The sequence below is a fragment of the Streptomyces sp. NPDC048664 genome (assembly GCF_040650555.1).
Lineage (GTDB): Bacteria > Actinomycetota > Actinomycetes > Streptomycetales > Streptomycetaceae > Streptomyces.
In genome coordinates, this window is record NZ_JBEZHK010000004.1 from 57,672 (window position 1) to 171,261 (window position 113,590).

116 protein-coding genes and 3 pseudogenes (2 of these 119 only partly in view) are annotated in these 113,590 nt (G+C 70.2%); 94 read left to right on the forward strand and 25 right to left on the reverse strand.

The annotated features are described in order from the left end of the window. Positions 1-641, forward strand: the 3' portion of a protein-coding gene (locus AB0C59_RS05665) for a DUF3800 domain-containing protein (protein ID WP_261719548.1). Its footprint begins 67 nt before the window's first position; only the last 641 of its 708 coding nucleotides appear in the window; its start codon lies off the left edge, out of view; the stop codon is at positions 639-641. A 254-nt stretch (positions 642-895) separates the two neighbouring features. On the opposite strand, the gene AB0C59_RS05670 is transcribed toward AB0C59_RS05665, so the two are convergent. From AB0C59_RS05670 to AB0C59_RS05685, 4 genes are read right to left on the reverse strand one after another with little or no spacing between them, the layout of a single operon-like run. Further along, a complete protein-coding gene (locus AB0C59_RS05670) occupies positions 896-1,399 on the reverse strand; it encodes a hypothetical protein (protein WP_261719547.1) in 504 nt (167 codons plus the stop codon). After that, on the reverse strand, positions 1,396-3,528 hold the full coding sequence (locus tag AB0C59_RS05675) for a hypothetical protein (protein WP_363001302.1): 2,133 nt from the start codon (positions 3,526-3,528) through the stop codon (positions 1,396-1,398). Before AB0C59_RS05675 ends, AB0C59_RS05670 begins: the two co-directional genes overlap by 4 nt. Then, positions 3,525-5,438: a hypothetical protein gene (locus tag AB0C59_RS05680; protein ID WP_261719545.1), complete on the reverse strand. Its 1,914-nt coding sequence runs from the start codon at positions 5,436-5,438 to the stop codon at positions 3,525-3,527. Before AB0C59_RS05680 ends, AB0C59_RS05675 begins: the two co-directional genes overlap by 4 nt. Next, entirely contained in the window at positions 5,435-6,856 is a 1,422-nt protein-coding gene (locus tag AB0C59_RS05685) for a hypothetical protein (protein ID WP_363001304.1), read from the reverse strand. Before AB0C59_RS05685 ends, AB0C59_RS05680 begins: the two co-directional genes overlap by 4 nt. Before the next feature lie 346 nt (positions 6,857-7,202). Here AB0C59_RS05685 and AB0C59_RS05690 point away from each other — a divergent pair, with 346 nt between their 5' ends. The 22 genes from AB0C59_RS05690 to AB0C59_RS05795 all read left to right on the forward strand — a co-directional run bounded on the left by AB0C59_RS05690 (position 7,203) and on the right by AB0C59_RS05795 (position 25,406). Then, positions 7,203-8,162, forward strand: a complete 960-nt coding sequence (locus tag AB0C59_RS05690) for a hypothetical protein (RefSeq protein WP_363001306.1) — start codon at positions 7,203-7,205, stop codon at positions 8,160-8,162. A 22-nt stretch (positions 8,163-8,184) separates the two neighbouring features. After that, a complete protein-coding gene (locus AB0C59_RS05695; protein WP_363001308.1) occupies positions 8,185-9,495 on the forward strand; it encodes a DNA methylase in 1,311 nt (436 codons plus the stop codon). Between the two features lie 129 nt (positions 9,496-9,624). Then, positions 9,625-10,173 carry a hypothetical protein gene (locus tag AB0C59_RS05700; RefSeq protein WP_030819345.1) on the forward strand — a complete coding sequence of 183 codons (549 nt, stop codon included), beginning with the start codon at positions 9,625-9,627 and terminating at the stop codon, positions 10,171-10,173. A 173-nt stretch (positions 10,174-10,346) separates the two neighbouring features. Next, positions 10,347-11,021, forward strand: a complete 675-nt coding sequence (locus tag AB0C59_RS05705) for a GNAT family N-acetyltransferase (RefSeq protein ID WP_355272826.1) — start codon at positions 10,347-10,349, stop codon at positions 11,019-11,021. A 91-nt stretch (positions 11,022-11,112) separates the two neighbouring features. Next, complete coding sequence (locus AB0C59_RS05710; protein ID WP_355272823.1) at positions 11,113-11,358, forward strand: hypothetical protein; 246 nt, start codon at positions 11,113-11,115, stop codon at positions 11,356-11,358. Positions 11,359-11,575: 217 nt separating this feature from the next. Next, a complete protein-coding gene (locus AB0C59_RS05715) occupies positions 11,576-12,037 on the forward strand; it encodes a hypothetical protein (RefSeq protein WP_030381425.1) in 462 nt (153 codons plus the stop codon). A gap of 74 nt (positions 12,038-12,111) precedes the next feature. Then, a complete protein-coding gene (locus AB0C59_RS05720) occupies positions 12,112-12,420 on the forward strand; it encodes a hypothetical protein (RefSeq protein ID WP_030381426.1) in 309 nt (102 codons plus the stop codon). 134 nt (positions 12,421-12,554) lie between these two features. After that, the gene (locus AB0C59_RS05725) at positions 12,555-12,920 is read left to right on the forward strand and encodes a hypothetical protein (protein ID WP_030819352.1); all 366 of its coding nucleotides are present in this window, start codon (positions 12,555-12,557) and stop codon (positions 12,918-12,920) included. Between the two features lie 141 nt (positions 12,921-13,061). Then, complete coding sequence (locus AB0C59_RS05730) at positions 13,062-14,078, forward strand: N-6 DNA methylase (RefSeq protein ID WP_355272820.1); 1,017 nt, start codon at positions 13,062-13,064, stop codon at positions 14,076-14,078. Between the two features lie 49 nt (positions 14,079-14,127). Next, positions 14,128-14,481 carry a hypothetical protein gene (locus AB0C59_RS05735; protein ID WP_030819355.1) on the forward strand — a complete coding sequence of 118 codons (354 nt, stop codon included), beginning with the start codon at positions 14,128-14,130 and terminating at the stop codon, positions 14,479-14,481. 16 nt (positions 14,482-14,497) lie between these two features. Then, positions 14,498-15,565 carry a DUF4007 family protein gene (locus AB0C59_RS05740; RefSeq protein WP_355272817.1) on the forward strand — a complete coding sequence of 356 codons (1,068 nt, stop codon included), beginning with the start codon at positions 14,498-14,500 and terminating at the stop codon, positions 15,563-15,565. Positions 15,566-15,665: 100 nt separating this feature from the next. Next, on the forward strand, positions 15,666-16,274 hold the full coding sequence (locus AB0C59_RS05745; RefSeq protein WP_355272814.1) for a hypothetical protein: 609 nt from the start codon (positions 15,666-15,668) through the stop codon (positions 16,272-16,274). 118 nt (positions 16,275-16,392) lie between these two features. Beyond that, positions 16,393-17,079: a hypothetical protein gene (locus tag AB0C59_RS05750; RefSeq protein WP_355272811.1), complete on the forward strand. Its 687-nt coding sequence runs from the start codon at positions 16,393-16,395 to the stop codon at positions 17,077-17,079. Between the two features lie 312 nt (positions 17,080-17,391). Next, positions 17,392-17,841, forward strand: coding sequence for a hypothetical protein (locus AB0C59_RS05755; protein WP_030381433.1), 450 nt, complete (start codon positions 17,392-17,394; stop codon positions 17,839-17,841). Beyond that, complete coding sequence (locus AB0C59_RS05760; RefSeq protein ID WP_033226254.1) at positions 17,838-18,200, forward strand: hypothetical protein; 363 nt, start codon at positions 17,838-17,840, stop codon at positions 18,198-18,200. The genes AB0C59_RS05755 and AB0C59_RS05760 overlap by 4 nt, the downstream gene beginning before the upstream one ends. Next, positions 18,197-18,958, forward strand: coding sequence for a DUF6884 domain-containing protein (locus tag AB0C59_RS05765; RefSeq protein WP_051707861.1), 762 nt, complete (start codon positions 18,197-18,199; stop codon positions 18,956-18,958). The genes AB0C59_RS05760 and AB0C59_RS05765 overlap by 4 nt, the downstream gene beginning before the upstream one ends. Next, on the forward strand, positions 18,955-19,563 hold the full coding sequence (locus AB0C59_RS05770) for a hypothetical protein (RefSeq protein ID WP_363001312.1): 609 nt from the start codon (positions 18,955-18,957) through the stop codon (positions 19,561-19,563). The genes AB0C59_RS05765 and AB0C59_RS05770 overlap by 4 nt, the downstream gene beginning before the upstream one ends. 217 nt (positions 19,564-19,780) lie before the next feature. Continuing rightward, entirely contained in the window at positions 19,781-20,539 is a 759-nt protein-coding gene (locus AB0C59_RS05775) for a hypothetical protein (protein ID WP_363001313.1), read from the forward strand. Next, on the forward strand, positions 20,536-20,955 hold the full coding sequence (locus AB0C59_RS05780; RefSeq protein WP_363001315.1) for a PIN domain-containing protein: 420 nt from the start codon (positions 20,536-20,538) through the stop codon (positions 20,953-20,955). The genes AB0C59_RS05775 and AB0C59_RS05780 overlap by 4 nt, the downstream gene beginning before the upstream one ends. A gap of 623 nt (positions 20,956-21,578) precedes the next feature. Continuing rightward, positions 21,579-22,706 (forward strand): site-specific integrase, encoded by a 1,128-nt coding sequence (locus AB0C59_RS05785; protein ID WP_355272910.1) that lies wholly within the window; start codon positions 21,579-21,581, stop codon positions 22,704-22,706. Continuing rightward, a complete protein-coding gene (locus AB0C59_RS05790) occupies positions 22,703-23,050 on the forward strand; it encodes a helix-turn-helix transcriptional regulator (RefSeq protein ID WP_355272803.1) in 348 nt (115 codons plus the stop codon). Before AB0C59_RS05785 ends, AB0C59_RS05790 begins: the two co-directional genes overlap by 4 nt. Positions 23,051-23,252: 202 nt before the next feature. Continuing rightward, complete coding sequence (locus tag AB0C59_RS05795; RefSeq protein WP_363001317.1) at positions 23,253-25,406, forward strand: hypothetical protein; 2,154 nt, start codon at positions 23,253-23,255, stop codon at positions 25,404-25,406. 3 nt (positions 25,407-25,409) lie between these two features. On the opposite strand, the gene AB0C59_RS05800 is transcribed toward AB0C59_RS05795, so the two are convergent. The 6 genes from AB0C59_RS05800 to AB0C59_RS05825 form a co-directional block, all read right to left on the reverse strand. After that, a complete protein-coding gene (locus AB0C59_RS05800) occupies positions 25,410-26,381 on the reverse strand; it encodes a bile acid:sodium symporter (RefSeq protein WP_355272907.1) in 972 nt (323 codons plus the stop codon). 130 nt (positions 26,382-26,511) lie between these two features. Continuing rightward, a complete protein-coding gene (locus tag AB0C59_RS05805; protein WP_355272797.1) occupies positions 26,512-26,844 on the reverse strand; it encodes a hypothetical protein in 333 nt (110 codons plus the stop codon). Next, positions 26,841-27,614 carry a heavy metal-responsive transcriptional regulator gene (locus tag AB0C59_RS05810; RefSeq protein WP_355272794.1) on the reverse strand — a complete coding sequence of 258 codons (774 nt, stop codon included), beginning with the start codon at positions 27,612-27,614 and terminating at the stop codon, positions 26,841-26,843. Before AB0C59_RS05810 ends, AB0C59_RS05805 begins: the two co-directional genes overlap by 4 nt. A 160-nt stretch (positions 27,615-27,774) precedes the next feature. Further along, on the reverse strand, positions 27,775-28,758 hold the full coding sequence (gene trxB / locus AB0C59_RS05815) for a thioredoxin-disulfide reductase (RefSeq protein WP_355272905.1): 984 nt from the start codon (positions 28,756-28,758) through the stop codon (positions 27,775-27,777). Positions 28,759-28,763: 5 nt separating this feature from the next. After that, positions 28,764-29,183, reverse strand: coding sequence for an arsenate reductase ArsC (locus tag AB0C59_RS05820; RefSeq protein ID WP_355272791.1), 420 nt, complete (start codon positions 29,181-29,183; stop codon positions 28,764-28,766). 44 nt (positions 29,184-29,227) lie between these two features. Then, positions 29,228-29,863, reverse strand: coding sequence for an arsenate reductase ArsC (locus AB0C59_RS05825; protein ID WP_355272788.1), 636 nt, complete (start codon positions 29,861-29,863; stop codon positions 29,228-29,230). A gap of 75 nt (positions 29,864-29,938) precedes the next feature. On the opposite strand from AB0C59_RS05825, the gene AB0C59_RS05830 reads away from it, so the two are divergent. The 3 genes from AB0C59_RS05830 to AB0C59_RS05840 are packed head-to-tail and all read left to right on the forward strand — an operon-like array spanning position 29,939 to position 32,402. Further along, entirely contained in the window at positions 29,939-30,247 is a 309-nt protein-coding gene (locus AB0C59_RS05830) for a metalloregulator ArsR/SmtB family transcription factor (protein WP_355272786.1), read from the forward strand. Then, positions 30,244-31,341, forward strand: a complete 1,098-nt coding sequence (gene arsB / locus AB0C59_RS05835) for an ACR3 family arsenite efflux transporter (protein WP_355272783.1) — start codon at positions 30,244-30,246, stop codon at positions 31,339-31,341. Before AB0C59_RS05830 ends, arsB begins: the two co-directional genes overlap by 4 nt. After that, the gene (locus AB0C59_RS05840) at positions 31,338-32,402 is read left to right on the forward strand and encodes an ArsO family NAD(P)H-dependent flavin-containing monooxygenase (protein ID WP_355272780.1); all 1,065 of its coding nucleotides are present in this window, start codon (positions 31,338-31,340) and stop codon (positions 32,400-32,402) included. The genes arsB and AB0C59_RS05840 overlap by 4 nt, the downstream gene beginning before the upstream one ends. A 74-nt stretch (positions 32,403-32,476) precedes the next feature. Here AB0C59_RS05840 and AB0C59_RS05845 read toward each other — a convergent pair whose 3' ends face one another. Beyond that, a complete protein-coding gene (locus tag AB0C59_RS05845) occupies positions 32,477-33,967 on the reverse strand; it encodes a SulP family inorganic anion transporter (protein ID WP_355272777.1) in 1,491 nt (496 codons plus the stop codon). 419 nt (positions 33,968-34,386) lie between these two features. Between AB0C59_RS05845 and AB0C59_RS05850 the strand changes: the two genes are divergently transcribed. Together AB0C59_RS05850 and AB0C59_RS05855 are read left to right on the forward strand one after the other, a co-directional pair. Continuing rightward, a complete protein-coding gene (locus tag AB0C59_RS05850) occupies positions 34,387-34,797 on the forward strand; it encodes a MerR family transcriptional regulator (protein ID WP_355272774.1) in 411 nt (136 codons plus the stop codon). Between the two features lie 165 nt (positions 34,798-34,962). Further along, a pseudogene (locus AB0C59_RS05855) lies at positions 34,963-35,205 on the forward strand (STAS domain-containing protein); the annotation flags it as partial. An 18-nt stretch (positions 35,206-35,223) separates the two neighbouring features. Here the strand turns inward: AB0C59_RS05855 and AB0C59_RS05860 are convergent. Beyond that, positions 35,224-35,622 (reverse strand): heavy metal-responsive transcriptional regulator, encoded by a 399-nt coding sequence (locus AB0C59_RS05860; protein WP_355272771.1) that lies wholly within the window; start codon positions 35,620-35,622, stop codon positions 35,224-35,226. Positions 35,623-36,260: 638 nt separating this feature from the next. On the opposite strand from AB0C59_RS05860, the pseudogene AB0C59_RS05865 reads away from it, so the two are divergent. Continuing rightward, positions 36,261-36,662: pseudogene (locus tag AB0C59_RS05865) on the forward strand (alkylmercury lyase family protein); the annotation flags it as partial. Positions 36,663-36,799: 137 nt separating this feature from the next. Here AB0C59_RS05865 and AB0C59_RS05870 read toward each other — a convergent pair. Continuing rightward, positions 36,800-37,174: a metalloregulator ArsR/SmtB family transcription factor gene (locus AB0C59_RS05870; RefSeq protein ID WP_355272768.1), complete on the reverse strand. Its 375-nt coding sequence runs from the start codon at positions 37,172-37,174 to the stop codon at positions 36,800-36,802. Positions 37,175-37,216: 42 nt separating this feature from the next. Continuing rightward, the gene (locus AB0C59_RS05875; RefSeq protein WP_355272765.1) at positions 37,217-38,278 is read right to left on the reverse strand and encodes an NAD(P)/FAD-dependent oxidoreductase; all 1,062 of its coding nucleotides are present in this window, start codon (positions 38,276-38,278) and stop codon (positions 37,217-37,219) included. Between the two features lie 110 nt (positions 38,279-38,388). On the opposite strand from AB0C59_RS05875, the gene AB0C59_RS05880 reads away from it, so the two are divergent. The 17 genes from AB0C59_RS05880 (at position 38,389) to AB0C59_RS05960 (ending at position 56,253) form a co-directional block, all read left to right on the forward strand. Beyond that, entirely contained in the window at positions 38,389-39,792 is a 1,404-nt protein-coding gene (locus AB0C59_RS05880) for an NAD(P)-binding domain-containing protein (protein WP_355272762.1), read from the forward strand. Then, positions 39,789-41,030: an MFS transporter gene (locus AB0C59_RS05885; RefSeq protein ID WP_355272759.1), complete on the forward strand. Its 1,242-nt coding sequence runs from the start codon at positions 39,789-39,791 to the stop codon at positions 41,028-41,030. Before AB0C59_RS05880 ends, AB0C59_RS05885 begins: the two co-directional genes overlap by 4 nt. A gap of 501 nt (positions 41,031-41,531) precedes the next feature. Continuing rightward, positions 41,532-42,113 (forward strand): hypothetical protein, encoded by a 582-nt coding sequence (locus tag AB0C59_RS05890; RefSeq protein ID WP_355272756.1) that lies wholly within the window; start codon positions 41,532-41,534, stop codon positions 42,111-42,113. A gap of 369 nt (positions 42,114-42,482) precedes the next feature. Further along, the gene (locus AB0C59_RS05895; RefSeq protein WP_355272753.1) at positions 42,483-43,046 is read left to right on the forward strand and encodes a hypothetical protein; all 564 of its coding nucleotides are present in this window, start codon (positions 42,483-42,485) and stop codon (positions 43,044-43,046) included. Continuing rightward, the gene (locus AB0C59_RS05900; protein WP_355272750.1) at positions 43,043-43,948 is read left to right on the forward strand and encodes an N-6 DNA methylase; all 906 of its coding nucleotides are present in this window, start codon (positions 43,043-43,045) and stop codon (positions 43,946-43,948) included. The genes AB0C59_RS05895 and AB0C59_RS05900 overlap by 4 nt, the downstream gene beginning before the upstream one ends. Positions 43,949-44,024: 76 nt before the next feature. Next, entirely contained in the window at positions 44,025-44,684 is a 660-nt protein-coding gene (locus AB0C59_RS05905) for a hypothetical protein (protein ID WP_363001323.1), read from the forward strand. 169 nt (positions 44,685-44,853) lie between these two features. Continuing rightward, complete coding sequence (locus tag AB0C59_RS05910; protein ID WP_363001325.1) at positions 44,854-45,999, forward strand: SAV_2336 N-terminal domain-related protein; 1,146 nt, start codon at positions 44,854-44,856, stop codon at positions 45,997-45,999. A gap of 193 nt (positions 46,000-46,192) precedes the next feature. Further along, the gene (ligA, locus tag AB0C59_RS05915; RefSeq protein ID WP_363001327.1) at positions 46,193-48,253 is read left to right on the forward strand and encodes an NAD-dependent DNA ligase LigA; all 2,061 of its coding nucleotides are present in this window, start codon (positions 46,193-46,195) and stop codon (positions 48,251-48,253) included. Positions 48,254-48,492: 239 nt separating this feature from the next. Then, positions 48,493-50,241 (forward strand): hypothetical protein, encoded by a 1,749-nt coding sequence (locus tag AB0C59_RS05920; RefSeq protein ID WP_355272737.1) that lies wholly within the window; start codon positions 48,493-48,495, stop codon positions 50,239-50,241. A gap of 98 nt (positions 50,242-50,339) precedes the next feature. Then, on the forward strand, positions 50,340-50,798 hold the full coding sequence (locus AB0C59_RS05925) for a hypothetical protein (protein WP_355272734.1): 459 nt from the start codon (positions 50,340-50,342) through the stop codon (positions 50,796-50,798). A gap of 493 nt (positions 50,799-51,291) precedes the next feature. Next, a complete protein-coding gene (locus AB0C59_RS05930; protein ID WP_355272732.1) occupies positions 51,292-51,906 on the forward strand; it encodes a TetR/AcrR family transcriptional regulator in 615 nt (204 codons plus the stop codon). 48 nt (positions 51,907-51,954) lie between these two features. Continuing rightward, positions 51,955-52,344 carry a hypothetical protein gene (locus AB0C59_RS05935; RefSeq protein ID WP_355272729.1) on the forward strand — a complete coding sequence of 130 codons (390 nt, stop codon included), beginning with the start codon at positions 51,955-51,957 and terminating at the stop codon, positions 52,342-52,344. A gap of 108 nt (positions 52,345-52,452) precedes the next feature. Further along, on the forward strand, positions 52,453-52,851 hold the full coding sequence (locus AB0C59_RS05940; RefSeq protein WP_158709360.1) for a hypothetical protein: 399 nt from the start codon (positions 52,453-52,455) through the stop codon (positions 52,849-52,851). A 28-nt stretch (positions 52,852-52,879) separates the two neighbouring features. Next, a complete protein-coding gene (locus tag AB0C59_RS05945) occupies positions 52,880-53,236 on the forward strand; it encodes a hypothetical protein (protein WP_363001329.1) in 357 nt (118 codons plus the stop codon). 88 nt (positions 53,237-53,324) lie between these two features. Further along, complete coding sequence (locus tag AB0C59_RS05950) at positions 53,325-53,651, forward strand: hypothetical protein (RefSeq protein WP_355272725.1); 327 nt, start codon at positions 53,325-53,327, stop codon at positions 53,649-53,651. A gap of 216 nt (positions 53,652-53,867) precedes the next feature. Beyond that, positions 53,868-54,854: a hypothetical protein gene (locus AB0C59_RS05955; RefSeq protein ID WP_355272722.1), complete on the forward strand. Its 987-nt coding sequence runs from the start codon at positions 53,868-53,870 to the stop codon at positions 54,852-54,854. Positions 54,855-55,134: 280 nt separating this feature from the next. Then, positions 55,135-56,253: a hypothetical protein gene (locus AB0C59_RS05960; RefSeq protein ID WP_363001331.1), complete on the forward strand. Its 1,119-nt coding sequence runs from the start codon at positions 55,135-55,137 to the stop codon at positions 56,251-56,253. Between the two features lie 489 nt (positions 56,254-56,742). On the opposite strand, the gene AB0C59_RS05965 is transcribed toward AB0C59_RS05960, so the two are convergent. Beyond that, entirely contained in the window at positions 56,743-58,233 is a 1,491-nt protein-coding gene (locus AB0C59_RS05965) for a hypothetical protein (RefSeq protein ID WP_355272716.1), read from the reverse strand. 438 nt (positions 58,234-58,671) lie between these two features. Between AB0C59_RS05965 and AB0C59_RS05970 the strand changes: the two genes are divergently transcribed. The 6 genes from AB0C59_RS05970 (at position 58,672) to AB0C59_RS05995 (ending at position 62,312) form a co-directional block, all read left to right on the forward strand. Next, positions 58,672-58,884, forward strand: coding sequence for a hypothetical protein (locus tag AB0C59_RS05970; protein ID WP_030819428.1), 213 nt, complete (start codon positions 58,672-58,674; stop codon positions 58,882-58,884). A gap of 73 nt (positions 58,885-58,957) precedes the next feature. Next, on the forward strand, positions 58,958-59,404 hold the full coding sequence (locus AB0C59_RS05975) for a hypothetical protein (protein ID WP_030380997.1): 447 nt from the start codon (positions 58,958-58,960) through the stop codon (positions 59,402-59,404). 32 nt (positions 59,405-59,436) lie between these two features. Next, a complete protein-coding gene (locus tag AB0C59_RS05980) occupies positions 59,437-59,994 on the forward strand; it encodes a hypothetical protein (RefSeq protein ID WP_355272711.1) in 558 nt (185 codons plus the stop codon). 242 nt (positions 59,995-60,236) lie between these two features. After that, positions 60,237-60,950 carry an HNH endonuclease family protein gene (locus AB0C59_RS05985; RefSeq protein ID WP_030380999.1) on the forward strand — a complete coding sequence of 238 codons (714 nt, stop codon included), beginning with the start codon at positions 60,237-60,239 and terminating at the stop codon, positions 60,948-60,950. After that, entirely contained in the window at positions 60,947-61,942 is a 996-nt protein-coding gene (locus AB0C59_RS05990; protein WP_051707807.1) for a hypothetical protein, read from the forward strand. The genes AB0C59_RS05985 and AB0C59_RS05990 overlap by 4 nt, the downstream gene beginning before the upstream one ends. After that, entirely contained in the window at positions 61,935-62,312 is a 378-nt protein-coding gene (locus AB0C59_RS05995) for a hypothetical protein (protein WP_363001334.1), read from the forward strand. Before AB0C59_RS05990 ends, AB0C59_RS05995 begins: the two co-directional genes overlap by 8 nt. 107 nt (positions 62,313-62,419) lie before the next feature. Here the strand turns inward: AB0C59_RS05995 and AB0C59_RS06000 are convergent, their stop codons facing one another. The 4 genes and pseudogenes from AB0C59_RS06000 to AB0C59_RS06015 all read right to left on the reverse strand — a co-directional run. Then, complete coding sequence (locus tag AB0C59_RS06000) at positions 62,420-63,664, reverse strand: hypothetical protein (RefSeq protein ID WP_355272705.1); 1,245 nt, start codon at positions 63,662-63,664, stop codon at positions 62,420-62,422. Positions 63,665-63,949: 285 nt separating this feature from the next. Next, positions 63,950-64,654, reverse strand: coding sequence for a beta-ketoacyl-ACP reductase (locus AB0C59_RS06005; protein ID WP_030381002.1), 705 nt, complete (start codon positions 64,652-64,654; stop codon positions 63,950-63,952). 44 nt (positions 64,655-64,698) lie between these two features. After that, positions 64,699-65,028: a hypothetical protein gene (locus AB0C59_RS06010; RefSeq protein WP_355272918.1), complete on the reverse strand. Its 330-nt coding sequence runs from the start codon at positions 65,026-65,028 to the stop codon at positions 64,699-64,701. Positions 65,029-65,286: 258 nt separating this feature from the next. After that, a pseudogene (locus AB0C59_RS06015) lies at positions 65,287-65,577 on the reverse strand (helix-turn-helix domain-containing protein); the annotation flags it as partial. A 98-nt stretch (positions 65,578-65,675) separates the two neighbouring features. Between AB0C59_RS06015 and AB0C59_RS06020 the strand changes: the two are divergent. The 18 genes from AB0C59_RS06020 (at position 65,676) to AB0C59_RS06105 (ending at position 83,755) form a co-directional block, all read left to right on the forward strand. After that, positions 65,676-66,548: a helix-turn-helix domain-containing protein gene (locus tag AB0C59_RS06020; protein ID WP_363001336.1), complete on the forward strand. Its 873-nt coding sequence runs from the start codon at positions 65,676-65,678 to the stop codon at positions 66,546-66,548. Between the two features lie 69 nt (positions 66,549-66,617). Beyond that, a complete protein-coding gene (locus tag AB0C59_RS06025) occupies positions 66,618-67,589 on the forward strand; it encodes an MBL fold metallo-hydrolase (protein WP_355272699.1) in 972 nt (323 codons plus the stop codon). Positions 67,590-67,895: 306 nt separating this feature from the next. After that, positions 67,896-68,426, forward strand: coding sequence for a hypothetical protein (locus AB0C59_RS06030; protein WP_355272696.1), 531 nt, complete (start codon positions 67,896-67,898; stop codon positions 68,424-68,426). A 169-nt stretch (positions 68,427-68,595) separates the two neighbouring features. Then, positions 68,596-68,817: a hypothetical protein gene (locus AB0C59_RS06035; protein WP_030381007.1), complete on the forward strand. Its 222-nt coding sequence runs from the start codon at positions 68,596-68,598 to the stop codon at positions 68,815-68,817. Positions 68,818-68,878: 61 nt separating this feature from the next. Beyond that, complete coding sequence (locus AB0C59_RS06040) at positions 68,879-69,460, forward strand: hypothetical protein (protein ID WP_030381008.1); 582 nt, start codon at positions 68,879-68,881, stop codon at positions 69,458-69,460. Next, the gene (locus AB0C59_RS06045; RefSeq protein ID WP_030819445.1) at positions 69,454-70,422 is read left to right on the forward strand and encodes a hypothetical protein; all 969 of its coding nucleotides are present in this window, start codon (positions 69,454-69,456) and stop codon (positions 70,420-70,422) included. The genes AB0C59_RS06040 and AB0C59_RS06045 overlap by 7 nt, the downstream gene beginning before the upstream one ends. A 17-nt stretch (positions 70,423-70,439) precedes the next feature. Then, positions 70,440-71,129 carry an SAF domain-containing protein gene (locus AB0C59_RS06050; RefSeq protein ID WP_030819446.1) on the forward strand — a complete coding sequence of 230 codons (690 nt, stop codon included), beginning with the start codon at positions 70,440-70,442 and terminating at the stop codon, positions 71,127-71,129. Beyond that, positions 71,129-71,950, forward strand: a complete 822-nt coding sequence (locus tag AB0C59_RS06055; protein WP_030381011.1) for a hypothetical protein — start codon at positions 71,129-71,131, stop codon at positions 71,948-71,950. Before AB0C59_RS06050 ends, AB0C59_RS06055 begins: the two co-directional genes overlap by 1 nt. Continuing rightward, complete coding sequence (locus AB0C59_RS06060; RefSeq protein ID WP_355272688.1) at positions 71,947-73,512, forward strand: CpaF/VirB11 family protein; 1,566 nt, start codon at positions 71,947-71,949, stop codon at positions 73,510-73,512. Before AB0C59_RS06055 ends, AB0C59_RS06060 begins: the two co-directional genes overlap by 4 nt. Further along, positions 73,509-74,438, forward strand: a complete 930-nt coding sequence (locus AB0C59_RS06065) for a type II secretion system F family protein (RefSeq protein WP_030819450.1) — start codon at positions 73,509-73,511, stop codon at positions 74,436-74,438. The genes AB0C59_RS06060 and AB0C59_RS06065 overlap by 4 nt, the downstream gene beginning before the upstream one ends. After that, complete coding sequence (locus AB0C59_RS06070; protein WP_051842860.1) at positions 74,435-75,334, forward strand: type II secretion system F family protein; 900 nt, start codon at positions 74,435-74,437, stop codon at positions 75,332-75,334. The genes AB0C59_RS06065 and AB0C59_RS06070 overlap by 4 nt, the downstream gene beginning before the upstream one ends. A gap of 27 nt (positions 75,335-75,361) precedes the next feature. Next, positions 75,362-75,559, forward strand: a complete 198-nt coding sequence (locus tag AB0C59_RS06075) for a hypothetical protein (protein WP_355272684.1) — start codon at positions 75,362-75,364, stop codon at positions 75,557-75,559. After that, entirely contained in the window at positions 75,556-75,978 is a 423-nt protein-coding gene (locus AB0C59_RS06080; RefSeq protein WP_030819454.1) for a TadE/TadG family type IV pilus assembly protein, read from the forward strand. Before AB0C59_RS06075 ends, AB0C59_RS06080 begins: the two co-directional genes overlap by 4 nt. Beyond that, positions 75,975-76,412 (forward strand): TadE family protein, encoded by a 438-nt coding sequence (locus AB0C59_RS06085; protein WP_355272681.1) that lies wholly within the window; start codon positions 75,975-75,977, stop codon positions 76,410-76,412. The genes AB0C59_RS06080 and AB0C59_RS06085 overlap by 4 nt, the downstream gene beginning before the upstream one ends. 12 nt (positions 76,413-76,424) lie before the next feature. After that, positions 76,425-76,862, forward strand: coding sequence for a hypothetical protein (locus tag AB0C59_RS06090; protein ID WP_030381018.1), 438 nt, complete (start codon positions 76,425-76,427; stop codon positions 76,860-76,862). Between the two features lie 5 nt (positions 76,863-76,867). Continuing rightward, positions 76,868-80,716 (forward strand): LysM peptidoglycan-binding domain-containing protein, encoded by a 3,849-nt coding sequence (locus AB0C59_RS06095; protein WP_355272678.1) that lies wholly within the window; start codon positions 76,868-76,870, stop codon positions 80,714-80,716. Between the two features lie 196 nt (positions 80,717-80,912). After that, complete coding sequence (locus AB0C59_RS06100; protein WP_355272676.1) at positions 80,913-82,355, forward strand: DUF2637 domain-containing protein; 1,443 nt, start codon at positions 80,913-80,915, stop codon at positions 82,353-82,355. A gap of 116 nt (positions 82,356-82,471) precedes the next feature. Next, the gene (locus tag AB0C59_RS06105; protein WP_363001341.1) at positions 82,472-83,755 is read left to right on the forward strand and encodes a hypothetical protein; all 1,284 of its coding nucleotides are present in this window, start codon (positions 82,472-82,474) and stop codon (positions 83,753-83,755) included. A gap of 22 nt (positions 83,756-83,777) precedes the next feature. Here AB0C59_RS06105 and AB0C59_RS06110 read toward each other — a convergent pair whose 3' ends face one another. Together AB0C59_RS06110 and dnaE are read right to left on the reverse strand one after the other, a co-directional pair. Continuing rightward, entirely contained in the window at positions 83,778-84,797 is a 1,020-nt protein-coding gene (locus AB0C59_RS06110; RefSeq protein ID WP_355272671.1) for a helix-hairpin-helix domain-containing protein, read from the reverse strand. Then, complete coding sequence (gene dnaE, locus AB0C59_RS06115) at positions 84,794-88,240, reverse strand: DNA polymerase III subunit alpha (protein ID WP_355272669.1); 3,447 nt, start codon at positions 88,238-88,240, stop codon at positions 84,794-84,796. Before dnaE ends, AB0C59_RS06110 begins: the two co-directional genes overlap by 4 nt. A gap of 348 nt (positions 88,241-88,588) precedes the next feature. On the opposite strand from dnaE, the gene AB0C59_RS06120 reads away from it, so the two are divergent. From AB0C59_RS06120 to AB0C59_RS06160, 9 genes are all read left to right on the forward strand, one after another. Further along, a complete protein-coding gene (locus AB0C59_RS06120) occupies positions 88,589-88,780 on the forward strand; it encodes a hypothetical protein (protein ID WP_355272666.1) in 192 nt (63 codons plus the stop codon). Between the two features lie 170 nt (positions 88,781-88,950). Then, positions 88,951-89,919, forward strand: a complete 969-nt coding sequence (locus AB0C59_RS06125; RefSeq protein WP_355272664.1) for an ATP-dependent DNA ligase — start codon at positions 88,951-88,953, stop codon at positions 89,917-89,919. 155 nt (positions 89,920-90,074) lie between these two features. Continuing rightward, a complete protein-coding gene (locus AB0C59_RS06130; RefSeq protein WP_355272661.1) occupies positions 90,075-90,761 on the forward strand; it encodes a hypothetical protein in 687 nt (228 codons plus the stop codon). A 155-nt stretch (positions 90,762-90,916) separates the two neighbouring features. Beyond that, positions 90,917-91,399, forward strand: coding sequence for a hypothetical protein (locus AB0C59_RS06135; protein WP_355272658.1), 483 nt, complete (start codon positions 90,917-90,919; stop codon positions 91,397-91,399). Positions 91,400-91,532: 133 nt separating this feature from the next. After that, a complete protein-coding gene (locus tag AB0C59_RS06140; RefSeq protein WP_355272656.1) occupies positions 91,533-92,249 on the forward strand; it encodes an A24 family peptidase in 717 nt (238 codons plus the stop codon). A 278-nt stretch (positions 92,250-92,527) separates the two neighbouring features. Next, positions 92,528-92,887, forward strand: coding sequence for an SH3 domain-containing protein (locus AB0C59_RS06145; RefSeq protein ID WP_355272654.1), 360 nt, complete (start codon positions 92,528-92,530; stop codon positions 92,885-92,887). A gap of 286 nt (positions 92,888-93,173) precedes the next feature. Further along, on the forward strand, positions 93,174-93,962 hold the full coding sequence (gene trpA / locus AB0C59_RS06150; RefSeq protein WP_363001345.1) for a tryptophan synthase subunit alpha: 789 nt from the start codon (positions 93,174-93,176) through the stop codon (positions 93,960-93,962). A 161-nt stretch (positions 93,963-94,123) separates the two neighbouring features. Continuing rightward, entirely contained in the window at positions 94,124-94,780 is a 657-nt protein-coding gene (locus tag AB0C59_RS06155; protein ID WP_355273274.1) for a GNAT family N-acetyltransferase, read from the forward strand. Between the two features lie 314 nt (positions 94,781-95,094). Further along, positions 95,095-95,472, forward strand: coding sequence for an Imm51 family immunity protein (locus AB0C59_RS06160; RefSeq protein WP_355273276.1), 378 nt, complete (start codon positions 95,095-95,097; stop codon positions 95,470-95,472). Between the two features lie 109 nt (positions 95,473-95,581). On the opposite strand, the gene AB0C59_RS06165 is transcribed toward AB0C59_RS06160, so the two are convergent. Together AB0C59_RS06165 and AB0C59_RS06170 are read right to left on the reverse strand one after the other, a co-directional pair. Then, on the reverse strand, positions 95,582-95,815 hold the full coding sequence (locus AB0C59_RS06165) for a DUF397 domain-containing protein (protein ID WP_355273282.1): 234 nt from the start codon (positions 95,813-95,815) through the stop codon (positions 95,582-95,584). Beyond that, positions 95,812-96,717, reverse strand: a complete 906-nt coding sequence (locus tag AB0C59_RS06170) for a DUF5753 domain-containing protein (RefSeq protein ID WP_355273285.1) — start codon at positions 96,715-96,717, stop codon at positions 95,812-95,814. The genes AB0C59_RS06165 and AB0C59_RS06170 overlap by 4 nt, the downstream gene beginning before the upstream one ends. Positions 96,718-96,899: 182 nt before the next feature. Between AB0C59_RS06170 and AB0C59_RS06175 the strand changes: the two genes are divergently transcribed. From AB0C59_RS06175 to AB0C59_RS06195, 5 genes are read left to right on the forward strand one after another with little or no spacing between them, the layout of a single operon-like run. After that, positions 96,900-98,384, forward strand: coding sequence for a hypothetical protein (locus AB0C59_RS06175; RefSeq protein WP_355273288.1), 1,485 nt, complete (start codon positions 96,900-96,902; stop codon positions 98,382-98,384). Positions 98,385-98,391: 7 nt separating this feature from the next. Further along, positions 98,392-99,435, forward strand: a complete 1,044-nt coding sequence (locus AB0C59_RS06180; protein WP_363001348.1) for an asparaginase — start codon at positions 98,392-98,394, stop codon at positions 99,433-99,435. Between the two features lie 31 nt (positions 99,436-99,466). Further along, positions 99,467-99,946, forward strand: a complete 480-nt coding sequence (locus AB0C59_RS06185; protein ID WP_355273294.1) for a PPC domain-containing DNA-binding protein — start codon at positions 99,467-99,469, stop codon at positions 99,944-99,946. A 58-nt stretch (positions 99,947-100,004) separates the two neighbouring features. Beyond that, on the forward strand, positions 100,005-101,201 hold the full coding sequence (locus tag AB0C59_RS06190) for a hypothetical protein (RefSeq protein ID WP_363001350.1): 1,197 nt from the start codon (positions 100,005-100,007) through the stop codon (positions 101,199-101,201). A gap of 11 nt (positions 101,202-101,212) precedes the next feature. Further along, complete coding sequence (locus AB0C59_RS06195) at positions 101,213-101,710, forward strand: NUDIX hydrolase (RefSeq protein ID WP_355273300.1); 498 nt, start codon at positions 101,213-101,215, stop codon at positions 101,708-101,710. A 22-nt stretch (positions 101,711-101,732) separates the two neighbouring features. On the opposite strand, the gene AB0C59_RS06200 is transcribed toward AB0C59_RS06195, so the two are convergent. Together AB0C59_RS06200 and AB0C59_RS06205 are read right to left on the reverse strand one after the other, a co-directional pair. Further along, positions 101,733-102,773 carry an aldo/keto reductase gene (locus AB0C59_RS06200; protein ID WP_363001352.1) on the reverse strand — a complete coding sequence of 347 codons (1,041 nt, stop codon included), beginning with the start codon at positions 102,771-102,773 and terminating at the stop codon, positions 101,733-101,735. Further along, the gene (locus tag AB0C59_RS06205; RefSeq protein WP_047181586.1) at positions 102,770-103,171 is read right to left on the reverse strand and encodes an ATP-binding protein; all 402 of its coding nucleotides are present in this window, start codon (positions 103,169-103,171) and stop codon (positions 102,770-102,772) included. The genes AB0C59_RS06200 and AB0C59_RS06205 overlap by 4 nt, the downstream gene beginning before the upstream one ends. A gap of 694 nt (positions 103,172-103,865) precedes the next feature. On the opposite strand from AB0C59_RS06205, the gene AB0C59_RS06210 reads away from it, so the two are divergent. The 10 genes from AB0C59_RS06210 to AB0C59_RS06255 form a co-directional block, all read left to right on the forward strand. Next, positions 103,866-104,660, forward strand: a complete 795-nt coding sequence (locus AB0C59_RS06210) for a hypothetical protein (protein ID WP_355273305.1) — start codon at positions 103,866-103,868, stop codon at positions 104,658-104,660. A 232-nt stretch (positions 104,661-104,892) separates the two neighbouring features. Beyond that, positions 104,893-107,208 carry a nitrate- and nitrite sensing domain-containing protein gene (locus AB0C59_RS06215; RefSeq protein WP_363001355.1) on the forward strand — a complete coding sequence of 772 codons (2,316 nt, stop codon included), beginning with the start codon at positions 104,893-104,895 and terminating at the stop codon, positions 107,206-107,208. A 15-nt stretch (positions 107,209-107,223) separates the two neighbouring features. Then, the gene (locus tag AB0C59_RS06220; RefSeq protein ID WP_355273311.1) at positions 107,224-107,682 is read left to right on the forward strand and encodes a roadblock/LC7 domain-containing protein; all 459 of its coding nucleotides are present in this window, start codon (positions 107,224-107,226) and stop codon (positions 107,680-107,682) included. Further along, positions 107,679-108,068, forward strand: a complete 390-nt coding sequence (locus AB0C59_RS06225) for a DUF742 domain-containing protein (RefSeq protein WP_355273314.1) — start codon at positions 107,679-107,681, stop codon at positions 108,066-108,068. The genes AB0C59_RS06220 and AB0C59_RS06225 overlap by 4 nt, the downstream gene beginning before the upstream one ends. Beyond that, the gene (locus AB0C59_RS06230; protein ID WP_355273317.1) at positions 108,058-108,618 is read left to right on the forward strand and encodes an ATP/GTP-binding protein; all 561 of its coding nucleotides are present in this window, start codon (positions 108,058-108,060) and stop codon (positions 108,616-108,618) included. The genes AB0C59_RS06225 and AB0C59_RS06230 overlap by 11 nt, the downstream gene beginning before the upstream one ends. A gap of 14 nt (positions 108,619-108,632) precedes the next feature. Continuing rightward, on the forward strand, positions 108,633-109,889 hold the full coding sequence (locus tag AB0C59_RS06235) for a cytochrome P450 (protein ID WP_355273320.1): 1,257 nt from the start codon (positions 108,633-108,635) through the stop codon (positions 109,887-109,889). Further along, complete coding sequence (locus AB0C59_RS06240) at positions 109,886-110,299, forward strand: hypothetical protein (protein ID WP_355273324.1); 414 nt, start codon at positions 109,886-109,888, stop codon at positions 110,297-110,299. The genes AB0C59_RS06235 and AB0C59_RS06240 overlap by 4 nt, the downstream gene beginning before the upstream one ends. Positions 110,300-110,424: 125 nt before the next feature. Then, a complete protein-coding gene (locus AB0C59_RS06245) occupies positions 110,425-111,126 on the forward strand; it encodes a hypothetical protein (protein WP_355273326.1) in 702 nt (233 codons plus the stop codon). 5 nt (positions 111,127-111,131) lie between these two features. Continuing rightward, positions 111,132-111,818: an HAD family hydrolase gene (locus AB0C59_RS06250; RefSeq protein ID WP_355273329.1), complete on the forward strand. Its 687-nt coding sequence runs from the start codon at positions 111,132-111,134 to the stop codon at positions 111,816-111,818. A gap of 238 nt (positions 111,819-112,056) precedes the next feature. Beyond that, a protein-coding gene (locus AB0C59_RS06255) for a glycoside hydrolase family 15 protein (RefSeq protein WP_355273332.1) crosses the window boundary here: on the forward strand, positions 112,057-113,590 show its 5' portion. Its footprint extends 308 nt past the window's final position; 1,534 of the gene's 1,842 nt are visible here — the first part of the coding sequence; the start codon lies at positions 112,057-112,059; its stop codon lies beyond the right edge, outside the window.

A 113,590-nucleotide genomic window follows, 5' to 3' on the forward strand; every position in this document is an offset into this window, starting at 1 on the left:
CCGAGTCTGAGGCCATCCCTCTCGCCGAGGCCCTTGACAATGTTGTCGAGAAGGCGATGGATGACCACGGCGGCTTCCGTCCGGAGACGGAACTCCATGGATATGACATATTCCAGGGCAAGAAGGACTTCGCTCACCTGGCCAACAAGCCCAGGGCTCGCATCGGGATCTATGCCGGCGCCCTGCAGGCGATCGCCGATCACGACGTCAAGATCATCCTCAGGGGCGTGAACGTCACTCGCCTCGAGCGTCGATATGGACCGAACCATGACGAACCGCACTCGATCGTCCTCACTCACTTGCTGGAGCGGGTCGACATGCTCGCGGAACGCAGGGATGAACTGGCGCTGATCATCGCCGACGAATGCGACGGCCAGGACCAGTATCGAGATGACCTTCGGATGTATCGAACGGCGGGGACGTGGGGTTATAGGTCCCGGAAGATCACTCGCGTCGTTGACACGATGCACTTCGCGTCTTCCGCAGCGAGCCGGCTTCTCCAGGCTGCGGATCTGGTGACCTTTCTGCATCACCGCATCCAGACCGGTGCTGACGCCGACCCCCGAGCCAAGCGCGCCAACGAGGAACTATGGAGCCGCGTTGCGCCCAAAGTGCACCACCAGGGAACGTGGATGCCCTGACGCACGAAGGCCCCGCTCGTTGGCGGGGCCTAAGGCTGGACGGGCGACCGTTCTCACAGCCACCTGCGAGACACAAGATTAGCAGGTTTTGTAAGGTTCCGGGAACACGACATCCGGCCAATGTTGGGTTTGACCTGGGGTTTCGTCCTCGCAAGTCACCCAAGTCACTCTGGTTTCAGAACACGCGCAGGGAAGGCATATGTGCCCAGGATGTGCCCCTCGACTCGGGTCCGACCTTTGGCCAAGGCTGCACGTCAACGGCTTCTTCTTGGGGCCAGCGGACGCGGGGATCGCTGACCAGTCGGTCTCTCCCGACGCTGCTGCGGGGCTGCCGGTAGCGCGGTGACACCGAGTGCAGCGTCTCTGGCGGCGATTGCCTCGTCGCGCACCGCGATGGCCGAGGCCCGTTCTCTCGCCAGCTGTTCGATCATGACCGCGTAGGTGCCCACCAGCTCCGTCAGCTGCCGCTTCTCCTTGCGGAGGCGGGCCAGCTCCTCGCGGAGCTTGTCGAGCTCGGCCTCGGCCTTCTTGACCGGCTCGCTCTTGTGCCGAGCGGCCTTGAACTCCGCCTGGTACTTGGCCATCAGCTTGTTCGGATACTTGTGCGTCAGCAGCCACCGCTTGACCTGGGCTTCCTCGGCCAAGTCCAGGATGGTGAGCTTGCCCGAGGAGTGCAGCGGCGTCCCGGCCAGCAGCCTGTCGGCGGCCGTCCGCAGCTTGACGCACAACTCCTGCGGCGGATCCGGCTCAGGGCTCACGTCGCGCCTCCCTTGGGCCGTCCGCGTTCATGCTCGGCAATGAGGCTCTCCAGATGGGCAAGGCGCCTGCGTTCGCGTCCGTAGCGGATCTTCGGGCTGGCCTCGTCGGCGACGATGAGTCTCAGCTCGGCGGCCTCGGCCCTCAGTTCGTCGATGTTCTCCTCGGTGCGGGCGATGTTGCGGCAGGCCGGCCGGCACCCGTCGGTGTCGGGGGTGACCCGGGCGTCATCGAGTGCGGGCTCCAGCTCGCAAAGCGCCGTCGGGAAGGCGAAGACGCAGGTCATGCCCTTGCCCGGGTAGATCTGCAGCGAGGGGTTCGCCATGACGTGCCGGGCTTCCTGGCCCGTGCGAAGCACCCGCCCGTGGAACTTCGTCGCCCCGCCCGTCACCCGGGACCGGTAGGTGTCTGCCGCCGGACCGCTGACGTGCTCACCGGCCTTCAGGCGCCGGTCGGCCTCCTCCAGGTCCTCCAGCCGGGTCAGCCACCGTTCGAACGCGAGATCGTCGGGGAACCCGGACGCGTAGTTGCCCGCGTATCCCTGCGTGATCTGAACGCGCAGGTGCCCGTACTGAATCGCCGCGGCGACCATTCCGCGCGGGCGACGGCAGATGAACCATGCCAGCGTGCGGCGGAGCCGCGAGATCGTCAGCGGCTTCGGGTCAGGAGGGATCACGTCGCTGCGGCCCCGCCGGTGGCAGAAGTCGTTGACCCAGGTCACGAAGCGGTTCAAGTCCTCGTTGGTCGACCCGAAGGTGCGGGCCCCGCCCTCGCGCGGATTGGGCCCGTCCACCACCAACCAGACCGGGAAGAGGACGTCCGCATCGTGGAGGCGTTCGAGGACACCGATGGCCGTGGCCACCAACTCGGCGGCGATCCAGGGCTCGTCGCGGAACTGGCCCTCGGGGATCTTGGCCCCTTTCTCGTCCCGGGCGCCTTTCCACTTGCGGCCGTGGATCTCCCACAGTTTCGTCACCGTGTCCCGCCGCAGATTGAGCGCCTCCCCCGGACGACACCCGGTCAGGTAGGCGATCAGCAAGAAGCACGCCGTGGACAGTGTCCGCGCCAGCACCTTGACCTCGCTGTAGGGGATGCCGGTCATCCAGGGCTCGCCGTCCAGCAACCCCTTCGGCCGGACCGCCATGAAGGTGCCGTGTGCGATGCGAAGCCCGGAGGTCAGGAACATGCGCTGGTAGTGCCAATGCTTCGTCCGCAGCGACCAGGGGTCGATGTCCAGCAGCTTGGCCAGGAAGGGCCAGTCCGGCTCCCAGGTGCCGTCCTCCTTCTGCCGCCCCGGAAGATCGCGGCCGGTCTCCCGGAACGAGGCGATCAGCTTCTCGACCTCCGGGGTGGCCCCGGCCCTGCCCGGGGTGCGGACCCGGCGGTGCGGGCCGGGGCTGTAGCGGCCCGGCTTGAGACCGAACAGCGGCCGGAACTCCTCAAGGGCCGCAATGATGTCGTCGGCGAAGTCCTCGACGAACCGTGCCGCCCAGAGCACGGTCATGGTCATCGTGGCTTCCTGGATGCGTGCGGTGGAGTTCTCCCGGTCCCGCTGGGACTTCCCCAACAGGATCCGGGAGTCCTTCCCGCCCCAAGGAGGGGCCTCCGGCAGCCGGCCCTCCGGCGGCAACAGGTCACGGAAGGCCCAGAACCGGCGAACCGCCTGCAGCACATCGCTGCGGTAGCCGTGGGTGAGTTCCGCGTCCCGGACAGCGTCGAGGAAGTCCTCCAGGTCCTCGCTCGTCACCTCCGAGACCGTCGCGAAGCCGTGCAGCTCCAGCCAGTCCAGCAGGACGCGCAGGAGCCGAAGCTGGGCGACCATGGTGTAGACGGCCAGACGCCCGTCGATATTCGCCCGGCGAAGGACCGGCAGGTCCTCGTCGCAGTTGAGCTCCTGCCAGATGTAGATCTTGGCGATCTCGAAGAACCGCTCGGGCACCAGGGCGAAGTTGAGGCTCACGGCACCTAGGTGATCCTCGAAGATCCCCGGCCGCAGATTCCATCGCATGTCGGCCAGCACCGACAGCTTCGTGCGGTCGGTGCCCGGACGCAGGCTCCTTCGCTCCAGCACCAGGGTGCCGGGTCCCGGCAGCGCAGGCTGTGCCTTCTTCGGTGCGTCTTCCGCGGTCATCGCTCGTCCAGCTCCCCGTCCAAAAGCCGCCGCACCAGCTCACGTTCGGCGTCGCCCGCCTGTTCCCGGGCCTTGCTCACCGCCCGCTTGCCGGCCCGCCGCAGAAGGTCCTCCAGCTGGAAGAAAGGCAGTGCGAACCGCTCGGCCCAGCGCAGGGCCGTCATGTGCGTGCGCCGCTCGTCGATCATGTCGAGGGCGACCGTCTGCACCACGAGATGGTGCGGCATCGCGCGGGCGCACGGGCAGTCCAGACACTTCAGGAACGACGCCCGACACGGTGCCCCGGAAGGACTGTGCGGGCTGTTGGTGTTGTCGGTGCAGGCGGCCAGGACCGTGTCGGCGTCCCGGGCAACAAGCAGCCGCATCATCTCCGTGCTCACCCCGAGCCGCTTGGCCACCGGCTCCGGGTCCCGCAGGGCCTCAGCGACGTCCTCCCGGCTCAGCTGCTGGATGCGGCCCGCAGTGCGGGCCTTGACGACTTCCTTCTCCAGCACGTCGGCGACGACCTTCTGGTACTCGCGCAGGCTCGTCTTGTCGCGCCGCAAATAGGTGTCCGCGAGCGTCTGCGTCGTGTGCGCGACCGGCTTCTGTTCCCGCGCCGAGTGCGTGACGCGCATCCGCCCGGTGCCCACGATCAGCCGTTGCGGCCCGCCGTCCTCGTCCGGCTCGTCAGCAATCAGGTTCAGCTCGGCGCCCCAGGCCCCGACAGCGGAGAGCGACAGCTGATCCCGATACCCCGGGCCGTTCTTGTGACGGCGTTTGACCACGGTGCCCTGCCTGGGCCGGGGCCCTCCGGCCTTGGGAATCCAGTAGACTAGCAGGCGGTCGCTGCCCATGTTCCGCCGTGCCGGGGCGGTCAGCTCCAGCGCCAGCATGTAGAGGCCGAACGCCGTGTGCAGCTCGTCCCGTGCCGACAGCACCCCTTCCTCCTGCGGTGCCGCCGCCCACGACGGCAGGTCGCTCAACGCCGCCGTCATGTAGCGGCGCCGGCCTCGCCGCGGCTTGCTCAGATCGACCTGAACCGTGGACACCGGCCCGGCGCCCCCGTCCGTGCGGTGGAAGGCGGCCGGCGCCTTGATGATGGTCGAACCGTTCTCGCCGGTCAGCCGCACCAGCAGAATCGTGATTGCGGCCGTCTCCTGCACGTTCAGATGCAGCTGCTTCATCAGCTCCATCACGGTGCCGTGCCGGGCGACCCAGGGCGCTGTCCCGTTGTCCCACTTGTTGCGCGGCAGCTCACGGCCGCTCTCCACCATGTCGAGGATCGAGCCGTACTCGAACAGGTCCGGATCCGCCTCCTGCGTGATCTCGCCGCGACGCCATCGCTCCAGCAGTTCGCGGGCCTTGCGGATCCGGGCGGCTGCCGCCCGCACCGTCTTCCGCGCGGCGTCCAGGATCGCCTTCTCCTCAGCAGGGCTGTAGCTGCCCCGCGAAGTGATCTTCTCCCGGCGGTCCGGCACCCACTCCGAACACTTCGCGGCGAACTGCGGGGTCAGCCCCTCCACGTGCACCAGCAAGGACCGCAGCAGGCCCAGCATCATCCCGGCGGTCGGCGCGTCCCCCTTGCTCAGCAGGAACTCCTTCAGGTGCCGCGGCGCCAGCTCGGCCGGCGCCGTAGGGGGCCGCTCGTCCTTGATCAAGAGCTTGACGAAGGCGTTCAGCTGCCGGAAGGCGTTGTTCGCGCCTCCGGTGCCATTGATCTGCCCGCCCGGTCCCACGTGCGCGTCGAAGGCGCGGGCGAACGCCTCCTGCAGCGGGCGGGCCACCGCAAAGGTGGTGAAGTCGTAGTCGATCACGTCACCGTCCAGCTCGGAGAAGAACCGGACCCGGCACTCTCCGTCGTCCATAAACAGCCGCTGCGGCGGGGTGTAGCCCGCCTCCGGCATCCCCGCCGACCGGCCCGGACTCACGAGGACACCACCGGATCGCCCAGCACCCGCCGGTCGGCGCCGTAGACGGCCGCCATCAGATCAGCGATGCCGCTGCTGCCCGCGTGCAGCAGCAGGATCTCCAGTTCAAGGGCCTCGAACGGCTCCAAGTAGATCTCCTTGGTGGTGCGCTGGTCCGCGTGCCCGAGCATCAGCCGCACCAGGTCCCAGGTAGAGCCGAACTCGTAGCGCAGATCCCGCAGTTCCTCGCCGTCCAGGTGCGCGAACTTCTTGTCGAACAACAGCCGGCCCACCGAGAACCAGCGCAGAGCGCAACTGTGCCGCAGCATGTGCGGAGCACCGGCGAAGCCCTCCAGGCCCAGGCCGCGCAGCCGCTTGTTGGCCTCGGTGAACACGTGCTCCCACCCGTGCGGATCCCGCGGCAGCCCGTCCTCGTTCAGCCAGAGCGCGACCGGCTCCAGCCCCTGCGGCGTCTCCCGCAGCAGCCGGCGCCGCTCCAGGGGCGTCAGCGAGTCCAGCGGCACCTCGCTCACCAAGCCGTCCTGCGTGACCAGGCGTGCCCGCCGGTCCGGCAGCATCCGCGTCAGCAGCCGGGCCCCGGCGATCTGCTCGTAGCGGCCCGCTGCCCGAGCCCGGCGAACCGCAGTCGCGCGAGCGCCCTCGCAGTAGTCGAGCACCGGCAACAGGGCCTTCCGCGACATCCAGTACCTGCGCGCGACATCGCCCTTGGCGCACTTCTCGGCCATGTGGCAGGTGTAGAAACCGCGGCTGGGATCGTCCGGCGGAAGCTCCACCAGCAGCAACGAGCCACCCTCCTCCAGCCGTAGCGCGGTGCCGTAGAGGAGGTCGGCGAAGGCCGCGTTGCGCTGCCCGTTGCGGCCCCGCCACCCGAGATCCTCATCCCCTTCCAGCGTGAGCCCGAGCAGTCCGCAGTCCCGATACCGCTCGAAGCCGGCCGGATCGAACCACTTCACGTCCCGGTCCCGCGTGGCCTTCGGGGCGGTCACGGGCTTCTCCGCCTGCGTGCCGTCACGGCGCTTGCCGCGGGTGCGTCGCGTCCGGATCGGATTGGAGACCTGATACTCGCTGGCCGCCCACAGGTAGAATAGCCGGATCACCGTGAGGTCATCGCCGTAGGTGCCGCTCTCGACGGGCCGCGGGTTGCGCTCGTCCAGCGTCCGCCAGGTCTTGAACGCCTCCTCGGCGGTCGGCTCGACGTCGTCCCACGGTTGGCCGTAGGCCCACAGGAAGCTGAGCCACACCACCAGGCTGTACGCGTACTTCTTCCACGTCGTCGGCGCGAGCCCGCGAATGTCGTCGCTGTCGAACCACCGGTTCACCCGAAGATCCGGGGCGCCCAGGGGGTCGAGAAGGAAGGGCTGCCCCGCCCTCCGCGAACGAGCCGCCGAACGCTCCAGCACGTCCCGGTGCTGCAACACGACCGGATCCGTGTATGCGAGGGGAAGATCCACGCTTTCCCCGTGAAAGAAGACCCTCCATCTCACCTGTCGGATCTTGCAGAACCCCACGTCACGCCAGGACCGCTACGGCCAGCGTTCACCCAAACGAGCTACACCCTTCGCGCCGATCCCGAGCAACACGGATGTGCAACAACACGTAACTGGATAGAGAACGTAGGAGTTTCCCGACACGATCGCCGACGTCGAGAGCCACGTTCTCCCGCTGCTCCGGAGTAAGGGCATCCGGTACACGCAGGTCGCGCGGGCCGGGCGTCAGGACTCGGCAGGCGTCGAGGTCCTCTCCGACACCACGAACCCTGGCAAGGTGTTCGGCAAGGGCCCGTGGACGCTCATGGACGAGCTGGAGGAGAACGGCACGGTCCCCCAGTACGCCGGCGGTCACGTATGCAGCCAGAAGCACAAGGCCTTCCCGATCGACCGCCTCCAGCTCAAGCGGTCGGGCGGGCAGACCGTCGGCAAGCTCTTCGGTTACAACGCCGACGAGCACAAGCGCGCGGTCAAGGCCAACAAGTTCCAGGCCGAGCGCAACCAGACGGCGGGCTACGAGACCTTCGCCCTGGACTACCCGCTGCTCAGGCTCGGCTGGTCTCGTCAGGACGTGCAGGGCTACGTGAAGAACCGCCTCGGGATTGACATGGCCAAGTCATACTGTCCGGTATGCCCGTTTTCTGGGGTGTGCTCACCTCAGCCGGATCACCTGGAGCGGCTGCGGAAGTACCCCGGCCTCGCGGCGCGCGTGCTGCGTCTGGAGTACCTGTCGATGGCCCTGAACGACAACATGTCCCTCTACAAGGACGACACCCTGTTCAGGCGGGTCACCGACGACCAGAACACCGAGGCGATCGGTCGGTTCAACGCTCGGCTGGACGAGGAGCCGTGGGCGGTCTACCGGTTGCAGCGCGCCTACACCGCTGGCCGTCGACCCGAGTGCAAGACCGCACACGGCAACCGCTGCGCCAAGCCGGAGTGCCGCGACAGCAGCTTCAAGGGCACCGTCTACCGGTCGGTGAAAACCGTCCGCACCGGCAGCCGCGCCGAAGTCGGCACCTTCCTGCACAACGCCGCCACGGCCCTCAACCGACCGGTTGAGCACTCCACGAAGGCCCACGGCGTCGGCATCGACCGCGTCCGCACTCGCGTCCGCCCGGACCCCAAGGTCTACGGCACGGTCGAGGACTTCTACGTGACCGCCCCGGCCGGCGTGCAGGACAAGGCCCGCGACGGCTTCGCCAAAGTGTGGGCCGCGATGACCGCCGGCCAGTAGACCACCGCCCCTGCGAGGAGAGATGACCACGCGCACCCTGCCTCCCGCCGCCTACGACAAGGTCACCGCCACGGTCGGGCGCGACACTGGCGAGCAGCGCACGGCGACCCTCTGGACCCATGCTGCGGCCCTCGTCCGGCACGCTCATGACCACGGCCTGGCCCCGACCGACGACCGCCCGGCGGGCCCGGACGGCCTGCTCAAGTCCCTGGAGAGCCTCGCCGACTGCCACCCCTCCCTGGCCCCGCTCGCCGATCCGGCCGTACTGCCGCTGTGGGAGCAGCCGCTCGGCGCCACCGCCTGGGCCGCCATCGAGGAGTTCTGGGATCGGCACCCCGCCCTCGAAGACGAGCACCGCGTGGACGGCTACGCCCTCGGCGACACCTACCAGCTGCTGTCCGAGGAGGCCCGCAAGGGGCGGGCCCTGTGCCAGACGCCGCCTTGGGTCGCCCGACTCCTGCTGCGTCTGTCGCTGGAGCCTGCCATGGAGGAGTGGGGGCCGGCCAACGTCCGGATGATCGACCCCGCCTGCGGGACCGGGCACATCGCCGTCGCCGCGTTCCACATGACCCGCGTTCCGCCAGTCCGCGGCCGCCGGCCCGCCCCGGTTGGGCACGGGCCGCAGGCAGTCGAGCGTGCTCTGGCAGCGGTGACGGGCGTGGACCTCGACGCGTACGCCGTGGCGCTGACCGCCTACCGCCTTCTGGCCAGCTCGGCGTCCGTCCTCGGCGTGAGCCTGGACCGCGTCCCGGCGTCGTGGCCCGTCAACGTGACCGCCGCCGACTCCCTGCTGGACCGCACCGAGCCCCTGCTGGCCGCTGGCACGTACCACGCGTGCGTAGCCAACCCGCCTTACATCACCCCGAAGGACCCCGTCGTCCGCGACCAGGTCCGCGCCGCGTACCCGCAGGTTGCGGCCGGCAAATACTCACTGGCTCTGCCCTTTACCGCGCTGATGCTCGAGCACCTGGCCGTCCCGGACGGCTTCGTGGCGCAGCTGACCGCGAACTCGTTCATGAAGCGGGAGTTCGGCAGGCGGTACGTCACCGAGTTCCTTCCCCGCTACGACGCGCGCTGGATCATCGACACCTCCGGGGCCTACATCCCCGGTCACGGGACGCCCACCTGCATCCTCGTTCACCGAGCCCGTCCGCCGGTCGGCGACACGGTCACGGTGGTCCGGGGCAACCGCGGGGAGCCGCACATTCCAGAGGACCCCGCGCAAGGGCTGGTCTGGAGAGCGATCGAGGAAGCGGTCGACAGCCGGCTGGCCTGGGACCGGTTCCAAGCGGGTGCGGACCTCGCGCGGCGCGACGGAGGCGACACCGCCTAGATGTTGCGTATTCTCGTTTCAATGTGTACTGTCATTCTCAGGTCGGGCCAACGCCCCGCCTCGCCAAACCACTTGACGAGCGCCGCTCCAGGCGTCGCGCCGTCTCAGCGCATCCGGGGACTGATATAGATGAAGCGGAACAAGCCGCTCATAAAGCGCCGCAAGGCGGGAACGCAGTACATGCGGCGGAGGCCGTACCGGTGGCAGGTAAGGTCCACTGGCCACTGGGTGCTGGCCGTGCCTCAGGCGTTCGTCGGGACCAGCCAGACCGTCCTCGACATGACCGGAGCCGTGCCCGCGGGCGCTGACGAATCGTCCCCCGACGACCCGCGTTACGACGGCTCTATATTGCGCTGGCGGCTCGACCGCGACGGCCAGACCCAGTTCGTCTACGGGTTCTGGACATGGGGTCGGAGCCAGTCGGCCAAGGGTAAGCGCTTCTCGGCCAGGTTCCGTCTCTCTCTCCCCGCTACATCGGACGTGTACCACGTGTTCGCAGCGGAACGTCCCGCGTGCGCACGCGGGACGCGGTGCCCGCTCGCGCAGCACTGGTACACGGCTATCGAGGCCGACCTGGCGACGCACCGACCCGATCAGTGCCCGATGGGCGTGCTGAATGACGGTCCGCCCTGGCGCCTGATCGGCCGGACAGTGCCCGACGGCCGCCACATCTACTGACGCCTCAGCACAGGACACCGGGCCGCCCGACAGTTGTCTCAACTCCGGTCGGCCCGGTCCCAAGCCCGAACGCAATCCAGCCTGGCCAAGGCCGCCGCTGGAACCCCTCCACAGCTCTTCCCTTCCGCCATCCCAGAGGCGACGCACCGCGTCTCATACACCCAGGAGCCATCATGGGCACCACCCGTACCCGTCTGCCCGGCATCACGCTCCGCGACGTGGCGCCCACCGACGCGGACGCCGTTATGCGACTCCTCGCCGACGTGAACCCCGGCGATCCCGACGCCTTCGAGGACGTCCGGCCGAACCTGTCTTTGCCGCAGGAGGGACCCCTCTCGCACTTCCGGAACCTGATGGTCGTGGCACTAAGCGATGCAGGCGAGATCCTCGGCGTCCTCATCGGAGGCGTCCCGCTCTGGCTCTTCAGCCACATCGGTGTCGATCCCGTCCTGGCACACCGCCTGGCGGAACGAATCGCGACCATCACGGCAGTGGCCGTGCTGCCCCAGCAGCGCGGGCGCGGCATCGGAGCCGAACTTGTCCGGCACTCGGTGCGCCGTTTCACGCGCGCCGGCTACGGACTGCTGACCCTCAACTGCTTCCCTGAGCTGGAAAGCTACTACCAGGGCTTGGGCTTCACGATCATGGACGACCTGAACGTGTCCCTCGGTCCTCTGAACCCGGTACAGCAGCAGTGGGGCGACACGCGAGTGGCCGCCCGGGCTCTGGACCGGTACACCGCACTCGTCGATGTCCCCGGTCTTTCCTCTCCGGTCGTCTCGGGCATTCTCCCCAACACGAGCTTGCCCCGAGGTACCTACTTCGACGGTGAGCGGCTGTGGCCCTGAACTGCCGAAGGCCAGGCTGAAACGTTCATCCCGGCTAGAGCATGCGTACGAATGCAGGTACGGATCTGCATCCACAACCAAGGAGAATCCGATGCCAGTTGCTGACAGACAGGGCCCCGTGCCGCGCCCCTGGGCCCGGTGGTCGCTTCGCTGGGGCGCGCCGAGTGCGGCGGTCGCCCTGGTCAGCGTGTGGGTGATAGAGCCCGGCAGCCTCGTCGGCGGGATCGTTGCGGTCGGGGTGGCGCTGGCGGCGCTCCTGGTCTTCGCCGGGACGATGCCCCGGCGACAGCCCCAGGAGCGGCGAGCGCGCAGGGATGCTGCCGGCGCGGGCGAGTAGCGGGAGCCCGGTGCCGCGGCCGTTGCGCCGCGCACCTGAGACTCCGGATGGTGGTCCGGGTGAGTGTGTGAGCACCCCGGCCCACCATCCGGGGGCGTGGGTACTTTCGAGCATCCTGAATGTTGCTTATTCTCGTTTCAGTATGTAGATTGCTTGCATTGCTGGCGAACCTTCAAGCCCGCGCCACACCGCCCCCCTTCTCCTCAGGAGCCCTCCCATGCTTGCTGTCGTCCATGAGGTTGACGCCGCGCTTCTCGCCTACCGGCGGGGCTGGGCCGATGTCTGGCTGACCCTGGTGGACATCACCACCGACTTGATGCACCTGGCCAGTCACATGCGCACCGACGTCGAACGCTGCCTCGACGGCGACGCGAAGGCGCGACTAGACGAACGCCCCCTGGCCGCCATGCCGAACCTCGCGCCCTCCGTCGAGCCGATCCACAACACGGATGACTCGGCCGCCGAGGACCACCTCTTCGACGTATACGTGCACGCCAGCGACGCTGCTGCCGCCCTTCGAGTGCACATGGCAGACGACCCCTACCCCACCTTCTCGAAGGCGCTGCACGTCCTGCTCAACGATCTGCGCGCCTACGCCCAGAACCTCGGCTTCGACTTCGACGAGGTCATGCGCGTGGCTGCGCAGGCCCACCGGGTCGACCAGCGCAAGGCCAAGTAGCCGGACGCCGCCCGGCGCCGTCACCCACGGTGCCGCCGCCCTACGAACGATTCCGCCAGAAAGGGACCAGCATCATGACCAGGGCCGTGATCCGCACTCCGGAAGCCGAATACCCTCCCCGCGGCTCCATACGGATGTACCTCGACCGCGGTGTGCACCCGGCGACCGGGGCGCCGCTCCTCGGCGCCGATCTCGACAACCCGCCCGCCGTCTGCGGAAGTTGCGCCCACACGGTGCTGAAGCGGCTCGCTGACGGTCGCGAGCGGCTCAAGTGCGGGCGTCGGCCGTGCGGGAGCCGCGGGCTGCGCGGTCCCGATTTGCGCGACTCCATGCCCGCGTGCGCGGAGTACACCGCCGCATCCGCCGCACTGCACAGCACCTGATCTCCCTGACCGCCGCGCCCGGGTGCGTTCCGCCCAGACCTACGCGGTCCTGCACGCCGCAGGCGGCAGAACCCGGGCGTAGGCAGGTCCCCCGTAGCCCCAACCCCCAACCCGCTTCACCCGGAGATGTGATCATGCTGCCCGGCCTCGCCCAGCACATCGACTTCCAGCCGGCCCACAACGACTACACCCGCGGGTTCCTCGTGGTGAGCAAGACCGACCGCACCACCGTGTACGGGTACGTGTGGGAACACACCCTCCCGGACCGCACCACCACGTGGGTCGCCCAGCCCGACGCGACCAACCACGCTTCGCGTATCGCCGGCTTCCAGTCCCGGGAGTGGGGCGGCGAGTTCCTGTACGAGCGCGAGTGGCCCAAGTTCGTCCATCGCGAGGGCGCCAAGGCCGACGCTCTCCCGCAGGTGGGATGCACCGAGCACACGCCGTGCGGGACCTGCTCCCTGTGCGAACCCGACCTGGCCCGCCGCGGAATTCTCTGAGCGAGACGGCTGCGCCGCTCGTACGGCACTCATCACCACAACGTGCAGGCCCGGTGCCGCAGACGGCGCCTTCCCACCCGCGGCACCGGTCCCGACTCCCTGTTCCCGACCACAACACCCCACCCATGCCCTGGAACCCTCATGCCCGCTGATTCCACCGCCACCATCGTGACCAAGGCCATCGATCAGGTGATCACCCACAGGGAAGGGGACTGTACCGATCCGAGTTGCGCCCGGCACGCCGGTACGACCAACTGCCCCCCGATCACCGTCAGCCGTAGCCCCGGCTCCGTCCTCGGCGAAGCGGTCGCCGAGGCCTGGCACGCCGCCGGCGGCAGCCGGCTCGACATCCCCGCAGGGGTCGTCGCCGCCCTCGCTCTGTGGCCCCAGAAGTCCCCCGGCGCCGAGGCCGCCGACACAATCGCCGCGTACATCGCCGCACAGCCCCCGCGCGTCCTGGTCCGCGGCCTGGCCGACAGCGCCGACTACTACTACCGCCTTCGCCCCGACCTGTGGGCCACCGCCCGCCCGCTGTTCGACTGGACCAGGGAGGACCTGCACGACACCCACCTCGCGGGCGTACGCGCCGTGGCCCGTGCCGCGCTGCGCCACGGAGTCCTCCAGCACACCGGAGACACCGACCCCGCCGAGCGGTCCCGGATCGACCTCATGTCCTGGGTCATCACGAGCCTGCGCCACCACCACTCCCGGCGCAGCCTCGGCGAGTACCACACCCCGCCCGACATCAGCAATCTGATCGCCACCGTGCTGGCCGACGAGGGCAGCACAGGAAGGCGACCCCACCGACGCGGCGAATGGGCGCTCGAGCCGACCGCCGGAACAGGAGGGCTCTTCCGCTCCGCCGCGCAGGACCTGCGCCGCGCCGGCGAGGACCCGGCAGAGCGCGGCTGGGTCATGCTCGAACTCGATCCCCTGGCCGCCGCCGGAGCCGCCGTCAACGCCCTGGTCTGGGAACTGGGCCCCCGCGCGGTCGTCGGATGCGGAGATGTCCTCGCACAGCCCAACCTCGCCGAGGACACCCTCGCCCGGGCGCGCGACATGGCCCGCCACCGCGACGACGTCATGGATCTGATCCGCTTCGCGATCGCCACACGCACGACCGACCGCCTGCTCGACGCCCTCATGGCCACCAACTAGCCGCCCCACCCGGCCCGCGACCTCGTGGGCCGAGCCCGAAGGAGAGACCATGGGCCAAGCCCACGACCACCGCGAGAGCCAGGCCGTAGCCCAGGCGCTGCGCACCGTCCTGCCAGCGCCCAGCCGTACCTATGTGTACGTGCTCGCCTGCGGATGCACCGACGCCGAGGGTCTGCTGTCCTGGCACATCGACACCGAGGCCCGGTCCTACGAGCTCGAGCTCTCCCCCGCCGCAGTCGGCCCGAGGGAGGTCCGGCTGACGAGCCGGCCGCTCATCGGCGACGAGCCCGCCTGGAGCGAGGAGTTCCTCATCGGCGGCGCATCAGCCAGCTGGGCGCACTCCCTCGCACGTCTGGTCGCCCGGCTCACCCTCTCCGACCGGAGCCCTCTCCCCCTCGACTGAGCAAAGGACCCCCGTGTTGAGCCCCGCCCCCCTGTCCGACTGCCTGCCGGCCTTCGGCCGGCACCGCGGCTACCCACCGCGCTACGGGTGGCTCTGCAAGGTCTACGACGCCCTGCTCCAGGACCCCACCGCCCTGCGCCGCCCCGACGCGACCGTCGTGCTCGGCGTCGGCAAGAGCATGGTCCCGTCCATGGCCTTCTGGTCCCAGGCCTTCGGAATGGCCGTCCGCAACAGCCAGGGCCTGGTGCCCACGGACCGCGCCCACTGGCTCCTGCACGACGAGACCGGCGCTGACCCCTACCTCGAGCTCGATGCCAGCCTGTGGCTGCTGCACTGGTGGCTGGTGAGCGCCCGGCCGTGCCATGTGCCCACCTGGCGGTACCTCTTCGGGTACTCCCCGCTCAGCCGGTCCAGCCGCGCAGAGACGCAGGGGCGCCTGGCGGCCGCCGCTGAAGCGGCCGGCCTCAGGAGCCCGGCTTCGTCGGTGCTCGCCTCGGACATCGCCTGCCTGGTGAGCATGTATGCGCCCGGCGACCGCTCTGCCGCGAACATCGAGGACGAGCTCTCTAACCCGTTCCGCACCCTCCACCTGCTCGACCCAGAACCGCCCGCCGACCGCATGGCCGACCGCAGCCACCTCGTCGTGCTCCGCCGAACGGCCGGCCGACACTGTCCCGCGCCCGTTCAGGTGTACGCGAGCCTGGACTTCGCAGCCCGGACCGCCGGCCCGGAGGTCGGCTCCGTCACCCTGGCTCGGCTCGCCTCCGATCCCCTCGGGCCCGGCCGGCTCCTTCTCACGAGCACCGCCGACCTCCGCCGCGCCCTGCACCAGATCGCCGGCCAGCATGGGGGTCTGGCCGTCGTGGAGTCCGGCGACGGCCAGGAGACACTCGTCTACTCATGCCCGCCCGCACTGCTCGCCGAGGACGTCCTCGCCGACGCCTACCCCTCCCTACGGCCGACCACATGCCGTGCTGGGAGATGGGGAGTTACCCATCCAGGCCCTGACGGACTGACTCCCGACTTCCGCTCGCCGAGGCGGGATCCCGGGCTCGGCGAACCCAGCACTTATGTTGCCTATTAGGTTTTCCATGTGTACTGTGATCCTTGTTGGTGGTGCTCGCCTCCGGGCTTGAGCACCCCCGCGTCTTCCCCTACCGACGAGACAGGCCCAGGAGACACGCATGCGCATCAAGACCGGTGGACAGCACCAGGGATGGACCGTCGTACACCAGGCGCGACGCGCGTGGCGCGGCTCCTTCGAGGGCGTGTGGCTCGGCGTGGAGGAGTCCGCCGGTCACTGGATGGTCGGCCGCCAGCACGACGGGCAGTCGATGGACGACGGCTTCGACGCGGACGGCAACTGGGCCACGTCCCGGCACTTCCGCGAGGGCAACGAGTACCTCAACATGCGCCGGGCTCTGGCCGCGTACGACGAGGAGGCCCAGAACGCGAGCGACGTCTGGAACGGAATGTGGGACCAGCGCGCCCACGAGGCCGTCGCCCGGCACCTCGCGCACCGCGTTCCCTTCCCCGCGCCGGTCCGGCTCTCGGCCGGATGGATCGGGCGCGGCCTGACCGACTACCACCCCCCGCGCGGGTTGACGATCCCGCTCGACGGGCCGGAGGCCAAGTACCACCTGATCCGCTACCTCCAGGGCCAGACCCGGTTCGACGAGATCGTGACGGAGCCGGGCTCGGTCTCCGAGAAGGAGGCGTACCAGCTGGCCATCAACGCGACGGGCCCGGTCCGCTTCGTCTGCCGCGGCGTGACCTTCTACCTGAGCGAATGAGCCGGACGGCACGGGCGCGGGGTCCAACCGTGCCCGTGCCGGCGGACCACAAGTCGTCCAGCCAACCACCGACGTACAGACCGAAGGCGAGGACACCGCCCCTGGGGCGGTCGAGAAGATGGACCACAAGAACCTCATCGGCCACGACGGCGCCGTCCACGAGGGCCTGCTCAACAGCCACACCGGCTTCATGATTGACGTGGCCTGCAACGCGGGCCGGTACTCCGTCGTCCACCCCTACGAGAAGCTCGACCCGGCGCGCGTCACCGACGCTCCCCTGTCCTGTCCTGCTTGCGTCGCCGCGAACTCCCCCGCCAGCACGCAGCTGCACCGCGGAAGAGTCGCCCAGCGGTACGCCGAAGACGTCCTCGCCCTCGCCGACACCCGCGGATGCCCGCCCGCCCAAGACGACGAAGGGCTCCGAGTGGCCTTCGTGGCACTCGCGACAGAGAATCCGCCGCCCCAGACCCTGTACGCGCTGATCAGAGAGCACGTAACCGACATGCTGACTGATCGCGCCCTGGCCGTTCCGGAAGGGGTCCCGCAGGTCCTCGTGCCCTACAAGCGGTACACCGGCGGCACAGTCCAGGCCCCCGTCGGCCCTGGGGACCGCCTCATGCACTACAGCGCCGCTGGCGGGTACTTTCAGTACGTCTGGGTCGATGGGCTCGATGAGTCTCCGGACGGAATCGTCGTCACGGTCCACGAGAAGGACCGGCGTCCGGTCACGTACTCGGCGCGCGAGGTCAGCCAGCGGTACTCGAAGCTCGACCGGGCGGCGCCGCTGCCGCCGAGCGGTGGGTGAGCGAAGCTGACGGCTGCGACCTGCCCTCAACCCGCCCTGAGGCAGGCCGGACACGCACCGTCGCGGCTGCCCCCGCCCCTCACCCGCAGGTATTCACCGGGCTAGCGCTCGTCCCTCAAAGCCAGGTCCCCACCGCGATGGCCTGAGCCAGTTCAGGTTTCACCCGCAGCCCGCGCCGGGATGCCCTCGCCTCAGCACCGCGACGGATGCACCCCACCACCGCCCTGCTGCCCAACTGACCCTCTCTTTTCAGATGCTGCGCCGCGCCGTCGCCCCGCCGCCGTATCACCCGACTCCGGAAGCGCCCACACCATGACCACCGACAGTCCGCACGTCGCCTACCTGGCCCCTTCCGATCCGGCCCGCCCCCAGCCCGGCCGAGCCAACGACGAGGAGGCCGACCGCTCCGAGAACGCGGTCCTGACCGCCTACCTCTTCCACCTGACGGCCAAGGGACACCGTGTCCTGCGGCACCGCGTCGTCACGGATCCCGTCCTGGCGTCCACCGACCTCTTCGACGCGACTGCCGGAGAGGTGGTGATGGCCTGTCACCGATCGCACTACCCCGCGCTCATCGCCGCGTACGGCGTGATCAGCGACTGCGCGCGGCTCTTCTCCCCGGCCCGCCGCGCACTGCTGTTCACCGCCGAGCCGGGCCCGGTCGCCAAGGAGTTCCTGTCCCACCACAAGATCATCGCGATCTGGCCCGAGGGCGAGTCCTTCGTCCGCGCGGACCCGGCAGCCGAGACAGGCGGAGCGTGAACCGCCAGAGCTTCGGGCCGCCGTCGACGAGAGCCGAGGAACGCGCCTGGCGCGCGGCCGGTCTCCTCGTCGACGTCGCCGGGCGCGTACTGCCGGCCACAGCCCCGCCCTGCGCCTTCTGCGACGGCGAGGACATCGGCGACACCTGCCCGGCATCCCTCACCTGCCCCACATGCAAAGCCACGCCCCGACAAAGGTGCCGCCGGCCGAGCGGACACACCGCCGAGCAGTGGCACCGCAGCCGCGTCCGCGCCGCCGACCTGGAAGACCAGCGCCGCGAGGAAGACGGCGACACCACCCTGCCCGCCCGCTGGTCCGACCCCCAGCTGGCGCCGACCCCATCACGAGGAACACGATGACCACCGACCACCCCGGCAACAGCGCCACGGCCACGTCGCCCGGCGCCCCGGACCGGCCGCGTACGGCCGGAGCCTTCACTCCTCGCATCACCCCCGCCCAGCGCCGCGCCCTCCTCGCCGGGGCCAGGGACCCGATCGGGCTGCTGCCCAAGTCCGTCAACCTGCGGACCCTGGCGTCCCTTGCCGACATCGGCTACGTCGGCCTGGATCAGAGCCGCGACGTCCTTCGTGGACAGGAGGCAACGCGGGACGCGCTGGACGTCTGGGGCGGTGCTCTGACTGAGGACGGCTGGCAGCGGGCCCGCGCCGAGGGCGCGGGCAGGTTCCGGATCGTCGTCGTCGGCTGCGGAAAGGCCAAGCAGGACCGCCGCGTGACCGCTGGCGCGATGTACGTCGGCACCTTCCACGGCTCCTGCCGGGAGACGGCCAAAGCCCTGCTCCAGGACGGCGGCCGCCAGTACATCCTCTCCGCTGCCCACGGGCTCCTCGACCTGTCCACGGAGATCGACCCGTACGACATCACCGTGGGCGACCCCGGCAGCGTCAACGCGGACTTTGTGCAGGCGCAGGTACGGGAACGCGGCATCGAGTCGGCGGAGGTGACGGTGCTGGCCGGCAGCAAGTACGTCGCCCTCGCGAGGCAGTCCTGGCCGGACCTCAAGGCACCCCTCGCCGGTGCCAGCGGGATCGGGGAGATGAAGCAACGCCTTTCCCAGATCCGCCTCGCCGCGCGAGCCGAAGCCGGGCAGCAGCGGTGAGCGCGCCGCTCGGGCCCGCTTCGGCGCAGTGGGAGACCATGGCCGCCGGCCGCGCCGAGGGCTGGACGCAGCGCTGGAGCGGCGGTGTGCCGACGTGGGTGCACACGTCGCAGGGTGGCTTCGACCGGCGCCGGTACGAGGTCGTCGAGCTGGCGGAGGCGCCCGCCCGGAAGTACATCCAGGCGAACCACTATCTGTCGGGGTGGCCGCCGGCGGTCCACCGATTCGGGCTGGTGGACCTCAAGCCTGCAGAGGACGACCACGGCCAGGAGGTCGACGGCGGTCTGCTGGTTGGTGTTATCGTCCTGGGCGTCCCAATGAGCCGCCGGGCTCTGACCAGGGTTTTCCCTTCCCTGGAGCCCTATACCGAGGCCCTTGAGATGTCTCGGGTGTGCTTGTCCCCCTCGGTGGCGAGCAACGGGGAGAGCTTCGCGGTCGCGGCGGCATTGCGCCTGGCCGCGGGGCACGGCGTACGGGGAGTGGTCACCTACGCGGACCCCGTCCCACGGCTGCGGACCCTGTCGGACGGACGCACGGCCGGCTCGCCCCGAGGGCACCTCGGGATCATCTATGCAGCTTATGCGGGTCCGGACATGTTCAGCTGAAGGTGAGACGGCCGTCCACTGCGGTGGAGCAAGGGCGAAGGTTTGGTTGAGCCGAAGGAGGCCGCACCGCCGAGGGTGACTCTATGTGACAGCGAGCTGCTAGTCCTCTTGAGCGCTGAGGCCGACTACTGAGGCGCTTGGCCATACCTACCTGTGAGAGATGACTCCCGGTACCGTGGGCATCCATACTGCAGAGTTCAGCGCGAGAGGTAGACGGATGCCGAAGACGACGGTGGACGTCGATCCCCAGCTTCTGGCGGCTGCCAAAGCACGTCTTGGTACGTCCACGATCAAGGACACCATCAACGCAGCCTTGCGGGAGGTCGCAGAACGAGGCGAGCGCGAGGAAGCCATCGATGAGGTGGCTGCCATGGTGAGGGGCGGCGACCTTGATTGGAATGTCCTCGACGAAAAACAGAAGTACAGGGCGACTGCTCCCAGTGCGGCATCAGAGGATGCTTCATATTCCGTCGAGGGTGCCCAGGTGGAGGGCACGGTCGATCTTGTTTATGAGATTGCGAGCGAATCCGGGAAGCGTGACTTCGGTCTGGTGGAGTTTAAGAGCAGCTCCCCAGCCCCTAATAGGGCTGGTCCCGGCCCGGCTAAATCGAGGTGGCACACCCCGCCCTCATTGGCGACTGGCTTTGACAGGCATCTAGCGTTTGTCAGGGCGGCGCTGGAGAACTTGCCCTCGTCCGAAGTTCTCTCTGCGGCCCAGAATCTACAGATCAGCGACCCGGCTATGGGTAGTGGGGCATTTCTGCGGGCTGCCATGGATCTGGCTGCGCATCGCGTGACTGACAAGGATATTCACGCGATGCGCGAGGCGATCCAGCGCCTACAGATTCATTACTCCCCTCTGGGCGCTCATCCGGATGATGAGGCCAAGGACACCCTTAAAACAGTCGACACCGTGCTTCAAGACCTGGAGGCGCTTGCTGGTGCACTTGACGCTGGTGATGAGGCCGCCGAGTGATCAAGTATGTGATCGACACGTCTGCCGTGCACCGCTTCTTTCAGGATCCAGGTCTCTACCCGACGTGGAGATCGGTCATTGCTCGTGGCGAGGTCGGCATCATCCCGCTCATCGAGTTTGAGATTTGCTACTCCGCACAGAAGGCCGGCGATCGCGTCAAGTTGATTGGTTCGCTCGCCAAGCTGTTTGAGTACCTTACGCCTGGACCGGAGGTGTACGACACAGCTCGGAGCATGCAGGAGGCCCTGACAGCCAAGGGAGCGCACCGCTGCTGTAGCCCCGTTGACCTCGTACTCGCGGCCACGGCCCATGTGGAAGACCTGGCTGTGCTTCACGTCGATAAGGATTACGAGACCGTTGCCCGCTTTTGCCCTTCGTTCAAGCAGGTTCGGCTCGACACAGGGCAGCCGCTGTAGCGGCCCGTGTCTGCGGAGGATCTGTAATCCGTCTGCTCAACGCTAACGTGACTACGCACCTGCTCGATTGCCGCGACTATGTCCTGGCTGTGAGGAGGATTGCCATGCCGGCGATGCACGCTGCCAGCCTCAGAGGGAGCCGCCGGTGGGCGGCTGCCCGCGCGCGAGGCGCAAAACCTGGGCTCACTGTGGCTTGGTTGCACCGAGTGACAGATTGAGAGGGAAGCAGCCCACGACGGCCGTCGGCGCGGGCTGCTGTGTGTGGACTGCAGGTGGGTGGGGGTACTGCGGAAAACGGACAACGGACAGAAACGAGCGACCCCCATAACCAGGCCCTCTCCGCTACCTACACCGGCCGCAGCACGGCGCGGACGGTCATCGTGCTGCCGGACGGCCAGGTGCTCCCTAGTGGAGTACGCGCGGGTTCGTCTACTGCCGCCCGACCTGGCGAAGCTGCATTTCAGCAGGCAGATCGCACCTTTGATGGCGTTCACTCGTTGGTGTGAGATCTCCGCAGTAACTCGCAGATTCTGCGAGTGATCCCAGTAATTTTCCGGTTCGTGTCAGATTTCGAAAGTCGCGTACTGACCTTGGTGCGCCCGGGAGCGGACGCCGATGCGACGGTGGATCCGGCAGCGGTGTCCGTGGAGTCGGGGTTGGCCGACGTCGTCACCCTGCAGCGGCGCCGGCAGGCCCGTATGTCCGCAGTCGACGAGGAGAGCTTCTTCCTCGACACGCTCTCGGAGTACCAGTGGGCCCGGGACGCGGCCGGTCTGGCGCCAACGACGCTCGATGGCCTGCTCAAGCCGGTGGTGGAGGTCTGCGAGTACTACGGCACCGTGCCGTGGCAGCTCACCCCACGCGAGGTGGACCGCTACTTCGCCGGGCCGGGCAAGCGGGCGCCGTCGACGTTGCGCGGGAAGATCAACAAGATCGATGCGTACTTCGCGTTCCTCGAGCAGCGGTACGCCGGCGAGATCATGCGGCGGTTCGGCGCCGCCGTCGAGTCGCCGATCGACCCGTTCAACCGGCCCCGACACCGCGGGGACTTCGGCCTGCGGATCCCGCCGTCGCAGCCCGCGATGCGCGACTTCCTCGGCCGGTGGCGCGAGGACCTGCCCAACGCCCGGAAGTACCTGGTCGCCTGCCGCGACTACGTGATGACCAAGGTCGCCTACCTCTCCGGTGTCCGCGCCGCGGAGCTGTGCGGCGTGTGCATGGGCGACCTGCACTGGGAGCACGGCCAGTGGGGCCGGTTCGTCGTGCTGGGCAAGGGCGCGCACGGCTCGGGGCCGCGGCCGCGCGAGGCGTACATGTTCCAGGAGGGCCGGGCCCTCCTGTGGTGGTACATCGAGGAGATCCGCGGCGAGTTCGGCGACGACACCGAGCACCCGCGGGCGCCGCTGTGGCCCTCGGAGCGCAAGCCGACCGCGGTCGCCTCGCTGAACCTGCCGATCGCGCCGGCGATCGTGCCGTCCACGTTCCGCAAGGCGCTGCACACGGCGGCCGCGAGCTACCTGACCGGACCGGTCACCGACCTCTTCCCGCACCTGCTGCGGCACGCCTGCGCGACCCACAACTACGAGCGCGGGATGACGTTGTGGGAAGTGCAGAAAGTCCTCGGACACGACTGGGCAACCACGACACTTCGGTACATGGCGACCGCTCACGCCGACCCTGAGCACGCGAACCTGACCGCGAGCTCCCAGGCGGCCCAACGACTGGTGATGGACAAGGGGAACCTACGGTGAAGTGGAACCTTCGGATGGTGGCCGCCCAACGGGACCTGTGGCGGCCGACCGAGGTGCTGGCCGCCTTCCAGCAGGTGGGGTTCAACCCCTCACTGAGCAAGGTCGCGGCCCTGTGGGGCGGCACGCCGGTCACCGTACGCCTGGAGGACCTGGACAAGATGTGCGCCGCGCTGAACTGCACGGTCGCCGACCTGCTCCAGGCCGAGCCGCTCGCCGGTGCCCAGGGGGTGCCGGAGTCCGGCCAACGGGCGGTAGGCGCCGAGGAAGGGCCGACAACGGGCCCGGTCCGGCCGGTGCCGCGCAGCCGCCGTGGCACCGGGCCGCGCTCGCTCCCGCCGAACTGAGGGGGCCCCGGCGGTGGCGAAGGATCGTGGTCAGGGACTGGCGCGGAGCTGTCCGGTGTGCCTGGGTTGGCTGGTGGTGCACTGGTACCGGGTGTGCGACGGGTGCCGGCCCTGGGCGAGGAAGTACCCCGAGGTCGGGGTGTGCCCGCGGTGCCGACACGAGGCACATCTGAATACAGACGGGCTGTGCAAGCCGTGTTTGATGGCGATTCGAGCCGAGGACGACGCCGAGTGGGCCCTGGGTCTACAGGAGGCGCGACCGCGGCCGGTCCAGTTGATCGTCGGCGGAATGTACGGCGACCGGTCGGCGGACGCCCGGCCGCTGCGCCGGCCCACGAAGACCGGGCTCAAGGTGGGGCAGGGGTGGTGGATCAAGTTCAGGAGGCAGCGCGCCGCCCCGGGCGGGCCACCGGTGCTTCAGCAGCAGGTGTGCGGCCAGCTTGCGCTGTTCACGGTGCCCCGGGTGCTGACCGACGCCACGGTCAGCGCGATCGTCGGCCGGCCGGTCGCCGGGTGGGAGCAGTGCCGCCTGGTGATCGAGGTGATGGCAGCCGAGCACGGCATGTCCGTGGGCTGGCAGCGCGCAATCGCCGAGATGGTCCGCCTCGCGCTGGCCGTGCGGGAGGCCGAGGGTGCCGTACGGCTGCCCGAGTCGATGCTGCGGGACCTGCCGTCCAACGGGGATGCGGTACGCCTGGTCCTGCTGCGGGCTGGACTGCTCGACCCGGCGCCGCAGCCGATGCGGTTCTCCACCACGAACCAGCCCACCACCACTTACATCACCGCCCCGGCGCCGTTGCCGCCCCCCGCTCCGCGGTCGTGTCGCGACTGCCACTCCTGGATGGCCGGCGACAAACGAGGCTTCCGCTGCACTCCGTGCCGCCACTGGCGCGAGCTACACCCTGTGGGCCGGTGCGGCCGGTGCCGACGGGAGGAACTGCCGCTGCGCGGCGGCCGGTGCCGCACCTGCCGCCTCTACCGGCACTTGGACGACGGAGGCCCGGCCGCGGCCGGTGCCGCCCAGCTGGTCATCGACCTTCCGCACGGGGTTCCCGGCCAGGCCCAGTTGGTTCCGGTCGCCGAACCTGCGTCGTCCGAAGACGAGGACGAGGCGGTGCTATCCCTCCATGCCGCCCGCGGGCAGGAGCCGCTCTTCGAGATGCGGCGCGACTGGTCGCCGGTCATGGCCCGTCTGCGCCGCCGTAGCTACAGGGACCTGACGTTGACCGGCGCGGCCCGTGCGCTGACTGAGGAACTGGACCGGCTGCGCCGCGGCCAGCAGGACCCCGCGTACCGCAAGGACATCCGCACGCTGACGATCCTGGTGTACTGGCTCGGCGCCGAGACCGCCTTCCGGGAGCGCGATGTCCACGACCTCGCCCTGCTCGACCCCAACCTCGCGGCCAAGCGGGTCTGCCAGTTCCTTGCCGCCCGGGGCCTGCTGGCTGAGGATCGCGAACTGCACCGGGACGCCGACCAGGTATGGGTCGAGGCCACCATCGCCACGATGCCGCCGACCGTCGCCGACGAGGTGAGTCTGTGGGTCAAGGTCCTGCGCGGTCAGGGCCGACGCGAGCACGAGGCCCGCAGCTACGACGGCATCCGTCGCTACCTCGCCTCTCTCCAGCCGGTCCTGGCCGCCTGGACGCGCAGCGGCATCACGACACTTCGGCAGATCACCAGCGACCACGCCACCACCGCCGTCGACGATCTCACCGGGAGCGCCCGCCGCCAGCTCGCCATCAGCCTGCGCAGCCTGTTCAGGGCCCTGCGTCAAGAACGCGTCGTCTTCCGCGACCCCACCCGCAACCTGCCCGTCGGCGACCTCAAGGGCATCCCGAAGTCCGTGCCCTCGGACCTCCTGGCCACTCTTCTCGACCGCGCCACGACCCCGCTCGGTCGGCTCGTCGTCGCCCTGACCGCCGTCCACGCCTTGCCCGGCCACGAGATGCCTACGCTGCTGACCTGCGACCTCGACCTTGCCCACGGCACTCTCGAAGCACGCCGCGGCCTGCTGCGCCACACCCCCTACATCGAGGAGTTCACCCACGGCCTCGCCGCCGAGTGGCTCACCTACCGCCACCGCCGCTGGCCCGCCTCGACCAACCCCCACCTGCTCGTCAGCCAGCGCACCGCGCTCGACCCCGACCACCCGCCGGTCAGCATGACCATGCTGCACCGGCACCTGCCCAAGGGATTCACCCTGGACGGCCTCAGACAGGACCGGATCCTGAACGAGGCGCTCGAGACCGGTGATCCGCTGAAGCTGATGCGCCTGTTCGGCATCACGGAGAAGACCGCCATGCACTACGTCACCACCGCCCATCCCGAGCGCACGGCGAAGCTGCCCAGATGACACTCAGGGCGCGACCGGCTCATTTGCGGACTGCTGCGGGCCGGGCATCAGACGGGGGACGAGGCGGACGTAGGCCACCATGCCGAGGACTTCGACGAGTGTCTGGGTGACCACGACGACCGCGGCGACGGCCAGCGAGTCGGGCAGCGCGAGGGCCAGGGGCAGGACGACGAGGGAGTTGCGGGTCGCCCCGGCAAAGACGATCGCCCGTCCTGCGGGGGCGTCCAGTCGGAACAGGCGCGCCACGGCCTTACCTGCGAACGCCATCACGATGAGGAACGCCGCGTAGAACGGGACGACGGCGGCGACGTCGGTCAGACTGTCACCGAGCTTGGGGACCTGGGAGGCGACCACGACCAGCAGCGTGGCGGCCATCAGCGGCACCATCGTGGTGGTCGCCGCATCGGAGACCTTCTGCCCGGCCAGCCGTCGCGCGGCCCACGCCTGCAGAGCCCAGGCGAGGGCGAGCGGGATGACGATCAGGACGACGAACGCCTCGACGAACGGGCCGACCTCGACGATGTCGGCGAGCTCCGAGCCCATGAACAGGTAGAGGAATCCCGGCAGCAGCGTCATCTGCGCGACCAGGAGGACCGGGGTGGCGGCCAGCAGGCGCCGGCTGGAGCCGCCGGCGAGCCCAGAGAAGACGATGACGTAGTCCACGCACGGGCACAGCAGCACCAGCAGGACACCGAGCCGGACCGCCTGGTCCGCGGGCAGGAACGCGAACATCGCGGCGACGACCAGCGGCACCACCACGAAGTTCACCACGACCGCGGCGGACAGGAACCGTCCGTCGCGCAGGGAGCGGACCAGTTCGGCAGCCGGGACTTGGAGGAAGGTGACGAACAGCAGCGCCCCGAGCACCGGGTTGATCGCGTGCTCCAGCCCCGGCCCGAGGCCGGGGGCCGCCCAGCCGAGCAGCCCTCCGACGGCGAGTGCCACAAGATAGATCGCGACCTGGTGGTGTTCCATCCGCTCGACCAGGCCCTGCGGTCCCTGCTGCGACACCCGAACTGCTCCTTCGTGCTGTGCCGGCCGCCTCGTGGCGGTCGTGCGTTCTATCCTCACAGGCCACTGCGCGCGGTCTGATTGCGGTTCCTGGTCAGTGATGGGTCTTGCTGCTGTCCGGGTCCGGGCCCAGGGCGGGGCGCGGGCCGAGGGTCGGCATGCCTAGGTCGGCCTGCGGCGGAGCAGTACGGCAGGCTGTCGTCCGGCGCCGCCGCCGCACCCCCCAGACACCCACTCCGGCGGCGACGGCCAGCACCGCGAGCGCGGGCACCCACAGTGCTCCGATTGCGGAGGTGACGCCGATGCCGCCGAGGATGGCCAGGAGCGGGCCGGCGCAGCACACCGCGCAGGCGGCGATCGCGGCCGCGCTGGCGCCGACGGCACCCCACGGCCGGGACGGTCGGGAAACAGGGGGCGGGGTGGTCATGCGGGTACTCCGAAGAGGTCGGCCAGCATCCCGGCGGCGGACTCCGGCGCCCGCACCTCCAGCTGGAGAGCGGTCGGGGTCAGGTGCAGACGGAAGTCGAAGAACGCGCAGCAGCCCTGCTCGGCCGCGGCCAGGGCCGCGACCTCGCCAGCGAGCTCGGCGCCGGAGGGGAAGGACAGGCGTACGCCGTCGTCGATCTCCTCGCGTCGCTCGGCCTTACCGACCAGCCGACGCCACTGCTGGGTGCGCTCGCCCAACTCGGCGCCGCCCAGCGTGCAGGCCACCGGTGCCTCCCGCCACGACTCCGTGGCCTGGCCTGGGCGGGTCAGCGAGAGGGCGACCGGCACGGGCCCGGCCGCCGTGGTGCTGGGCGTGGTGCAGCCGCAGTCCGGACCGCACGCCCCAGCGGGCGCGGGACCGGACAGGTCAGCGTGGACACCGGCCAGGTGCGCGGAGAACGCACGCAGCTCGGCCATGCGGCTGTCGGTCTGGGTGATCCGGTCCGCGACCAGGGGCAGCATCCGCGCCCGTACGGACGCGCACACCCCTTCCTCCCGGACATCCAGCAGCTCGCGGATCTCCTCCAGGGCCAGGCCCAGCATCTTGGCGGAGGAGATGAAGGCCAGGCGCTCCACCGCGTCCTCGCCGTACACCCGGTACCCGGACGGTGTGCGGTCAGCGGGCAGCAGACCGGCGTCCTCGTAGAAGCGCAGCGTCGTGGCCGGTACGCCGGAGCGTTCGGCCAGCTGCGAGATGCGGTAGGTCGTCACGCCACCGACGGTAAACCTTCAACCCGACTCGAAGGTCAAGTGTCGCCCCATCGCGTCCCGGGCATGGCGTCAGGATGACGGCAGCGCTCCTTCGGGGCCGATGCCCACCCTGGCGCGGGCCCGCCAGGATGTTTCCCGGCGGGCCCGCGTCGCGGTTCGTTCAGGCAGGGACCGCGGCGGCCTCCGACACGGTCTCTGCCGCGCCGCGGGCGGCGAGGCAGCGCTCGGCGTCCAGGGCCGCGGCCGCACCGGTGCCGGCGGCGGTGATGGCCTGACGGTAGGTGTGGTCGACGACGTCGCCGGCGGCGAACACCCCTGACAGGCTTGTACGCGTCGACGGAGCGGCGACGGTGATGTAGCCCTCGCCGTCGAGGTCGAGCTGGCCGGCGAAGAGCTCGGTGCGCGGGTCGTGGCCGATGGCGATGAACAGGCCCGTGACGTCGAGGTCGCGGGTGGCGCCGGTGAAGACGTCGCGCAGGACGACACCGCTGAGCATGCCGTTCGTCTCCTTGATCTCGGCGATCTCGCTGTCGAACGCGAAGGAGATCTTGTCATCGGCGAACGCCCGGTCCTGCATCACCTTCGATGCGCGCAGGGTGGAGCGGCGGTGGACGACGGTGACCGACTTCGCGAAGCGGGTGAGGAAGGTGGCTTCCTCCATGGCGGTGTCACCACCGCCGACCACGACGATGTCGCGCTCACGGAAGAAGAACCCGTCGCAGGTCGCGCACCAGGACACCCCGCGGCCGGACAGCTCGTCTTCGTTCGGCAGGCCGAGCTTGCGGTAGCCGGAGCCGGTCGCGATGATCACCGTCTTCGCGCGGTGCACGGTGCCAGAGGAGTCGGTGAGGAGCTTGATGTCGCCGGTGAGGTCGACTGCCGTGATGTCGTCGTCGATCATCTCGGCGCCGAACTTCTCGGCCTGGGCCCGCATGTTCTCCATCAGGGCCGGGCCGTCGACGCCGTCGGGGAAGCCGGGGAAGTTCTCGACCTCGGTCGTGGTGGTCAGCGAGCCGCCGACGAAGATGGAGCTGCCGAAGAGCAGGGGATTGAGCTGGGCGCGGGCGGTGTAGAGGGCGGCGGTGTATCCGGCGGGGCCGGAGCCGATGATGATGACCTCGCGCACCTCGTCGGAGTGCGTCACGGAGCTCACGCCTCCTGCTTGGCGTCGATCTCGGCGATGAGGGCCTCGATGCGGGTCTTGATCTCGTCGCGGATCGGGCGGACGGCGTCGACACCCTTGCCGGCCGGGTCTTCCAGGGCCCAGTCGAGGTACTTCTTGCCAGGGAAGATCGGGCAGGCGTCGCCGCAGCCCATGGTGATGACGTAGTCGGACGCCTGGACGGCCTCGGTGGTGAGGATCTTCGGCTGGGCCGCGGAGATGTCGATGCCGACCTCGGCCATGGCCTCGACGGCCGCGGGGTTGACCTGGTCGCCGGGGATGGAGCCGGCGGAGCGGACCTCGATGCGGTCGCCCGCGAGGTGCTGGAGGAATCCGGCGGCCATCTGCGATCGGCCGGCGTTGTGGACGCAGACGAACAGCACGGAGGCGAGCGGGGCGGAGGACATGCGTTCTTCCTTCACAAGGTGAGTGGCAGGTGGTGCGAGGGGTTTCAGATGCTCGGCAGGCTGGCGAGCAGGTCGGTGATACGGGTGTCGATGTCATCGCGGATGGCGCGGACGACTGCGATCGGGGCGCCGTCAGGATCGGCTACGGGCCAGTCCAGGTAGCGGCGGCCGGGCACGACAGGGCAGGCGTCACCGCAACCCATGGTGATGACGATGTCCGCCGCCTGTACGACCTCGTCGGTCAGCGGCTTGGGGAACGCGTCGGCCGCATCGGCGCCGGCCTCGGTGAGGACCTGCGCGATGTGCGGCTCGATCCCGGGTCCGGGGTGGGTGCCCGCAGAGGAGACAGTCACCCGGCCGCCCGCCCGGTGCTGCAAGAGGGCGGCGGCGAGCTGGGAGCGGCCGGCGTTGTGGCTGCACACGAACAGCACCCGCGCCAACCCCGAGCCCGGCGCGCCCTGGACGTGGGCGAGGGCGTCGAGGCGTTCGGCGGTGAAGCGCTCGGCCAGCACGACCAGGTGCGTGGTGATGGAGGCGGCCTCGGCCAGGCGCCGGTAGGAGTCGGTGAGCAGGCCCGTGACGGTCTCGGCCGAGAAGCGGCCGGCGTGCCGGGTGGCGAGCCGTGCGGCGCCGGCGGCCAGGCGCTCGTCGGGCAGGGCGGGGGTGGGAGCGGCGGGCATGGAAAGACCCCTTCGACGGGCCTACGGGTCAGCCCCGGCTGGTATCAGTGCCGGGTGATGTGACAGTATCAGCCCATGATGACGTCAGTCGACACTGACCTGATTCGGGTGCTGGCCGACCCGCTCAGGCTCCAGATCGTGACCCTGCTCGCCCGCGAGACGCTGTGCACCACCCACCTGGTGGAGGAGACCGGTGCCAAGCAGACCAACCTCTCCAACCACCTGAGAGTGCTGCGCGAGGCCGGGGTCGTCGAGACCGAGCCGTGCGGACGCTTCACCTACTACAAGGTGCGCCCCGACGTCATCGCATCGCTCGCCGGGCAGTTCGCCGACCTGGCCGAACAGGCCCGTACCGCCGCTGACAACAAGAGGGCCTGCCCGTGACCCGCACCGAAGCGCCCGCGACGACCCAGGAAGCATCCGTCGTCGCCAAGCTCTCCACGCTCGACCGCTACCTCGCCGTGTGGATCCTCATCGCCATGGCCGTCGGCCTCGGCCTCGGCCGGGTGATCCCCGGACTGAACGACGCGCTGGCGAAGGTGGAGATCGGCGGGATCTCCCTGCCGATCGCGCTCGGCCTGCTGATCATGATGTACCCGGTCCTGGCCAAGGTCCGCTACGACAAGCTCGACGCCGTCACCGGCGACCGCAAGCTGATGATCTCCTCACTGGTCATCAACTGGATCGTCGGCCCTGCGGTGATGTTCGCGCTGGCGTGGATCTTCCTGCCCGACCTGCCCGAGTACCGCACCGGCCTGATCATCGTCGGCCTGGCCCGATGCATCGCCATGGTCATCATCTGGAACGACCTCGCCTGCGGCGACCGCGAGGCCGCCGCCGTCCTCGTCGCACTGAACTCCGTCTTCCAGGTCATCGCGTTCGGCCTGCTCGGCTGGTTCTACCTCGACCTGCTGCCCGGCTGGCTGGGCCTCGGTAACGGCGAGCACCTGGACATCTCCATGTGGGAGATCGCCCTGAACGTGGTCATCTTCCTCGGCGTCCCGCTTCTGGCCGGCTTCCTGACCCGCCGCATCGGCGAGCAGAAGATGGGCCGTACCGACTACGAGGCGAAGTTCCTGCCGAAGATCGGCCCGTGGGCCCTGTACGGGCTGCTGTTCACGATCGTCATCCTCTTCGCCCTCCAGGGGAAGACGATCACCTCGCAGCCGCTGGACGTTGCCCGGATCGCGCTGCCGCTGCTGGTCTACTTCGCGGTCATGTTCTTCGGCACCTTCCTCCTCGGCAAGGGCCTCGGCCTGGCCTACGACCGCACCACGACTCTCGCCTTCACCGCGGCGGGCAACAACTTCGAACTCGCCATCGCGGTCGCCATCGCCACCTTCGGCGTCACCTCCGGCCAGGCCCTGTCCGGCGTCGTCGGACCGCTCATCGAAGTCCCGGTCCTGATCGGCCTGGTCTACGTCGCACTCGCCTGGCGCAAGAAGTTTGCCGCCGGCGCGGTGACGACGGCCCCGTGACACAGCACACGGACGTGGTGGTGGTCGGCGGCGGCCAAGCAGGACTCGCCGCCGGCTACCACCTGCGCCGGCGCGGCCTCGACTTCGTGATCCTGGACACCGACCCGGCGCCGGGCGGGGCATGGCAGCACATGTGGGACTCCCTGCACCTGTTCTCCCCGGCCGATCACTCCTCGCTGCCCGGCCGCCTCATGCCCGTCCAGCGCGGTAAGACGTACCCGGGCGCCCGGCACGTGGTGGACTACCTCACCGACTACGAAAAACGCTACGACCTGCCCATCCAGCACGGCACCCGCGTGGACGCCGTACGCCGCCACGCAGACCGGCTCCTGGTCGAAGCGGACACCGGCACCTGGTGGTCGAAGGCGGTCATCAGCGCGACTGGCACCTGGACGCGGCCCTTCCTGCCCGCCGTCCCCGGCCGCGAGGTGTTCACCGGCCGCCAGCTGCACACCGTGGACTACCGCTGCCCGCCCGACTTCGCCGGACAGCGCGTCCTCGTGGTCGGCGGCGGCAACTCCGGCGCCCAGATCGCCGCCGACCTCGCCCTGGACGGCAACGTCGAGGTGACCTGGGTGACGCAGCGCCCGCCGCGGTTTCTGCCGGACGACATCGACGGCCGCGCCCTGTTCGACGTCGCCACCGCCCGCCGCCGCGCCCTCGACGCAGGCCGCAGCGACACCGGCGGGGTGGCCTCGCTCGGCGACATCGTCGCCGTGCCGCCCGTCCGTGCCGCCCGTGACGCCGGGCTCCTGCACGCGAAGCCGATGTTCGCCCGGCTCACCGCCGACGGCGCCTTGTGGGCCGACGAGAGCCACGCCGGCGCGGACGCGGTCATCTGGTGCACCGGCTTCCGCCCGGCCCTGTCCCACCTGGCACCGCTGAACCTGCGCGGCCCGCGCGGCCACATCCCCACCGACGGCACCCGCGCCCTCGGCGAGCCGCGACTTCACCTGCTCGGCTACGGCGACTGGACCGGCCCGGCGTCGGCCACCTTGATCGGTGTGGGTCGCCCGGCCCGGGACGCTGCCGGGGAGATCGCACACCTTCTGCGCAGCTAGCCGCTGCTCGAGGCGACCGTCGGGTCGGTGTCCACCCCAGGGGGGACACCGGCCCGACACGGTTCTCGGTTGCGTCAGTGGCTGGCCGCGAGTTCGCCGCTGAGCTTGCCGTGCAACTGGGCGCTGGGGTCGTTCAGGCCGGTGATCTCGACGCTCTTGCCGCGCTGGGCGTACTTCGTCTCGATCGCGTCCAGAGCGGCGACGGAGGAGGCGTCCCAGACGTGCGCTGCGGAGAGGTCGATCACGACCTTCTTCGGGTCGTCGGCGTAGTCGAACTGGCCGACGAGGTCGTTGGAGGAGGCGAAGAACAGCTCGCCGGTGACCCGGTAGACCACCGTGCTGCCGTCCGGGTCGACCACGGCCGTGACCTCGGCGAGGTGCGCGACGCGCTTGGCGAAGATCACCATCGCGGTGATGGAGCCGACGACGACGCCGACGGCGAGGTTGTGGGTGGCCACGACGCAGGCGATGGTGATCACCATGACGGCAATCTCGCCTGCGGGCATCCGCCGAAGCGTCTTGGGGGCGATGGAGTGCCAGTCGAAGGTCGCGAAGGACACCATGATCATGACCGCGACGAGGGCGGCCATGGGGATGTCGGAGACGATGGGGCCGAAGGCGATGCACAGCACCATCAGGAAGGCGCCCGCGAGGAAGGTCGAGACGCGGGTGCGGGCGCCGGAGACCTTCACGTTGATCATGGTCTGGCCGATCATGGCGCAGCCGCCCATGCCGCCGAAGAAGCCGGTGACGATGTTGGCGACGCCCTGCCCGATGGACTCGCGGGTCTTGTTGGAGTGGCTGTCGGTGATGTCGTCGACCAGCTTCGCGGTCATCAGCGACTCCATGAGTCCGACGAGCGCCATGGCGAACGCGTAGGGGGCGATCGTCGTCAGCGTGTCCATCGTGAATGGCACGTCGGGCAGGCCGGGCACCGGCAGCGAGGACGGCAGCGCGCCTTTGTCCCCGACGGTCGGCACCGCGATGGCCGCGCCGACGGTGATCACGGTGAGGATCACGATGGAGACCAGTGGTGCCGGGATCACGGTGGTGACCTTCGGGAAGAACACCATCAGCGCCAGCCCGCCGATGATCAGCGGATACACCGCCCACGGCACGTTGTGCATCTCCGGCACCTGGGCCATGAAGATCAGGATGGCGAGCGCGTTGACGAAGCCGACCATCACCGAGCGGGGGATGAACCGCATCAGCTTCGCCACCCCGAGCGTGCCCAGGACGACCTGGAAGACGCCGGCGAGGATGACGGCGGCGATCAGGTAGCCCAGGCCGTGCTCACGGTTGAGCGGGGCGATGACCAGAGCGATGGCACCGGTCGCCGCGGAGATCATCGCGCGGCGGCCGCCGACGATGGAGATGACCACGGCCATGGTGAAGGAGGCGAACAGACCGACTGCGGGGTCGACCCCGGCGATGATCGAGAAGGAGATCGCCTCGGGGATCAGCGCCAGGGCGACGACCAGGCCCGCGAGGACCTCGGTGCGCCAGACCTTCGGGTTGTTCAGCCAGTCGGGCTTCAGGCCGCGCAGGCGCGCGGCCGGGGACACAGCGGTAGCGGAAGACAAGAGTTCAGGAACCTGTCGTGCTCGGGCACACCCCCATGGCAGGCCGGGATGTGTGCGGGAGGACGCGGAGAAGCCGGGTCGGCACCCCGCGGAACGGCCCCGTCGTACTCGGAGCCGGAGGACCAGAAGGGACGGAGTGGGCGGGCGCGAGGGCGCCACCGGCTCACGTCCAGGGGCGAAGCGTCACGGCGGGCAGGCGGCGGCGCCGGGCGTCATGGGCTCGCGCACGCTTCTCTCCTGCAAGAATCGGATCTTCGCCGGGGGCGGCATCGGCCCCGGAACGGCAGTAGCGGGGGCAGCCGCGCCGCCCTCACCTTCATCGACTCTACCCTAACGTTAGAGTAGACATCGGCGGGCCGCTCAGGAGGCACCGCCGTGAGGGAAAGGCCAGGAGCAGGGACATGGACGGCACGCACATGCAGATCGGCGAGGTCGCCGCGCGCACCGAGCTGTCCCTGCGCACCATCCGGCACTACGAGGAGACCGGTCTCGTCGTCCCCTCCGCCCGTTCCCAGGGCGGGTTCCGGCTCTACACCGACAACGACGTCGCCCGTCTCATGGTCATCCGGCGGATGAAGCCGCTCGGTTTCACTCTGGATCAGATGCGCGACCTGCTGGACGCCACCGACCGCCTTGATGGCGACGACGAACTTGGTCCGGATGAGCGCGAGGCGCTCCTTCAGCGCGTGCGCGAGTACGAGCAGAGTGCGGCGGAGCAGGTGGAGAAGCTGCGCGTCCAGCTCGCCCGCGCCGAGGACTTCGCCGCCACACTGCGGGCACGGCTGCCCGAGTACGAGCCGGCCCGCCCCTGACCCTCCTGGGTCCGGCAGCACATCAGGTGCTGAGGCTGCGACTCGCGACGACCCCGTCCCCGGCACAGGGCTGGGGCGACCATGAAGGAACAAGGGAACATCCGGGCACTGAAGGAGGTCACCGTGGCAGCCGCCCCTCCGTCCACGCCGCCGACCGGGCCGGTCATGGCGGTCTCCTTCTCCGACTACCGCCCGGCCGAGCTGGTCCTGGCCGGACAGATCGGGGCCGAAACCCTACGGGAGCTGGAGGAACGCCTCGCTACCCCGCCGCTGCGGGAGGCCACCGAGTGGTTCGTGGACATGAGCGAGGTCACCCGCTTCGACCTGGCGTGCGCCTACGCGCTGCTCCGGGCGGCCACGCTGCGGCCAAAGCCCGCGGTGCTCCCAATCCACGGGGCTCGGCGTGCTGTCCGGCGCACGCGGGCGTCAGGCCTGGGTGAGGATCGTGCAGATGTCGCCGGCCGCGCAGGTGTCCGGGTCGGTCACGGCGGCCCGGCGGGCCAGCTCCCGCAACACGGTGCGGGCCTGGCGGAGCTCGGCCATGCGCCGGTCGATCTCCGCCAGGTGCTCCTCGATGAGCGTGCCGACCTGGGTGCACGGTGCCTGGCCGCTGTCGCGCAGGGCGAGGACGGAGCGGATCTCGGCGAGGGCGAGCCCGGCGGCCTGGGCGTCGCGGACGAAGGCGAGCCGGGCGACGGTGTGATGCGGGTAGTCGCGGTAGCCACCGGAGGTGCGCGGGGGCGCGGGCAGCAGGCCGGCCTGCTCGTAGAAGCGGATCGTCTTGGTGGTCAATCCCGTCTCGGCGGCGAGCTCCCCGATGCGCATGTCTTCAGTCTACGGACTTGACCTTCCAGTGCACTGGAAGGTGCAGGGTTGGCCTCATGAGGATCACCGTGCTGACCGTGCCCGACTGCCCCAACGCCCCCGTGGTTCGCGAACGGATCACCGCAGCACTGGACGGGCGGGAAGCCCAGGTGGAGCTGATCGAGGTGCGCGAGGAGGCGCAGGCCGCCCGGTGGGGCATGACCGGCTCGCCCACCGTCTTGGTGGACGGCGTCAACCCCTTCGCCATGGCCGGCGCTCCGGCGAGCGTGTCCTGCCGCCTGTACCGGGACGAGGAAGGCCGGCCCGGCGGGGCGCCGAGCATCGAGGCCCTGCGGCAGGCGTTCACCGGCACCGGGGTGTCCGCGTCAGCGCCTGCCGAAGAGTGCTGCGGAGACGACCGGGAGGTGCTGGATCCGATCGGCCGCGCGGGCCGTGGCCGACGGGCCCCGGGCGAGCGCGGTCTGCGCGCGGTCCATCAGGCGGTACTGCGGCACTTCGCCGCCACCGGCCACGCGCCCGAACCGGCCGACCTCGCCGCCGCAGCAGCACAGGCAAGCCGTACAGCCGCGGACGTGCTGGCCGAGCTGGACCGCGAAGACTTCCTCACCCTCGACGCCGACGGGCGAATCCGCGCGGCGTATCCGTTCTCCGCGGTGCCGACCCCTCACCGTCTGCGCCTGCCGGACGGGGTGGAGGCGTGGGCGATGTGCGCGATCGACGCCCTCGGCGTCGCCGCGATGCTGCACCAGGACATCGCGGTCGCCTCCTGTGACCCGGTCGACGGCCGTCCGATCACGGTCACCTTCAACGGCGGTTTCGCACGCTGGGAGCCCGCCGAAGCCATCGTCTTCGTCGGACAGCGGGACCAGGCGGGCCCAGCGGCCACCGTGTGCTGCGACGCGCTGAACTTCTTCGCCGACTCCACCACGGCCGAAGCATGGGTTCGGCAGCATCCCGAAGTTCACGGCCGGATCACCAGCCAGGCTGAAGCGCTGCGCATCGCTGAGCAGACCTTCGGCCCGCTCCTGGACCGGGGCTGACCGGCAGCCGGCGTCGCGTCCCGGCCGCCGCCGCGCACCCGAGGACACCGGGTCGCCGGCCAGCGCGGGGATCGGTTGACCCCAGAGGCGCCGTGGCAAGCGCCGAGACGGTCCCCCGGTCCCTTTCCCGCTGTGCGTTAGGCGACGGCCGGCAGCGCGAGCAGCTTGCCCATCGCCGCGAGCACGGACGGCTCGACCCGGTAGTACACCCAGGTGCCGCGCCGCTCGGAGGTGAGCAGCCCGGCCTCCTTCAGCTTCTTCAGGTGGTGGGACACCGTGGGCTGGGAGACGCCGACGTCGGAGATGTCGCAGACGCATGCCTCCCCGCCTTCGTGCGAGGCCACGGCGGAGAACAGTCGCAGCCGGACCGGGTCCCCGAGCGCCTTGAACATCCGCGCGGCCGTCTCGGCCTCCTGGGCGGTCATCGGGCGCTCGGTCAGCGGCGGGCAGCACGGCTCCACACCCTGGCCATCGGCGGGCTCGAGCAGCGGCAGCACCTTCGCATTCGGCATGCGTCTATGTTGACACACGTCGAACCAGTGCGGGGAGGTCCGTCACCGGCGCGCGAGAAGGGCGGCCAGGCACCGGGCGATGCGCTCCCCGTCCCGGCCCACCCCGCGCAGCGAGTTCGACGACAGGCTGCGCTGCCACTCCAGCCCGACGAACGCCAGCCCCGGCATGCTTGTGGCTAGGCCCTCGCGGTGCCGTGGGTTCCCGTCGGTGTCCAGGGCACCGTCCAGGCGGGTGAGGTAGGGCAGGTCGGGGCGGTAGCCGGTGGCAAGTACGATCGCGTCGACCTCCTCCCGCTGTCCGTCCGGCCAGAGGAGCTTGGCTCCGTCAGTGCCGGTGAACATCGGCCGCCGGTCGGGCCGTCCGGCGGCCAGGGCGGCCCGGTAGCGGCCGTCGTCGAGGACCGGCTGCGCCGGCGGGCGCGAAAGGAGCCGGCCGAGGGGCGCGGCGTCCAGGCCGGTGCGGGCCGTCCAGAAGTGCAGGTCGCGGCCCAGGATGCGCTGGGCCGCGAACTTCACCGGGGCGCGGGTGGCGAGCGTGACGCGGGCGGTCTCGGCGAGCTCGGCGGCGATCTGCACGGCGGAGTTCCCGGCCCCGACCACGACCACCCGGCGGCCGGTGAACGGGGCCGGACTGCGGTAGTCGGCGGCGTGCAACACCTGCCCGGTGAACCCCTCCAGACCTGGCAGCGCCGGCTGGTGCGGGCGCCCGAACGTCCCGGAGGCCGCCACGACGGCCCGCGCGGACACCAGGCCGCCGCCCTCCAGCTCCACGGCGAAGCCGTCGCCGGTGCGACGGACCGCGCTGACGCGGCAGAACGTGCGGATCTCAGCGTCCAGTCGGCCGGCGTAGGCGGCGAGGTAAGCGACGACTTCGTCGCGGTGCGGATAGCGGTCACGGTCGGCGCCAGGAAACGGCATCCCCGGCAGGGAGCTGTACCGGGCGGGCGAGAACAGCGTGAGGCTGTCGTAGTAGCGCGGCCACGACCCGGCCGCGGCGCCGGACGCCTCCAGCACCACTGGCCGCAGCCCGCACCGCAGCAGCGCGTGGGCGGTGGCGAGTCCGGACTGGCCGCCCCCGATGACGGCGACGTCGACGCGCTCCATGAGCAAACCCCCTTGGCTTCGACGAGTGTCTATGTTGACGCTCATCAATACAGGTGCCATGCTGGGCCGCGCAAGCCATCGACAGATGTCGAAACACGCAAGGAGTCGCCGTGAACGCGCCCGCCACCACCGAGCTGCCCGTCGTCGTGATCGGGGCCGGACCCGCCGGCCTGGCCGCCGCCGTCCACCTTCTCGACCAGGGCATCGAGCCCCTGGTCCTGGAAGCCGGGCCCACCGCCGGCGCCGCGGTGCGCGAGTGGTCGCACGTGCGCCTGTTCTCCACCTGGGGCGAGGTCGTCGACCCGGCCGCCGAAAAGCTCCTGGCCCCCACCGGCTGGACGCGGCCCGACCCGGCCACCTACCCCTCCGGCGGCGACTGGGCCGACCTCTACCTCCAGCCGCTCGCCGACGTCCTCGGTGAGCGGGTCCGCACCGGCGCCACCGTCACCGGCGTCTCCCGGGCAGGCCGGGACCGGATTGTGGACGCCGACCGCGAGGCCCAGCCGTTCGTCGTGCACGTCGCTTACGCCGACGGCCGTGAGGAGCGCCTCTTCGCCCGCACCGTGATCGACGCCTCCGGCACCTGGACCACGCCGTCCCCGGCCGGCGGCAGCGGACTGCCCGCGCTCGGTGAAAAGGCCGCCGCGGACCGGATCACCTACCGCGTCCCCGACCTGAAGGACCCCGCCGTGCGCGCCCGGTACGCGGGAAAGCGCACCGCCGTCATCGGCTCCGGCGCCTCCGCGTTCACCGCCCTCGCCTACCTTGCCGACCTCGCCAAGTCCGACGACGGCGCGGGGACGAAGGGCGTGTGGATCCTGCGCCGGGGCATCTCGGGCTCCACCTTCGGCGGCGGCGAGGCCGACCAGCTCCCGGCGCGCGGCGCCCTGGGCCTGGCGGCGAAGGCCGCCGTCGACGAGGGCCACGCGGACGCGGTCACCGGTTTTCGCACCGAGGCGATCGAGCGCGACAGCGACGGGCGCCTGGTCCTGGTCGGCGAGGACGGGCGCCGCCTGGACCCGGTCGACGAGGTGATCGTGCTGACCGGCTTCCGCCCCGACCTGTCCTTCCTCGACGAGCTGCGCCTCGGGCTCGACGAGCGCCTCCAGGCGCCGGTCGAGCTGGCTCCGCTGATCGACCCCAACCAGCACTCCTGCGGCACCGTCTACCCGCACGGTCACCGCGAGCTCTCCCACCCCGAACTCGGGGTGTACCTGGTCGGCATGAAGTCCTACGGCCGCGCCCCGACGTTCCTGGCGATGACCGGCTACGAGCAGGTCCGCTCCGTGGCCGCCGCGATCGCCGGTGACCTCGAGTCCGCCGACCGCGTGGAACTCACCCTGCCCGAGACCGGAGTCTGCGGCGGCGCCGGCCTCTTCGACGCCCCCGACGCCCAGGAAGCCGACAGCGGCGGCTGCTGCGCACCCACCCCGCAGCTCGTCCAACTCGGCGCCCCCGCCGCGGTCGGGACGGCTGCCGAGGAAGGTCCGGCGGGCGGCTGCTGCGGCTCGTGACTGACCTCAGTGCCCGAGGCGGCGGCATCGCGACCGGAACAGGGGACCGGTCGCGGCCCCGCGCCGCTCTTCCCGCCTTGTGCGCCACGCAGATCACCAGTTGGGGCATCGTCTACTACGCCTTCCCCGTCCTCAACCCACAGATCACCGCCGCGACCGGCTGGCCCGCCGGGGCGACCACCGCGGCGTTCTCCCTCGGCCTCGTCGTCTCCGCCCTCGCCGGGATCCGCATCGGGCGCACGCTCGACCTGCGTGGCCCCCGCGCCGTCATGACCACAGGCTCTGCGCTCGGCGTCATCAGCCTGCTGATCGTGGCCGCGGCCCCCAACCTGCCGGTCTTCTTCGCCGGTTGGGCGCTCGCCGGACTCGCGATGGCGGCCACCTTCTATCAGCCCGCGTTCGCTGCCCTCACCCGGTGGTGGGCCCCCGACCACGTACGCCCCCTGACCATCGTCACCCTCGCTGGCGGGCTCGCCTCCACCGTCTTCGCACCCCTGACCGCGACCCTCGCCGACCATCTGTCCTGGCGCCACACCTACCTCGTCCTGGCCGCGATTCTCGCCGCCGTCACCATCCCAGCCCACGCCCTGGCCCTGCGCGCACCCTGGCCCGACGCCCTAACAAGCCCTGCCCACAAGGCCGCCGACGCCGCCGATGTAGGGCGCAGCCGGACGTTCGTGCTGCTCGCCGCCGCCTTCACCCTGTCGGCGTTCGCGATGTATGCCGTCGTCGTGGCCCTCGTCCCGCTCCTCCTGGAACGCGGGTACACCACCACTCAGGCCGCGTGGGCCCTCGGCATCGGCGGCGCCGGACAGACCCTCGGCCGCACCCTGTACGCCACCCTCGCCCGCCGCACCACCGCCACGACCCGCACCACGATCCTCATCGCACTCGGCGGACTGACCACCGCCGCGTTCGCCGCCGCCCCTGGCCCGTACGGCCTTCTCATCGCCGTTGCAGTCATAGCCGGCATGGTCCGCGGCAACCTCACCCTGCTCCAGGCCACCGCCATCACTGACCGCTGGGGCACCACCCACTACGGCAGACTTTCCGGACTCCTAGCCGCACCCGCCCATACAGCAGCAGCACTCGCACCGTTCGCTGGCGCCGCCCTCGCCGTGCCCCTCGGCGGCTACGGACCGCTGTTCTTCCTCTTGGTCGCCGTCTCCGTGGCCGCCGCGCTCGTCGCGCCGTGGACAGCCACCAAGGCCGTACGCCGTCGATCCCCAGGGCTCTGACAACCGCCAAATCCCCTGCAGGCACAGACGAACCCGCCCTCGTTCCCGCCTCCAAGCGGGCAACGACGCGCGGGTTCAGCGGTTACCCCATCCAAGAATCCGCGAACCCGCGCGCTTCAGCGCGGTCGATCGCGAAGTTTGTCGCCGGTGACCGCGGTGCCGACGGGTTCGAGCGGCGCATCGTGGCCCTGGGCGCCTCGGAGCGACCTGCGGGTGCTGGCCGACGGGCCTGGCTGCACAACGCGCTGGAGCAGATCGGAGCACGGCGCTCGCGGCACCCTGGGACTCACCGCTACGCCCTGCCTGTGGGGCGTAATCGGGCAGAACGGTCGAGAGCAGTCTTCGGCATGCCCGCACTCCCGTACCCGAAGTGGGCAGACGCCCGTCTCCCTGCCTAGCTTGTTGCTTATTTGTGTTCCAATGTGCAATGTGATGGTTGTGATCGAGCGGCGCCCGCGCTGCTCTCACCGTCATCTCTGACCGTCACCCCGAGGAACAACCGTGGACACTTCCATCCCCGAACGCAAGGCTGCTCGCTACGCCGCGGCGCTGGAGGCCGGCGTCAACATGGATTCCGCGCGGGAGTGCACCCTCGCGGACCGTGCCGCATGGGCCAGTGCGGCGCTGGAGGCCTACAACAGGCAGGCCCCCAATGCTCTGTTGCCCGTCCCCAAGCTCGCCGAGCGGGTACGGCTCGGCGTCCTCGCGGCCGAGACGATGGCCCAGATCGCCTTCCACCGCCCCGACGAGCGGGTCGTGAACGACCAGGAAAGCGCCGATCGCGTGATCGGAAATCTGGTCGCTCAGGTCTTCTGCCTGACGGACGGGCGGGTCACTGCCCATGAGCTCCACCAGGCTGCTGAGGGACTGCGCAGCGAGGCATATCCCGTGAAGCTCGACGTCCTGTGCGCCGTCGCTGCCGCGGGGGCTGAACGGGAAGCTGCCATGCTCGCGGCGCTCCTGGACGCGGCCCAGTCCTTCGGGTGTGACGTTCCCGGGTTGGTCGACAGCGCCCGCGCCTACTTCGAAACCCTCAAGGCCGAGGAGGAGGGAGAAGTGGAGACCGAGGCGGCGCGCGCCTGAGTCCCGCCGGGGAGCGAGGGCGGGCCCCGGCTGCTGCGTTCGCTCCCCGGTTTGGCCGCCCACAGGACACACCTGATGAAGCTGGTCATCCCTACCTTCGAGCAGCACTGACGCGTCTCCGCACTCGAGTCACCGCGACGAGGCCACTACCGAGATCACCAGCCGCCTCACCCGGGACGCCTTCTACGTGCCCGGACGTGATTGGCAGGGCGCCGAAACTCGCAGGTGCATGGCCGAAGTCTTGGGCCTCACCTACGGCACCGGCACCGGCCTTCACCGCGCCCGGCCTCGCTGCCACGCCGCACCCACGAACTGACGCGCTCGGCACGGACCATTCGCCAGCATCCCGCCGCCCCCAGGAAGGGCCCCATGGACACCATGCACCCGGACACCCATGCTCAGCAGCACTGGTACCTCGCCACCCTCGGTCACAGGGCGCTGGTGCGGGAGCTCGCCTCGCTGGGGCTCCCCGCCTCCGCCGCTACTCACGATCCGCTCTCCCTCGCCGGACGGTGCCTGATCGCCGACCCGATCGGCTACCCCGAAGCTCACCGGGCCGCAGAACTGGTCCTGGCCCCGCTGCACACCGCCCAGACGTTCACCGCCACCGTCACCGACGAGGACAACGCCCTAGAACACACCGGCGTCGTGCCGGTCCTTGAAGAGCGCCAGGCCGGAGCCGTCACCGGCTGGTACGCCGAGCTTCTCCTCTTCGAGCACAGCACGCGGCTCAACAAGGCCGCTTACCGCCTGTCCCGGATGCCCGGAGACCCGACCTGGATCATCGACAGCGACTTCCTGCCCAGCGGCCATCCCGGGATGTTGCGGCCCTTCGGCTCGCGGCGCCCGGGAAGCGGCAAGCGGACCCTCCTGCCGCCGTTCGTCACCGAGCTCGACCGTCTCATCGCGCAGGGGCCTGGGAGCGCGGCGTGACCCTATACGGCATCCCGCCCGCCGGTATGCGCCGCGCCATGGCGCCCGAAAGCGGGCGGGACCACGCCCACGCCATCGCCGAGGCCGCGCACGCCTGGTGGACCTCCAACCGCGGAGGCTCCAGCGACCGCGCCATCGCGGTCGGCACCCTGGCCGCCCTCGCCCTCTGCGCGCCCTCACGACCGGACGGACCCGACTACGGCCCGCTCCTGCTCCCCCTCGACGACGAACAGCTCGTCGACACGTTGCGAGCCGGCTGGAACTCGTTCTGGACCTACGACCCGGACCTGACCGAGGCCGCCCGCCCGCTCCACGACTGGCTCTCCCACCCCACCGACAACGCCATCCGCGGCCTGGCCGAATACGCCCGGATCCTCCTGCGCGCAGGACTGCTGGAGTACTGCTCCGACACCGCCCGCGCCGAGGCCGACGATGTCCTCGGCCTGCTCATCACCCGCATGCGCAGCTACAGCGAACGGCAGAGCACCGGTGAGTTCTTCACCCCGGCCGTCGTCACCAACTTCATGGGCGACACGCTGTTCTCCGCCGACCGCAAGCCCGGTGACCTGCTCCTCGAACCCGCCGCGGGCACAGGGGCGATGGCCCGGTCAGCTGCCGCCACGATGCGGTTCTTCGGCACCGACCCCGCCCTCTACCACTGGTGGCTCAACGACCTCGACCCGCTCAACGCCGCCTGCTGCGCCGTGAACGCCCAGCTGTGGAGACTCGGCAGGCAGGTGACCGTCTCCTGCGGCGACGCCCTGAACCATCCTCGGCTCCTGGAGCAGGCCGTACGAGAGCGCGCCGAGCGGGCGACGTCCAAGCAGAAGGCCCGGCCGGTGCTGTACCCCACCACGACTCGCCCGCCGTTCTGGCCGTGGAACTTCGTTCCGCCCTCCTGATCCGACCCGGCGGCCGTGCCGCATCCCGCCGCCGGCCACCGCTCACCCTCACCCCTGCTCGATACGGAGCCTCCTCATGGTCATCAACACCACACCCTCGCCCGCCATCGCCACCTTGGTTCCCGACTCCGAGGGGCACGGCACGGTTCTGAGGATCGTCTACGCCCATCACCTGGACGGCGAGTCCCTGGCCTTCCAGCTCTTCCACCGGTACGTCCACCGCCTGCAGGCAGGCTCCCCGCTCCCGGACGAGATCACCCGCTCCGAGGTGATGACCCTCCTCGGCGAACAGGGCGCGGACTGCGCCGAGGGCTGGCACTCCTCTGCGAACGAGCCCACCGAGGAGGCCTCGGCCGAGGCGTGGCAGTGGGTCTGCGCGCAGGTGAACCGCCTGTTCCCCGGCCTGTCCTGGAAGGTCGAGCCCGACCGGCGCATGAACATCCCCGGGGTAGACGACGACAAGGTCGCCGACATCGTGATCCGTGCCCGCCCCCTGTCATCGGACGTGACCCGCCCCGCGACCATGTTCGATCCCGCGCTCACGTACTACGCGGACGGAACGCACGTGGTGATGCGGGCACGGGGGACGGAGCGCTCTGGGCGCACCTTCGGTGTGGCGGAAGGTGCCGCCCCGTACGCCTACCAGGCCGTGCGCTGGGACGACGTGGGAGCCGACTTGGTCGCCCCCCACGTGCTGCGTCGCGCCGAGAGCACGCCCCAGGACGGCGTGGCGTAAGCGGACGCAGGGGCCGGCGTTCGGAAGGCGGCGTCCGTGGCTTCTGGGATTCTCCGACGGCCGAGTCCGGGAGAGCGCAGGAGCCACGGTCCACCCCGGCGATCAGGCGCTCGTGACGGACTCAGGTCAGGGGAGCGACGCACAGCCTGTTGCTTATTACTGATTCAATATGTATAGTAGTTGTCGTGAGGGCGGGAAGCGCCCTCGTTCAAGCCAATCCGAAGGAGCCGCTCACGCGGCTCGCCCTGGCCGTGGCACTCCCCTCGGCGGCCGGGGCCGCGAGGCCCGGACCGACTTCCCTCCGTGGTCCGGGCCTCGCCCCCTCCACAGGCCCCAAGGAGACGACGTGACCATAGGGACGGACACAGACGCAGCCCTGAACAGCGCTTCGGGGTACCGACTGCGGCTTGTCTTCGATGCCGGTCCCACGATGCCGATGTGGCGGCCGCTGCTGCGCAAACTGCGCCAGTCCCTGGCGCAGAGCGGCCACTTTCAGAACGTGACGGTGTCCGTCCTCATGGCCGACGGCACAGTGCGCGGGCGAGAGGGTGCCGGCGACCGACTGGTTACCCTCGTGCTCAGCGACTGCTCCGGTCCGCAGTGGTACCCCGGCCCGGCTGGTGAACGCTGGTACGGGACTTTGCGCGCCTGGGCGCGTGTGCGGCCGGTGGCGGTGGTACAGCCGCTGCCGGAGCGCATGTGGCAGCGCACTGCACTGCCCGTGATGCCCGGTCTCATCCATGCCCCGGCCGCCACAGCAGCCAACTCCGAACTGAGCTTCACGGCGTACGACAACGCGCCGGACATGGGAGCGGACAGCATTCCTGTTCCTGTCCTGGAGCCCGCTTCTCCCTGGCTGGACAACTGGCTCGCGCTGATCGATGGCCGTGCCGAGGTCCCGGCGGCAGTCGCGTTCGTTCCGCCCGCACTCCCGGCCGAAGGGGCCACCTCCCCGACGACACTCACCGCCGAGGAACTGGTCCTCCGCTTCCGCGCCACTGCTTCCCCCGAGGCATTCCGTCTCGCGGGGCACTTGGCGGCAGGCGTCCCCCAGTTGCCCGCGATGCACATCGTGCACAGCTCTGTCGAGACGACTCCGTGCCCGAGCCACCTGGCCGAGGTGATTCTGAGCGGCATGCTCCGCGCAGTCCCCGGTTCCCCCGGCAGCTACGCCTTCCGAAAGGGCGTTGCCTCCGTGCTGCTGCGCACGGTGCCGCGTTCCTCGCTCGCCCGCACGGTGGCTCGGCTCAGGGAAGCTGAGTCGTCAACGCGGCGCGCTCTGGTGAGCGAGGAGGCTTCGCGACCTACCGGCTAGGCGTGCGGTCTCCCGATCCCCCACTATCTTCCGCTGCTGCCTCCCTTCCCTCTTCAACGCGCTTGGGGCGTCCCGCGTAAACGGCCGCCCCGGAGCGAAGTCAGCCGCCCATCTCCGGTGGCCCGTGTTGCCCTGCCCGCCGTCGCATCCGGGCCGGCGGCCATTGTCAGACCCCTAAGAGAGGATCACCCTCATGACGACTCTTCCCGCCGTTCAGGCGCAGTTTGCCGTGTCCAGCCGCACCCAGTACGAGGCTGCGATCGAGCGTCTGCGTGAAGCCTCTCAGGCGTATGAAAAGGGCGTCAGCGTCCTGGACGACGCCTCGTACGACCAGCTCCGGCGCTCCGTGCAGGCCTGGGAGCAGGCGAATCCCGGTGAAGTGTCCCCCGACTCCCCTATCGAGCTGGTCGCCGACGGCGCGGTACCGGGCGGCGACGTCGCACACACCACGCCTCTCCTGAGCCTGAACAACGCCTTCGACGCCGACGACCTGATGAAGTGGGGGGCGTCGCTCCAGAGCCGTCTGGGGCGCGCGCCGCAGGGCGGGTACGCCGTGGAGCCGAAGATCGACGGCGCCGCCGTGGCCGCTCGGTATCGTGACGGCCGTCTGGTACAGCTCATCACTCGCGGGAACGGCAGCCACGGCGAGGACGTCAGCCACGTCATCGGCCAGATCGACGGTCTTCCCGAGCAGCTGGCCGTGCCTGCCACCGTCGAGGTCCGCGGTGAGGTCGCCTTCACGCAGGAGCAGTTCGAGAAGGCGAACGAGGTCCGTGCCGCTCACAACGCGCAGGTCTTCGCCAACCCCCGCAACGGCACGTCGGGGACGCTGCGGGCTAAGGACCGTCCGTACCGGCTTCAGATGACGTTCTGGGCCTACGGCGCAGTCGAACTGGACGGCGTATCGTTCCTGCCCGCCGGAGCCACGCACGCCGAGACGCTGGCCGCTGTGGCCGCAGCCGGTATCCAGACGACCGCGGACTCCCCGGCCGGACTCCACGTCGTCGCCGACCTGGCCGCCGCCCAGGAGCGGGTTGACGCGATCGCCGCCATGCGTGCGGGCCTGCCCGTCGGGATCGACGGTGTGGTGATCAAGATGAACGATACGGCGGAGCAGGCCGTGGTCGGGGTCGGCACCCGTTTTCCTCACTGGGCCATCGCGTTCAAGCTTCCGGCGGTCGAACGGCACACCGTGCTGGAGGACGTCGTGTGGGAGACCGGGCGCACCGGGACCCTCGCGCCGACCGCGATTCTCGCTCCGGTGGAGATCGACGGCTCCACCGTCACCCGGGCCACGCTGCACAACCCCGCCGACATTCGCCGGCGCGACCTCCACATCGGTGACACCGTGACGGTCTACAAGGCCGGCGACATCATCCCGCGGGTGCAGGGGGCCGTGGTCCAGCTGCGTCCGGAGGGGGCCTTGGAGGTGCCGCTGCCGGAGGTTTGCCCGAACTGTGGCGGTGAGATCAACAAAGCGCAGGAGCGGTGGCGGTGCGCGAAGGGCACCGCGTGCGCGCTCCCGGCACTCATCGAGTACGCCGCGCAGCGCGAGATGCTCGACATCGACGGCCTCGGGAAGACCTACGTGGCGGCCCTGGTCGCGTCCGGCGACGTCAGCGACGTCGCCGATCTGTTCACCCTGACCGTCGAGCAGCTCACCAAGGCGGCCAAGAGCGCCAAGCGGGCCGCCAAACTCGCCGAGCAGATCGAGGCCGCCAAGGCCCTTCCGCTCAGCCGGGTCTTCTGCGCACTGGGCGTGCTCGGCACCGGGCGCAGCATGTCCCGCCGCATCGCCCGGCACTTCGGAACCATGGAGGCCATCCGGCAGGCCGACGCGACCGCTCTGCAGGGCGTCGAGGGCATCGGCCCTGAGAAGGCCCCGGTCATCGTCGAGCAGGTCGCCGCCCTGGCACCCGTCATCGACAAGCTGATCGCCGCGGGCGTCAACATGACCGAGCCCCAGGAGGCGTCGGCGGCGGAGGGTGCAGGTCCGCTGGCGGGCAAGGTCGTGGTGGTCACCGGCAAGATGAGCGGACCGCTGGAGGCTTTCGGACGGTCCGAGATGAACACCCTGATCGAGAAGGCCGGCGGCCGTCCGGGCAGCAGCGTAAGCACGAAGACATCCATCCTCGTCGCTGCCCCGTCAACTGGAGGCAAGCCGAGTTCGAAGGCAGTCAAGGCGGCCGAACTCGGCGTCACGGTCCTCACCCCCGAGGCCTTCGCCGAGCTGGTTGCCGACTTCCTGGCCTGACGCAAGGGACCGGGGCGGGCGTCGCATAGTAAGGGCGGCCCCGCCTCGCCGCCTGCGCGGCCCAGCGCACCGAACGGCCGAGCCAGGACACGTGCCCGCTGACCGGGTACCGGCCGGGCGAGGCTCCCACTCCGTGCGATGTTGCCTATTTCAGATTCAATGTGTACTGTCATTTCATCGCCTGGTGCTCGGCACCCGCGACCTTCTCCCCAACTCCCCCGCGTCCAGGTAGGGATGGCATGCACTCGAACACGCCCGAGCTGTCGGACTCCGAACTTCTGGCGATCGCGGCCCGGGCCGCCAAGCGGGCCCCGAAGAAGCCCAACGATCTCCTGATCCTCACCCAGCTCCAGTTGGAGCTCTACCGAGAACTGCACGCATCAGTAGGTCAGTTGGTACGGCCGCCCGTCCCGGCCGAGATCTCACCGTCATCCTCGGCGCGGGTGCGGAGCGCCATCGACGCCATCCTCGCCGAGGAAGAGGAGATGGCCGTCTTCCGGCAGATGTACGACCACCTGGCCCTCGCGGCAGGAGACCGCCAGGTGGCCGACCGGATGCTTGCGCTGTCCAGCGGCCAGCACGGTCCGGGCGGCTCGTTCCTCAAGCGCATGCTGCGGTTCGCGGTGGCCGACGCGTACGCGAACACGGTCCAGATGCTCGTCGTCGACTTCCTGAGAACTGCGGACAAGCAGACGATCCGCGCGGTGCTGGCCCAGCTCGCGGGCATGGAGTGGACGCTTGATCCGGACGACAGGCACCAGCGAATGACCCCGCCGGACTTCGTCGTGAACGACGCCGACGCCGAGATCCGCCGTTTTCGCGAACTCGGCCTGATTCCCGGTGACGCCCACCCGGGCCGGAGTCTGGCACGCTCGGACGAAGCGACCTGGGAGGTCCCCGACCAGCACCGCATCCGAACCTGGCGGCGCCGGTACGTGGAGGCCCACAGGCAGAGTCTCGACTGGGCCCGGGCGAAGGCGGAGGAGTACCGCTGGGAGCGCGAGCGGCTTGCTCCCTACGGGCACCCGGACGGCCTGGAGGCGGCCGTCGTGTTGCAGCTCCGACAGGAAGCCGACCGGGCCGCCTCCGCCCGTCTCTTCCAGATCGACGATTCCCTCGGCCGGATGGCCTTGCGCCGCGTGATGCGGCGGGCGGAGAAGACGACGACCCCGTTCGATCCCGCCCACCTTCCGACCTCGCGCGGCATGCTGTTCCTCGACACTCCCCTCGCACTGCCCACCGGCCGCCGCATCGTCGGCTATGTGTGGGGCCCGTGGTCGCCCAGGGCCGAAGAAGGCTGGTGCATCGTGCGGCCGGACCAGTTCCTGGAGCCGGTGGACCCTCCGCACGACGACGCCCCCTGGACATGGGTCACTGCGCTGACGTGCGACCAGTCGCTGCTGAAGCTGCCGTTCTCGCCGTACGAGACCCTTCTCGCGCGCCCCGGCGACGTTCTGGACCCCGAGACCCGGCATCGCGACCCGGCCAACCCTGAGCGCTACCTGAGCGGCTCGGGCCGCCAGGGCTGCCAGGAACTGATGCTCCGCCACGTGCGGGCCCTGTGGGAGCTGCTGACCCAGCACAAGCGGTCCACAGTGCGGGTTCTCGCCCACCAGGTCCACCAGCTCAAGCCCAGCAAGCGCGATGCCGAACGGCGACGGGGCATCTCCGACTCCGGCCAGGTCGAGAACTGGTGGGTGGACCCGGACGCGGGCGAGCGCTACCAGGAGCAGCAGCCGCGCCAGCCGCGCGAGGGCGGAACCGGCCGCACGCTGGCCGTCCGCTACTGGCGGGATGAGCATGAGCGCCAGCAGTGCCCGAACTCCCACCAGCACGCCGCCCTTGAGGCGGTGAAGCCCGGCAGCTGCCCGCACTACGAGATCACCATCCCCGAGCACCCCGTCGGACCCGCCGACGCTCCGTGGTCCGACCGGCTGCGCCACGCCCGGCATCGCCCCTCGGCGCCCCGGCGCACCTCAGACACCTGACAGCCCCTGTGGCCGGGCGGCCCCGTCCCGCCCGGCCACAGGCCACGCGGTCTGCTGCATCAGGCCGACATCCCCATCGCCCTCAGCCGAGGAGAGCCATGTCCGAAGAACTGCGTCCCCGCACCGTCCAGCACCGCCGCTGCCAGCCGCTGCACACCGTCTACGGGTTGGTGGCACTGCTGGCCGGCTGCGGCGTCCTGCTGGAGCAGCCCGTCATGTGGCTGTTCGTCGTCCCGCTCGCTGTCCTTGTCGTCGGAACCCGCCGGCTCGCCTGGAACCGGGCCTGTACCGCCCTCCGCAGGCGGGAGGAACGCAAGACCGCACCAGCACCCCGCTGGGTGTGGGGCGCTGCTGCGGCCGGTCTGGACGCCGCTCTCGTGGTAGGCGCCTTCGCCCTCTGCGCCGTGCTGCTGCTCGGCCACGGTGACGCTCTCGTCCTGCGCGGACGGGCAGCGGACTATCTGGTCCTCGGCGCAGGGGCGGTGTTCGCCGGCGCCCACGCGCTCGCTCACTGCATGTCCGCCCACGCCCGGGAGACAGAGGAGTCCGGGGCGTGACAAGTCCCTTCTGTCGCACTGTGCCGTCCGATCGCCCGGCACGCCCCTTCCCTCAAGCCCGCGGAGTGACCGCGGTGTTGCTTCACCCCGAACGGCTCGGCCGCGGCACCCCTGTTCCGCGTATGGTGCTCCCTGCGCGATGCCGGTCCCGGGCGCCGCCGGAGGCCGCGGAGCCGGCCCGCCCCCTGCGAAGGTCGAGCCGCCCGGCGCGTAAGAGATCTTCATGGTCCTCGGGCTGAGAGACGACCACGCCGGCGCGCTGGCGGACGCCGTCGCCACTCGGGTGGGCCGGCGGATCGACACCTTCCACGCTCAGTCGGAGGGACGCGGCAGGGCCGCGCGAGCGCAAGTCGAAGGCGGTGACTGCTGAGATGCCCCACGCCGCTTGTTGCCTATTCACGTTTCAATGTGTAATGTGATTGAACGTCGGGTCCGGAGGCAAGCCCCAGACCCGGACCACGTCCCTTCCCCTCCTCCAGCCCAGGAGACGACTGTGCCCACCCGTGTCGTGACCCGCACCCCCGACCGCCGCGTGCCCAGCCAGCGCGGCCTCCAGACCCGCCAGAAGCTGATGGACGCGACGATCGAACTTCTTGCCACGAAGTCCTACCGCGACATCAAGGTGCTGGACATCGCCCAGGCGGTAGGCACGTCGCCCGCGACGTTCTACCAGTACTTCCCCGACATTGAGGGCGTCGTCCTCGAAGCGTCCCGGCTCCTGGTCAAGGAGACGAACGCGGCACTGAACAGCTTCGAGGACGGCTCCTGGTCCTCGGACGGGCTGTCCGGCGCCACCCGGCTCGTCGACGCCGTACTCGACGGCTGGAGCGATTACCTCCCCCTCATGCGTGTACTGACCGCCGTCGCGGCCGAGCGGGACCCCCGCTTCGTCAAGGCGTACTTCGCGGCCACCAGGCCCATTGTCCGGGCCCTGACGGCGGCCACGCCCAACGCCGAGGGCAAGGAACTGGTCCACGCCCTCGTGTCCAGCCTGACCGGCGCCGCCGGACACGAGAACGCCGGAAGCCTCCAGGGGCTGTCCAAGCGCCAGCGTCGCCGGGGCCTCGCCCGCCTCGTCCACGCCGCCGTGACCACGGCCGACGCCTAGGCCTCCCGCTTCACCACCAGCCCGGCCGCAACCCCAGGGGGGAACACCTTGATCCAGCCAGCCTCTCTCGCTATCGGCTTCGCGCTCGGCGTCCTCAGCGTCCTGCTCCGCGCCCTTGCACTGCGCATCCGGCCGCGCCGCCCGCAGGTCCCCCTCTCGGTCGCCTCGCCGAGCCCCGAACTCGTCACCGCACTGTCTCTGGCCGTCGCCGAGCGGTACCCGAACCTCGGAGGGTTCGACTACGCCACCGTCAGCGTCTTCGAGCACAACTCACCGGAGAACACGGTGCACCTCTACCCCGCACGCGGGCCCCACAGGGGCGCCATACGCCTGGACCGGAGCGACCCGAGCAGCCCCAGCGGCAAGGCCGCCCGACTGCTGGCCGAGATGAACCTGCCCCAGGTCGGCGTCCTGGTCATCCCCCTCAGCTCGCGCTGACCCGGATCTCGCCGCCCCCGCTCGACTCCGGGGCGGCGTCCGACCGGCCTGCCGTGGACGCCAGCCGCCCTCTCCCATCCCCGATCCCCGACCCGACAGCGAGGAACCGTGACCACCCCTTCCCGCCAGATGTTCAAGTACGGAGGCTGGGTGTTCGACATCGACCGGGCCATGCGCCTCCTGGAGGAGCACCCCCGCGCCGTCGAGCAGACCTCCGTGGCCGACTGGTCGGCGGCCTACCACTTGAGCCTGCTCAGGCCGGACTACAACGGCCCGTCCTGGTGCCCGATCTTCGGCCCGGACCAGTCTCACTTCGACGTCGAACACGCCATGGGCACCGACCTCGACCAGCCGGTGATCATCGCCACCCTGGAGTTCGACAGCGGCCCGGCTCGCCTGCTGATCGACGGAGTGCACCGCATGTACCGAGCGATGACCGAAGGACACCCGACGCTGCCCGCGCACGTCCTGACCATCACCGAGACCGCCAAGATCCGCCTCGACTGACGCCGCCCTCCACCCCTAGGAGTCCCGCATGACCTCCATCGGCACCGCCCGTCACTTCCAGCCCCACGGCACGCCTGGCCACGTGTGCCGCGACCACAACCGGGCAGTCCTGGCCCCGGCTGTCGCCGTTGAGGCCCTCCGCCAGGGCCTTGGGCCCGACCTGACCGACGCCCAGCTCGACCAGTGCGCGGTGATCGCCGAGCGCAACCCCCTGTCCGACACCTCCCGCGCCGCCGTCCGTACCGCGCTGGAGCCCGCGCTGTCCGTGCGCAACTCCCCGGCGACCGTGCACCATCAGCTGTTCAACCTCCCGCCCGGACACCCTCGGCGGGTCCGCGTCGGCGACACCGAGTACTTCCTCGTCCCCATCCCCATCACGCTGTGAGTCGCCGCCCAGCCCCGCCGGCGCCGAGGGAACGACTCCGAACACCGCCGAAAGCCGATACGGTCGGCATTCAGGATTGGAGTTGCCGATGATCGCCACCAGCGCCGCCCCGTCGCTCCTCGACGTACGAAACGCTCTGCGGAACGCAGGCCTGCGCCAGGCTGAGGACCACCCGGGGCTGCCCGTGGTGCCGGAGGTTGAGACGTGGGCCTCCAACGGAGAGATCATCAAGATCGGCGTGGCGCCCCATGAGCGCCTGGGTGCCGATGCCATCCCGGCGCGCGTTCACGATGCCCTCCTGGCATGCGGTTTCGGCCTCAGCATGACGACCCGCTGCGATGACACTTCGGACAGCCGCTCACCAGCCGCTGTCCTGGCTTCAGGAGATGCCGTCGCCATCATCTGCACCCGCTAGCCATCGCGGCCGCCGGGAGGCGACCCGCTCAGCATGGGAACACCCAGGAACACCCCTGCCGTCCGATGACAGCGACCCGGGTCAGGAAGTTCGTCGGGGCTCGCAGGCACGTGACTGGCTGAATCGGACACCCCCCACAAACGCGCCCGGCCCCGGCCGGGCGCGTTTTGGCATGATCCCTCTCAACCGAGATCCGGTACCTGACGAGGGGGAACCATGTCTGTGCGCCTGCGCCACGCCCTTCCGGCCGTGCTCCTTGCCGGCACGGTCGTGATCTCCGGCTGCGCCGGCTCCGACAGCGGGCCCAAGGCCGACGGCAAGCCGACGAACAGCGCCCCGGGGCCCAGGCCGTCGCCTTCCACGGTGCTGCCGGACGGCATCGCCAAGCCGGGGACCGCCCTTCCGGTCGGCGATGGGGCATGGACGGTGACACTGCGGGGCTTCGAGCGCCTGCCCGCCGACACCGAGCTCGGCGTGCCGGCCGGCTCGAGCGCGTACAGGGCGCGGGTGACCGTGGCCAACCAGCGGGCGCAGGTCGCTACCGCGCCCCGGACTGCGGTCACCGCCCGCTACGGAGCTCTCGGGCGCACGGCTGTGGAGGCCACCGACAGCGGCGCTTCCTCTTCCACGGACGAGCCGCAGCAGGTGCGCCCCAACGGGTCCGTCGACAGGGATCTGAAGCTCGTGCTTCCCGATCAGGCCCAGGGCCTGCCGGTCACGGTGACCGTGGAAGCGACCGAGGAGGGGCTGGCCGAGCCGGAGCTGCTGTTCTTCGAGGGCGCCCTGCCGGGCAGGGCCGCCACCTCCCCGGCCCCGCAGGCGCCGCAGCAGGGTGCGCCGGCCAGGCAGTCGGTTACGCCGGTTGGGCAGTGGAACGGCAACGTGCGCGTGGGCAAGGTGACGGTGAGCGGCGAAGGGTCCTCGAGCGCTGCGAGCCTGGAGCTCAGCGTGGTCAACCGCTCCGGCGACCCGATGCCCGGCCTGGGCACCACGCTGCGCATCCTGACCGGCGACGACCTGCGCCTGGCCGCCACCGTCCGTCCTGTGTACGGGTACCGTGACGCGGCGATCGCGCCGTACCGCACCGCCACGCAGACCGTCTCCTTCACCGTCCCCGACGCGGCCGTCGGCGGCCCGGTGACGGTGGAGGCCATCGACGCGGCCGGCTCCCGGGTCACCTTCGAAGGCGTCCTCGGACAGTGATGAGAAGGGGCTGGATGGTGCCGGCGCGAGCAGGACCGTCGTGCTACACCCGAGCCCGCGATTCAAGTGCTGGCCCGGTAGCGATGAGGACAACCCCGATCACATTGCGGAATTCTATGAGTTTGGCTAATCTCGCTTGCGAGGCCGCCCCCTGCACTTGCCGGCCAGCGCCTCTGGATCCGGCTTACGGAGCCGCGACGCGCGACCACTGCAGAACCCGGCGCCTCACATGGGCGGACCGGCATGACTCGCCGGCCCGGCTGGCCACGGACGGAGCGACATGATGCCCGCAGGCACCGATCGCACGTATACGAACTTCGACAAGATGGCGGAGCGGTACGGCGTGGACCGTACAACGTCCGCCAAGTGGTCCCACGAGGAGGGGTTTCCCGACCTTCTCTTCACCGAGGGCCAGGGCGGCCTCCATGTCTACGACGCGGAAGATGTCGACGCCTGGGTCCGCGATCACCACTTCGGCTCGTGGTTCCGGTCTCGGCAAGGCAAGGACAACCCGCTGGATCTGCCCAAGGGCGGGCCCCGTGACCTCCTCTCTCTGCGCCAGATCGGCGAGCTTGAGGGACAGGCCCTGAACCGGCCTCCCACGTCGATCACCACCCTGCGTACCTACCTGTCCCCGTCCAAGAGAGTCCTCCCGCCGGCCGACAGAACGCCGGGCGACGGCCTGCAGCCGACGGTCTCGGAGCCGATGTGGTTCCGCGAGACCGCCTACACCTACATCTGCCGACCTCGCCGCACGCGCCGTCCGACGCCTGTTGAGGCGAAGCAGCCGAGCGGGAGGAAGTCGGCGCCGAAGCAGCGGGCGGCCGGCGCCTTGCTCGACCTGGACCTGCCGGACGGCGCGGACACCGACCTGCTGACCCTGCAGGAGATCGGCGAGCTCGACGGGAAGGCGCGTGGGCGCGGCAAGGCCACCACCGTCGGTACGTTGAAGAACTACCAGTCGCAGGAGCTGCTGGCGAAAGCGGACCGGACGCCTGGCGACGGCCAGGAGCCAGCCGTCGATGAGCCCATGTGGTTCCGATCCACCGCCTACCGCTTCATCCGCCGGCCGGGACGCCTGGGAGCAGCGGCACGTGCTTCACGCGAGATCGTCGACGCCTCCGAGCCGCTGCGCGAGGACTTGAAGCTCCCGAAAGGGGCGGACAACGACCTGCTGACCTTGCAGCAGATCGGCGAGCTCGACGGGAAGGCGCGCGGGCGCGGCAAAGCCACCACCGTTTCGTCGATGCGGACGTACCTGTACAACGGACTGCTGGCGGAGGCGGACCGGACGCCTGGCGACGGCCAGGAGCCGGCCGTTGACGAGCCCATGTGGTTCCGGTCCACCGCCTACCGCTTCATCCGCCGGCCGGGACAACTCGGAGGATCCCGCAGATGACCCGCACTTCGATGCCCGGCCACCGCCGACCGTGGGCGGATGCGTCAGGAAGTGGAGCTACGAGCTTCGGCACGCCTTGACGGACTTGTCCTCCACGGTGGGGTCGCAGGAACGACGGCAGTACGTCCTCGCCTTTCCGCGGCGCTGGGGGTCGAGGAGGTTCTCATCGGGCCCGACCCGGTGGTTGCCGACGAGGCAAGCACCGGCCCCACGGCCGCGGTGGCCACACCGGCATGAAGCCGGACCTCACCGGGCCGCTCGCGACGGCCGCCCCGCCTGGGTGACGCTGGACTGCGGCACCTGCGCCCCGTACTCGCCAGCTGGCCACGCACCAGCGTGGAATCGGCTCGCCGCGCTCTCCGTCGCATACCTGAATGTGCCTGGCGTCTCGCTGCGTAGCCAGCCCGGGAAGCGGATTGCGCAAAGCCCCGGCGCGACACGGCCGGGGAGCCGGTCACGCCGGGGCGCGAAAGCGTTTGTCCGGGCGGGTTACGCCGCTGTCGGGGCGCGCCGGACGCCGCCACGGCGGCCCAGTCCGAGTGCGGTCCGGTAGACGTCGGGCATGTCGAGTTCCCCAGTGGTACGGCGGTCCAGCACGCCTGCGTCGACCAGTTCCTCCAGCAGAAACGGGTAGCTGGTCGGGTGACGCGGTCCGGTCCGGGAGCGGCTGGCATCCGCCACGGCCCGTCGTGTCATCTCCTGGAGCCGGTCAGCCAGACCGATGTTCGCCCACAGCTCGAAGACGTCCTCCTCCCGCATCGGGAGCTGCTGCCCGGCCAGCGGTTCCAGGGCCAGCCGGGCCCACGGCAGCGCCTGGTGGAGTTCCTCGGCCCGCGCACCACAGCTCACGCCGTGACGGAGATCGTCGTAGTGCAGCGGACGGTCGTGCCCGGAGTGGCTGCGGTTGGTGTTCTCCAGCGCGGCAGCCAGGGCGGCGAGGAAGGGGCGCGGGGTGATGGTGCCCAGGGCGTCCTGGAGGTAGCAGGACAGGTAGTTGTAGGTGAAGCCGTTGCGGGCGTTCACGCCCATGTATCTGCCGACGAGGGTGGTGAAGACCTCTTCCTGCGCCTTTCGGTCCCGGCTGAGTTCGTCGGGAGCGAGGAACCGGCCGTCGGCGTCCTGCTGCCAGGTGGGCCAGGCCGCCCGGAAGGCGGCCGCCTCGGCACTGGGGTGGTTGCCCAGAACGTGGAAGAGCAGTCCGAACAGGTCGGCCCTGTCGAATCGGTGGAGGTAATGAGTCCTGCTCCAGGAGAGGTCAGCGGCCCGCGCGGTGAGAAATGCGCGGTCGGCGCGCGGGACACCATTCAAAGCGCCGTCCAGCATGTCCGGGCGGATGAAGACCTTCGCCCGCAGCCGGGTGGTGCGCCGGGACAGGGTGGCGGCGAGGTTGAGCACACCGGAGGCGAGGTGTTCGGCTACGGTGCGGTCGGGGTGGAACTGGTCGAGAGAATCGAACAGGACGATGCGGACGGTGTCGGCGGTGCGCGCGGACGCCTCGATCTCGGCCAGAGAGCGGTCGGTGGCCCCGGGGTTGCGAACCAGCCAGTCGACGCGTTCGGTCCACGTGGCCAGGGTGGCAAGGTCAGGCACGCCGAGGGCCGTCAGGGCGACCGTGGTCCACAGGGTGGTCGGCTGGACGCCCCACGCGGTCAGAGCCCGCAGTTCCCCGGATGACGGCTGGAAGGTATCCGGCCGGGCACCGAATCCGGTGGCCGCTTCGGTCCGTTCCAGACGGGGCAGGCGGTACTCCCGGGCGGCAACCGCGCGCAGCTTGGGGTCGGTCAGGGCCCGGGCCCAGAAGGTCTTGCCCTCCCCCACCGCTCCGCGGACCACGGTGCTGTCCGCGTACAGGGCGGCCCGGTGGGCGTCCGGGGTGTACATCATCGGGATGGGGAGCGTGAGGGCGTCCGTGGCATGGGCTGCGGACAGTGCGTCGTGCAACAGCGTCCGGTATTCCGCGACGGAGAGTGTGCGAGACATCTTGTCCTTCCATTGCCGCTGCGCGGCTCAACTTGCGCGGCTTGCAGCGATGTTGCGGGATGCGGCCCAGTAGGGCGTACCGCAAACATACGCACACTCATAGAGTTAAGCAACTCCCGGCGGCGCAGCCGATCCAGCCGCGGGGGTGCATCCTGCAAGAGATTGCTTAATTCTATGAGTCTCGGTAGTCTTTGAGCCCCGCCGGGGCCCCAGAGCCCAGGCGGGCCCGGACCGCGCGGGCACCGAAGCGTCTACCACCCGGTCCCGAACGCGCACGTCGAGCACCACACTCACCGGCTCCCGCCCGTCGAGACCGGCACCCGCGGCGGGACCGGACATCGCCAACTCCCCTGCCTTCGCTCGCCATGCATTCGTCCGCGATCCGTCGCTGGGCCCCATGTCTGTCGAGCCGTCCCTCAGCCACAAGGAGAAGAATCCGTGGAACCCGAGTTCAGTGTCGGAGACCGCATCAAGGTCGTCCTGTGCACCGACGAGCACGACCCCATTCCCGCCGGAGCGACCGGCACCGTCACCCACTGGAACCCCCACCCGCTGGTCCGTCAGCTCGGCATCGCATGGGACGCCCCGCACGCCCACCGTCGGCTGATGCTCACCCTCGTCGGCGACGGCGACCGCGTCGCCCGCCTCTGACCGGCTGCCGGGCGGCCCCGGCCGCCCGGCAGCGCCTCAGCCCCGCCTCCAACACTGCGAGAACCGACTCACCATGTTCCGAAGCACCATCGCTACCGCCGCCGGCCTCCGCGCCGAGATCGACTTCGAGTCCGAATACGTCCTCCACGTCCGCGAGGACGGCGTCTGGACACGCCCCAAGAACGCCGAGCACCGCACACTGCACGGCATCGACGTCTGGCACGCCATCCGACGCTCCCCCCACTACGGGGCCAACGTCCACGTCTTCGAATCCGGCGTCCTCATCCTCGCCAGCTCCACCGCGGCGCTGCGGTTCATCCCGGCCGGCACCTACGAGGAGTACTTCTGCTCGGGGGAGGACTGCGACGACTACAGCGCCGACGGCGAAGGCTGGGAAGGCCTGTGCGGCAACTGTGCCGACCGCGCGTACGCCGTCGAGTGCGCAGGGGAGGAGGACTCGGACCTCAATGCCGCTCCGCTTACGCCGTCCCAGCCCGCCGTACTTCCGACAACGTCCTGACCCCGTCCGTACACCATTACCTGGAGACCTTGGTGACCTCTTCGCCCAAGCCGCTGCCGGATCAGTGGACGATCAATCTCCACCCCGTCGCCAACCTGACCATCCTCACCCTCCTCGACGATGCCGGAGTCCAGCGCGAGATCGGCTTCTCTCCCCTTACCCCGCCGGGCACGACCGACCGCACCGTGGGCGCGCTGTCGGAGATTGCCGATCCCGGACTGCGCGCCAGCGCACAGAAGTTGATCAGCACCTTCTACGAGCGCACTGCGCGTGCCCAGGCGAACGCCGACGCCTTCGGCGCGGCCGTTCCCGACCAGCGGCACCTCTTCGACCGGCTGCGCTCCGTCGTCCCCGGCTGTCTGATCGAACTCGACGTAGACGACGAGACGCTGGCGGTCATCCTCAAGATGACCGCCACAGGCTCGGCGGCAGGGGCTCTGCTCTCCTTGGTAGCCCGCTGGCCCGGCTCCATCACCGCGGACGGACAGGCCGACGGCATCACCCAGGACTTGGACGGTGGTGACCTGAGCATGCGGCTCGACCAGGCACACGCCGAGGACTTCCTCACCTGGTTCCGCAGCCAGCCGTGAACTGCAAGGCGGAAGCCGATTACGACGGCCAGATACTCACCAGCGTCTTCACCGCGTCCACCAAGTAGTCAGCCAAGGACAGAGCCGCCGCGGCACTGCTGGAAGCGGTCAGCAGACCCTGAAGCGGCGAGGCCAGGCTGCACACGGGCAGAAATTTCGGACCGAGTGTCACACCGTCAGCCAGCGCCGCACCTGTAGCAGGTGAACGGTGTTTCCTCCGACACGAACAGGACTCTCTGCCCATGGCCCCTCGCATCTCGGCCGCCGCCCTCGTGCTCGCCGGCGCGCTCGCTGCCTCCGCCTGCGGCCCACTGCCCGCTCCTGGCTCTGCGGCTGAAGCCGCACCCGCTCACGGACCAGTCGCGGCTGGAGACGGAACGGCGCTGACCCAGCTGAACAACCTGACGGTCCGAAAGCGCGTCCCCCTCGCCGGCTACAGCCGCGACGCCTTCGGACCGGCATGGAGCGATGAGGGCACCGTCGAGATGTCGGGAAACTCGTGCCCCACGCGTCAGGACGTCCTGGCCCGCGACCTGGACGACGTCGCAAGGGCCGAGGACGGCTGCACCGTGCTTTCCGGCGTTCTCCACGACCGGTACACGGGCCGGACGATCAACTTCAAGCGCGGCCCCCGCACATCCATGGCCGTGCAGATCGACCACATCGTGCCCCTGGCGCTCGGATGGCGATCGGGGGCCCGGGAGCTGACTGCCGAGCAAAGGCTGAATTATGCGAACGACCCGGATAATTTGATTGCGACCGATGGTCCGACGAACGCGGGCAAGGGGGCCAAGGACGCCGCCGCGTGGATGCCCCCGCAGGCCGAGGCCCACTGCTGGTACGCGACCGCGCAGGTCCGCGTGAAGACCAAGTACCGCCTGTCGGTCACGCCGGCGGAGAAGACGGCCCTGCGCGCCGCGCTGGAATCCTGCCCGGCCGAGGCGGGCCCGCGATGAGGCCGTCCGCACAGCCGCTGCCCTTCGATGCGGACCGAGACCGGTGGACCCACGCCGTCCGGGAAGCCGCCCGGCTCCACCACGCCGTGCGCGCCGAGCTGGCTGGCAGGCTCTCGGCCCCGGCCGCCGTTCGGGCCGCCATGGAGGCGCTGCTGCTGATACGGGAGCGGACCCGGGGTGGGTGGCTGCGCTGGGACGTCTTCGGACCGCACCCGGGGGGTGTGCTGCGCGAGGCGGGCGTCTTCGACCCGGGGCAGCACCGGCTGGGGCGCTGGGCGTGTCGGACCGTGTGGGGGCGCCGTGCTCCCCTGCACATCTGGACGCTGGGAGGCCTCGAGCTTCCCCGCCCCCTCCCGGTCGGTCGGACCGCGCTGTTCACCGTGGTCGCCTTCGCCGCTCTGGGCCCGGCGGCCTCCCTGCTGCCGGCGACAATCGGTCTCCTCGCGGCCGGCGCGGTCGGTTTGGCCGCGGCCGTCGGACTGCCGGCGGCCGTCCGGCGCCTCACCCGGCATCGCGTGCGCGTGGTCGAGTCGGAGGAGGCGTACGCGGCGGTCTTCTTCCGGCTGCTGGCCGACGAGCAGCGCTTGCGCATGCTTGCCGAGCGCAGCGGGCGCTACGAGCTGACGCGCGCGGCGGCGGCGTTGCCGCGGCTGGTGTGGGACACGGCCGGGCTGGTGCCGCTGGCGGCGAACGACGTGGAAGCCCGTGAACTTCTTCTCGGATACGCCCAGTCGCTCGCGCTCCTGGTCGACCAGGCCGTCGAAGTCGAGCGGCAGGAGGAAGCGGTGGAGTCGGCGATCCGCGAAGACGGCGCGGCCGCCGCGCCGGTCAGGCCCGCGCTGCCCGAAGGGCTGCTGCCCCAACATCTGCTGGATGAAGTGCGGCTGGAGCTGGAGGAGCTGGGAGAGGGGCTGCGCCATGCCCGGGAAGTTTTGGGTGGGGCTCACGACGACGGAACTCGGCATGCGACGAGCGGAGAGAGCAATGCGTGAGCACGAGCGGACTGGTCGACGTGTTTCCTGGCGGAAGGCGAATCCGGAGGCCTACGCCGAGCTGAAGCGCACCTGGGGGGTGATCGGGCACAGCAGTGTCCTGATGGTGCTCAGCCTGAGCCTGATCGGTACGTCGCTGACGTTGGGCTACCTGCACTGGCCGGGGTGGCTGGAGACGTCCGCGCGCCTGGGCGCCAGCACGGCGGCGGTCGGCTGCGCAGCTGTCGGTCTGTGGCGGCTGGTGCGTGCCCTGTTCCGGTCGGTGAGGGCGTTCGTCCGCACGCGCCGGCGGGGCGCTGAGGGCAAGGCGCAGGGGGAGACCGTCGAGGAGTCCGTTGAGTCCGCCGCCACAGCGGCGGGGTCGCCCTGAACGGGAAGAGGATGTCGTGTTCCGGTTCGAGAGCTTCGCGGTCGGGTTCGTCATCGGTGCCGTGGCTTGGTGCGTGCCGTACGTGCGTGGCCTGGGTCGGCGCGGGGTCACCAGGGGGCTCGTTCTCTGGCGTCGCAGACGGCTTCCCACTCGGCGAAGGTGAGGCACTGCTCGGCGGTGCGTGCGCGGCGGGCCCGGTCTGCCTGTGCGAGGGAGGCAAGGATCCTGTCGCGGATGACGAAGCCGGGCGGATCGGGTTCCGGCTCGACGGGCGGCGACACCCTGGTGAGGCGGGCACGGACCGCGGCCATGGCCGCCAGGAAGGCCGCGTTGGGCGGGACTGCGGAAGCCGTGTCCTCGCGGCTGTCGGGGTCGGCAGCGCGCTTGTTCTGGCCCTCGGTCTCGCTCCAGCGGGCCATGATCAAGCTGGCTGGGGAGGCCGGCCGTCGGGGCACGCGCCAGACCGACAGGTCGGCGGCGATGTCAGCTGCGGAAAGGCCGGTGGCGATCCAGGGGCGCAGGGCGAAGGCGAGGCGGCGCAGGCCCTCGCCCTGGGTCCAGGGCACCCGGGGGCGTACCCAGGCGGCGACCGAGACGGCGTGGGCGGCCTGGTCTGGGCTGGCCCGGTAGGGCTCCGGGATCTCGTGCCGGCGGCGGGGGCGCGGCCGCGCTCCGCGGGGCGCGTTGGTGTTGTTCTTCTTCCCTCTCATCTCAGCTGTAGGACGTGGGTGGTTGGTCTTACAGGAAGGGGTGTCACGGCATCGCGTCGGGCGGGCGCGGCGACGGGCGTCGGCGATGGCCAGCTGCCGTCCGTGTTCGGTGAACCCGATGTGCCGGGCGTGGTAGCCGTGGCCGCTGACACGGTGGCCGAGGGCGTCGTCCCAGGCACGGGGGACGACGGCGGCGTAGATGGTGGCGGTGCCTGCCCACTCGCCGCTTCCGGCAGGCCGGGTGTTGGTCCGGGTTCCGTGGACAGCCCAGACGAGCAGGCCGAGCTCGCGCAGGACGGCGATGTGCCGCTCCAAGGTGCGTCGGCTGATACCCAGGCGACGCCACATCGCGTCGCGGCAGTAGGCGACGTGCCCGTCCGCGTTCAGGCGGGCGGCGAGATCGCGGGCGACGCGCAGCGTGGTGTCGCCGGCCTTGGGGTGCAGGCGATGGGTAATGGCCCAGGTGGCCGCGCGCAGGAAGTCCCCGCGCCGGGTACGTCGGGACGCGGTTGTGTCGACCTCCTGGTCTGCATGCTCATAGACGAGGTCGAATCGGTTGTTCAGGGATATTCGGTTTTCTCCGCGCGTAGGGCACGGCGGAGCGGCGGCTGCGTGGACCGGCGCGTGGGCATGCTGCATCATGGGCAGGGCACGCCCTCCTTTCGGGCATGCGCGAGCCCCTCTTCGGTGGGGCTGGGTTCTTCGGGAACCAAGGTGATCCGCCCTGGCAGGGGCGGTGTTGCCCGGTCTTCGGACCGGGTTCTTCACCGGGCGGGCTGGACACTCGCCGGGTGGTGGCAGAGATGCGGCGCGCAGGCCGAGGTGCTGGACACACCAGGGTTTGCTGCCGCGGGGCAGCCCACGGGGGACTGCCTGCTGTCAGGTCATGCGCTCATGGGGCTCCAAGGTGGCGGGCGGTCGCGGTGGTCAGTGGCCCATGCCGGCGCCGCCGTCGACGGGCACCACGGCGCCGGTGATGTAGGCGGCTTGCTCGGAGGCGAGGAAGGCGACGGTCGCGGCGATCTCCTCGGGGCGGGCGAGGCGGCCGAGGGGGATCTGGGTCTTGAGGTTCTCGAGCTGCTCCGCGGTCAACTGCTCGCTCATGGACGTCTCGGTGAGGCCGGGGGCGACGACGTTGAAGGTGATGCCGCGGGAGCCGAGTTCGCGGGCCATGGAGCGGGCGAAGCCGACGAGGCCGGCCTTGGAGGCGGCGTAGTTGGCCTGGCCGCTCTCGCCGCGCAGGGCGACGGCGGAGGAGATGAAGACGACGCGGCCCTTCTTCGCGCGGAGCATGCCGCGGGAGGCGCGCTTGGTGACGCGGAAGGCGCCGGTGAGGTTGGTGTCGAGGACGGAGGTGAAGTCGTCCTCACTCATGCGCATCAGGAGCTGGTCCCTGGTGATGCCGGCGTTCGCGATGAGGACCTCGACGGGGCCGTGCTGCGCCTCGACTTCCTTGAAGGCGGCGTCGACCTGGTCGGTGTCGGTGATGTCGCAGCGGACGGCGAGCAGACCCTCGGGGGGCTCGCCCGAACGGTAGGTGACGGCGACGCGGTCGCCGGACTCGGCGAGGTGACGGGCGATGGCGAGGCCTATGCCGCGGTTGCCGCCGGTGACCAGGACTGAACGGGACACGGGATGGCGCCTTTCTGTAGTGCTTTGCAGGTATTTGTCGTGAATTAACTGGCCCGGCGAGTGCCGGAACGGGTGAGGTGTCCACTCATCGCCGCGGCGGTGTCCATGACGGCGGTCACGTAGCGGGCTCGGGTGGCGGCCCGGCGCATGGGCACCTCCTTGGCCAGTAGCGCCACGGATCCGGCGACGGCCGAGCCGTACCAAATGGGCGCCGCGATCATGGTGCGACCCGCCAGCGGGGACGGACCGATGGCGTGACCTTCCTCACGGATCTGTGCGACGTCGATCTTGTTACCGCCGACGGAGCCGAGACAGGCGAAGATCGCCAGGCCGGCGGCGTCATCCTCCAGGGGCGCAGATTCAAGAGAGCGCAAGGCGGTCTGAGGCGAAGTAAGGACCTCGTCAGCGTGTGGCCCGTATGCCCGTTCCGCGCAGATCCTCATCGGAGTGCCGATCAGGTGGGGTCGGTAAACAAATGCGAGCTGGCCGGTTCGCGACTGTAGTGTGACGATCTCGGCCCTCACAGCAGGAGAGGGCGGGCCAGCCTGGAGGGGCTGGGCGGGTGTCGACGAGGGGGGACCGTGCAGCGCGTCAGTCAGCGCGTAGCCAGCGCGCGGCCCAAGCTGCTCCACGGCGCCCTCCCGCATCAAGGCCTGCAGATACCGGTGGGCAGTCGCCGCGGGAAGGTCCGCGGACTCGGCGACTGCGGCCAGGGGATGTTCACCCGGCCCAAGGCTGATCAGTGCTCTGAGCACCGCCATGGTGCGTCCCACGGCTCCACCGACGCCGCCGGCGCGGTCGGGCGGGGTGGCAACAGGCTGCAGCAACGCGAACTCCCCCTCGCGGTTGTGGAGGACCCTCGCGTCTCCCACAACGCGGATGCGATCCAATGGCCGATTCTTCCCGGCCAAGATCTCGCCCACCAGGCTCTGAATTTTCCGGTCCCTGAATTTCAGGAGCGCGCACTTCCGGTATATCGCGTGGCTGGTACGGGGATGGCACCACGGGGAAGGGTTGAAAGTTGAATCAGAAGGAGGCCTTGCAGCAGCTGCTGCAATGGAAGCGGGGACAGATAGACCCGGTCGAGCTCGGCTGGCCCAAGCGCGTCGGCCGGGGTCGGCGCTCGCGCGGACTGTCGCAGGCGCAGGTGGCGCAGGCGCTGTTCGTGACGGAGAGGACCTACGCCGAGTTCGAGCGCGGGAACACACCCCAGCCGAGCAGCGAGTTCCTCGACAACGTGGCCACGGTACTCAAGATGAATGAGCGCGAGAGGAACGTGCTCTACGTCTACGCGCTCGGCTACGAGCCCCCGTTCCCCATGGATCCGTGCGCGGGGACGAACGTCGACCCGGCATGGCAGCTGGCCGTGAACGGCGTCTCCGGGCAGCCCTGCTACATCAACGACGTCGCCTGGAACGTGCTGGCGGCAAACGACGACTTCAAGCGGATGTTCCCGCAGGTCGAGGGCAAGGCCCCGGAACTGCCCGAGCGCAACCTGATCCGGTGGATGCTCCTACGGGAGGACGCGCGCGAGCACCACCTGGTCGACTGGGACACGCGATGGGCCCCACAGGTCGCGGCCCAGCTGCGCACGGCGGTCGCCGCGCACCCAGAGAACGAAGATCTCCAGCTGCTCGACAAAGAGGTCAACGACGACCCGGTGGCGGGGCCCATCTACCGTGACCACAGCCTCGCGTACATCCACCCCGACGGCGACGCCCGGCCGATGCGGCACGCCGGCTACACGCCGCCGCGCAACGGCGAGGACCACCGCAGCCGCTGCTGCGAGCGCCACGCACCGTCTCAGCTGGGCACGGTCACCATGTGCGCCGCCCAGCCGTTCGGCAGCCCGGGCGCCCGGTTCTTCCTCCTGCCGTTCGCACCCCACCACTGAGGTCGCGCCCGCGGCTGCCCTGGCGGAGGGATTTCCTTGGGGCGGCCGCGGCACGCACAATGCATGCCCATGGCAACCACTGACCTGAAGCAGATCGCCCCCGGCATCTTCGCCTGGCAGCCGGGAAACAAGGCGACCTGGGGCATGGCCAACTGCGGTCTCGTCGTCTCCGAGGGCCAGGCCCTCGTCATCGACACGCCCTACACCCCCGCCCTGACCGACGCCTTCCTCACTGCAGCCCGCACGGCCGCAGGGCCGGATGCCCTACTGGACCGGGTCGCCGTCACCCACGCCAATGGCGACCACACCTGGGGCCTCCAGCAGCTGCCCGGCGCCGACATCTTCGCCACTCGCGCCGCTCTTGAGCACCAGTGCCTCGAGCCGAAGCCTCAGCAGCTTCAGGCACTCATCCACGACACCGACCCCGGCCAACCGCTCGGCTGGTACTTCCGGGAGCACTTCGGCAACTTCGACTTCACCGGCATACAGGTACTGCCGCCGACCACGACGTTCACCGGACGCCACGACCTCACGGTCGGCCAGATGCCCGTCGAGCTCCACGAGGTCGGCCCCGCCCATACGGTCGGCGACCTCATCGTCCATCTGCCCCAGCAGCGCGTGGTCTTCGCCGGCGACATCGTCTTCGCCGGAGACCACCCCTCGCACTGGGCCGGTCCGCTGGAACACGTCTCCGCCGCCTGCGCCCGGATCCTGGACCTCGACCCCGAGTGGATCGTCCCCGGCCACGGCCCGCTCATGACCCCGGCCGACCTCCAGGACTACGTGGCCTACCTCGACGACCTCGCGGACCAGGCCTACGTGATGCACGGCCAGGGCCGGACCGCCGTCGAGGCGGCACGCATCCTGATCAAGGAGGACCGCTACCCTGGCCTCGGTCTCCCCGAGCGGCTCGCCATCACCCTCAGCACCGAGTACCGCCACCTCGACCAGGACTCCACCGCCCCGGACCTGCTAGAGCTGATGAATCACGCGGCACACATCGCCTGGGACCGCTCCTCCACCGGCCCGACCACGCTCTGAGCCCTGCCCGGCAGCCGCACCTCGCCTATTCCGGCAGGTGAAACAGCGCGGCCCCAGCGTTCCGGTCATTGAAATATGAACCGCTTGCGCGGCGTGCGGGCTTGCACTGCGCTCCCCGGGGCCGGTCAACTACCGACGTCGGCGCGCCGTGCACGCACGGGGGAGCGCCGCCCAGGCACCGAGGGCACTCCCACGCCCGTTGACGTGCGCGGTCGAGCAGCACGCGTTGCTGGACTCGATTCCGGATGCCGCCGCTGGCCCCCCGGCGGCGGCATCCGCTCGCAGCCGCCTCGACCAGGGAGAGTTATGACGCCCGCCGCCAGCACCTTGCCGGTCCCCGCCGCCGTCCCCGAGTTCCTCGCGCCCCGCATCCAGAACCTCCGCCACACCCTCCTCGCCGGTGGGCGCGAGGAAGCCCTCACTCTCGCGCGGATCCTCAGCGAGGAACTCGCCGAGAGCCATGGCCCCCTGCACAACTACACGCTCCACGCCCTCGAGCTCGTCGCCTTCTGCGCCCAGCTCGCCGGGCACCCCACCATGGCTACCGAGGTGTCGGTCTACACCGCCGCAGCCTGGCAGCGGGTCCTGGAACCCAAGCACCGCCAGATCCGCCGGCAGGCCCGCAACGGCGCCGCCTCCTGGCTCACCATCACCCACGCGCCCGACGCCGTCAGGACCGGCGCGGCTCTTCTGGCGCTGCTGCAGTCGGTTTACGGCAAGGACCACCCCTCCACCCCCTTCGTCGAACGTCGACTTAACGCCATCACCGGCTCAGACCGCGAGGCCGCCGAAAGGGCCCTTAGGGCTTCCGGTCCGGCCCTCATGATCAAACCCTGAGGCCCTGATCAAGGCGTTCCCAAACCACCTACGCCGGAGGCATATACCGGAAGTGCGGCTACAGGAAAAAACGGGACCTGGCTGCATCTGATCTTTCTGGCCAGAATCAGGCTCGGACTGATCGCGTTGTGGGAGACGCCCAGTCCCAGACCGCGAGGGGGATTTCGCGTTGAACCAGACCACCGTCGGCTTCACGACCTGGAACGTCAGCTTCGCAGAGACGGCTGGCGCCATTCCTGTCGTGCCCTTCGGCGTGCCCGAAAACGGCCCCCCGCCCGCAGCGCCGCGGCACCTCGCCGGCCTGCCGACCGGCGCCCAGTGGCCGGCGAAGTCCAGCCTCGCCGTACGCGCTGCAGGTGCCGCGACCGGCTCCGGCCGCGCCCTGGCCTGAGGCAGCTCCTCCGTTTCCTACGATCCAAGCCGTCACCACTACTCACAAGGGGGATACGCCAGTGTCGATCTCAACCGCTCACGACACGACTCGCTGGCTGCGCCGAGCGGTGGTTGCTGCCACGGCTCTCAGCGTCGCGGTCACGGCTACTGGCTGCGGAGGCGGCGGCGAGGAGAAGAAGCCGAAGGCCTCCGCCAGCCCCAGCGCCACCAAGAGCTCCGACCCACAGGCCACGGCCAAGGCCGAGGTGTTGGCGGTCTACCGCAACTACTGGGAGGCGCAGGTCAAGGCATACGCGAAAGCCAGCCCCGTCGACACGGGCCTGGACAAGTACGCCTTCGACAAGGCCCTCGGCAAGGCCGAGTCCGAACTCGTCGCGCTCAAGTTGAACGGCAACGTCATCAAGGGTGAACCGAAGCTCTCCCCGGAGGTCACCGCGGTCAGCCTTGACGAGACGCCGAAGAAGGCCACCATCACCGACTGCGTCGACGTGAGCAACTGGAAGCTGGTCAAGGAGAAGACCGGCGAAGAGGTGAAGCTGCCCAAGGAGCGGCTCACCCGGTTCGTCACCACCATCAACGCCCGGACTGTCGGCGACAAGTGGATGATCACCGAGACGCAGCAGCAGGACCGCACATGCTGACCCGCAAGACCGCAGCCGTCATATCCGCGCTCGCCGGCATCATCTACCTGCTCCTCCCCTCCCAGGCCTGGGCAGATGGAGGTGACACGGACGTCGGCTCCTGCAACAGCGCCTGGATCTGCGCCGGTGTGGAAGTCCCCGGTGGAAACGGCGGAGGCAACGGTGGCGGTGGCGGTGGCGGCCACAACGGCGGCGGAGGTGGCGGCGGCGGCAAGGGCGACGGCAAGACCTGCGAGACCGGCGCGAAGGAGCGCCCGGGAAGCCCGGGCTGGGAGTGCTACATCCCTGGCGTCGGCACCTGGAGCGAATCCTACGGTTGCTACATCCGCAAGCTCGACCCGCAGCCGCCAAAGTCCGACCCCATCTGGGAAGGCCACACAACCGGCGCGATCTACGCCTTCGCATGCATGTCTCAGATCCACGCCCGCCCCACTCCCACCGACGGATTCGCCCGCTGGTCCGAGACGGACCCGCTCGGGCAGACCGGTCCGTCGGCAGCCGAGCTGGCCCAGCGCGCGCTGAGCATGATGCGCCTGGACGGCGCCAAGATCGGCAGCGCTCCCCCGGCCGGCTCCAAGGGTCTTATCGGCATGCCTGTGTGGCTGTGGACCGAGCAGACGCCCAACACGTGGGGACCGCTCTCGACCACCGCGTCGGCCGGCGGCCTGTCGGTGACGGCGACCGCACGCGTCAAGTCCATCACCTGGGCCATGGGTGACGGCACGTCCGTGACCTGCACGAAGCCCGGAACGCCGTACGAGAAGTCCTACGGGAAGCAGGAGTCCCCGGACTGCGGCCACACCTACACCAAGGTGCCCGACGGCGGCTCCTACAAGATCACCGCGACGAGCACGTGGGTGATCGACTGGACCGCCACCAACGGTGAGACGGGCACGCTGCCGAACGAGACACGCACCGCCGGAACCGCGATCAACATCGGCGAGCTCCAGGTCGTCAACTAACGAGGAAAACAGCAACCATGGCGACGACGTTCGCGAACAAGAAGCCAGCCGAGAAGGCGCCCGCAGCAGCCCCCGGGCCGCTCCCGATATCCCAGGACGCCCCCCGCCGCCGGCGACGGCCGGTCGTCGTCGGCGCCGGCCTGGCGCTGGCCGCGGTCGGCGCGCTCCTCGCCGTGTGGCAGGTCGACGAGGCCGGGAACCGGGTTCCCGTGATCGCGTTGGCCCACGACGTCAAGGCGGGCCAGACCGTCAAGAAGAGTGACCTGGTCGTGGCGCAGATCGCTCCCGACGCCGCGCTCGCACCGGTGCCGGTCAGCCGCAGCGGCGACATCGTCGGCAAGACCGCGGCCGCCGACCTGCCCAAGGGAAGCCTCGTCACCGACGCCTCGGTCCACGAGGGCACCCCTGTCGCCAAGGGCCGTGACACCGTGGGCATCCTGGCCAAGCCCGGACAGCTCCCTGCGCAGCGGCTGCGCACCGGCGACGCGGTCGCGCTCGTCCACACCCCGCAGGACGACGCCGAGGCGGCGAAGTCGGGCACACAGAAGGCTCCGGACAGCATCAACGCGGTGGTCGTCGGCCTTTCGTCCCCCGACGCGAACGGGGCCGTCGTCGTGGACGTCGCCGTTGCGGGAACGGACAGCCCGTCCCTGGCCACCTGGGCGGCCAGAGGCGCGGTCACCGTCGTGCTGAAGGCGGCCGGCTGATGTCGGTCATCGCGCTGGTCTCCGGCAAGTCCGCCGGCGTCACCTGCTCCGCACTCGCCCTCGCGCTCTCCTCGCCGAAGCCCTCCCTGCTGGTGGAGGCCGACCCGGCGGGCGGCACGATCCGGGCCGGCTACCTCGGTGGCGAAGGCAACGCGTCCACCGGCCTGCACCGCTTGGCGGCCGCGGACCGACAGGGCACGCTCGCCCGCGAGTTCAGCCAGCACTTCGTGAGCCTGGACCGAGATAACACCGGGCAGCGGCTGCTCCTGCCGGGCCTGACCGACCCCACCCAGGCCGCCTCGCTCAGCCGCACCTGGGAGCCGATCTCCCGGCTGCTCGGCGTGATGGACCAGACCGGCCACGACGTCATCATCGACGCCGGACGCATCCTGACGGAGTCGGAGACCCGGCTGTCCACGACCCGCTACCCGACACCGCTGCTCCACCGTGCCGACGCCGTGCTCATGGTGGTGCGCACCACCCAGGCCTCCATCACGGCGGCGGCGCCGGCCATGCGGGTCCTCAGGGAAGAGCTGGCGCACCACGGAACGGGCTCCGATGCACTGGGCCTCCTGCTGATCGAGGAAGGGCCCTTCAACAGCAGCCAAGTCCAGCAGTACCTCCAGGCCCCCGTGGTCGGCATGCTCGCGTGGGATCCCGACAGCGCCGACGTCTTCACCCACGGGGCTTACAAGAAGCTGCCGCGCACGCTGCTGCGCTCAGCCCGTACGGCCCACCAAACGATCAATGAGCTGGTGACCAGGCGCCGCGTTCAGCTGCAGCCGGCCGCAGTGCCGACGCTCGCCGGGAGGGCATCATGACCGACACCCGGCCGGAATCCCCGGCCACCGACTACACCGCCCTCTTCACCCAGGCCCTCAGCGAGCACTCCGCGCAGGGCGCGCCGGTCCTTCGGCCGGTTCCCGCACAGGTGTCCCCAGCTGGCCTGCCCCAGAGCGTTGCTGCCCTCGCCGACGCCTCTGCCCCGGCCACGCTCCCGGTCGGGCACGAGGTGCTGGCCGAGCTGCGCTCTCGCGCCAGCGTGAAGATCGGCGAGGCCGCAGGCGCCGATGCGTCCATGACCGAGCAGGACCGCCGGCAGCGCGGACAGTCGATCATCAGGCAGGTCGTCTCGGAATGGGCGACGAAGTACGCCGCCAGCGGCCAGGACCTGACGCCCCAGCAGGAGCGTGCCGTTCGTGAGGCCGTGTTCGACGAGCTGTTCCGCGCCGGCCGTCTCCAGCCGCTCCTGGACGACCCGAACGTCGAGAACATCATCATCTACGGCGACAAGGTCCGGGTCGACTATGCGGACCGTCCAACGCGCACCTGGGACCCGATCGCGAAGACCGACCGGGACCTCATCAACCTCATCAACCACCTCGCGCGTATGCAGGGGCAGGGCGAGCGTGCGCTGACGCCCGCCACGCCGAACCTGAACCTCCGGCTGGCCGACGGCTCCCGCCTGGCGGCCTCGGCGTATGTCACGCCGCGGCCGAGCATCGTCATCCGCCGCCACCGCACCCGCGGCCAGGGCCTGGACGACCTGGTGCGGTGGGGCACGATCGACGCCTCGCTCGCCCACTTCCTGCGGGCTGCGGTCAAGGGCCGCAAGAACATCATCGTGGTCGGCTCCCAGGGCGTAGGAAAGACGTCCCTGTTGCGTGCCATGGCCCGGGAGATCCCGCGCAACGAGCGGGTGGGCACGCTGGAGTCGGAGTACGAGCTCCACCTCCACGAGGACCCCGAGGGCCCGGAGGTTGTCGCCTACGAGGGCCGCGAGTCCAACGGCGAACGCGGGGCGGACGGCAAGCTCCAGGGTGAGCTGACCCTGTCCGACCTCTTCCCGCAGCTGCTGCGTATGTCGCTGCGGCGTGTGATCGTCGGCGAGGTCCGCTCCAAGGAAGTCGTCCCGATGCTGCACGCGATGAACGAGGGCGAAGGCGGGTCGATGGCCACGCTCCATGCCCGCAGCCCCCAGCTGTCGATCGAGCGTCTGGCCACCCTGTGTCTGGAGGCGGGCATCGGCATGACCGAGGCCTTGGCCTACCGGCTCATCGCGCAGGCCGTTGACTTCGTCGTCTACGTACGTCTGGTCGACGAGACCGAACTCGTCGGCCCGAACGGCAAGCCGGGACGCAAGCATCGCTTCGTGTCGCACGTCATGGAGATCACCGGCATCGGTGAGGGCGGCCGCCCCTCGTACCAGATGGTCTTCGCCCCGCGCGAGCAGGACGGCCGCCGTGAGCCTCGGGCCGTGCCGCACGGCAACATCTCCCAGGCCTGCCTGGAGGACCTGGTGCGGGCCGGGCTGGACCGCAGCGTCCTGCAGCGGCCGTGGGGAAGCTGGGGTGCTCCGTTGGAGACGGTGGTGCCGCTGTGACGCTCACCTTGAGCTCTCTGATCGCCGCGCTCGGCGGACTGGCCGCCGTCGGCGGCCTCGTCCTGGCTGTGGCCGGTGGCGTCGGCTGGGCACCCTCGACCACCGTGCGCCGCCGCAGTCGCCTGGAGCGCAAGATCCGTGCCTTCTTCGTCAAGGACGCCCGCACGCCCACCTCTTGGTGGGCCCGCGGCCAGGCCCGGTTGGCCGGCGCCGTCCTGGCGGGCCTGGGAGTGTGGCTGTTCACCGGCTGGCTGACCGGCGGGCTCGTCACCCTCGCCGTCGTGCTCGGTCTGCCCTGGCTGCTGAACACCTCCGGCAGCGGCAAGTCGCAGATCGACAAGCTCGAAGCGATCGAGGAGTGGGTGCGGCGCATGTCCGACATCCACACCGTCGGCGTGAGCCTGGAGGCCACCATCCAGCGCAGTCTGGAAACCGTCCCCAAGGCGATCCGCGAGGACGTACGGCTGCTCGTCTCGCGCCAGCAGTCCGGCTGGGTGCCCCAGGACGCCTACCGGGCCTTCGCCGACGACCTCAACGACGCCATGGTCGACGAGGTCGCCGCCCTGCTGATCCTGCACGTCGAGGACCGCGGCAGCGGCCTGAGCAAGGCCCTGCGCGAGCTCGCCGATGCCCTCCAGCACGAGGTCCTCGCGCGCCGCGAAGTCGAAGCCGACAGGCAGAAACCGCGGACGAACGACCGCTGGGTGACCATCTTCTGCCTGGGGATCTTCGGCATCACCGCGTTCTCCGGGACGTATGTCGAGCCCTACAACACCCTCACCGGGCAGCTCGTCCTGGCCTTCGTCGGCGTCGCGTTCGTTCTGGTCAAGATCTGGATGCGCCGCATGGCGATCATCGAGCCCGCGCCCCGGTTCCTGTCTCCTGCCGACCGCTCCGGCGGCCCGATCGCCGAGGAGGCGCCGTGATCTTCTCCCCTTATGCCGTCATCGGCGGCGCCGTCGCCGGCCTCGGCCTGGTGATCGCCGCCCGCGGCATCCTTCCCGGACGGCCCGACCTCGGCGACGTCCTTAACCGGATGGACGCCACCCGGCTCGAGAACCTCGACCGCAACCGGGACAGCCAGCCCAACACGCTGATGGAGAAGGCCGGCGCGTTCCTGCTGCGCACCGCCGGGGAAGGCACCCTGCGCCTGCCCCGCCAGCAGCTGGAACTCGTGGGCCGGTCCCCCGCCGCCCACCTCGGCCGCAAGCTCGGACTCGCCCTTTACGGGCTGCTGCTGCCCCTCCTGGTGGTGACCCTGGCGAACTTGGCCGGCTTTCCACTGCCATTCGCGATTCCGGCGATCGCCAGTCTCGGTCTCGCGGTTGTCTTCTGGCTCCTGCCCGACCTCCAGCTCAAGCAGCAGGCGGTGGAGGCGAAGGAGGACTTCCGGTATGCCGTCAAGGCTTACCTGCGCTTGGTCCAGCTCGAACGTGCCGCGGACGCGGCCCCGACCCAGGCCCTGAAGAAGGCTGCCGAAGTCGGGGAAGGCTGGGTCTTCGCGAAGATCCGGGACACCATCACGCGCGCCGAACTCGAAGGCATCAGCCCGTGGGAAGGCCTCAAGCGTCTGTCCCTCGAGCTCGATGTCCCCGAACTCGGAGCACCGGCCGACATCATCGCGATCGCCGGCGAGGAGGGCGCGGCCGTCGGCGACACCCTCGGCGCGCAGGCCAAGTCGCTCTCCGGCGCCCTGGTCACCGCCGCGAAGGCCCAGGCGAACATGGCATCCGAAAAAATGGTGATGCCCGTCGCGATGCTGGTCCTGATCATGACTGTCTACATCGGCTACCCCGCGCTCTCGCGGATCATGGCCAGCTAATTCCGTTAAGAGACAAGGAAATTCACGATGGGTACCGACCCGAACTTCACCTTCCTGAAGGCATTCTTCAGCGCCCGGATCGACCGGCTGCGCAACGTCCGCGACGACCGCGGCGCCATATCGATCGAGACCATAATGATCATCGCCGGTCTCGTCGTCGCTGCCGGCGTGGCCGTCGCCATCATCGCCACCAAGGTCAGCGAGAAGGCGGCAACGATCAAGTGACCCGCCTCCGCAGGGCCGTACGGCGCTGGTCCCGCGCGCTCGCAGAACGCGACGTGCGGGACCGCGGAGCCTTGTCCCTGGAGATGCTGATCGTCTTTCCCGTCGTGCTCCTGGCCATCCTGCTGGTCGTGCACGTCGGGCTGTGGTGGCACGCGCGCAATGTGGCGATGTCGGCCGCCCAGCTGGGAGTGGAATCGGCCCGCGTCCGGGGGGCGTCCGCAGGCACCGGCACCGCCGAGGCCCGCGACTTTCTCTCCCGGGCAGGCAGCAGCATCTCGGGTCTGTCCGTCAGCGGCAGCAAGGGGGAGACGGTGCGGATCCGCGTCACCGGCTACGTCGACACGATGATCCCCGGCCTGAAGCTCAAGATCGACCAGCACGCGGACGCGGCCACCGAGCGCATCACGGAGGCCCGGTGACCATCGCCCGAAGGCTCAGGGACGACCGCGGCGCGCTGTCGCTGGAAGCCGTCATCCTGTTTCCCGTCCTCATCATGGTGCTCCTGCTGGTCATCGCGTTCGGCCGCATCGGATCCGCCAGCAACGCCGTCGACACCGCCGCCCGCAACGCCGCCCGCGCCGCCTCGCTGGAACGCAGCGGCGGCTCGGCCAGCAGCGCCGGTTCACAGATGGCGCGCAGCGTCCTGAGCCAGCAAGGGCTGGAGTGCACCTCCACGTCCATCTCCATCTCCACCGGCGGGTTCTCCGCACGGATTGGCGAGCCGGCCTCCACCACCGCCACGGTGACGTGCACGGTCCGCCTCTCCGACATCGGACTGCCTGGACTGCCCGGTTCCAAGACTCTGACCAGCAGCTTTACCTCGTCAATCGACTCCTACCGCCAGCGCGGCTGACAGGACCACCGCATGACACCCGCCCGCTTCGCGTTCACCCGCCGGATCCGTCGCGCCCTGCGCGACGACCGCGGGTCGATGAGCCTGTTCGTTCTCGTCACCGTCGTGGCGCTGTTCCTCGTGGCAGCGCTCGTCTACGACGGCGCCGGCAAACTGCGGGCCCTCACCCACGCCGAGGGCGTCGCGCACGAGGCCGCGCGGGCCGGCGGCCAGGCCGTCGATGCGGGCAAGGCCATCTCCGGCGGAGGCATCACCGTCGACCGCAACGCCGCGGTCGCCGCCGCGCGGAACTACCTCAGCCGCGAAGGTGTCAGCGGCACGGTGAGCGTGAGCGAGGACGGCGGGTCCCTGGAAGTGACCGTGACCGAGTCGTACCGCGCCCTCTTCCTAGGCGGCGCCAGCGGCACCGTCACCGGCCACGGCAGCGCCAACCTGGTCTACCGAGGGTGACGATCATGAGAAACCGCAGTACCGCAGCCCGACTCATACGTGCCCTCTTCGCCCTGGTGGCCCTGGTCGCCCTCCTGGCGGGCGTGCCCGCTGTTCTGCTCGGCATCGGGGTCCTGCCCGACCACGTCCCCGGCTTCGACGAGATCACCGCCGCGCTCACCAGCCCCGACTCCGGCCAGCTGTTCCTGGGCGCCGTCACCCTCATCGGCTGGTACGGCTGGCTGAGCTTCGTGGTCTCGGTCGTCTTGGAAACGGGCGCCGCGCTGCGGAACGTCCGCGCGCCCCGGATCCGCATGCTCGGCGGATCCCAGCAGCTCGCCGGCGCCCTCGTCGGCGGCATCCTCGTCCTGCTGCCGACCGGCACGGCGATGGCATCACCTGCCAGCGCCGCCCCCGCCACCGTGGCCACGGCCACCGTTACCGCCGACGCCCACTCTGCGGCGGCCACCGCCACCAAGGCCGCGGCTTCTTCTTCCGCCGCCTGGGACGGCCCCGTCCACCACGTTCAGGACGGCGACACCCTCTGGGACATCGCAGAGAAGCGTCTGGGCGCCGGAATCGAGTGGCACCGGATCGTCGACGCCAACGAAGGCGTACGCCAGGCGGACGGCTCCCTCGTCACCCCCGACACCACCGTCCTGCAGCCCGGCTGGATTCTGCGCCTGCCGGCCGACGCCTCGCCCGCGCCTTCCACCGATCAGGACGGAGCCCGTCCGCAGACCTCCGGCTCCACGGCCGCCACCGACCAGACCCACACTGTCCGCGCGGGCGAGACTCTCACCGGCATCGCCGAGGACGAGCTCGGTGACGCCGACGCCTACCCGAGGATTGTCGAAGCGAACAAGGGCGTGAAGCAGGACGACGGGCGCGTCCTCGCCGACCCCGACGAGATCTACCCCGGCTGGAAGCTGCAGATTCCCGCCGCGGCCAGCACCGACGACAGCGACCAGAGCGACTCAGCTCCGGAGAAGGCGCAGCCGCCGCACGAGCAGCCCGCCGCCCCGGACCAGGCCGAGGAGCGGCCCGGCGCAGAGCAGACGCAGCCGCCCGGCCAGGGCGCCGACAAGGGAGACAAGGGCGAGACTGCCCAGACCCCCGGTCAGGGCGCGGACAAGGACAGGCAGGGCGGTGGGCAGCCGACCGCCCGGCCGGACACCCCGACGGAGCAGCCGGCCGTGCAGAGCCCTGCACCTGACCGTGAGCGGGAGCAGCACGGCACGCCCACCCAGACACCCGAGACGGACGAGACCGCGGAGACCGCCGACAGCGGTGACCAGAGCGTGCGGACCATCGCCGCGACGGGGAGCATCCTGGCCGCGGCCGTCCTCGCGGTCGTCGCGACCCGTCGCGCCCGCCAGCAGCGCCGTCGGCGCCCCAAGCGGCGTATCCCGATGCCCTCCGGTGCGACCGCCGACTTCGAGAAGCAGCTGCGTGTGGCGTCCGACATCACCGGCATCGCGCTCGCCGACCGCGCCCTGCGCACCCTGGCCGCCAACTGCCTCCAGGCCGGCCGGCCTCTGCCCGAGGTCGAGGCGATGCGCATCACCGCACGCGGCATCGAGCTCCACCTGGCCGCCGTCACCCCGCCCGTTGCGCCGTTCACTGAGAACGAGGGCAACCCGACGGTGTGGACTTGCCCCGCCCGCGGTGCGGCTCTCCTCGACGAGGACGAGGCCGCCGACGTCACGGTGCCCTATCCGGCCCTGGTGAGCCTGGGCGAGACCGAGGACGGCGACGCGGTCCTGGTCAACCTGGAGGCCATTGGCCTGCTGCGCCTGGCCGGCAGCCCGGCCGACGTGCGTGCGGTCATGCTCGCCCTCGCCGTCGAACTCGCCTCCTCCCGGCTGGCGCCCGACACGCAGATCGTCCTCGCCGGCGCCGGCAGCGACCTGCACCACCTCTACCCCGACCAGATCGAGCACCACGCAGACCTCGGCACCGCCACCACCGACCTCCAGGCGCATGACGCCTTCCAGCGCCAGGCCCTCGCCGACGGCGGGCACGACCACCTGCGGGCCGCCCGGCTCAGCGAGGACGGCGGCGACACCTGGATCCCCCGCATCCTCATCGCCACCGCGCCGCCCACCGGCACGGCGGCCACCGAACTCGAGGACCTCCTCACCTCCCGGCCCCGCACCTCGGTCGCGGTCGTCACCGCCGCTGGCGGCGAACTCGACCTGCCGGGCGCCTGGACCCTGCCCGCCCAGCCCGGCAGCATCGTCGAACTGCCCGACCTGGGCCTCGCGGTCAAGCTCCAGCACCTGGACGCCGACTCCTACGACCGGCTCGTCCAGCTGATCGCTACCTCCAGCCGCACCGATGACGTCGCCCCGCCGGCGTGGACCGGGCACACCGGCCCGGCTGACACCAACGGCCCCCGCCCCGCGGCGCCGGTCGCCGAGGCCTCCGCGCTCGCGCCGGAAGCCACTGCAGCCCCCCGGGTGAGCACCACAGTCGCCGTCCAGGGCAGCAACCTGGCGACCGCCCTGCCGAGCTTCACGGCCTCCTCCCACCTCTCGTCCGACGAGGGACCGGTCGACGGTGACCGCCCGGGCGACGAGGACGAGGGCAGCGCTCTGTCCCCCGCGGTCGCCGGGCCTGCCGCCGACGAGGCGCACGACGAGGAGAGCGACAAGGAGAGCGACGGCAACGCGCCGGCCGAGCCCTCCGGCTGGGACGACGAACCTGAGCCGGAGGAGGACTCCGAGGCTGCTTCCGCGCTCGGTGCGGACGTCTGGGGCGAGCCCGAGCCGGACGAGGACTTCGACACGGTCCTCGAAGAGGTGCTGGCGGAACAGGAAGACGACTCGCCCCTCCAGCCGGAGGACGACGACGAGGCGGGATCTGGCCTGTCCGCGGCCGCGCTCGGCGAGGACCTGGCCGCCGAGGAAGCAGCAGAGGCAGGCCCGGCGCTGCCTGGGGAAGACGACGACGCGGAGTCCGCGCTGTCCCCAGCCACCCTCGCCGATGCCACGGCGACCGCGGCGGCACCGCCCGCGCGGATCATCCCCCGGCCGAGCGCCGCGACGTCCACCATCCTGGCCGCGCTGGCCACTCCGCCTGCCGAGCCCGAAGGCCCTCAGGTCCAAGTTCTCGGCCCGGTGGCGCTGACGGGTACGCAGGGCCGCGTGAGCAGCGGTCGGCGCAACCACCTCATGGAGATCGCCGCCTGGCTCGTGCTCCACCCGGGCCTGGGCCGCCAGGAGTTGGACAACGCGATCTGGCCTGGGCTGCGCAGGACCGCCAGCACCCGCAACACCGCGATCTCGCGCTTGCGTTCCTGGCTGGGCCGGGACCCCAACCTGCCCGCCGAGGACCCCTGCGGCGCCTACCTTCCGGACGTCACGGACGGTGTCTACCAGCTCGGTCCCGCCGTCACCTCGGACTGGGACCGGTTCAAGGAGCTGTACCAGCAGGGCATGCACCACGACGGGCAGGACGCCGACATCGCCCTCGCCCATGCCCTGGCCCTCGTACGCGGCCGCCCCTTCGCGGACGTCGACCCGTCCAAGTACACCTGGGCGGAGGCCGACATCCAGGAGATGATCAGCGCGATCGTCGACGTCGCCCACGAGCTCGCCGAACGCCGCCGTCACGTCCGCGACTACCGGGCCGCGGCCCAGGCCGTCACCAAGGGCATGCTCGTCGACGCGCAGTCGGAGCTGCTCTACCGGGACCTCTTCACGATCTGCCACGAGATGGGCGACCGCGAGGGCCTGGAGCGCGCCGCCGCGCAGCTAGCCCGGATCAACGCCGAGGAGGGCGTCGACTCCTCGCCCGAGACCGTCGGGCTGCTTCGCACGCTCCTCAAAGGGGAGAGGATCCAGCCCACTTTGGGGTCCGCCGCCTCATGACCACGATCCGTCCGAGATTCACCGACCTCCGGTGTCACACCGCACCGCTCGATCACACCTGTAGAGAGCGAGGGGCCTCTTCGGCCGACCATCCGACGAAGGAGACCGCGCACATGAGCCGCCGCCGGCAGCACGCCGCCGTCCCGCCCGCCGAGCCCGCCACCCCGGCGGCCCGCTCCAGGGAAGGGAGCTGCCGATGACCACCTTCCAGTGGTCGCTGTCCGCCGGCCTCGCGGTGGCAGGGATCGGGACCGCGACGACCGCTGCCCTGTTGCTGGGCAGTCGCCGCAGGGCCGCCGAGCAGAACGCCACCGCCGAGGAGCGCGCCGAACTCGCCCTCCAGCGCCGCCACGCCTGGCAGCGGCGCCTCGCCGTGATCGCGCTCGGCATCGGCTGCCTGATGATGTTCGTCCTCGCCGGCATCGCCGCCTGGCTCTCCTTCGGGGCGCAGCGCGAATATGCCCACGCGCACAACGGCGGCGACTGGGACGCTGCGACCGGCTTCGCCTTGCTCCTGGACGCCGGCGCCCTCAGCCTCTCCCTCATTCGCTTCTTCGAGGCCCTGACGCTGCGGTCCAGCGCGATCACGCGGATCCTGCTGCTCGCGTTCGTGTCCGCCTCGGCGGCGATGAACCTTCTCCACGCCCCCGGAACGGGAGCCGGCAGCGCGTTCCTCGCCGTGGTGCCGCCGCTGGTGTACGCGATCCTGCTCGAGATGCTGCTCTACAAGATCGAGCAGGTCATCATGGGCCGGCAGAAGCGCCGCAAGGCCGACCAGGACCGCGGCTACAGCCTGCTGCTGTGGCTGCCCTGGCCGATCGGCGCACCGGTCAGGATGTGGAAGGCGTGGCGGTCCGAGCTTCTGGCGACCGTCGACAACGTCCGCGTGATCGGCTCCCAGCGCCCCCGACCGTCCGGCCCGGCGGAGGTGACCGTGGAACGCGTCGCCCCGGCCGAGATGGCGTCGGTGAACGCGCTGGCGGCCGGTGCCCCGCGTGCCGCCACCGTCGAGGAGATCGAGGAGCCCCTGGTGAGCGCGGTGACGCCACCGGCCACTGCTGCGTCGGCGCCGGTCATCAGCTCGCAGGGCGAACAGGTGTCGGCTGCGGAGGAGACTCCTGAAGCTCCCACGGCGGAGCCCCGCCCGGCGGCCATTCCGGAGCCGAAGGCAGAGCCGGAGCCGGAGCCGGGAACTGAGCGAGAGCCTGTCGAGTCTGCCGCCAAGGGCGCGCCCGCCAGCGAGCCGGATGAGAAGTCGCGGCCAGGTGGTGGCGAGGACGCGCACGAAGACAAGGAGCAGGAAGAGAAGCGCGAGCGCGAGAAGCCCGTCGCCGAGCAGCACACCCCGCCGAAGGACGAGGAAGACGAAGAGACTCAGGAGCTGAGAATCGACATCGACCTCTCGGTGTTGCCGAAGAACCTCACCCATCGGCAGCGCGCCGAGCGGATCTACATCGCCCACCAGGCCGCCGGCGTCGCCCTGTCGCAGGCCGACCTCGGCAAGTGGGCCGGGTACAAGAACCCGAACTCCGGCGGCAACGAGTACCGCCGCCTGGAGAGGGAGTACGGCCCCATCGTGGTCCGCGAGGGTGCCACCCACGTCGACCTGAACTGGTCCCTCGAACCGGTGGCGGCCTGAACTGGTCTGACTCGCACCTCCCCGGCCGGTAGGGCCGAGCCGGGGAGCTTGGCGTGTCGGACCATGCGGGTAGCCTCACTGGGCGACACCACACCGGGTACAGAAGGGGGCGGCCGGTGAGCAGCCGCTGGCATCGAGCGATCGCCGAGCTGAGCGCCCAGGGCCATGCCGCCCGGGCCGCCGCCCAGCGCGTGGACGACGTTCCGAGCGAGGAGCGCACGACCGCTGTAGCGATCTCCTACACGGCCGAGACCGACTATCTGCGCAGCGCGAGCACGCTGCTGCGTGGGCACCTCACCGACCGGCGTCCGCCCCGGCGACTGCCGGTCGCCCGCGTCTGGCCGTGCTTGCGCGATGTGTGGAAGGCGCGGGCCCTGGACCGGCTTGGCGGGGTGTGGCGGGCCATCCCCGGGAACGCCGCGCTGCGGCAGCTGCGCAGCGCCCCTTCCGACGCTCTCCTTGCCGCTGTCGTCGAACAGGCCGAGGCGTTGCAGGCCAGCCTCTACGGCGACCGGAACGTTGATCGGCTGTATGAGTCGTTCATCCCCGAGCGGACTGGCGACCCGGTCGCCGACCTGGTCGGCGGTGGCAGGTCGGCGCCCACGCTGCCCGGGTTTCCTGACCCCGGTCACCCGCTCAACCGCGCCTTCCCCCGGGGCAGGGGCATGCGGATCCAGCCTGGCCGTCAGGACGAGTTCAAGCAGCTCTCGCGCGACCGGTTCGCGGTGCACACCAGGGCCATCGCGTTCGGTGATGCGGTCCTCGCCCTTCTTATCGATCGCCGGGCTGGCGGCGTCGCTCCGGAGCCCGGGCGGCTGCGCGGGGCTGGGCGCTGGGTGGGACGCGAGCGGCAGCTGGTGCCGGATCGGGCGAAGTGGCCGGCGAAGCTCAATGGTTACCAGGCCGCGACGCTGGCCGGGTTCGGCTGGCTGGTGCTCGCGTGCACCGGGCTCCCGCTCACCTTCGGGCAGCGGGCCGACCTGCTGTCCCACTACACGCTGGTGTTCCTGGCGGCCGGTCTCGTCGCCTCCACCGGGACAGCTCTGGTCTACCGGCACGGACCAAAGCTGATCACCGCGCCCGGGCCCCGGGCCGCGTTGCCCGGGATCGCCGCGGCTGTGATCGCCTTCATGGTGTGGCAGGGCCAAGGGCCCGTCGCCGATTACTACTTCGCTGGCCCGTACGACCGCTACGACCGCCAGTACGCGGATGGATGCCTCGCCGCCAGCCCCTACCGGCACGACGCCGTCCAGGCCATGGTCGACGACGGCGTACTGACCGTCACCCCCGTTGAGGGGGGTACGACGCTGCGCCTGGGGCCGGCCGAGGACGGCAGTGCGCACCCGCTGCGCCCGCTCGACCGGGCGACCCGGGCGGTGCTCGACGAGTACGGGTGCTGACCCGGCCCGCATAAGCCAGACGTCAGGCTGTCGGAACGCTTCTGAAGGCGGAGGCCGCGCCGGCGATGCCGGGCCCGTAGCGGGCGCGTGCCTGGTCGAGGGCGGCCTCCAGACGGTGGAGCTTGTCGTCGCGGTCGTCGAGGGTGAGCTGGTGGGTCGCGTGTTCGGCGGGGCGCAGTCGTTCGGCTCGCAGGCCGATCCCCCGGACGCGGGCGCGCTGGAGACCGAGGTCGGCCAGGAGCTGGCGGGCGGTTCCTGCCAGAACGGGGGTGTGGGCGGTGGCCTCGGCAAGGATGCGTGTGCGCGTGGTGTGGGTGCGATCGGCGTACGTCACGGTGAGCGTGAGGGCCTGTGCGATCTCGGAGGCTGCGCGCAGGCGTGCGCCGAGGTCCTCGGCGAGAGCCAGAGTGATGCGCTGGTGCTGGTCGGTGTCGAGCTCGTCCCGGTTGAAGTGATGGGTTGCGCTCATGGAGCGAGGAGCGGCGGCCGGGACGATCGGGCGTTCGTCTATGCCGCGGGCGAGGCTCTGGATCTGGCGGGCGGCGGCGCCGAGGATCCTCTGCAGGGTCGCGGGCTGGGTGTCGGCAAGATCGCCGACGGTGGAGATGCCGTAGCGGGCGAGCATCCGGGCCGTCTTCGGCCCGATCCCCGGGAGGGCGGCGGCCGGCCGGGGGCGGAGGAAGGCGGCGATCTCGTAAGGGGTGCCGCCGACGATGGTCGCGGCCCCGGGCGGCGTGACGGCAGCGGCCATGGCGGCGATCGACCGCATGGGCCCCGCACCCGCCGAGCTCTGCACGCCGTGGAGGGCAAGGAGGCGCAGGCGGACCACTGCGACGAGGCCCTCGACGTCGCGATCCCAGAATCTCAGCGAGCCGGTGACGTCCATGTAGGCGGACCAGTCAGCGGGCAGCGGTTCGGTGGTGGGGCTGATGTTGCTCAGCACGTCCATCAGCTGCGCGAACAGCTCCTCGCTGCGCTGCTCCACGTGGAAGTGGATCCGGACGATGGCGCGCGGGCGGCGGGCTGGCGGCGGGGTGCTCAACCTGCGCTCCCTTGACTGCGGTGGCCGAGGCGGGTCAGGTCGGCGGATCGGCTGCCGGCGGGCTGGAGGTCGGCGTAGGGGTGGAGTCGGGCGCCGGCGGTGCCGTCCGGGATCGTCCGCGACGGCGTGGGCTGGGCGGGGGTGTGCACGGGCTTCTGGCCGAGGAGGTCAAGGACGGCCTGGGGGCCGTGGGTGGCGCGGGTGGTAGCGAGGGAGTCGAGGTCCCAGACCATCTCGCCGACGACGGTGCGGCGTGGGCCGCGGGCTTCGACGGTGCCCCGGACGAGGAGCAGTCCGTTGTGGAAGATGGTGTGCGCGCACTGCTCGTGGGTGTCCTCGAAGAAGGCGAGGTCGACCAGGCCGGAGCCGTCTTCGAGGGTGACGAAGATGACCCGCTTCCCGGACGGGATGGGCGGGGTCTGGGTAGATGCCCGGACGCCGGCGACGAGGACCTTCTGCCCGGGATACATGGCCTTGAGGTGGGCGGCGTCGGTGGCGCCGATCTCGCGCAGGAGCCGGTGGTGGTCCTCCATCAGGTGCCGAGAGACGTCGATCTTGAGGACGCCGAGCTCGGCGTCCAGTTGCTCGCGGGAGGTCATCTCCTTCAGCCCGGCCGGGCCGGCGCTCACCAGCGTGGTGTCGAGGGGGAGTTGGCCGGTGCCGGGACGGGTGCGGGCGTGGCGGTGCAGCTCGGTCGCCTGCAGCAGTAGGTCCCGCCGTGACGCCTCGCCCTTGAGCTGGTTGAGTGCGCCGATCCGGATCAGCCGCTCGGCGGTCGGCAATCTCGGGCGGGCCCGGGCCCAGAAGTCCTGGAGCGAGGTGTAGGGCTGCGCGGCCGCGATCCTGGCCACCTCGTCCTCGCTGATGCCGTGCACCGTGGACAGGGAGATCCGCACGCCCCAGCCGTCCGGCCTCTCCTCCACCGTGTACGTGGGCTTCGAGGCGTTGATGTCGACGGGCAGGACGGGCACGTTGTGGCGGCGGGCGTCGGCGACGATGACGCGCAGCGGCCACATGCCGGGGTCGTGCTCCAACAGGCCGGCGTACAGGGCGGCGGGGTGGTGGGCCTTGAGCCAGGCGGACTGCAGGGCCGGGACGGCGAAGGCGACGGCGTGCGCGCGGCAGAAGCCGTACGCCCCGAACGAGGAGACGATGTCCCAGACCTCGTCGAGGACCTGGGTGGTGTAGCCGCGGGCACCGGCCAGCTGCCGGAACCAGGCCTCGACCTTCGGAAGGCGGGCGGCGTCGCCGAGGGCGCGGCGGGCGACCTCGGCGAGCGCGCGGTCGCAGCCGGTCATGACGGCGAGGATGTCGATGATCTGCTCGTGCCAGATCGTCACGCCGTAGGTGTCGGCGAGGACGGGTTCGAGGTCGGGGTGGGGGTAGGTGGGGGCGGCTCCGTGGCGGGCGGCGATGTAGAGGGCGGGCATGCCGCCGGCGACCGGGCCCGGCCGGAACAGGCTGATATCGGCGATGACGTCTTGTGGGTCGCGGGGCTGGAGCCGTCCGACGAGGTCCTGCTGCCCGGGGGACTCTAGCTGGAACATGCCGACCGTGTCGGAGTTCTGGATGAGCGCGAAGGCGAACCGATCGTCCAGCGGAACGTGGTCGGGATTGTCCAGGTCGATCACGCGGCCCGTGGTCCGGCGGATCTCCTTCACCGCGTGCGCCATCGCGGACTGCATCCGCACACCCAGGACATCGAGCTTGAGCAGGCCGAGGTCTTCGACGTCGTCCTTGTCGGCCTGCACCATCGGGTACTCGCCGCCCGGGGTGGGCTGCACCGGCAGCCGGTCCAGCAGGCTGATGTTGCAGAGGATGACGCCGCAGGGGTGCATCGCGATCCCGCGCGGCAACTTGTCCAGGCCCTCCGCGAGCTCCCACAGCGGTCCGTACGACCCGGCCTCCGCCGCCAGCGAGCGCAGTTCGGGCAGCTCGACGAGCGCGGCGCGGATCTCGCTGGCGCGGAAGTGCGGGAACGACTTCGCGATCCGGTCGACGGTCGCCGGCGGCAGGCCGAGCGCGAGCCCGGTGTCACGCAGGGCGTGGCGGGCGCGGTAGGTCTCGGGCATGCCGGTGACCGCGACCCGCTCCTTCCCGAAGCGTTCGATGATCCGGTCGTAGACCTCCAGGCGCCGGGCGGACTCGACGTCGATGTCGATGTCCGGCAGCGACGCCCGCCGCTCGGACAGGAACCGCTCGAAGAGCAAGTTGTGCTGGAGCGGGTTCGCCGTGGCCACGAAAAGGCTGTGGTTCACCATGGAGCCGGCGCCGGAGCCACGGGCGGCGACCCGGATCCCCATGTCGCGGGCGTCGGCAACGACCTGGGCGACGGCGAGGAAGTACGGCTCGTACTTCAGGCGGCCGATGATGCCGAGCTCGTAGTCGAGCTGGTCCATCGCCCGCTTGTCGAGGTCGAGACCGCGGGCGACCATCCCGGCCTCGCACCGCTGCCGCAGCAGCCGCATCGCGCCACCCGGCACGGGCTCGGCGCCGACCACCTCGGGCTCGGGGAAGTGCGGCACGCCCAGCCCGAGATCGCGTACGGGGTCGACGGCGCAGGCCTCGGCGACGGCGATCGTGTCGGCGATCAGCCGCCCGGCCCGCCGCGCATCGGTGCTGGCGGCCACGGCGACCCGCTCGGCGATCTGCAGCATCGCCGGCCCGTCCTTGAGCCAGCGCTCGCCGCAATCCATCCGGCGCCGGTCCATCGGTCGCAGCAGCCGCGCCGCGTCCAACACGTCGGCGAGCCGGTGCTGGCCGAGGTCGGCGTAGCGGACCGCGTTGGTCAGTACGGCCGGGATGCCGAGACGGTCAGCGAGCGAGAGGGTGTGGGCAGCCAGGCGGACCGATCCCGGGCCGGTGCCGGACAGCCCCCAGCACACCACCTCGAGTCGGAGGCCTTCGCCGACCACCTCCCGCCAGGGAGTCAGGAGCTGCTCGGCGATGTCGGGGCGGCCGGCGGACAGGGCCCGAAGCGGCTCGGATGCCGGACCGAGCAGCACCACCAGATGATCGCCGGCGCGCTCATGAAGCCGGGGCCACACCGCGGCCACGGGTGCCCTGGTGGGGAAGGCGTCGCGGTGGGCGGCGGACACCAGGCGGCACAGGTTCGCCCAGCCGCGTGCGTCTCGGGCCAGGAACGTGGCGCGGTACGGCGCCTCCGCCACGTGCGCGCCGCCGCGCACCGGGGTCCGGCGCGGCATCTCGGCCGGCACGGTGGAGGAGGCGATACCCAGGTCGACGCCGAACACCGGACGGATCCCGTTCTCCATCGCGGCTTTCGCGAACCGGACGGTTCCGCTCACCATGTCGCGATCGGTCAGAGCCAGGGTCCCGATGCCGCGCTCAGCAGCTCTCGCGACGAGAACGTGCGGGTGGGAGGCGCCGTAGCGGGCGGAGAACCCGCTCGCGACATGGAGGTGGGGAACGCTGTCACGCATCACGAACTCCGGTCTAATACCCCCAAAATCGGATCAACGACCCTGGCTGAAACTACACGCTACTCGAACTAAAATCGAACACGCGAGTCCGATCCGCCTTCTCTCACCCACTCGGGCATGCACCGCGTCCGGACGCCGCTTGTAGCCGGACCAAGCGACCCACGGGCCACGGGCCTAGAAGCCGGTGACCAGGCGCGTGCGGGCGGTATGGACGCAGGCGCCCAGCCCAGGGTTCGGTACACGAGCGCTGCAGGGCGATGGGGATGAGCGGGAGAAGGCTGCTCGGAGGACGACGCGCCACCTGGTGCCCACCTCGGCCAGGCGCTCGCGAAGAACCTCAAAGCAGCCATGAGCCAGCGGCACCTCGGCGTGCGCGAACTCGCCCGGCTGGCCCAGGCAAGCCACCCCACGGTCAAGGCCGTCCTGGACGGGACCCGGCTTCCCGCCTCCCACACGGTCCTTCTGCTCGAGCTCGCGCTGGACCTTCCGCTGTACCCCGCGGATCTCTTCGAGCAGCTCCGGCCCACGCCCGACGACTGACCTGGCCGCGCCAGCTCCGCCCTCCACTCGGACGCGCACGCGGGGGAGCCCCGCGCACCCGTGCCGCCGCCCGAGGCCGAGACCGCCGGTCCCCCTCTCCGGCACCGTTACGGACCGAGCGGTCCAAGCCCGACGGGCGCGCGCGGCGCGCCGGGCGTAGGAGTGGAAGGGTGCACCTGTCTCCGCCCATCGAGCCGATGCTGGCCCGCCCCGTCACCGCGCTGCCGTCCGTGGGGGCGACGCCCGCGCTGTTCGAGCAGAAGGCCGACGGGTTCCGCGTGCTGCTGTTCGCCGCTCGGGAGCCGTTCCTCCAGTCCAGGCGGGGCGCGGATCTGGGCCCCGCGTTCCCGGAGGTCGTCTCAGCCGCGGCCGCGCTCGGCGTTGAGGCGGTCCTTGATGCCGAGCTGGTCGTGTGGGGAGCGGATGGGCTCGACTTCGCCGTGCTGCAGGAACGGGCCCGGCGCCGGGGTGCCACGGCCAGGCAGGCGGCGCTGGAGCGACCGGCCCACCTGATCGTCTTCGACGTGCTCGAGATGTCCGGCGCGACTCTCCTGGATGAGCCGTTGCGGCGGCGCAGGGCTGCCTTGGAGGAGTTGTTCGCAGAACGCCGGCTGACGGCACCGTGGGCACTGTGCCCGCAGACCTCTGACCGGGAGGTCGCCCTCGGCTGGCTGGACCCGGTCTGGGGGGCGGCCGGGATCGAGGGTGTGATGATCAAGAATCCCGACTCCAAGTACCGGCCCGGGGAGCGCGGGTGGCTGAAGCTGCGGGCCCGCATCACGGTGGAAGGGATCATCGGCGCGGTCACCGGCGCCGTGACCGCGCCCCGGAGCCTCCTGCTGGGCCGGCTCGACGCGGCGGGCCGGCTGCGCCTGGTCGGCCGCTCCACACCGCTGCCCAGGAGAGCGGCCGCCGAGCTCGGTGCCGTCCTGCGGCCGGCGGGAGCGGAGCATCCCTGGTGGGGGCGGACCTTCTCGGCTGGTTGGGGAGCGAAGCAACCGCTGGTGTTCCGGCCCGTGGTGCCCGACCTTGTCGCCGAGGTCGAAGCCGACACCGCCCTCGACCTGGGCCGGCACCGTCACCCGGTGCGCTACCTGCGGCTCCGGGACGACATGACCGCCGGCGACGTCCGGGCCTGATCCGTCACCGCGCGGCCGGTCGCACGCCCAACACCTGGCCCGTCCGCGGCTCCCTGATCCTTCGGGACCGGTGGGCGGAGGTGAGTACGCGTACTCACGCCGAGCCGGTCACCGCACCCATCCGCCGTGCCGCCACGTCTACATAGGGTGCTCGTATGCCCGACCAGACCATGCCCAGCCCCGCCACCAGCCCCGACGCGCCCGAGCCGAGGGCTTCCTCTCGCGCCCTGGGCGCTCTGGGATGCGGCGGCGCCGCGCTCGTCGGCGTCTTCCTTCTGATCGGCCTGCTCGCATGGGGTTCGTGGGCGTCGACGGACTTCCCCCGCGTTGCGCCCGAGGAGATGGCGAACCGCGCCCTCCAGCGTTCCCAGGAGGCCTACAGCGTCATGGGCTTCACCCGCACCATAGAACCCGGAGTCGAGAAGATCGGCGTCAGCACGGAGAACACGCTCGGCTCCAGCTTCTGTTACGACGGCGGCTTGCTGGGGCTGAAGGACGAGACCATCGACGGCGCCTACTCGATGAGCCACAGGTGGGCGCTTGACCACGTGCCGGCGGGCCAGGCGGTCCCCGGTCTCCGCCACCTTCACCGGTTCCTCCAGGACGAGGGCTGGAAGGTCACCTCCTACCGCGAAGGTGAGCGTGGCGGGTCCTGGGACCTGTTCGTCCAGCGGGACGACGGCAACGAGCGGATGTCCTTCACCTGGTACCCGGACCGCGAGTACTTCACCGGCGGCGCCTCCGTGCCCTGCGCCTACGACCCGGAGTGGAAGCACGGCGATGTCGGACCTGCCGGAGACGACCAGCGGCCGCCCGTCTTCGGACCCACACCGAGGGACTAGCGAGGCCCCTTGGGCGCCACCGCGCGGAAGCCGTCGCCCACCCCGCCCCCAGGATGAGAGCTGGGTCACAGCAGTAGCGTCCAATCGTGGACGACGGCTCTTCCCCTCGCCGGTCATGATCGAAGCCTCAGCATCGACCAGGAGGGGGTGCCGCTGTGCCGGTCCTGCGCCAGATCACCACGTGCACCGAGCCGTCGACCGTCGTCATCGAACGCCGCGTCCGCACACGCGACCGGTCAGTGGACTACCGGCTGGAGGTCTGCCGGCGTCACAGGTGGCTGGCGAGCAACTGGACCGGTCGGCGCAGCGCCGAGGGATCGGGCGGACGGTGCGGCACCGTCATGGACTACCGCCCCTACGCCCAGATCGTGCAGTCCCACGCCGACCTGTGGCTGCGGCCGTTGGCCGCCAACGGCCCCGAGGACCACGACGGCGACCTCGCGGCCGCGCTGCGCGCGGGGTTCGAGTTTCTGACCGCGCACCGAGAACCGACCGGCGTGGCGATAGCGCTGGAGCACGCGGCGCGGATCACCGAGGCGATCGCCGCCGGCACCCTGCCCCTGGTCGAGGGCCAGGCCCAGGTCTTGGCGGCCCTCAGCGCGGCGGAGACCCTCGACGCCGGAGCACGAGGGGCCTGACCGGCTGCCGCACGCCAGCCACGGCCCGTCCGTTGTCACGGGGGCGTGGCGAAAGGGAGCGGTCGCGCGGGCCGTAGGGTCGAAGCCGACCGGCCCGTAACGGGGAGGCCGGGCCGTGAACGAGGAGTCTGTCTTGCCCGCCCTCAGTGTTGCCCTGACCGCTGCCATCGGAGCCATGGCCGGCGCTGCGGCGCGCCCCGTCGTCTTCGCCCGGTCGGTACCGGCGCCTGCGGCCGCACGCAACAGCTGTCCGCACTGCGGCGGCACCGTTCTCGACCGCCGGCTGCCGGTCCTGCCCGCCTCCGGGCGCTGCCCGGCGTGCGCACAGGCGATCGGTCCGCGCCCGCTCGTGCCGGAGGCGGCGGCCGCCATCGCGTTCGCCGCCATCGCGTCGGGCGGAGCGAACGGCTGGTTCGCCGCCGCTCAGTACTGGGTGGCCGCGTGCGGGGTCGCCCTGGCGCTGATCGACATCGCCGTACAACGACTCCCCGACGTGCTCACCCTTCCAGCCTGTGGCGGAACGCTCCTTCTGCTCACGGCGGCCGCGATGGCGGGCGAGCCCGGGAGCCTGGGCCGCGCGGCGGCAGCCGCCGCCGTGCTCACCGCCGTCTTCCTCCTCATGGCGTTCGCCGGCGCCATGGGGCTCGGAGACGTCAAGTTCGCACCGGCCGTCGGGGCGCTCCTGGGCTGGAGCAGTTGGACGGTCCTGTTTTGGGGAGCGGCTGCGGGCTTCATCGTCGGTGCCGTCTCGGAGGTGGCGCGGATGGCGGCCGGCCGCGCCCGCCGCTCGCACGTCTCCTTCGGCCCCTACATGGTCATCGGGGCCCTGGCGGTCTCCGTCACGTCCTGACCTCACCCGGAATTTCCGGAAACACCGCTTCCTGTAATTAGTCTTCCTGTATATCAATTTCCTGAGCGGCTTCTGCCTGGCCCCGATGTTCCGGAATGCGTTTTCCCGGAATGAACCAAGCCTGGCCAAAGCTTCTGCGCGACACGAAGATCGAATCCCGAAACAAGACGAATTGATTCTTCGCCGCCTTCGCCAGCCTCATCGGCACCGCGATGGAGATGCCTCGCGCAGGCCGCCGGCGAGCGTATTCAGGCCGACGACACCAGGAAGAGCCGCACATGAACACCCTCACCCGCCGCGTCGCGACCGTGGCAACCACCGGCGCGCTGCTCCTTGGCGGCGCCGTCGCAACCGCCTCCACCGCCAGCGCCGCGACGGTCGGGGCCGGAGCCTGCACCCACCAGATCAGGCTCAACACCGACGTGTACACGACCGTAAAGTTCCGCACGGGCCCTGGCACCGGCTACACCGCCACCGGGCAGCTCTCCAGGGGCACCGACGTGTACTGGCAGTGCAACAAGGGCGACAACGGCAAGCCCGGCGCCTGGGGCTACGTCACCGTGAAGTCCGGCGCCCACAAGGGCAAGAAGGGCTGGGTCGCCGCCCAGTACATCAACGTGCCGATGCAGCTGGACTGACCACCACCCTGCCGGCAGAGACGCCCAACCCGAGCTCTCCCGGCCCATCCAACGCCTGAGCCGTCACTACGAACAGGCCCAGGACGACGCGACGGCGGCCCGGCCCCCTGTGAACCCGGGCCGCCGTCCGCGTACCCCGCGCACGGAACCCGGCTTCCATCCCGCAGCTGGTCTTCCGCCGGTCCGAGCCCGAGAGCCGCCGACCGGGCGATCGAGTCCCAGGACGGGCACCTTGAATCTCACTTCCTCGCCACTCCGCGCACCGGCGTCCCGCCTGGAGCGGGCAGTGGCCCGTGCCCGCGGGCAGGAGCGGGCCGCCCTCGCTGCCTACCTCCCCGCCGGCTACCCCACGCTCGACCAGAGCCTCGACGCCCTGCACCTGCTCGCGACCACCGCCGACGTGATCGAGATCGGCCTGCCCTACAGCGACCCCCTCATGGACGGTCCGCTCATCCAACGAGCCGCCGAGCAAGCCCTCCGGGCCGGATTCCGCACCGAGCACCTCTTCACCACCGTGCGGGAACTCGCCGCGGCCTCCAACGCCGCGCTCGCCGTCATGACCTACTGGCAGCCCGTCCACCACTACGGCCCCGCCCGGTTCGCCCAGCGCCTCGCTGCGGCCGGCGGGGCGGGCGTCGTCATTCCCGACCTGCCCGTCGAAGAGGCCTCCGACTGGCTGAGCGCCGCCCGCGAACACCACTTGGACACCGTGTTCGTCGTCGCGCCGAACGCCACCGACCAACGCCTGGCCCGCGTCTGCGCTGCCGCCAGCGGCATGGTCTATGCCCCCGCAACCACCGGTGTCACCGGCAGTCAAGGCCCTCTCCACCCCGGTCTGCCCGCCTTCATCGACCGCCTGCGCACCCTCACGCACCTCCCCGTCGGCGTCGGCATCGGTGTCTCCACCCCGGAGCAAGCAGCACTCGTCGGTACCTACGCCGACGCCGTCATCGTCGGCTCCGCCTTCATCCGCGCGCTCGACTCCGCACCCGGCCCCGCCGGCGCCCTCCAGGCCGCTCTTCTCGCCCAACGTCTCACCGACGGGCCCCTGCGCTCACGGCCTGCCGCAGCCTGAAATCGACAAGGTGACGGACTACCAGAGAACGCTTGCAGGGCATCCCGCCACATACGGGAACACCGCACATGACGATCTGGCCCAGAGCTCAGAGGACCGGTGTGCCTACCAGGCAGTAGAGGTCTAAGGTGCGGACCGGACCACCAGACTGCCGACCGCTCATGGACGAGCACACAGGAGCGGACCGCATGCTTTCAATGCGCCCAGCCACGCCAGCTGACCAGGCCGGCCTCACCGCGATGATCCAGGCGCGCTCCGACTGGATGAAGGACAAGCAGCTCCCGAACTGGCACAGCTGGGGAAAGCACGTCCACGAGCTGGCCAGCAACTGCACACGGCACCCGAGTGCAATGTGGGTCCTCACCGGACACGACGACCGGATCCTGGGCTGCACAACGATCCTTCGCACCGCCGCGCCCTGGACCTGGACCACGACCGAGGCCGCCGACAGCGCTTACTACCTCAACGGCACCGTCACAGACCCTGCCGAACGCCACCGCAAGCTCGGCGCAGTCATCGCCCACTGGGTCGTCGACCGCGCTGCGCGCGAAGGCATCAGCCGCGTACGTCGAGACTGCAGTTCCCCCGCTCTCGCCGAGTACTACCAGCAGCAGAACTTCCAACTCATCCGCCAGGTGTCGGCTCGCGAAGGACACACTTCGTACGCCTTGGAACGCAAGGCAACACGGATTCCCGAGCTTGCCAGCTGGGTTGTCTCAGAAATTTCTACTCCCGAAAAATCTGAGAAGCCGAGGACGCTTCTGCTCCCGCCCGCAAAACGAACAGTGGGAACAGCGCAATGCCTCTCGCATTCCTGAGCAGTAGGGGGCGAACCGGGAGCGCCACTCCCCAAGCTTCGATCTTTCGTGACCGTCCGCTGGCTTCTTTGAGGGAAGATGCGGCTGCGAGCGGAGCAAGGCAACCGAGGAGGGGGTACGGCTGTACCGGTCCTCGCCAGATCACCGCGTGCACCGCGCCGTCGACCGTCGTCATCGAGCGGCGCGGGCGGCTGCCGGGCCCCGGCGCGTCGCGCCCGCGCACACGACCGGTCGGTGGACTACCGGCCGAGAGTGTCCAGTCCCATGCCGCCGAATGGCTAGTGCTGTAGCCGGAAAGGTTCGCCGGATCAGGCATGGACGAGCAGTTTGAATGGGCTGGGCAGCCTCTGTGCCGGGGGTGGGAAGATCGCGGCGTGACTATGACCCTGCATGACTTTGATGGTGAGCACTCGCTGACGCTGGATGCTGGCGACCTGGCCTCTGATGCGGCGGTGGTTGCCGCCGGGCACGAGCCGAACGGGTACTTCTGGGAAGGTCTTGTGCAGTTCGCCTGGCCGGATCTTGCTGAGCGCCTCGACTTCGACAGCGAGGGCGGCATGTTCTGTGCGCTCGGGAGCTTGAGTGACCTCACGCAGCTCAAGACTGCCCTTGAGCCCGTGATCTCGAACCCCGGCGCGGTTCGCAAGCTTATTGCCCGTGCGGAGACGGCAGGCTTTGAGTTCGACGACTGATGCTGTGCCCAGCAGGTCTGCCGGTTCAGGCCGCAAGCTGGCTGACCAGTTCGGGCCGGCCCCATGTGCCATGGGGCCGGCCCATGTCGTGCGGTGGTTCAGGCCGGAGTCACAGACCGAGGATGAAGTCGAAGTCCGTGTCTTTCGCGCCGAGCAGCCACGCCTTGGCCTCGGCCGGGGTGTAGACGTGGGGCAGTCGATCGGGGTTCTGCGAGTCACCGATCAGGACGTACCCGTCCACGACGGCGACCCGCACGCAGTTTCCGCCGCCGCCGCTGTACTTGGACACCGTCCAGTCGACCGATGCGAGGTCGAATGAGGACGGGTCCGGCTTTTCTGTCACTGTTCTAGCTCCTTGATCTCTTTCTTGAGGCGCGTGCGCGTCTCGTCGGGGTCCAGCGCCCGCTCCCACAGGTTGGTGAAAGCTGCTGTGTAGCGCTGCACATCTTCTTCTCCGTCGAAGTACAGCGAACTGACCATTGTCTCCACCCACACGACCTGTCGGGCGGCCTCGGGGAAGGCCATGATGACGAACGGACCTGCTGCCCCCGGGTGTAGTCCGACTGCCTCCGGCAGGATGCGGATGGTGTTGCGGGAGTCCTCGGACTCCTCCAGGCTGCGCTCCAGTTGTCGACGTGCCACGGCTCGGTCGTCGACGGACGAGCTCAGGACTCGCTCGTCTACCAGGGCGCGAAACTCCGAGAGTGCGCCTTCTCGTACCTGCTGTTGACGGTCCATACGGACGTCGACGAGCGCCTTGACCTCGGAAGGGCGCAGATCGGGTCTCATTTGAGCGATGACACTGTAGGCGTAGTCCTCGATCTGGAAGAGGCCCGGCCAGATGTCGCGCTCGAAGTTCGACAGGGCAGTGGCCCGGCGCTCCATCTTCAAGAAGCCCTCAAATTGCATGGGGCCCAGGAGGTGAGCGTTACGCCGCCAGAGGGCGGGGCGCGGGCGGCCCGCGGGGGTGGTGTCCGCACTCAGAAGGGCCAGGATCTCTGACTGTTCCGTGGCGCTGGCCTGGTAGACCTCGAGCAGCGCCTCGACGAGGTCGCGGGCGACACGGCGGCGCTGTCCGCCCTCCAGCCTGCTGAGCCCGCTCTTGTCGATCCTGATACCGCGACGGACCAGCACTTCATGGCCGGCGACGTCGCCTTGGGTGAGGCCGCGCCGCTCGCGCAACTCCTCAAGGCGCAGGCCGACTTCGCTGAGGGTCAACGACCACGGCGTCTTCGCTTCTGGCATGGTGGCCAGTCTGACGGCTCTCCACGGCACCTACAAGCAATATGGCTAAGCAATTTGCTCGACCATATTGCTAAGGACTCACCCCAGGGAGCATCCTAGCCATGGTCACGAAGTGTGCAGCGCCCGTCGCCACGCGTGGAGGCGCTCCGCTGCCCGTATACGCCCAGGGAGGAGCTTCCGCGATGCGCCGGACGCTGTTCAGCCTCCTTCTGAAGGACCGGGACCTTCTTGGGTGGGAGGCGTTCTGCGTCCACTTCGCGGCCACTGGCCGTGATCTCGCGCGGGAAACCGGCAACCGTCGGCTGGCCACAGCCAGCGTTGGGCGCACCACGTTCGACAGGTGGTCGTCGGGCACATGGTCCGGTCGTCCTCGCGGCGAGGCTGCTCAGATTCTGGAGCGCATGCTCGGGCACTCTGTCGAGGAGCTGTTCAACCTGGCGCCCGAAGCAAGCGAGCCAACGGCACCGTTGGAATCGGTGGCTGCGCGGATCGGCGCGCGCTGGCCCACATCCACGGTGCTGCTCCCTGCCGGCGGGCCTGCTGGGCTCTGGGAGATCTCCGGACAGCAGCGCCTGGACGGAACCAGCGCCGCCATCCATCTTCTTCCCGTCATCAGACGAGACGGGGAAGCCAGCGTGCATGGGCTGGACCCTGACGGACTACGCGACCTGGAGCGGTTCTTACGGCCGGCGCGCCGTGGTTTCCTTGTCGGCGTCGAGGACAGTCGGGACGATGTCAACGTGTACGTCCGCGACGCTGCGGGTGCTCGGAGGCCCACTCTTCCCGGATCGCCGGACACCGGGCCGATGTCGATCCCCTCGGCGTACCTCTTGGACGACCTCTCCTACGGCATTGTCTGGGCGCTCACTCAGCTCGATGACGGCCTTTTGTCCGATGATCAGGCGCTCCACGCGGAACAGAACCTTCTCGACACCTACCTGTCCATGCCCCGCTCGGCGCCCAGCCAGCTGCTCGTTGACCTGTCGACCGTCGGCAGTAGTTGGATGGGATCGGCGTTCTGCGCCCGGCACATCCAGCAGGAACTGACGGACGCGAGCGAAGTGCCGATCTTCTGGACTCGTGAGCAGACCGGCGAAGAGGCGGCCTGCTGGCTGTTCTTCCGACATAAGCTGGAGTACCTGCGAGCACTTGAGCGATTCCACAGCGCGACAGCACAGACCGTCCGGGTGTTCTGTCTGCCCGAGGCCGTGGTGGCGCGCTCGGAGAAGTACGAGCGGATCTTGCTGCTGCTGGCGATCGCTCTGATGGAGCGCTGCGGGATCCGCGTGAGGGTGGTGCCGAAGACGGAGTACTCGGAGATGGACGGGGTAGCCCTGGTGCCCGGTCAACGGGCCGTCGTGGCCAACTGGGTCCGGGCCCCGGGTGGTGCGCTGTGGGCGGCCCGCAGTACGTCATCCCGCGGGGACCTGCGTTCCTACGCCACTGTGTTCGCCGACGCGCAGGGAGCCGACGTGCTCGTGGGCGAGGATCCGGCGAGCCGCCTACGGTCTCTCGCGGACTACCTGGGCCTGGACTGGCGCTGGTTGACCGCCCGCTGTCACGCTCTGGGCGAGTACGGCGTGGCCGGCCTCGTTCGGCCCCGCAGTCGTCTGCTCACCGTGGAAGCGCTGGATGAGACCCTGCTCTTCCTCGGCAAGGTCGGCTAGTCCCGCGATGACTGCCGTCCGCGCAGCCACCCTGTCCGAAAGGCCCTCCGTGTTCTCCGCAGATTCTGCCCCGAACCGCACCGTCCTGGTGCTCACCCTCGGCGGCACCATCGCCATGACGCGCACCGCAGCGGCCCCCGGCGTCACACCGACGCTGACCGGCTCCGACCTGGTGGGCGCCGTTCCCGGCCTCCAGGACACCGCTGAGGTCACGGTGGAGGACTTCCGGCAGTTGCCCGGGGCCTCCCTGGCGACTGGCGACATCGTCGGCCTCGCCGAACGGCTCAGCAGAGCCGAAGGAGAGGGCTTCGACGGGGTGGTGGTGACGCAGGGCACCGACACCCTCGAGGAGACCTCGTACCTCACCGACCTCTACTACCCGGGCGCGATGCCGGTGGTCTTCACCGGCGCGATGCGCAATGCCGCGTCGGCCGGAGCCGACGGTCCGGCGAACCTCCTGGCCGCCGTGCAGACTGCAGGCAGTTCAGAGGTTCGGGGCGCCGGGATCCTCGTGGTCCTGGGTGACGAGATCCATGCCGCCCGCGACGTCCGGAAGACGCACACGACTAGCCCGGGAGCATTCGCATCGCCGAACACGGGGCCGCTGGGCCACGTGGTGGAAGGGATGGTGCGGTTGCACCGGCTGCCGAAGCCGATCGCTCCTCTGCCGCTGCCGATCGCTCCCCTGCCGCAGGTGGAGATCGTCACCGCATCCCTGGGTAGCAGCGGGACGCTGCTGAAGGGCCTGGAGAACGAGATCTCCGGCCTCGTGGTGGCCGCGTTCGGCGTCGGTCACGTCCCCGAGAGCTGGTGCGGCCCGCTGGAGGAGCTGGCGGCCGCCATGCCGGTCGTCCTCGCCACTCGCATCGGTGCCGGCCCCGTCCTGACCTCGACTTACGGCTTCGACGGCTCCGAGCGCGACCTGCTGGCCCGTGGCCTGATCGGGGCAGGAACCCTCGACCCGTACAAGGCCCGGCTGCTCCTGGCCGCCCTGCTGGCAGCCGACACGCCTCGCACGGAGATCGCGAAGGCGTTCCTCGACCGCTCCTGACCACCATCGACCAGCACAAAGGACACCCACCATGCGTTTCGCCCAGGTCCGCACCGGCAGGCAGTTCGTGCTCGCTCTCGACCATGGGGAGGACTTCTTGGAGGGCCTCACGCAGTTCTGCGCGGACCAGGACATCCGGGCCGGATACATCCCGACATTCGTCGGCGGCCTCCGGGCGGCCCGGCTGGTGGGCTCGTGTGAACCGCTCGCCGACCCCGAGGCCCCCTTGTGGGAAGAGGTACACGTCGAGACGCTTGAGGCGCTCGGCGGTGGGACGCTCGCCTGGGACCCCGAGAAAGACTGCCTGGCCCCACACATCCATGTCGCGGCCGGCCTCAAGGCGAAGTCCGCCGAAGGGCGGGTGTCGCACCTGCTCGGCGCGACGGTGCAGTTCATCTGCGAGATCCCCATCGTCGAAGTCGTCGGTGACGACGACGGGCCGGCCCTGACTCGCCGGCGCAGCGCGGACCTGTACGACGTACCCCTGCTCGGCTTCGGCAAGAGCAGCTGAAGGCGGAGTGACGATGCGCAGGGCAATCCGATTCCCGGAGGTGGTGGAGGCCCACCGCATGCGCATCTTCGAAACGTTCGCGGTCCACTTCAAGCAGGCGGCCAAGGAGGTTGCCCGGCTCGATGGCAACGCCTCCCTTGCCTCCGTGTACGTCGCACGGTCCACCTGGGACCGCTGGATGGCCGGAGACATCAAGGGCCTTCCGCGACCGGCGACGTGCCGTGTTCTGGAGCATCTGTTCGGCGAGCCGGCCGATCAGCTCTTCGGTTCGCTGGAGCCCGAAGTTACGACTACGGCGCCCATGGCGGGGGACGACTCGAGCTCGCCTCACCTGGCCGCCATGGAGTCGTTTCGCCTCGCTGACCGCCAGCTCGGCGGGGGGCATGTGTACCGGTCTGTGGTGCACTACCTGAACACGGTCGTTGCCCCGGCCCTCTTCGGTGCAGCGGACAGGGACGAAGACAGCGAGACCGCTTTCGGCGCGGCGGTTGTCCTCACCGAGATGGCAGCCTGGATGGCCCACGATGCGGGCCGAGACGATCTGGCGTCCGGCCACTTCAATCGTGCCCGTCGGCTGTCGCAGAGTCTGACCGACGTGACGGCGGGTGCGAACGTGATGGCCGGCATGAGCCACCTGGCCCTGCAGACCAGTCAGGTCGATGCCGCGGCAGATCTCGCCCGCAGCGGGCTCGCGCGCCTCGCGGCCGGCCCGCAGGTGCCGACCCTCAAGGCTCGCCTGCACGCCATGGAGGCCCGGGCGCTGGCGCAGCTCAATGCCGAGTCCGAGGCGCAGCGCGCGCTTGATTGTGCACGCGAGGCCCTGGCCCTCGCGCGGACGGCGCCGCCGTCCAGATGGGTGGCTCCGTTCGACGAGGCAGCACTCGCCAGCGAGGCAGCCTCTGTTCTCCTGGATCTTGGCGTGCTCAAAGCGGCAGCCAAGGAAGCGGAGCACGCCTTGGCGCTGCGCGATGCGAGCCGGGTCCGCAGCCGCGCGTTCGGGCAGGTCACGTTGGCGCAAGTTCTCCTCGCGCAGGGGAAGCCCGACGCCGCGTGCTCGATCGGCATGGAGCTGCTGAACTCCAGCCAGTCGGTGACGTCTCTGCGCCTCAGCCGTCAACTCGACGCTCTGCAGGCTGATTTCGACCCTTACCGACAGGTCCGTGAGGTCCGCGAGCTCCTCTCTCGGATGACCGCCACAGCACAGCACCGTAGATTGCTGCTCGGCAGTCTCGCGCTCCCGGAAGGTCCGCAGTGAAAGATGCACCCATGCCAGGCGATCCCGGCCGTGAGGCCTACCTGGCCGAGGGCAATGCCCAGCAGGCCCGGAAGCGTGCCGCTGCGGACGCGCTGATCCGGGATCACGCCGGGAGGCTGCTTCTGGTGAATCCGACCTACAAATCGGGCTGGGATCTGCCCGGCGGCATGGCCGAAGACAACGAGGCCCCCGAGGACGCCCTTCGACGCGAACTCAGGGAGGAGCTCGATCTTGCGGTTGCCGATCTTCGGTTCCTGGTCGTCGACTGGGTCGGGCCCCACGGCCCGTGGGACGACCTCCTCGGATTCGTCTTCGACGCCGGCGTCCTGTCAGCCGAGCAGGTTGCCGGCCTGAAGCCGGTCGACGAGGAGATCTCCGAGCACCGCTTCTTCGAGATCCCGCAAGCGCTGCCGTTGTTGCCAGAGCGCCAGCGAGCTCGGACCGTCAACGCCCTTCAGGTCCTGGACGACGGGGTTCCGCGCTACCTCCGCGATGGAGTCGCTCTCTGAAGGAGCCCGTCCGCTCGGATGATCACACGATGACCTCCACGGATGGAGCGCGCTCGTCGGGCTTGAACAGCGCGCTTCGCACGCGGGCGAATACCTCTTCGGCGAAAGCGAGTTCCTGCTCGGTGAGGGGTTGGCCGAGGAGACCATGGTCGTGCCGGTGCTGCTCGTCGCCGATGCCGAGAATCAGCACAGCGTTCTGGACACGCTGAAGGATGGCCCGCAGAGCGACCCGGGCCAGTTCCTGCGGAGACGAGCCGAACCGGCCGGCCAGCTGTGCGAGACCGTGGGTGACTGCTGCAGCCACAGCCCCATGGCCGGGCTCCGTGTCCGGCCACGCGGCCAGAGCACGCTCCACGCAGCCGCCCGCGAGCACCCCGTGCGCCAGCGGGGAGGCGATCACCAGACCGACGCCGTGGCGCACAGCGAAGGCGCCGAGATCTTCACCTTCCCCGAGATCGGCCAGCGGCAGCAACGCGCTCGCCTGCGTCCAGAGCACGTCGGGGCGGATGCGGTCGAAAAGGTCCAGGAAGCGACCTATCGAGCGTTCTGAGGAGTGAGATCCTGGGCCTCGCAGCCCGATAGCTCGGATCTGGCCGAGATCGCGTAGGGCCCGCATCTGCTCGATCACAGGGTCGAGGTAGCGGTCGCCAAGGCCGAAGTCGTAGGACTCCAGGGTGTAGAGGGCCAACTGGTCCAGATACAGGTTCTCCAGGGTCTGCTCGAGTTGGTGGCGGACCCGCGGGCCGGCGTAGGGGTGCGGAGCAGAGCCCTGCATCCGGCCGACTTTGCTCGCGACCTGGACCCTGTGGCCCGGGTGCTCCTTGAGGACTTTGCCGACCAGTCGCTCGGCGTGGCCGCACCGGTGGCTGTCGGCTGTGTCGAGCAGCTGCATTCCGTCATCTTTGCCGCCGGCTTCCAGAGCGCGCCGCAGCCCGTCGAGTAGCCGTGCGTCCTGGGGGTGAGGGGCGCTCGGGGCCCAACGGGAGGTTCCGCTGCTGATGCCCAGCGGCCGCACCGTCAGGTCTGGGGCCAAACGGCGGGGCGCGAGATCGCTCAGTGTCATCGGTCAGCGTCTCCGGCCTGGTAGAGGAAGATGGCGATGACCCGCTTCCCCTTCTTGTCGCGCTGGACTCCCCAGGTGCTCGCCAGTACGTCCACCAGAAACAGGCCTCTCCCGCCTTCGTCGTATTCATCGGCGGCCGGGGGTGCCCCCGGCACTGCGGTGGTGTCTTCACCGTCATCCCGAACCTGGATTGCCACTCCCCAGTCATACACATCGAGGGAGATGTCGAGCGCCGCTCCCGCGTGCTCAACAGCGTTGCCCACCAACTCGTCAGCCACCAGGACCACGTCGTCCGTGTACTCGCTGTCGGCCGTCCCTGCGAGAGTCGTGCGAACTATGTGCCGGGCGGCGCTCTGCGGGGCTTCGAGGCCGTAGAGGTCAATCGCAGCGTGCGTCACCTCGCGACCGCCGTCGCGTCCATGGACACATGGCAAGACAGTGCTGGTAGGACCAAGCACGGTGGGATCACTCCTCGCTGCAATCGCGGTGCCCAGGGGCACGGACGGGACGTCCTGCTGAATACCGTGGCGCATGTCGCGGCGAGGGTGATAGCGAAACCCGTCCCCACTTCTCCCCACTTCACCGACGACTGATCGCCCTCCCGGCGCGCACAGAGACGCACCAAGGGAACCGAAGCGGGAACAACTAGGCGATATTCGTACGCTTGGCACGAGTCGAGATGTTTCAGTAAGAGGCCGCCGCCCATTCTCACGTCCAGCAGCGAGGGGCCCATTCGCGCGCCAGATGCCACCTCACCTGGGCAGATACCAAGATGGGGGTCTCAGAGCCCACGCGAATCGCATTTACCTCACCTTCGGAAATCCTGTCAACCGCTTCCAGGGAAGTGGGGCGAAGTGGGGTGGCGAAGCTGATCTCCAGCGGCGGTGTCACGCAGAAGGGCATCAACGCCGAGTTGCGTGCCCGAATTCAGCACTATTGTCCGGGCCTCTCTGGGAGCTGAAGGGGGATTTCAGCCGTCCTCCGTGCACTCGAAGTGGGGAGAAGTGGGGTCCGATTTCGCTATCGGAGCATGCCGGGGAACGGCAACGCTATTCGCAGCTCCTTCGCCCCGCCGTCCACGGAAAGGTTGCCGTGATCACTCTCATCGCGCCGGTCCTTGGCGTCCTGCCCGTTGCCGATGTCCGCGAGGGCAGTTCGTCGGGACGGCAGGATGCGGCACCGCTTCGCCTCGGCTGGCCTCGGCGTAGCGGTGCCGACACAGGCACCGCACTGAACCACCAGGTCGTGGAAGACCGACCGGCCTCTTCCCGCCCCTTGATCGGAGACAACGTGTACTCGGCATTGCGTCCGAAGCCCGACTCGCGTGGACGCCCCGCTTCCCGCGCCTTCGAGATCAGGCGGCGCCACCCTCTCGACACCGTGCACGCTGTCGAGGACCTGGTGGAACGGGTGCTGGGCACGTCGCCGCTGCCCCGCGACGACAACGACGTCACGCTGCTCCTCGTGGGCCTGCGCCAGCAGCTCCCCCACCTGGAGCAGCTCCTGGGCGACACGGCCCCGGACTTGGTCAGCCAGGCACGCCGTATCCGTGATGAGCCGGTGCCGGATGGACGCATGCCCATGGTGATCCTCACCATCCGGCTCGCGGAGATCGCCCAGGCCTTGGTCGGCGCTCTCCCGGGGAACGGCCTGCCGCGTGGCACGGCCACAGGAGATCTTCTCCCCTCCGACGGCCACGCAGTGGCCGGCCGCCGGAACGGGGCCGAGCCGGAACTCACCAAGACCGAGCCAATGCCCCTCCCTGAGCTCGCCCGCACGTCGGCGCCCGGCCCCGCCAGGCCACCTTCGCAGCACCGGTCGAGTCGGGCGGCCGAGTTGGTCAGTGCCGCTGCGGGTTCGCTGGGCGACTGTGGGCCGCCCGCATAGACCCGAGCCCGGCGACGCGCCACGCCCCGCTCGTCGCCGGCGCTCGCCGTGGGCTTTCGGCTTCCGACTCTGGGGGGACCGTCCGGCACACCGCCGGCCCGGTCCCGGAAGCCGAAAGCGAGTGGCAGATCCCCCGTGCTGCCGTCCCGGCTGCCGCGGCACCCAGAACGCACCCGCGGCGGCCGGTCCACCCCCCTCCATGCCTTCCCACCCTCCCACCGTCCGAGGACTCATGACCCCCATAGACCGCTCTGGCCACAGGGCGCCGCGGCGCATCATGACGGTGCGCACCCGACTCATCGTCGTGGCCTCCGTCGCGATCGCCGCACTGCTCGCCCTGGTCGTCTTCAACGCCGTGCCGGCCTGGGACAAGCAGAGGAACCTGCGCAACGACAGCACCACGGGCCGCCTCGGCGGCGAAGCGTCGCTGCCCCTGTTCATCGCGGCACAGGCCGAGCGCAAGCTCACGGCCGCCTACCTGGCTGACCCGTCTTCCGCCGCGAAGGCGGCCCTGAAGGCGCAACGGGGCAAGACCGACGCCGGTCTCGCGTCCTTCAGACGCTTGTCCGGCACCGAGCTGCGCACCGACCAGCGGCACCGATGGGAGTACGTCGAAGCGGTCTACCGGCAGCTCGAAGACCTGCCCCGAGTGCGTAAGAACGTGGACGCCCGGGAGGGCGAGCCGGATGAGGCCACCGGCTACTACACCTCCCTGATCAACAGGATGATCAGCTTCTATCAGGCGCTGAGCGCGATGGACGACGGCCCGCTCACCCTGGAGACCAGGCCACTGGTCGGACTCTTCTACGCCTCTGACGCCCTAGCCCAGCAGGACATGCTCATCACCCAGGCACGGCAATCCGGGCAGATGACGGACGCCCACCGGGTGGCCTTCGCGGAGGCGTACGGCACCCAGCAGGTGATGTACGAGCGGTGGATCGCTCCCTACCTGCCTGAGCAGGAGAAGGCGCTCTACGACAAGATCACCGCGAGCCCGGAGTGGAAGGCGCTCCAGGCGGCGCAGCGGTCGGTCATCACGCCGCCGACCGACGACCTCGGGAAGGAGCAGATCGGCGACCGGTCCTCCCTCCTCCGGTGGGACGACGCGTACGCGAAGGTCAGCGGGCAGCTCGCCGGCCTGAACCTGCAGCGCACGCAGGGGCTGCTCGCCCACGGCTTCCAGCGGGCGGACGAGATCCGCACTCAGGTGTTCCTCCAGGCCGCCGGCAGCCTGGTGGCAATCCTGCTGATCGCCGGGCTCATCATCTGGTTGATCCGTTCCATCTCCTCGCGGCTGCGTCAGCTGCGTCAGCAGACACAGGAGGGCGCCGAACGGCTGCCGCAGGTCGTGGACCGGCTGATGCGCGGCGAAGTAGTCGACGCAGAAACGGAATTCCTAGAGCCGGACCGCGGTGACGAGTTCAGCCACGTCCAGGCCGCCCTGATCGAGGCCCAGCGCACTGCGGTGCGCCAGGCCGCTGCTCAGGCCGGCGACCGCCGAGGGATCGGCGCATTCGTCGCGGCGGCGACCGAGCGGACCCTCGGACACATCAACCGGGCCCTGGGCCACCTGGAGAAGGTGATGGCCCGGCCGGACGTCGACCCTGCCCTGCTGGACGAGCTGATCACCATCGACGGGGCCGTCTCTGCCAGCCGCCGCCACCAGGAGCATGTCGGGACGCTGGCCGGCAGCATGCGGCAGGACCTCTACGACCGGCCGAGGTCGATTCTCGACCTCGTCAACGACGCCGCTGTGGAGACCGGTTCTCCCAAGCGGGTAGCCAACCAGGTCACCCACACCGCCTTCGTCCCGCCACAGCACGCGGCCGCCACAGTGAAGGTCGTTGCCGCGCTGATCGAGAACGGGATCGGCAACTCCACCGGCGATGTGACCGTGCGCAGCATCAAGGCCGTGCACGGAATCGCCCTGGAGATCGAGGACACCGGCTTCGGGATGCCCCAGGAGGCCATCGACGCCGCCAACGCCGAACTCGCCCAGCACGACCAAGCGACGTTCGAGGCCATGGCGCAGCGGCGAGGCAAGCTCGGCCTGTTCGTCGTCGCGCGCCTGGCCGGCCACCACCATCTGAACGTGTCGCTCAGGCGATCCGCGTACAGCGGGATCACCGCCGTCGTCATGATCGACAACAAGGCGCTCACAACGGTGAAGCAAGACGTCGTCGCGCCTCCCGCGCAGGCCCGCCCCGCGCCGCCGACGGCTCCCGCCCCGGCGGCCACGGGCGGCGTGCCGTCAGGCGCTTCCCTGCCCCGTCGGCGACAGCCGGCCCTGGACCCGGCCGCCGCTCATGCGCAGCGGCAGGCCCAGCATCTCGGCGCCGGCGCACTTCCGGCAGCCACCGACGCCGACGCCGATCCGCTGCCGCGCCGCAATGCAGGCCAGCACCTCAACCCCATCCTGCGCAGCAGCGCTCCCTCCCCTCAGCCGCGGGGCGCGAGGGATGAGTCCGACCCCCAGCAAGTCGGGGCCGATTGGGCGGACTTCCAGGCCGCAACACAGCAGGCCCCTCAGAACCACCCCCACCGATAAGGACGAGAAGACATCATGAACCCCGAGATCCAGAACCTCCTTGACCAGCGCGTCGGCCAGATCGCTCACGTGCTCGGAGCGGTAGTCGTAACCGAGGACGGCATCTTCCGCTACATGAGCGGCTGGACGAACGTGGCCGCCGACCCCTCCAGGGACAAGTCCGCCGAGGCCGTACGCAGGGAGCTGGGCGAGCACCTGGCCGCGATGACCAGCAGCATGGCCACCCTGGCCCAGCGGCAGGCCGACTACATCAGCGGTGGCCACATGCTGCGCACGGTGGTTGAGACGGAGAAGGGCTGGTGCGTCGCCAGCCGCGCCGGCAATCACTGCGTCATCGCCGTGCACGCGTCGAAGGAGGCCACCCTCGGCCAGCTCGGCTTCGAGTTGACCGATCTCGCCGGGCAGCTCGGCGGCATGCTGGACGTCGAGCAGCGAGAGCTGGCCACGGGCGAGCACGGCGGGACGATCCTGTGACGGCGGCGTCGGGCGGCCGCCGGACGCGGCCGTACGCCGGAACCGGCGGCCGCACCCAGGCTCCCGACGCCACGTTGAGCATCGACACCCAGATCACCGCCCATACGGGACACGGGGGGCGGCTGCTCAGCGAGCAGCATCAGCTCGTTCTGGAACTGTGCTCCGAACCCAGGGCGGTGTCGGAGCTCGCCGGACTGCTGCAGCTGCCCGTCGGGGTCATCACCGTCATGGTCACCGACCTCCGGCAGCGCCAGATGGTGTCCACCCGGGCCCCGGTCGACATGTCCCGCAACGACAACGTCACTCACCGCCTCATGGAGCGCGTACACGCCGCCCTGCAGGCCCAATACGAAGAAGAAACCAGGGGGGCACGGGGTGCCAACTGAACCCACTCCGGAAGTCGTCAAGCTCGTCGTCGCCGGGGGCTTCGGGGTCGGCAAGACCACGTTCGTCGGTGCGGTCAGCGAGATCGAACCGCTGAACACCGAAGCCGTCATCACCGAGGCAAGCACCGGGATAGACCGCACCGACGGAGTCGAGAAGAAGACCACCACCACCGTCGCCTTCGACTTCGGCCGGCGCACCGTCGACGACGTCACCCTGTACCTGTTCGGCACGCCCGGCCAGGACCGGTTTTGGTACATGTGGGACGACATGGTCCGCGGCGCAGTCGGCGCCATCGTCCTGGCCGACACACGGCGGCTCGCCGACTGCTTCGCGAGCATCGACTTCTTCGACGTCCGCGGCGTGCCCTACATCGTTGCGGTCAACGCCTTCGACGGCGCTCCCGCCTACAGCGAGGCTGACCTGCGCGCCGCCATAGCTCTGCCGCCGCACATCCCCCTGCTCCAGCTGGACGCCCGCGAGTCCGGCTCGAGCACCCTCGCGCTGCTCACGCTCCTGAAGTACCGGCTCAGCCAGTCCGCCACCGCCTGATCCGAAGGACCCCCATGCCCGCCTTCTCTCCCTCCAGCCCCCTTCCCCTCTTCACCGACGAGCTCCTGACCAACCCCTACCCCGCGTACGGCGCCCTGCGGAGCACCGGCGCCGCCGTGCACCTGGAGGAGTACGGCGTGTGGGCCATACCCCGGCACGCCGACCTCGCCGCGATCCTCAAGTCCCCGGACATGTTCGGCTCCGAAGGCGGGATAGCCCTCACCGCCCTCGCGAACCAGGAGATCCTCGCCGGCACGGTCCTCGCCTCCGACGGTGCGCGGCACGCCAAGCTCCGCAAGGTGCTGTCCAAGCAGCTCGCTCCCCGCGCGATGAAGGCCCTGACCCGCCGGATCACCGACCGCGCCGAACGCCTGGTGGACCAGTACACGAAGCCGGGCCGGTTCGACGCCGTCGCCCTGGCCCGCCACATGGTCTGCGACACGGTGATGGAGCTGATGGGCCTGCCCGACGCGGACCGACAGGTACTCCTGTCCGGCGCCGCGGCGACTTTCGACGTGTTCGGCCCGCACGGCGACCGCTACCAGCAGGCGCTGCCGCTGGCGTCCCGCATGGTCGAGATGCTCCACGAGAAGCTGATCCGCGAGAACGTGCCCCCCGAGTCGTGGATGGGGGCCATCTTCGAAGCCGTCGACGCCGGGCAGATCGAGGAAAGCGACGCGGTACCCCTCGCCTCGGCCTACACGGCCGCAGCCATCGACACCACCGTCCTCGGCCTCGCCGACTGCCTCGTCCAACTCGCCCGGCACCCGGAGCAGTGGCAGGTCCTCCGCCGCGACCCCGTCCGCTGGGCCACGCCCGCCTTCCACGAGGCCCTGAGACTCGAAGCCCCCATACAGGGCTTCGGGCGGCTGCTGACCAAGGACACCGACATCGGCGGCGTCCACCTGCCCGCGGGCGACCAGGTGTGGCTCCTGTACGGCTCCGCCGGCCGCGACCCCCGCCACTGGGGAGACGAAGCCGACATGTTCAACATCAGGCGCCTGCGCAACCACCAACACCTCGCCTTCGGCGGCGGACCGCACCTGTGCGCCGGCATCCCACTCGCCGAGCTCCAGGCCCGATCCGTCCTGCGGGCCCTGGCCGCCCGCTGCTCCCACCTCACCCTCGACGGCGAGCCGGTCCGCGTCCTGAACAACCTCCTGCGCGGCTACAGCAGCGCGCCGCTCGCCGTCGAACTCACCCCCCGCCCGTCCGCCTCCGACGCCCCGGCCCGCTCGACCGAGACGTGCCAGCAAGGACCCGTGACATGACCCTCGCGACCCTCGTGACTCGCACCGCTTTTGAACGGGCACCCGATCTCGCCCCGGCCGCCCGGCCGCGCCGGGTCGGGCCCGACTGGGAGGTCCTGCTCATGCCCGAGCAGCTCGGCCGGCTCCTGACGAGCGCCCTCGCGGGAAGACCTGCCCGGACCGCTCCTTTGGGCTGGGTCTTCGCGCACGCCGGACAGTGGGGGATCTTCCTCCCCCCGGAGTCCGACGAGCCCGCCTGGCCGTCGGACACGACCTACCTCAAGGCAGGCTCCAGCTTCACCCTCCCCACGCTCGGAGCCCGGCCGGACGCGTGGACGAGCGCCTCCGGATGGGTGAGCCGGGACGGCAACCGGCTCAGTCGACCGCTGCTGGTCCACCCCGTCCTCACATCCCTCGCCGCCGACGCATAGGGCCCCGCCTCCGCTACCCAACAGCAGCAGCCATAACCGCTGCCAGCCGACCCGGAGGCGCGCCAGCCACCCGAGCGCACCGCAGACACCGAAGCCGATCCGCACCGTCTGACCAGGAGACGTCCGTGCAAGCCCTCAGCGCCCCACCTTCCACGAACCAGGCCCCCGAGCGGCGCAGCCCCCTGTACATCGCCCCGCTCGCGGGCGAGTTCGCGTGCGACGTCACCGTGCTGTTCGACGAGAACGGGCACGTCTACTTCGCCGACGAACGGCCCGAGGACCGCGACGTCGACGGCCTGCTCTGGGAGCGGTGGGGCGGGAGTCCGACCGGCGAGCCGGACTGGGCCGCGCACCACCCCGCGCGCCAGTGCGAGGTCATGGACGGGCGGCCGTTGTGCGGGGTGTGCAAGGGCGACCCGGACCGCGACGAACGCGGAACGCTCTGGCTCCTGCACGCCGATGAGAACACCCGGGCGCTCGTGTCCTTCCCCATCAGCATCACGACCGCCACGCCCGCGGTCTGCATCCCGTGCGCCCGGCGTGCCCTGCGCGCGTGCCGGGAACTTCAGGGCGGGTTCATCGCTCTGCGCGTGCGCGAAGCCCCGGTCATCGGCGTGCGGGGCACCCTGTACTCCCCCACCGACCCCCCGCAGCCCAACCAGGTCGTCCGCTTCGGCGATGACGCCCTGCACCGGCTGGTCGCCCGCCAGCTGATGCGCGAGCTGATCAACGCCGAACTCGACGTGACCACCCTGGTGGCGGCTGACTTCCCCACGGCCGGGCCGGCCGTGGGCGCGCTGTCGGGCCCTGGCCCGGTGTGGGGGTGACCGCGATGCGCAAAGCGGCACTCTTCGACCTGGACAGCACTCTGACCGACCACGCGACGGCCTTCGCCAGGTGGGCGGAGGAGTTCTGCGCTTCCACCGGCATCCCCTTGTCCGCGCTGATGAGAGCCGAGACGCTCCATGGCGGCGCCCGCCACGCGTTCTTCGCCGACCTCAAGAGCGCCTTCGGTCTTCGGCGCTCCATCGCGTCCCTGCACGCCGACTACCGGCGACGCTCCGCCGAGCTCGTGCCCTACCGTCCCGAGGTCTGCACCGCCATGCGGCAACTCGCCGACGAGGGCTGGGAGCTGGGCGTCATCACGAACGGATCGCCCGACGCGCAACGCCGCAAGCTCGAAACCGCTCGCCTGACCCGCTACTTCGTCTCGGTCGTGATCTCCGGCGAGTACGGCATCCGGAAGCCGGACGGGGCCCTGTTCCAGGTCGCTCTGGACGACTTGGGCGTCGACGACCCCGCCCACGCGGTGATGACCGGCGACTGTCTCATCGCCGACATCGGCGGCGGGCAGCATGCGGGGCTGCGCACCGTATGGATCGCCCACGGACGTACCCGCCAGCACCTCGACCCGGAACCCACCCACGTGGCGCACGACGTGGTTGAGGCGGCCACCTGGCTGCTCGACAACCCGCCCCGTCCGCAACGACCCTCTCCCCTCTCTCTTGCGGGCGGGTGAGTCACCTGTGCGAGGCAAGGACATCGCCCGGCTGGTCACCTTCCTGATCGCCGTCGAGGTGATCATCACCGCCGCGCAGCTGCCCACCCCGCTGTAATCCGCGCCGAAGCGAGGCCGCGCGGCATCTGCTCCGCCGGCCTCACCGCACCCCGTGGCGCCCGCGATCCGCGGGCGTCGAGCCGCACGACACGACAACCGCCGCGGTCCCCCGCAGGACCATCGAACAGAACGGACTTCCATGGCTGGGCGTATCGAGGACTACGCACTCATCGGCGATCTCCAGACTGCCGCGCTCACCGGCCGCACCGGGACGATCGACTGGTTGTGCCTGCCCCGGCTGGACTCGGAGGCCGTGCTCGCCGGTCTGCTGGGCACCCCCGACAACGGCTACTGGCACATCGGCCCGTCGGTGCCCGAGACCAGCCCGCGCCCCGCGGCCGACCGCCGCTCCTACCGCGGCGACACGCTGATCATGGAAATGGAGTGGGACACCCCGACCGGCACGTTGCGCGTCACGGACTTCATGCCGCCGCGCACGCACGCCGACGACACGCCGCGCCTGGTGCGGATAGCCGAAGCCGTCACCGGAACCGTCAACGTAGACGTCGCCCTGTCCTTGCGCTTCGACTACGGCAAGGTCGTGCCCTGGGTCCAGAAGACCGCCGACAACCGCACCCGCGCGGTCGCCGGCCCCGACGCGGTCTGGCTGGACACCGACGCGGAAACCCACGGCGAGTCGCTGACCACACGCTCCCGCCTCACGCTCGGCGAGGGCGAGCGCACCACCTTCACCCTGAGCTGGCAGCCCTCCTACAAAGGCGCGCCCGACAAGCTCGACATCGACCAGGCCTTCGAGGACACCGAGAAGTTCTGGACGGACTGGGTCTCGCGATGCACCCACAGCGGCCCCTACCGCGCCGCGGTGATCCGCTCACTGATCACGCTCAAGGCGCTGACGAACCCGCTGACCGGGGGGATCGCCGCAGCGGCGACCACCTCGCTGCCGGAGGAGATCGGCGGCGTCCGCAACTGGGACTACCGCTACGTCTGGATCAGGGACGCCGCGAAGATCCTCTCCAGCCTCATGCGGGCCGGCTACCTCGACGAAGCCCGCGCCTGGCGCGAGTGGCTGCTGCGCGCAGTCGCCGGCGACCCGGAGAACCTGCAGATCATGTACGGCATCGCCGGGGAGCGCGAGATGCCGGAGACCACGCTGGACTGGCTCGTCGGCTACGAGGGATCGACACCGGTACGCATCGGCAACGGCGCCGCCGGCCAGCGCCAGCTCGACGTGTACGGCGAAGTGATCGGGACTCTACACCTGGCCGCCCTGTTCGGTCTGGAACGCGACGAGACCAGCAACACCCTGCTGACCAAGCTCGTGGAGTCGGTCGAGACGCACTGGCGTGAGCCGGATGCGGGCATCTGGGAATCACGCGGTCCCGCCCAGCACTTCGTGCACTCCAAGGTGATGGCCTGGGTCGCGGTCGACCGGGCCGTCAAACTCGTCGAGGACGGTCATGCCGACGGCCCCGTGGAGCAGTGGAGGAAGCTGCGGGAGACCATCCACCAGGACGTCTGCGCCAACGGATACGACGCCGAACGCAACACCTTCACCCAGTACTACGGCAGCAAGGACCTCGACGCCGCGCTGCTGCTCATCCCCCAGGTGGGCTTCCTGCCGGCAGACGACAAACGGGTCATCGGCACCATCGAGGCCGTCCAGAGGGAACTCTCCACCTCCGACGGGTTTGTCCTGCGCTACCCGACCA

Bases quoted from the DNA above. Each gene is read 5' to 3' on its own strand.
- dnaE (WP_355272669.1), bottom strand. From the start codon at position 88,240: ATGCGTGACAGCGTTCCCCACCTCCATGTCGCGAGCGGGTTCTCCGCC.
- AB0C59_RS06000 (WP_355272705.1), bottom strand. From the start codon at position 63,664: ATGATGCAGCATGCCCACGCGCCGGTCCACGCAGCCGCCGCTCCGCCG.
- AB0C59_RS05965 (WP_355272716.1), bottom strand. From the start codon at position 58,233: ATGTCTCGCACACTCTCCGTCGCGGAATACCGGACGCTGTTGCACGAC.
- AB0C59_RS05860 (WP_355272771.1), bottom strand. From the start codon at position 35,622: ATGCGCATCGGGGAGCTCGCCGCCGAGACGGGATTGACCACCAAGACG.
- AB0C59_RS06235 (WP_355273320.1), top strand. From the start codon at position 108,633: ATGCCCGCCTTCTCTCCCTCCAGCCCCCTTCCCCTCTTCACCGACGAG.
- AB0C59_RS06090 (WP_030381018.1), top strand. From the start codon at position 76,425: ATGACACCCGCCCGCTTCGCGTTCACCCGCCGGATCCGTCGCGCCCTG.
- AB0C59_RS06200 (WP_363001352.1), bottom strand. From the start codon at position 102,773: ATGACACTGAGCGATCTCGCGCCCCGCCGTTTGGCCCCAGACCTGACG.
- AB0C59_RS05730 (WP_355272820.1), top strand. From the start codon at position 13,062: ATGCCCGCTGATTCCACCGCCACCATCGTGACCAAGGCCATCGATCAG.
- AB0C59_RS05850 (WP_355272774.1), top strand. From the start codon at position 34,387: ATGGACGGCACGCACATGCAGATCGGCGAGGTCGCCGCGCGCACCGAG.
- AB0C59_RS05765 (WP_051707861.1), top strand. From the start codon at position 18,197: ATGACCACCGACCACCCCGGCAACAGCGCCACGGCCACGTCGCCCGGC.
- AB0C59_RS05755 (WP_030381433.1), top strand. From the start codon at position 17,392: ATGACCACCGACAGTCCGCACGTCGCCTACCTGGCCCCTTCCGATCCG.
- AB0C59_RS05720 (WP_030381426.1), top strand. From the start codon at position 12,112: ATGACCAGGGCCGTGATCCGCACTCCGGAAGCCGAATACCCTCCCCGC.
- AB0C59_RS05925 (WP_355272734.1), top strand. From the start codon at position 50,340: ATGTCCGAAGAACTGCGTCCCCGCACCGTCCAGCACCGCCGCTGCCAG.
- AB0C59_RS06075 (WP_355272684.1), top strand. From the start codon at position 75,362: ATGGGTACCGACCCGAACTTCACCTTCCTGAAGGCATTCTTCAGCGCC.
- AB0C59_RS05830 (WP_355272786.1), top strand. From the start codon at position 29,939: ATGATGACGTCAGTCGACACTGACCTGATTCGGGTGCTGGCCGACCCG.
- AB0C59_RS06145 (WP_355272654.1), top strand. From the start codon at position 92,528: ATGAACACCCTCACCCGCCGCGTCGCGACCGTGGCAACCACCGGCGCG.
- AB0C59_RS05905 (WP_363001323.1), top strand. From the start codon at position 44,025: ATGGTCATCAACACCACACCCTCGCCCGCCATCGCCACCTTGGTTCCC.
- AB0C59_RS05870 (WP_355272768.1), bottom strand. From the start codon at position 37,174: ATGCCGAATGCGAAGGTGCTGCCGCTGCTCGAGCCCGCCGATGGCCAG.
- AB0C59_RS05700 (WP_030819345.1), top strand. From the start codon at position 9,625: ATGAAGCGGAACAAGCCGCTCATAAAGCGCCGCAAGGCGGGAACGCAG.
- AB0C59_RS06060 (WP_355272688.1), top strand. From the start codon at position 71,947: ATGACCGACACCCGGCCGGAATCCCCGGCCACCGACTACACCGCCCTC.
- AB0C59_RS06055 (WP_030381011.1), top strand. From the start codon at position 71,129: ATGTCGGTCATCGCGCTGGTCTCCGGCAAGTCCGCCGGCGTCACCTGC.
- AB0C59_RS05975 (WP_030380997.1), top strand. From the start codon at position 58,958: ATGTTCCGAAGCACCATCGCTACCGCCGCCGGCCTCCGCGCCGAGATC.
- AB0C59_RS05775 (WP_363001313.1), top strand. From the start codon at position 19,781: ATGCCGAAGACGACGGTGGACGTCGATCCCCAGCTTCTGGCGGCTGCC.
- AB0C59_RS06180 (WP_363001348.1), top strand. From the start codon at position 98,392: ATGACTGCCGTCCGCGCAGCCACCCTGTCCGAAAGGCCCTCCGTGTTC.
- AB0C59_RS06160 (WP_355273276.1), top strand. From the start codon at position 95,095: ATGGACGAGCAGTTTGAATGGGCTGGGCAGCCTCTGTGCCGGGGGTGG.
- AB0C59_RS05995 (WP_363001334.1), top strand. From the start codon at position 61,935: ATGCGTGAGCACGAGCGGACTGGTCGACGTGTTTCCTGGCGGAAGGCG.
- AB0C59_RS06250 (WP_355273329.1), top strand. From the start codon at position 111,132: ATGCGCAAAGCGGCACTCTTCGACCTGGACAGCACTCTGACCGACCAC.
- AB0C59_RS06175 (WP_355273288.1), top strand. From the start codon at position 96,900: ATGCGCCGGACGCTGTTCAGCCTCCTTCTGAAGGACCGGGACCTTCTT.
- AB0C59_RS05910 (WP_363001325.1), top strand. From the start codon at position 44,854: ATGTATAGTAGTTGTCGTGAGGGCGGGAAGCGCCCTCGTTCAAGCCAA.
- AB0C59_RS05825 (WP_355272788.1), bottom strand. From the start codon at position 29,863: ATGCCCGCCGCTCCCACCCCCGCCCTGCCCGACGAGCGCCTGGCCGCC.
- AB0C59_RS05795 (WP_363001317.1), top strand. From the start codon at position 23,253: ATGGCGATTCGAGCCGAGGACGACGCCGAGTGGGCCCTGGGTCTACAG.
- AB0C59_RS05710 (WP_355272823.1), top strand. From the start codon at position 11,113: ATGCCAGTTGCTGACAGACAGGGCCCCGTGCCGCGCCCCTGGGCCCGG.
- AB0C59_RS06045 (WP_030819445.1), top strand. From the start codon at position 69,454: ATGCTGACCCGCAAGACCGCAGCCGTCATATCCGCGCTCGCCGGCATC.
- AB0C59_RS05705 (WP_355272826.1), top strand. From the start codon at position 10,347: ATGGGCACCACCCGTACCCGTCTGCCCGGCATCACGCTCCGCGACGTG.
- AB0C59_RS06100 (WP_355272676.1), top strand. From the start codon at position 80,913: ATGACCACCTTCCAGTGGTCGCTGTCCGCCGGCCTCGCGGTGGCAGGG.
- AB0C59_RS06190 (WP_363001350.1), top strand. From the start codon at position 100,005: ATGCGCATCTTCGAAACGTTCGCGGTCCACTTCAAGCAGGCGGCCAAG.
- AB0C59_RS06185 (WP_355273294.1), top strand. From the start codon at position 99,467: ATGCGTTTCGCCCAGGTCCGCACCGGCAGGCAGTTCGTGCTCGCTCTC.
- AB0C59_RS05960 (WP_363001331.1), top strand. From the start codon at position 55,135: ATGATGCCCGCAGGCACCGATCGCACGTATACGAACTTCGACAAGATG.
- ligA (WP_363001327.1), top strand. From the start codon at position 46,193: ATGACGACTCTTCCCGCCGTTCAGGCGCAGTTTGCCGTGTCCAGCCGC.
- AB0C59_RS05820 (WP_355272791.1), bottom strand. From the start codon at position 29,183: ATGTCCTCCGCCCCGCTCGCCTCCGTGCTGTTCGTCTGCGTCCACAAC.
- AB0C59_RS06170 (WP_355273285.1), bottom strand. From the start codon at position 96,717: ATGCCAGAAGCGAAGACGCCGTGGTCGTTGACCCTCAGCGAAGTCGGC.
- AB0C59_RS05950 (WP_355272725.1), top strand. From the start codon at position 53,325: ATGATCGCCACCAGCGCCGCCCCGTCGCTCCTCGACGTACGAAACGCT.
- AB0C59_RS05800 (WP_355272907.1), bottom strand. From the start codon at position 26,381: ATGGAACACCACCAGGTCGCGATCTATCTTGTGGCACTCGCCGTCGGA.
- AB0C59_RS06215 (WP_363001355.1), top strand. From the start codon at position 104,893: ATGACCCCCATAGACCGCTCTGGCCACAGGGCGCCGCGGCGCATCATG.
- AB0C59_RS05695 (WP_363001308.1), top strand. From the start codon at position 8,185: ATGACCACGCGCACCCTGCCTCCCGCCGCCTACGACAAGGTCACCGCC.
- AB0C59_RS05750 (WP_355272811.1), top strand. From the start codon at position 16,393: ATGGACCACAAGAACCTCATCGGCCACGACGGCGCCGTCCACGAGGGC.
- AB0C59_RS06130 (WP_355272661.1), top strand. From the start codon at position 90,075: ATGCCCGACCAGACCATGCCCAGCCCCGCCACCAGCCCCGACGCGCCC.
- AB0C59_RS05895 (WP_355272753.1), top strand. From the start codon at position 42,483: ATGGACACCATGCACCCGGACACCCATGCTCAGCAGCACTGGTACCTC.
- AB0C59_RS06240 (WP_355273324.1), top strand. From the start codon at position 109,886: ATGACCCTCGCGACCCTCGTGACTCGCACCGCTTTTGAACGGGCACCC.
- AB0C59_RS05985 (WP_030380999.1), top strand. From the start codon at position 60,237: ATGGCCCCTCGCATCTCGGCCGCCGCCCTCGTGCTCGCCGGCGCGCTC.
- AB0C59_RS05725 (WP_030819352.1), top strand. From the start codon at position 12,555: ATGCTGCCCGGCCTCGCCCAGCACATCGACTTCCAGCCGGCCCACAAC.
- AB0C59_RS06220 (WP_355273311.1), top strand. From the start codon at position 107,224: ATGAACCCCGAGATCCAGAACCTCCTTGACCAGCGCGTCGGCCAGATC.
- AB0C59_RS06050 (WP_030819446.1), top strand. From the start codon at position 70,440: ATGGCGACGACGTTCGCGAACAAGAAGCCAGCCGAGAAGGCGCCCGCA.
- AB0C59_RS05805 (WP_355272797.1), bottom strand. From the start codon at position 26,844: ATGACCACCCCGCCCCCTGTTTCCCGACCGTCCCGGCCGTGGGGTGCC.
- AB0C59_RS05920 (WP_355272737.1), top strand. From the start codon at position 48,493: ATGCACTCGAACACGCCCGAGCTGTCGGACTCCGAACTTCTGGCGATC.
- AB0C59_RS05875 (WP_355272765.1), bottom strand. From the start codon at position 38,278: ATGGAGCGCGTCGACGTCGCCGTCATCGGGGGCGGCCAGTCCGGACTC.
- AB0C59_RS05745 (WP_355272814.1), top strand. From the start codon at position 15,666: ATGCGCATCAAGACCGGTGGACAGCACCAGGGATGGACCGTCGTACAC.
- AB0C59_RS05955 (WP_355272722.1), top strand. From the start codon at position 53,868: ATGTCTGTGCGCCTGCGCCACGCCCTTCCGGCCGTGCTCCTTGCCGGC.
- AB0C59_RS06030 (WP_355272696.1), top strand. From the start codon at position 67,896: ATGACGCCCGCCGCCAGCACCTTGCCGGTCCCCGCCGCCGTCCCCGAG.
- AB0C59_RS06155 (WP_355273274.1), top strand. From the start codon at position 94,124: ATGGACGAGCACACAGGAGCGGACCGCATGCTTTCAATGCGCCCAGCC.
- AB0C59_RS06195 (WP_355273300.1), top strand. From the start codon at position 101,213: ATGCCAGGCGATCCCGGCCGTGAGGCCTACCTGGCCGAGGGCAATGCC.
- AB0C59_RS06095 (WP_355272678.1), top strand. From the start codon at position 76,868: ATGAGAAACCGCAGTACCGCAGCCCGACTCATACGTGCCCTCTTCGCC.
- AB0C59_RS05990 (WP_051707807.1), top strand. From the start codon at position 60,947: ATGAGGCCGTCCGCACAGCCGCTGCCCTTCGATGCGGACCGAGACCGG.
- AB0C59_RS05945 (WP_363001329.1), top strand. From the start codon at position 52,880: ATGACCTCCATCGGCACCGCCCGTCACTTCCAGCCCCACGGCACGCCT.
- AB0C59_RS05735 (WP_030819355.1), top strand. From the start codon at position 14,128: ATGGGCCAAGCCCACGACCACCGCGAGAGCCAGGCCGTAGCCCAGGCG.
- AB0C59_RS05715 (WP_030381425.1), top strand. From the start codon at position 11,576: ATGCTTGCTGTCGTCCATGAGGTTGACGCCGCGCTTCTCGCCTACCGG.
- AB0C59_RS05675 (WP_363001302.1), bottom strand. From the start codon at position 3,528: ATGACCGCGGAAGACGCACCGAAGAAGGCACAGCCTGCGCTGCCGGGA.
- AB0C59_RS06120 (WP_355272666.1), top strand. From the start codon at position 88,589: ATGAGCCAGCGGCACCTCGGCGTGCGCGAACTCGCCCGGCTGGCCCAG.
- AB0C59_RS06025 (WP_355272699.1), top strand. From the start codon at position 66,618: ATGGCAACCACTGACCTGAAGCAGATCGCCCCCGGCATCTTCGCCTGG.